At 40.2% G+C, this 115343-nt stretch carries 100 protein-coding genes, 3 pseudogenes and 1 riboswitch (2 of these 104 only partly in view); of the genes and pseudogenes, 45 read left to right on the forward strand and 58 right to left on the reverse strand.

Annotated elements, in window-relative coordinates:
- Positions 1-1255, reverse strand: the 5' portion of a protein-coding gene (locus tag NMG86_RS23590; protein ID WP_026787951.1) for an ABC transporter ATP-binding protein. Its footprint begins 86 nt before the window's first position; 1255 of the gene's 1341 nt are visible here — the first part of the coding sequence; it begins with the start codon at positions 1253-1255; its stop codon lies off the left edge, out of view.
- A 75-nt stretch (positions 1256-1330) separates the two neighbouring features.
- A complete protein-coding gene (gyrA, locus tag NMG86_RS23595; RefSeq protein ID WP_026796630.1) occupies positions 1331-3880 on the reverse strand; it encodes a DNA topoisomerase (ATP-hydrolyzing) subunit A in 2550 nt (849 codons plus the stop codon).
- 428 nt (positions 3881-4308) lie between these two features.
- Between gyrA and NMG86_RS23600 the strand changes: the two genes are divergently transcribed.
- Positions 4309-4710, forward strand: a complete 402-nt coding sequence (locus NMG86_RS23600) for a response regulator (RefSeq protein ID WP_026787953.1) — start codon at positions 4309-4311, stop codon at positions 4708-4710.
- A gap of 68 nt (positions 4711-4778) precedes the next feature.
- Here the strand turns inward: NMG86_RS23600 and NMG86_RS23605 are convergent, their stop codons facing one another.
- The 3 genes from NMG86_RS23605 to fabG all read right to left on the reverse strand — a co-directional run bounded on the left by NMG86_RS23605 (position 4779) and on the right by fabG (position 8295).
- A complete protein-coding gene (locus tag NMG86_RS23605) occupies positions 4779-5657 on the reverse strand; it encodes a tetratricopeptide repeat protein (protein WP_233423091.1) in 879 nt (292 codons plus the stop codon).
- 71 nt (positions 5658-5728) lie between these two features.
- The gene (locus NMG86_RS23610) at positions 5729-7165 is read right to left on the reverse strand and encodes an ATP-binding protein (RefSeq protein ID WP_373282675.1); all 1437 of its coding nucleotides are present in this window, start codon (positions 7163-7165) and stop codon (positions 5729-5731) included.
- Between the two features lie 362 nt (positions 7166-7527).
- Positions 7528-8295, reverse strand: a complete 768-nt coding sequence (gene fabG / locus NMG86_RS23615) for a 3-oxoacyl-[acyl-carrier-protein] reductase (RefSeq protein WP_026787955.1) — start codon at positions 8293-8295, stop codon at positions 7528-7530.
- 120 nt (positions 8296-8415) lie between these two features.
- On the opposite strand from fabG, the gene trxA reads away from it, so the two are divergent.
- Positions 8416-8733, forward strand: a complete 318-nt coding sequence (gene trxA, locus NMG86_RS23620) for a thioredoxin (RefSeq protein ID WP_026787956.1) — start codon at positions 8416-8418, stop codon at positions 8731-8733.
- A 35-nt stretch (positions 8734-8768) separates the two neighbouring features.
- Here trxA and NMG86_RS23625 read toward each other — a convergent pair.
- From NMG86_RS23625 to chlG, 5 genes and pseudogenes are all read right to left on the reverse strand, one after another.
- Positions 8769-9044: pseudogene (locus tag NMG86_RS23625) on the reverse strand (GxxExxY protein); the annotation flags it as partial.
- 381 nt (positions 9045-9425) lie between these two features.
- On the reverse strand, positions 9426-9593 hold the full coding sequence (locus NMG86_RS23630) for a GxxExxY protein (RefSeq protein WP_199918591.1): 168 nt from the start codon (positions 9591-9593) through the stop codon (positions 9426-9428).
- A gap of 135 nt (positions 9594-9728) precedes the next feature.
- Positions 9729-9941 carry a ssl0294 family protein gene (locus NMG86_RS23635; RefSeq protein WP_026795232.1) on the reverse strand — a complete coding sequence of 71 codons (213 nt, stop codon included), beginning with the start codon at positions 9939-9941 and terminating at the stop codon, positions 9729-9731.
- A 79-nt stretch (positions 9942-10020) separates the two neighbouring features.
- Positions 10021-12447 (reverse strand): transglycosylase domain-containing protein, encoded by a 2427-nt coding sequence (locus NMG86_RS23640; protein WP_052338578.1) that lies wholly within the window; start codon positions 12445-12447, stop codon positions 10021-10023.
- Between the two features lie 146 nt (positions 12448-12593).
- Positions 12594-13607 (reverse strand): chlorophyll synthase ChlG, encoded by a 1014-nt coding sequence (gene chlG / locus NMG86_RS23645; RefSeq protein ID WP_026787959.1) that lies wholly within the window; start codon positions 13605-13607, stop codon positions 12594-12596.
- 682 nt (positions 13608-14289) lie between these two features.
- Between chlG and psb28 the strand changes: the two genes are divergently transcribed.
- The 3 genes from psb28 to NMG86_RS23660 all read left to right on the forward strand — a co-directional run bounded on the left by psb28 (position 14290) and on the right by NMG86_RS23660 (position 16578).
- Positions 14290-14628, forward strand: coding sequence for a photosystem II reaction center protein Psb28 (psb28, locus tag NMG86_RS23650; protein ID WP_026795233.1), 339 nt, complete (start codon positions 14290-14292; stop codon positions 14626-14628).
- A 114-nt stretch (positions 14629-14742) separates the two neighbouring features.
- Positions 14743-15243, forward strand: a complete 501-nt coding sequence (locus NMG86_RS23655; RefSeq protein WP_026795234.1) for a MogA/MoaB family molybdenum cofactor biosynthesis protein — start codon at positions 14743-14745, stop codon at positions 15241-15243.
- Positions 15244-15312: 69 nt separating this feature from the next.
- Positions 15313-16578, forward strand: coding sequence for a hypothetical protein (locus NMG86_RS23660; RefSeq protein WP_026796633.1), 1266 nt, complete (start codon positions 15313-15315; stop codon positions 16576-16578).
- Here NMG86_RS23660 and NMG86_RS23665 read toward each other — a convergent pair.
- Together NMG86_RS23665 and NMG86_RS23670 are read right to left on the reverse strand one after the other, a co-directional pair.
- A complete protein-coding gene (locus NMG86_RS23665) occupies positions 16575-18179 on the reverse strand; it encodes a HAMP domain-containing methyl-accepting chemotaxis protein (RefSeq protein ID WP_043938982.1) in 1605 nt (534 codons plus the stop codon). The genes NMG86_RS23660 and NMG86_RS23665 overlap by 4 nt on opposite strands.
- Positions 18163-19218, reverse strand: coding sequence for an ABC transporter substrate-binding protein (locus tag NMG86_RS23670; RefSeq protein WP_043938980.1), 1056 nt, complete (start codon positions 19216-19218; stop codon positions 18163-18165). Before NMG86_RS23670 ends, NMG86_RS23665 begins: the two co-directional genes overlap by 17 nt.
- Positions 19219-19504: 286 nt before the next feature.
- On the opposite strand from NMG86_RS23670, the gene typA reads away from it, so the two are divergent.
- Together typA and NMG86_RS23680 are read left to right on the forward strand one after the other, a co-directional pair.
- Positions 19505-21295, forward strand: coding sequence for a translational GTPase TypA (typA, locus tag NMG86_RS23675; RefSeq protein ID WP_026796635.1), 1791 nt, complete (start codon positions 19505-19507; stop codon positions 21293-21295).
- 145 nt (positions 21296-21440) lie between these two features.
- Positions 21441-21532: riboswitch (Glutamine riboswitch) on the forward strand.
- Between the two features lie 34 nt (positions 21533-21566).
- Positions 21567-21773: a hypothetical protein gene (locus NMG86_RS23680; protein ID WP_026796636.1), complete on the forward strand. Its 207-nt coding sequence runs from the start codon at positions 21567-21569 to the stop codon at positions 21771-21773.
- 208 nt (positions 21774-21981) lie between these two features.
- On the opposite strand, the gene NMG86_RS23685 is transcribed toward NMG86_RS23680, so the two are convergent.
- On the reverse strand, positions 21982-23187 hold the full coding sequence (locus NMG86_RS23685) for a Coenzyme F420 hydrogenase/dehydrogenase, beta subunit C-terminal domain (RefSeq protein WP_026796637.1): 1206 nt from the start codon (positions 23185-23187) through the stop codon (positions 21982-21984).
- A 282-nt stretch (positions 23188-23469) separates the two neighbouring features.
- On the opposite strand from NMG86_RS23685, the gene NMG86_RS23690 reads away from it, so the two are divergent.
- Entirely contained in the window at positions 23470-25770 is a 2301-nt protein-coding gene (locus NMG86_RS23690) for a penicillin-binding protein 1C (RefSeq protein WP_081693737.1), read from the forward strand.
- Positions 25771-25796: 26 nt separating this feature from the next.
- Here the strand turns inward: NMG86_RS23690 and NMG86_RS23695 are convergent, their stop codons facing one another.
- The 3 genes from NMG86_RS23695 to NMG86_RS23705 form a co-directional block, all read right to left on the reverse strand.
- Entirely contained in the window at positions 25797-28490 is a 2694-nt protein-coding gene (locus tag NMG86_RS23695) for a chloride channel protein (protein WP_026796638.1), read from the reverse strand.
- 302 nt (positions 28491-28792) lie between these two features.
- Complete coding sequence (locus NMG86_RS23700) at positions 28793-30310, reverse strand: bifunctional pantoate--beta-alanine ligase/(d)CMP kinase (RefSeq protein ID WP_026796639.1); 1518 nt, start codon at positions 30308-30310, stop codon at positions 28793-28795.
- A 156-nt stretch (positions 30311-30466) separates the two neighbouring features.
- Positions 30467-31498, reverse strand: a complete 1032-nt coding sequence (locus NMG86_RS23705; RefSeq protein WP_026796640.1) for a septal ring lytic transglycosylase RlpA family protein — start codon at positions 31496-31498, stop codon at positions 30467-30469.
- A 463-nt stretch (positions 31499-31961) separates the two neighbouring features.
- Here NMG86_RS23705 and purM point away from each other — a divergent pair, with 463 nt between their 5' ends.
- Together purM and menB are read left to right on the forward strand one after the other, a co-directional pair.
- Positions 31962-32993, forward strand: a complete 1032-nt coding sequence (gene purM / locus NMG86_RS23710) for a phosphoribosylformylglycinamidine cyclo-ligase (protein ID WP_026795239.1) — start codon at positions 31962-31964, stop codon at positions 32991-32993.
- 54 nt (positions 32994-33047) lie between these two features.
- Positions 33048-33881 (forward strand): 1,4-dihydroxy-2-naphthoyl-CoA synthase, encoded by an 834-nt coding sequence (gene menB / locus NMG86_RS23715; RefSeq protein WP_026787975.1) that lies wholly within the window; start codon positions 33048-33050, stop codon positions 33879-33881.
- A 54-nt stretch (positions 33882-33935) separates the two neighbouring features.
- Here the strand turns inward: menB and NMG86_RS23720 are convergent, their stop codons facing one another.
- From NMG86_RS23720 to NMG86_RS23785, 14 genes are all read right to left on the reverse strand, one after another.
- The gene (locus tag NMG86_RS23720; protein ID WP_026787976.1) at positions 33936-34205 is read right to left on the reverse strand and encodes a hypothetical protein; all 270 of its coding nucleotides are present in this window, start codon (positions 34203-34205) and stop codon (positions 33936-33938) included.
- Positions 34206-34503: 298 nt separating this feature from the next.
- Complete coding sequence (locus tag NMG86_RS23725) at positions 34504-35079, reverse strand: DciA family protein (protein ID WP_026787977.1); 576 nt, start codon at positions 35077-35079, stop codon at positions 34504-34506.
- Positions 35080-35283: 204 nt separating this feature from the next.
- On the reverse strand, positions 35284-37047 hold the full coding sequence (locus NMG86_RS23730) for a serine/threonine protein kinase (RefSeq protein WP_051319769.1): 1764 nt from the start codon (positions 37045-37047) through the stop codon (positions 35284-35286).
- A 136-nt stretch (positions 37048-37183) separates the two neighbouring features.
- The gene (locus tag NMG86_RS23735; RefSeq protein ID WP_026787978.1) at positions 37184-37501 is read right to left on the reverse strand and encodes a DUF3067 family protein; all 318 of its coding nucleotides are present in this window, start codon (positions 37499-37501) and stop codon (positions 37184-37186) included.
- A gap of 35 nt (positions 37502-37536) precedes the next feature.
- Positions 37537-39027 carry a site-2 protease family protein gene (locus NMG86_RS23740; RefSeq protein WP_026796641.1) on the reverse strand — a complete coding sequence of 497 codons (1491 nt, stop codon included), beginning with the start codon at positions 39025-39027 and terminating at the stop codon, positions 37537-37539.
- Positions 39028-39105: 78 nt separating this feature from the next.
- Entirely contained in the window at positions 39106-40401 is a 1296-nt protein-coding gene (locus NMG86_RS23745; protein ID WP_043938977.1) for a glycosyltransferase family protein, read from the reverse strand.
- A gap of 233 nt (positions 40402-40634) precedes the next feature.
- Positions 40635-41147, reverse strand: a complete 513-nt coding sequence (locus tag NMG86_RS23750; RefSeq protein WP_026796642.1) for a YqeG family HAD IIIA-type phosphatase — start codon at positions 41145-41147, stop codon at positions 40635-40637.
- 79 nt (positions 41148-41226) lie between these two features.
- Positions 41227-42480, reverse strand: coding sequence for a hypothetical protein (locus NMG86_RS23755; RefSeq protein WP_498600559.1), 1254 nt, complete (start codon positions 42478-42480; stop codon positions 41227-41229).
- Between the two features lie 14 nt (positions 42481-42494).
- Positions 42495-43541 carry an endolytic transglycosylase MltG gene (gene mltG / locus NMG86_RS23760; RefSeq protein ID WP_026796643.1) on the reverse strand — a complete coding sequence of 349 codons (1047 nt, stop codon included), beginning with the start codon at positions 43539-43541 and terminating at the stop codon, positions 42495-42497.
- A gap of 150 nt (positions 43542-43691) precedes the next feature.
- Complete coding sequence (locus NMG86_RS23765) at positions 43692-44288, reverse strand: DUF3727 domain-containing protein (protein WP_026787983.1); 597 nt, start codon at positions 44286-44288, stop codon at positions 43692-43694.
- 126 nt (positions 44289-44414) lie between these two features.
- Positions 44415-44855, reverse strand: coding sequence for a Holliday junction resolvase RuvX (gene ruvX, locus NMG86_RS23770; protein ID WP_026787984.1), 441 nt, complete (start codon positions 44853-44855; stop codon positions 44415-44417).
- A 33-nt stretch (positions 44856-44888) separates the two neighbouring features.
- On the reverse strand, positions 44889-45050 hold the full coding sequence (locus NMG86_RS23775; protein ID WP_141292963.1) for a ribbon-helix-helix protein, CopG family: 162 nt from the start codon (positions 45048-45050) through the stop codon (positions 44889-44891).
- Positions 45051-45392: 342 nt separating this feature from the next.
- On the reverse strand, positions 45393-46604 hold the full coding sequence (locus NMG86_RS23780; protein WP_026796644.1) for a GNAT family N-acetyltransferase: 1212 nt from the start codon (positions 46602-46604) through the stop codon (positions 45393-45395).
- Between the two features lie 45 nt (positions 46605-46649).
- Complete coding sequence (locus tag NMG86_RS23785; protein WP_026796645.1) at positions 46650-47819, reverse strand: hypothetical protein; 1170 nt, start codon at positions 47817-47819, stop codon at positions 46650-46652.
- Positions 47820-48091: 272 nt separating this feature from the next.
- Here NMG86_RS23785 and cruF point away from each other — a divergent pair, with 272 nt between their 5' ends.
- Together cruF and cruG are read left to right on the forward strand one after the other, a co-directional pair.
- Positions 48092-49012, forward strand: coding sequence for a gamma-carotene 1'-hydroxylase CruF (gene cruF, locus NMG86_RS23790; protein WP_026796646.1), 921 nt, complete (start codon positions 48092-48094; stop codon positions 49010-49012).
- 117 nt (positions 49013-49129) lie between these two features.
- The gene (gene cruG, locus NMG86_RS23795; protein ID WP_087882122.1) at positions 49130-50359 is read left to right on the forward strand and encodes a 2'-O-glycosyltransferase CruG; all 1230 of its coding nucleotides are present in this window, start codon (positions 49130-49132) and stop codon (positions 50357-50359) included.
- 179 nt (positions 50360-50538) lie between these two features.
- Here the strand turns inward: cruG and NMG86_RS23800 are convergent, their stop codons facing one another.
- On the reverse strand, positions 50539-50808 hold the full coding sequence (locus NMG86_RS23800) for a hypothetical protein (RefSeq protein ID WP_026787989.1): 270 nt from the start codon (positions 50806-50808) through the stop codon (positions 50539-50541).
- Between the two features lie 61 nt (positions 50809-50869).
- The gene (rimM, locus tag NMG86_RS23805) at positions 50870-51487 is read right to left on the reverse strand and encodes a ribosome maturation factor RimM (protein ID WP_026787990.1); all 618 of its coding nucleotides are present in this window, start codon (positions 51485-51487) and stop codon (positions 50870-50872) included.
- A gap of 87 nt (positions 51488-51574) precedes the next feature.
- Between rimM and NMG86_RS23810 the strand changes: the two genes are divergently transcribed.
- From NMG86_RS23810 to NMG86_RS23825, 4 genes are all read left to right on the forward strand, one after another.
- Positions 51575-52948, forward strand: a complete 1374-nt coding sequence (locus tag NMG86_RS23810; protein WP_043938975.1) for a tetratricopeptide repeat protein — start codon at positions 51575-51577, stop codon at positions 52946-52948.
- Positions 52949-52961: 13 nt separating this feature from the next.
- A complete protein-coding gene (locus NMG86_RS23815; RefSeq protein ID WP_026796647.1) occupies positions 52962-53540 on the forward strand; it encodes a hypothetical protein in 579 nt (192 codons plus the stop codon).
- Positions 53541-53805: 265 nt separating this feature from the next.
- Positions 53806-55275, forward strand: coding sequence for a bifunctional metallophosphatase/5'-nucleotidase (locus tag NMG86_RS23820; protein ID WP_026796648.1), 1470 nt, complete (start codon positions 53806-53808; stop codon positions 55273-55275).
- A gap of 194 nt (positions 55276-55469) precedes the next feature.
- Positions 55470-56393 (forward strand): Rpn family recombination-promoting nuclease/putative transposase, encoded by a 924-nt coding sequence (locus NMG86_RS23825; RefSeq protein ID WP_026787992.1) that lies wholly within the window; start codon positions 55470-55472, stop codon positions 56391-56393.
- 118 nt (positions 56394-56511) lie between these two features.
- Here NMG86_RS23825 and NMG86_RS23830 read toward each other — a convergent pair whose 3' ends face one another.
- Positions 56512-57303, reverse strand: a complete 792-nt coding sequence (locus NMG86_RS23830) for a calcium-binding protein (RefSeq protein ID WP_141296331.1) — start codon at positions 57301-57303, stop codon at positions 56512-56514.
- Between the two features lie 229 nt (positions 57304-57532).
- On the reverse strand, positions 57533-58660 hold the full coding sequence (locus NMG86_RS23835) for a class I SAM-dependent methyltransferase (protein WP_026796649.1): 1128 nt from the start codon (positions 58658-58660) through the stop codon (positions 57533-57535).
- Positions 58661-58805: 145 nt separating this feature from the next.
- Between NMG86_RS23835 and NMG86_RS23840 the strand changes: the two genes are divergently transcribed.
- The 3 genes from NMG86_RS23840 to NMG86_RS23850 all read left to right on the forward strand — a co-directional run bounded on the left by NMG86_RS23840 (position 58806) and on the right by NMG86_RS23850 (position 61223).
- Positions 58806-59180, forward strand: a complete 375-nt coding sequence (locus tag NMG86_RS23840; protein ID WP_026787994.1) for a DUF3110 domain-containing protein — start codon at positions 58806-58808, stop codon at positions 59178-59180.
- A 38-nt stretch (positions 59181-59218) separates the two neighbouring features.
- Positions 59219-60136: an N-acetylmuramic acid 6-phosphate etherase gene (murQ, locus tag NMG86_RS23845; RefSeq protein WP_026796650.1), complete on the forward strand. Its 918-nt coding sequence runs from the start codon at positions 59219-59221 to the stop codon at positions 60134-60136.
- Between the two features lie 109 nt (positions 60137-60245).
- Positions 60246-61223 carry a pentapeptide repeat-containing protein gene (locus NMG86_RS23850; protein WP_043938974.1) on the forward strand — a complete coding sequence of 326 codons (978 nt, stop codon included), beginning with the start codon at positions 60246-60248 and terminating at the stop codon, positions 61221-61223.
- Positions 61224-61594: 371 nt separating this feature from the next.
- Here the strand turns inward: NMG86_RS23850 and NMG86_RS23855 are convergent, their stop codons facing one another.
- Positions 61595-62002 (reverse strand): hypothetical protein, encoded by a 408-nt coding sequence (locus NMG86_RS23855; protein ID WP_036832903.1) that lies wholly within the window; start codon positions 62000-62002, stop codon positions 61595-61597.
- A 65-nt stretch (positions 62003-62067) separates the two neighbouring features.
- Entirely contained in the window at positions 62068-63738 is a 1671-nt protein-coding gene (locus tag NMG86_RS23860; RefSeq protein WP_026796651.1) for a GUN4 domain-containing protein, read from the reverse strand.
- 167 nt (positions 63739-63905) lie between these two features.
- Here NMG86_RS23860 and NMG86_RS23865 point away from each other — a divergent pair, with 167 nt between their 5' ends.
- Both NMG86_RS23865 and NMG86_RS23870 read left to right on the forward strand, forming a co-directional pair.
- A complete protein-coding gene (locus NMG86_RS23865; protein WP_026787998.1) occupies positions 63906-64298 on the forward strand; it encodes a hypothetical protein in 393 nt (130 codons plus the stop codon).
- A 290-nt stretch (positions 64299-64588) separates the two neighbouring features.
- Positions 64589-65824, forward strand: a complete 1236-nt coding sequence (locus tag NMG86_RS23870; protein ID WP_199918592.1) for an RNA-guided endonuclease InsQ/TnpB family protein — start codon at positions 64589-64591, stop codon at positions 65822-65824.
- 251 nt (positions 65825-66075) lie between these two features.
- Here the strand turns inward: NMG86_RS23870 and NMG86_RS23875 are convergent, their stop codons facing one another.
- The gene (locus NMG86_RS23875) at positions 66076-67635 is read right to left on the reverse strand and encodes a DGQHR domain-containing protein (protein WP_026796652.1); all 1560 of its coding nucleotides are present in this window, start codon (positions 67633-67635) and stop codon (positions 66076-66078) included.
- A gap of 153 nt (positions 67636-67788) precedes the next feature.
- On the opposite strand from NMG86_RS23875, the gene NMG86_RS23880 reads away from it, so the two are divergent.
- The 5 genes from NMG86_RS23880 (at position 67789) to NMG86_RS23900 (ending at position 73963) form a co-directional block, all read left to right on the forward strand.
- Positions 67789-68772 carry an HNH endonuclease gene (locus NMG86_RS23880; protein ID WP_141296479.1) on the forward strand — a complete coding sequence of 328 codons (984 nt, stop codon included), beginning with the start codon at positions 67789-67791 and terminating at the stop codon, positions 68770-68772.
- A 33-nt stretch (positions 68773-68805) separates the two neighbouring features.
- Positions 68806-70383: a DNA phosphorothioation system sulfurtransferase DndC gene (gene dndC / locus NMG86_RS23885; RefSeq protein ID WP_026796653.1), complete on the forward strand. Its 1578-nt coding sequence runs from the start codon at positions 68806-68808 to the stop codon at positions 70381-70383.
- A 157-nt stretch (positions 70384-70540) separates the two neighbouring features.
- Complete coding sequence (gene dndD, locus NMG86_RS23890) at positions 70541-72526, forward strand: DNA sulfur modification protein DndD (protein ID WP_026796654.1); 1986 nt, start codon at positions 70541-70543, stop codon at positions 72524-72526.
- A gap of 407 nt (positions 72527-72933) precedes the next feature.
- Positions 72934-73335 carry a DNA sulfur modification protein DndE gene (dndE, locus tag NMG86_RS23895; protein WP_026796655.1) on the forward strand — a complete coding sequence of 134 codons (402 nt, stop codon included), beginning with the start codon at positions 72934-72936 and terminating at the stop codon, positions 73333-73335.
- A 139-nt stretch (positions 73336-73474) separates the two neighbouring features.
- Complete coding sequence (locus NMG86_RS23900; protein WP_237747568.1) at positions 73475-73963, forward strand: late competence development ComFB family protein; 489 nt, start codon at positions 73475-73477, stop codon at positions 73961-73963.
- Here NMG86_RS23900 and ftsZ read toward each other — a convergent pair.
- Together ftsZ and NMG86_RS23910 are read right to left on the reverse strand one after the other, a co-directional pair.
- Positions 73960-75234, reverse strand: coding sequence for a cell division protein FtsZ (ftsZ, locus tag NMG86_RS23905; protein ID WP_026788004.1), 1275 nt, complete (start codon positions 75232-75234; stop codon positions 73960-73962). The two genes, NMG86_RS23900 and ftsZ, sit on opposite strands and share 4 nt — an antisense overlap.
- A 128-nt stretch (positions 75235-75362) precedes the next feature.
- Positions 75363-76226 (reverse strand): cell division protein FtsQ/DivIB, encoded by an 864-nt coding sequence (locus tag NMG86_RS23910; RefSeq protein ID WP_026796656.1) that lies wholly within the window; start codon positions 76224-76226, stop codon positions 75363-75365.
- Between the two features lie 274 nt (positions 76227-76500).
- On the opposite strand from NMG86_RS23910, the gene NMG86_RS23915 reads away from it, so the two are divergent.
- On the forward strand, positions 76501-77769 hold the full coding sequence (locus tag NMG86_RS23915; RefSeq protein WP_036832907.1) for a P-loop NTPase fold protein: 1269 nt from the start codon (positions 76501-76503) through the stop codon (positions 77767-77769).
- Positions 77770-77794: 25 nt separating this feature from the next.
- Positions 77795-83086, forward strand: a complete 5292-nt coding sequence (locus NMG86_RS23920) for a WD40 domain-containing protein (protein ID WP_026796657.1) — start codon at positions 77795-77797, stop codon at positions 83084-83086.
- Between the two features lie 259 nt (positions 83087-83345).
- Here NMG86_RS23920 and NMG86_RS23925 read toward each other — a convergent pair whose 3' ends face one another.
- The 3 genes from NMG86_RS23925 to NMG86_RS23935 form a co-directional block, all read right to left on the reverse strand.
- Entirely contained in the window at positions 83346-83780 is a 435-nt protein-coding gene (locus NMG86_RS23925) for a heavy metal-responsive transcriptional regulator (RefSeq protein ID WP_026795260.1), read from the reverse strand.
- Positions 83781-83808: 28 nt separating this feature from the next.
- Positions 83809-84099: a hypothetical protein gene (locus tag NMG86_RS23930; protein WP_026795261.1), complete on the reverse strand. Its 291-nt coding sequence runs from the start codon at positions 84097-84099 to the stop codon at positions 83809-83811.
- 301 nt (positions 84100-84400) lie between these two features.
- Positions 84401-84571, reverse strand: coding sequence for a CAB/ELIP/HLIP family chlorophyll-binding protein (locus NMG86_RS23935; RefSeq protein ID WP_026788010.1), 171 nt, complete (start codon positions 84569-84571; stop codon positions 84401-84403).
- A gap of 61 nt (positions 84572-84632) precedes the next feature.
- On the opposite strand from NMG86_RS23935, the gene NMG86_RS23940 reads away from it, so the two are divergent.
- The 4 genes from NMG86_RS23940 (at position 84633) to NMG86_RS23955 (ending at position 86851) form a co-directional block, all read left to right on the forward strand.
- The gene (locus NMG86_RS23940; RefSeq protein ID WP_026788011.1) at positions 84633-85217 is read left to right on the forward strand and encodes a DUF3611 family protein; all 585 of its coding nucleotides are present in this window, start codon (positions 84633-84635) and stop codon (positions 85215-85217) included.
- 162 nt (positions 85218-85379) lie between these two features.
- Complete coding sequence (locus NMG86_RS23945; protein ID WP_026788012.1) at positions 85380-85523, forward strand: CAB/ELIP/HLIP family chlorophyll-binding protein; 144 nt, start codon at positions 85380-85382, stop codon at positions 85521-85523.
- A gap of 160 nt (positions 85524-85683) precedes the next feature.
- Positions 85684-85974 (forward strand): DUF1214 domain-containing protein, encoded by a 291-nt coding sequence (locus NMG86_RS23950; protein ID WP_043938972.1) that lies wholly within the window; start codon positions 85684-85686, stop codon positions 85972-85974.
- A gap of 244 nt (positions 85975-86218) precedes the next feature.
- Positions 86219-86851, forward strand: a complete 633-nt coding sequence (locus NMG86_RS23955; RefSeq protein ID WP_026788013.1) for a methyltransferase domain-containing protein — start codon at positions 86219-86221, stop codon at positions 86849-86851.
- Here the strand turns inward: NMG86_RS23955 and NMG86_RS23960 are convergent.
- Positions 86835-87020, reverse strand: a complete 186-nt coding sequence (locus NMG86_RS23960; protein ID WP_141293150.1) for a hypothetical protein — start codon at positions 87018-87020, stop codon at positions 86835-86837. The two genes, NMG86_RS23955 and NMG86_RS23960, sit on opposite strands and share 17 nt — an antisense overlap.
- 29 nt (positions 87021-87049) lie before the next feature.
- On the opposite strand from NMG86_RS23960, the gene NMG86_RS23965 reads away from it, so the two are divergent.
- The 7 genes and pseudogenes from NMG86_RS23965 (at position 87050) to NMG86_RS23995 (ending at position 92354) form a co-directional block, all read left to right on the forward strand.
- Entirely contained in the window at positions 87050-87283 is a 234-nt protein-coding gene (locus tag NMG86_RS23965; protein WP_026795262.1) for a hypothetical protein, read from the forward strand.
- On the forward strand, positions 87280-87621 hold the full coding sequence (locus NMG86_RS23970) for a type II toxin-antitoxin system PemK/MazF family toxin (protein WP_026788015.1): 342 nt from the start codon (positions 87280-87282) through the stop codon (positions 87619-87621). Before NMG86_RS23965 ends, NMG86_RS23970 begins: the two co-directional genes overlap by 4 nt.
- Positions 87622-87759: 138 nt before the next feature.
- Positions 87760-87927, forward strand: coding sequence for a type II toxin-antitoxin system HicB family antitoxin (locus NMG86_RS23975; RefSeq protein ID WP_141293148.1), 168 nt, complete (start codon positions 87760-87762; stop codon positions 87925-87927).
- A 3-nt stretch (positions 87928-87930) separates the two neighbouring features.
- A complete protein-coding gene (locus NMG86_RS23980) occupies positions 87931-88188 on the forward strand; it encodes a DUF4160 domain-containing protein (protein WP_071782588.1) in 258 nt (85 codons plus the stop codon).
- A gap of 10 nt (positions 88189-88198) precedes the next feature.
- Positions 88199-88456 (forward strand): DUF2442 domain-containing protein, encoded by a 258-nt coding sequence (locus tag NMG86_RS23985; protein WP_199918594.1) that lies wholly within the window; start codon positions 88199-88201, stop codon positions 88454-88456.
- Between the two features lie 981 nt (positions 88457-89437).
- Positions 89438-91165, forward strand: a complete 1728-nt coding sequence (gene ltrA / locus NMG86_RS23990; protein WP_026796660.1) for a group II intron reverse transcriptase/maturase — start codon at positions 89438-89440, stop codon at positions 91163-91165.
- Between the two features lie 468 nt (positions 91166-91633).
- Positions 91634-92354, forward strand: a pseudogene (locus NMG86_RS23995) (ISAs1 family transposase).
- A gap of 332 nt (positions 92355-92686) precedes the next feature.
- Here the strand turns inward: NMG86_RS23995 and NMG86_RS24000 are convergent.
- From NMG86_RS24000 to NMG86_RS24020, 5 genes and pseudogenes are all read right to left on the reverse strand, one after another.
- A complete protein-coding gene (locus tag NMG86_RS24000; protein WP_026788018.1) occupies positions 92687-94063 on the reverse strand; it encodes a PAS domain-containing sensor histidine kinase in 1377 nt (458 codons plus the stop codon).
- A pseudogene (locus NMG86_RS24005) lies at positions 94056-94274 on the reverse strand (response regulator); the annotation flags it as partial. The gene NMG86_RS24000 and the pseudogene NMG86_RS24005, both read right to left, overlap by 8 nt.
- Before the next feature lie 48 nt (positions 94275-94322).
- Positions 94323-95519, reverse strand: a complete 1197-nt coding sequence (locus tag NMG86_RS24010; RefSeq protein WP_052338579.1) for a response regulator — start codon at positions 95517-95519, stop codon at positions 94323-94325.
- A 104-nt stretch (positions 95520-95623) separates the two neighbouring features.
- The gene (locus NMG86_RS24015) at positions 95624-95863 is read right to left on the reverse strand and encodes a NifU family protein (protein ID WP_026788019.1); all 240 of its coding nucleotides are present in this window, start codon (positions 95861-95863) and stop codon (positions 95624-95626) included.
- Positions 95864-95964: 101 nt separating this feature from the next.
- Positions 95965-96615: a DUF3386 domain-containing protein gene (locus NMG86_RS24020; RefSeq protein WP_026788020.1), complete on the reverse strand. Its 651-nt coding sequence runs from the start codon at positions 96613-96615 to the stop codon at positions 95965-95967.
- 134 nt (positions 96616-96749) lie between these two features.
- On the opposite strand from NMG86_RS24020, the gene NMG86_RS24025 reads away from it, so the two are divergent.
- Positions 96750-97940, forward strand: a complete 1191-nt coding sequence (locus NMG86_RS24025) for an IscS subfamily cysteine desulfurase (protein WP_026796662.1) — start codon at positions 96750-96752, stop codon at positions 97938-97940.
- Here the strand turns inward: NMG86_RS24025 and NMG86_RS24030 are convergent.
- The gene (locus NMG86_RS24030) at positions 97933-98358 is read right to left on the reverse strand and encodes a hypothetical protein (protein WP_026788022.1); all 426 of its coding nucleotides are present in this window, start codon (positions 98356-98358) and stop codon (positions 97933-97935) included. The genes NMG86_RS24025 and NMG86_RS24030 overlap by 8 nt on opposite strands.
- Before the next feature lie 631 nt (positions 98359-98989).
- Here NMG86_RS24030 and NMG86_RS24035 point away from each other — a divergent pair.
- On the forward strand, positions 98990-100219 hold the full coding sequence (locus NMG86_RS24035; protein WP_026796663.1) for an adenylate/guanylate cyclase domain-containing protein: 1230 nt from the start codon (positions 98990-98992) through the stop codon (positions 100217-100219).
- A 270-nt stretch (positions 100220-100489) separates the two neighbouring features.
- Positions 100490-104008, forward strand: coding sequence for a methionine synthase (gene metH / locus NMG86_RS24040; RefSeq protein ID WP_026796664.1), 3519 nt, complete (start codon positions 100490-100492; stop codon positions 104006-104008).
- A 75-nt stretch (positions 104009-104083) separates the two neighbouring features.
- Here the strand turns inward: metH and NMG86_RS24045 are convergent, their stop codons facing one another.
- A complete protein-coding gene (locus NMG86_RS24045) occupies positions 104084-104593 on the reverse strand; it encodes a helix-turn-helix transcriptional regulator (RefSeq protein ID WP_026796665.1) in 510 nt (169 codons plus the stop codon).
- Positions 104594-104789: 196 nt separating this feature from the next.
- On the opposite strand from NMG86_RS24045, the gene NMG86_RS24050 reads away from it, so the two are divergent.
- The 3 genes from NMG86_RS24050 to NMG86_RS24060 all read left to right on the forward strand — a co-directional run bounded on the left by NMG86_RS24050 (position 104790) and on the right by NMG86_RS24060 (position 106115).
- Positions 104790-105080, forward strand: a complete 291-nt coding sequence (locus NMG86_RS24050) for a hypothetical protein (RefSeq protein ID WP_026796666.1) — start codon at positions 104790-104792, stop codon at positions 105078-105080.
- A gap of 238 nt (positions 105081-105318) precedes the next feature.
- Positions 105319-105702: a type IV pilin-like G/H family protein gene (locus NMG86_RS24055; protein WP_087882259.1), complete on the forward strand. Its 384-nt coding sequence runs from the start codon at positions 105319-105321 to the stop codon at positions 105700-105702.
- Positions 105684-106115 (forward strand): DUF2442 domain-containing protein, encoded by a 432-nt coding sequence (locus NMG86_RS24060; protein ID WP_043938968.1) that lies wholly within the window; start codon positions 105684-105686, stop codon positions 106113-106115. Before NMG86_RS24055 ends, NMG86_RS24060 begins: the two co-directional genes overlap by 19 nt.
- A gap of 95 nt (positions 106116-106210) precedes the next feature.
- Here NMG86_RS24060 and NMG86_RS24065 read toward each other — a convergent pair whose 3' ends face one another.
- From NMG86_RS24065 to NMG86_RS24100, 8 genes are all read right to left on the reverse strand, one after another.
- The gene (locus NMG86_RS24065; protein WP_026796668.1) at positions 106211-107053 is read right to left on the reverse strand and encodes an ABC transporter permease; all 843 of its coding nucleotides are present in this window, start codon (positions 107051-107053) and stop codon (positions 106211-106213) included.
- A 23-nt stretch (positions 107054-107076) separates the two neighbouring features.
- Positions 107077-107988: an ABC transporter permease gene (locus tag NMG86_RS24070; protein ID WP_026795273.1), complete on the reverse strand. Its 912-nt coding sequence runs from the start codon at positions 107986-107988 to the stop codon at positions 107077-107079.
- A gap of 125 nt (positions 107989-108113) precedes the next feature.
- Positions 108114-109157 (reverse strand): polyamine ABC transporter substrate-binding protein, encoded by a 1044-nt coding sequence (locus NMG86_RS24075; RefSeq protein WP_081692385.1) that lies wholly within the window; start codon positions 109155-109157, stop codon positions 108114-108116.
- 293 nt (positions 109158-109450) lie between these two features.
- On the reverse strand, positions 109451-111016 hold the full coding sequence (locus NMG86_RS24080; RefSeq protein WP_026796669.1) for a B12-binding domain-containing radical SAM protein: 1566 nt from the start codon (positions 111014-111016) through the stop codon (positions 109451-109453).
- Between the two features lie 52 nt (positions 111017-111068).
- Entirely contained in the window at positions 111069-112394 is a 1326-nt protein-coding gene (locus NMG86_RS24085; RefSeq protein WP_026796670.1) for an aminotransferase class I/II-fold pyridoxal phosphate-dependent enzyme, read from the reverse strand.
- Positions 112387-112863, reverse strand: a complete 477-nt coding sequence (locus NMG86_RS24090; protein WP_026788030.1) for an acyl carrier protein — start codon at positions 112861-112863, stop codon at positions 112387-112389. The genes NMG86_RS24085 and NMG86_RS24090 overlap by 8 nt, the downstream gene beginning before the upstream one ends.
- A 106-nt stretch (positions 112864-112969) precedes the next feature.
- The gene (locus NMG86_RS24095) at positions 112970-114760 is read right to left on the reverse strand and encodes a fatty acyl-AMP ligase (RefSeq protein ID WP_026796671.1); all 1791 of its coding nucleotides are present in this window, start codon (positions 114758-114760) and stop codon (positions 112970-112972) included.
- 279 nt (positions 114761-115039) lie between these two features.
- Positions 115040-115343, reverse strand: the final stretch of a protein-coding gene (locus tag NMG86_RS24100) for a fatty acyl-AMP ligase (protein WP_026796672.1). Its footprint extends 1499 nt past the window's final position; 304 of the gene's 1803 nt are visible here — the last part of the coding sequence; the start codon falls outside the window, past its right edge — the gene reads right to left on this strand; the stop codon is at positions 115040-115042.

Here is a 115343-nt window from a genome sequence, read left to right on the forward strand (position 1 = left end):
CACCCTGTACAAATTCGGTTTCGGCGGGAATTCTGACTTGTAAGGAAAAAGGAAGATTATTTTCTCCAAATAGATGAACCCATAATAATGTTTCATGTCCTAATGCTTCCATTCTATCAACAATTACGGGTAAATTTTTAGTAGCTGGACAACTAACAATTAAGTGTTCTGGTCTAATTCCTAAGATTAATTTTTCTTCCTTTTGGCGAGGTAAAACCGTTTGCCAAATATCGGGTAAAGTTAAACGGAATTGGGGATGGGTAATTAATAAAGGGGCGATAAATTTAACCGGGATAAAATTCATTGGAGGAGAGCCAATAAACTCGGCTACAAAGCGATTATTAGGACGATTATACAGTTCTAAAGGAGGAGCAACTTGTTGAATTCGTCCTTGATTCATAACAGCAATTCGGGAACCCATAGTCATTGCTTCGACTTGATCATGGGTGACATAAATGGTGGTTGTGCCTAATTTTTTTTGTAATTCTACAATTTGGGCGCGGGTTTCGGTTCTTAATTTTGCATCTAAATTTGATAGGGGTTCATCCATTAAGAAAACCTGGGGATTTCTGGCCATGGCTCGACCTAATGCGACCCGTTGTTTTTGTCCGCCTGATAGTTGTTTGGGATATCGATCTAATAATGATTCAATTTGTAATAATTTGGCAACGGTTAAGACTCTTTCATCTACGGCTTTTTCTCGTTCTGAAAGATAGCGAAATGGGGAAGGAAGCGATCGCGTTATTCCTACAATAGCATCTTCTAACCATAAGGGAGCAAAGATTTGATAGTCTCCAATTGTCAAGGATAATTGTTGATTAGAATGTAAATTAGAGTCTTTTCTGGGAATCATCAAAGGCTGTTTAGGTTCTGTTTCTCGATAGGAACGACGCAGCCCAAAAGCTAAGTTATCATAGACTTTTAAGTGAGGGTACAGAGCATAGTTTTGAAACACCATGGCAATATCTCGCGCCTTGGGGGGTAATTCATTAACTAATTTATCCCCGATATAAATATTACCGCCAGTAATCGTTTCTAAGCCTGCAATTAACCTTAATAGGGTACTTTTTCCACAACCTGACGGCCCCACTAATACCATGAATTCCCCATCAAATATATTCAGATGCACCCGTTTTAAAATAGCTTGACGGGTCAGGGTTGACTCTTGAAGTTCCGATGATTCTGTTTCCTCGGAGGCGGTTTGACGACGAATGGGAAAACTTTTATAAATATTATCTAAAATAACTTCTGCCATTTTAATTTTACCTAATTTTTTAGATCCCCCTAAATCCCCCTTAATAAGGGGGACTTTGACTGTTAATTAAATACCCTAGGATTTGATCGAGATAATTCTCTCATCGGGTTTAAGTTTGAAAATGCGATCGCCTGTACTATCTTTTGTGGATAGATTAATTTGATCCGTGGGAACATGAATAATCCGATTATCACTGGTTAACAGATGGATTTGTTGTCGAGGTTTAGCCGGAGCAATTCCTACTAATATATCATTAGGAGATTTAAACTGGATCATGGAAATTCCGATCCCCCCTCGGTTACTTCCCCGCACTAATTCCATCGCAATTCGTTTAATATAACCCTGTTCTGTTACTAATAATAAACTGCCTTTAATTGATAGGGTAACACATCCGATTAAATGTTCTTTTTGTCGTAAGCGAGTGGCTTGGGAACCCTGGGCAACTTTACCCATCGGAGGTAGTTGTTCATCATTAAGATCAAATCGTAAGAGTCGCCCCCCGGAAGTAGCCAAGACTACTTTTTCATCGGCATTAGAAAGGGTAGCAAAAGATAATTCATCGTCATCTTTTAGTTTAACAATGGTACTGCCTCGGTTGGTTAATTCCGCTAATTCTATTAGGGGTAAACGTTTAATTTTCCCCTGTTGAGTTAGGGTAATTAAATCGGTTTTATCGGGAAAAGCTGATAATAGAAATTGAGCAATCATTAAGTCTTGGGGATTAATTGATGTATCTTTATAGGCAGAAGGTGATAATAAGGTAATAATTGGTTTTCCCTTAGACCGATTATTACCCACAGGAATATCCGCTACACTTAAAGGATAAGCTTTTCCAGTTTTCAATACCATGACTAGATTTTGACTGGTTTTAGTATTGTGGGTTTGGGTGATAAAATCATCGGTTTCCTCAATATTAATAGCGGTCTTATTTTCAGTTTGATTCCGTTTGGAATCTGCGGTTTTGGGAGATACTCGCCGAATATAACCGCGATGGGTAATTTCAATTACGGTTTCTTCGTCCACCGGGGGTAAGGGTTGTAATACATCGGGAGGAGATGTCAGTTCTAATATCTTTTCTTTGGATTTTTTAGCGGTTTTATCCTCAGAGGTGATAGTAGTTTGACCTTGGGGATAAATAATTCGAGTGCGTCGTTCATCGCCATATTTTCGTTTGAGCGATCGCAATTCTTTCTTCAAGGATTTTAACAGTTCAGGACGTTCATCTAGTAACCGTCTTAACTGTTCAATATTAGTAGTTAATTGGGTAAATTCTTCCTGTAATTTTTGCCGTTCTAACCCGGTTAATCGACGCATAGGCATGGCTAAAATGGCATCGGATTGAATATCACTAAACCCTAATTGATTTTCTAAGGTTATTTTTGCTGTTGAACCATCGGGGGCATTTCTGAGAATTTCAATCAAACTATCTAAATTTTCTAAAGCTAGTAATAACCCTTCCACTAAATGACAACGCCGTTCGGCGGCTTCTAATTCATGGCGGTATTGACGGGTTAAAGTTTGTTCCCTAAATGATAGAAATTCTTGGAGAATTTGTTTTAAACTTAATTGTCGGGGTTGTCCATTCACGATCGCCAAAAAAATCGCCCCAAACTTGGTCATTAATTCCGTTTGCTGATAGAGATGATGTAACACCACTTCGGGAGAAAATTCCCGTTTTAATTCAATTACAACTCGAATGCCTTCGCGATCACTTTCATCCCTAATATCAGAAATTCCCTCTAATTTTCCCGCATTAACTAACCCGGCAATTTTTTCGATCCAAGCTGCTTTATTCACCTGAAATGGCAATTCCGTGACCACAATAGCATTTTTAGTCCGACGTTTTTGGGCGGTGGGAACTTCTTCCATTTTTGCCACACCCCGCACCACAATACTGCCTTTTCCGTGATGATAAGCTTCAGCAATTCCTTCGGTACTAATAATTTCTCCCCCGGTGGGAAAATCCGGCCCAGGAATCAATTCGATTAATTTTTGTTCGGATAATTCAGGTTGATCAATTAAGGCAATTAGTCCATCGACTACTTCCCCTAAATTATGGGGGGGAATATTCGTCGCCATCCCAACAGCAATTCCCGAAGATCCATTTAACAATAAAAACGGCAGTTGGGCGGGTAAAACCGTGGGTTCCTGTTGAGAATTATCGAAATTACTAATAAAATTAACTGTAGCTTCCCCGACTTGGGAAAGTAACCCTTCATGGCCCACCGCAGCTAAACGGGTTTCGGTGTAACGCATCGCCGCTGGGGGGTCATTATCCACAGACCCGAAGTTGCCATGACCTGCTAATAATGGGTAACGACTAGAAAATTCCTGAACCAGTCTCACCAAGGCATCATAAACCGATTGATCCCCGTGGGGGTGATATTTCCCTAACACATCCCCAACTACCCGCGCACATTTGCGGTAGGGACGGTCGGGAGTTAACCCCAATTCGTGCATCGCGTACAAAATCCGACGATGTACGGGTTTTAACCCATCGCGAACATCGGGTAAAGCTCGGCCAACAATCACACTCATGGCATATTCGAGGTACGATTGTTGCATCTCGGTATGAAGCGATGTGGTGATCACTTGCCCAGAAAAGAGGTTTAACTGTTTAGCCATGAGTTTAGTTGAGTCTACAGCGATAGGGTTCTGATCTTAGATTATGGCGTGATCGGTTGTTTCGATCACGGCTATCTAACAAAGCTCAGGGGATCTGGTTACTTTTTTGAGGATAACCAATTGCGTTCAATTTGACTAAATTCGGTGGGACTAGACATTTTGCCGTTCTCTAAAACCCTGTGTATTGATTATAAGCTCTAGCTTTCAGGTTTCACATATACAGATTTTTGCCGATGTTTTTGCCGATCAGTTCAAAGGGAGATCAATTTCCGCAGCGTTTCTTAGACAAAGGTTTCTGGCATTTACTATCGGGCTATTATTGTCAACCCGTTGAATGGGCGTGGTATGATAACCTTTCGGTACTGGAGAGTGAAAAATAGAGATATTTGGTAAATCTATTTGAATAGTATATCGGGTGGGAGACTCAGATGAAGACCGTTCTGATTGTAGAAGACGATCAGGTTAATGCTCGTGTTTTTTCAAAAATCTTGACAAAACGGGGTGGATTAGCCGTTAAACACACGGAAAACGTGGAAGAAGTGCTGGAGATTGCTCGCACAGGGGAGGCGGACTTGATTTTGATGGATGTTTCCCTGGCGCGCAGTGTCTATCAGGGAAAGGCCGTTGATGGAATTAAAATTACCCAACTGCTCAAAGCTGACCCCAAAACCGCGAAACTGCCGATTATTTTGGTAACCGCCCATGCTATGGCCGGAGATCGGGAGGATTTTCTGGCTCAAAGTGGAGCCGATGACTATATCTCTAAACCCGTGATTGATCATCAAAAGTTCGTGGATAAGATTAAATCCTTGATCCCTCCAGAGGAGTGAGCCGCCTTTTTTAACCATACCTGCGGCTGTGTACTCCTAAGATTTTGGGATGATCGAGATCCTTGAGATTATGGACTAGGGGGCGTTGGTTGAGTATCTTTAACTTCAACTAGCACCTTTTGGATTTGGGGATTGGCTAGAAGTTTTTGGGTATCCTTGATTAAGCGATCGCCCCAAAGATTTTCTTTAAGATAATCAGAGTCGGCATAACGGCTATCCAGACGTAAAGCCGTTTCTCCTAAAGATAGGGCTTCTTGGGCTTGCCCTTTAGTGTACAGAGCAACGGCTAAAGCCAATAGGGGTTCAGCGGCTTTTGGATCGACCTTAATCGCCTGTCTCCATTTGCTGATGGCAATATCAATTTCTCCCTGTTCATACTTGACTAAGCCCACATTGTTAATGGCTGGCCAAAGACTACTTTCTTGGGCAAAGGCTTTCTCGTATTGTAAAATTGCTTCCTCTAATCGCCCCAACTTATAATAGGCATTGCCTAAATCAAATAACGCCCCCGGAACATTTGGGTCAAGTTTCAAGGCAGCTTCTAGGGATTGAACGGATTTTTGATAGTCGCCTTTTTTGAAGTAGGCTTCCCCTAAAATAAACTGCACCCCCGCTTCTTTGGGTGCTAAGTTCCTAGCTTTTTGCAGAAACTCAATCCCTTTATCGAGTTCTTCTAATTGTAGATATAAACTGCCCAACAAGGCCCAGGCTTGGTAATTATCAGGAGCTAGTTGAGTGGCGAGTTCTGCCCTGGGTAAAGCTAATTGATATTGTTGAAATCGCGTTAACTGAGCCGCTTCTTCGAGCAACCCTAATCCCGTTTGTTGGAGTTGTTCTGAGTCTAGGGTGGGGGTATAGGGAATCAGGGCTTGTCCCATGGCTGATTTAGCGACATTCCACAAACTGAGAGTAAGAATCACGGACAGAATCAGGGTTCGATTTCGCACAGTAAGAGTTAACCTAAATTTTTTAATATTTTGCGAGTTCTATTGATCTTACACGAACTTGAGTCAATTGCTTAAATAAAGGGTAATAAAATCTCAAATTCCGTACCCATTCCTGGCTGCGATCGCAATTTTAATTGTCCGCCATGTTTGGCGGTGACAATATGATAACTCAGGGATAAACTGGTTTCTTTTTCAGTCCGTTTGAGATTAGAAAATGAATCTAGGATTTTTTGTTGTTCTTCGGGAGATAATCCAGGGCCATTATCGGCAATGGAAATTGAAACCCAACGTTTGGGAGTATCGAGGTTCTCAACTGGAGATGAGTCTAAACTGATCATCGCCGTTGTAATCACAATTTGTGGAGCTTTCCCTAACTCTAAACTTTGGGAAATACTATATTCATCCACCCAATCTTTTCTAACTAATTGATTGAGCAAGGCATCAAAACCATGAATTAAAATATTGATAAATACTTGACTCAACTGTCCGACATAACAATTTACTGGAGGTAAACGACCGTAATTTTTAATTACTTTAATTTCTCGGTTAATTCGACTTTTCATTAATAGTAAAATACTATCCAAATGACTATGTAAATCCGCAGGTTTGGGATGAATTTCATCAATATGACAAAAATTTTGTAAACTGGTTGCTAATTTACTTAATCGTTCCGTACCACTTTTTATACTTGATAAAATCCGAGGAAAATCTTGGCGGAGAAAGTCAAATTCTATTTCTTCTTTCAGTTGTTCAATGGCCGGGAATTTCTGGGCATAATGGGATTCATAGGCATCTAAAAGTTCAATTAAACCATCACTATAGGTGATTAAATAGGTTAAATTTCCCCAAATAAATCCCACCGGATCTAAAATTTCATGGGCAACTCCATCAACTAATCTTCCTAAACTCGCCATTTTTTCACTTTGTAACAGTTGAACTTGAGTTCTTTCATAGCGAACTTGAGTTTCAATTCCTCGAATTTGCCAATAGGCAAGATTCAATTCATGACTGTTTAAAAGACGATAGGAAACCATCCAGGGATAATCCTGAGAAGATAACCAATTTCCCTGTACCACAATCGGATCTATATATCCAGGGGCGGTTCGCTTCAATGACTGTTGATTTGCTGCTAGAATTGTAGTTTGTGCAGGTAATACTAATACCGGAGTTCTGACATAACTATAAAGCACATCTAGGGATTGATCTAAAAATAATTCTAACCCCTGGGGACGGAGAAAAAATTCTAGGAGATCCCGTCGAGAAATCATCCCCAAAAACTCAGAAGTGGAGTTTTCTTTTTGGTCTACAATAATTACTCCGGGGAGTAAGGGATGTCTTTCAAACTGTTGTACAAGGGTTCGTACACTCGAACCCAAAATTACTTGAAAATCATACAGGGGTAAATCTTCTAGGGTGGAGTCTAAACTTAAATCTCCTCCGGTTTGACTTTCCCATAAATAGGGTACAGATATGCTCGTCAAGGTACTTTTAGGTAGAATTAGCAACACAGTTTCCTGTCCCTCAGACTAGCATTAAGATGTCAAAAATTAATCAAAAATTTATTAATTTTAATTACCAGTGAGGGTTATCTTGTAATAACGCTTGAGCCGCATCCGCATCTAAAGGACGGGCGAAGAAATAACCCTAAATAACTTAGGGATGAATAACCTGTACCAAAATCATCAATACTTAGAGGAAGCCTACACTTCAAAAGCTAGTTTCTTAGAGGTTGACTCCCTACCCAAATACGGTGAAAAACCAACGGGGTGGAAAGCATCTGGAAACAGAATTAGATTAAACCAATTCTGTCCGCAGAATCTCAGCGTCTTCAGACCTGAGAGTGTCAACTATATAAATCCTTGATGTGATTCTACGCCATCACCATTCCCCCATCCACATTAAACACTTGACCCGTAATATAAGCCGCCGCCGGGTCTGCTGCTAAAAACCGAATCATGCCCGCCACTTCTTCCGGTTGACCGTAACGACCCAAGGGAATAAATTTGAGAATTTCTTCCGTATTTTTTAACTCTTTGGTCATATCCGTTGCAATAAATCCAGGCGCCACCGCATTCACCGTTATCCCGCGACTTGCTAATTCTTTTGCCACGGTTTTTGTAAATCCAATTACCCCCGCTTTTGCCGCACTATAATTAGCTTGACCAGGGTTGCCCATTTGTCCTGCAACGGAGGTAATATTAATAATTCGTCCTGACTTTTGTTTGAGCATTATTTTACTAGCCAGACGAGTACAAAGAAACACCCCGGTTAAATTCAAATCAATTACCGCTTGCCAGTCTTCTGGCTTCATTCTTATTAGTAAAGTATCACGAGTAATCCCGGCATTATTCACTAAAATATCAACTTTATTCCAGGTTTCTGTGACTTTGTTAAACAAGATATCAACTTGATCTGCCTTCGATACATCCGCCTGGAGTGCGATCGCTTCACCGCCCGCTTGGGTAATTTCAGCCACCACTGCATCCGCCACCGTTGAAGAACTGGCATAATTAACCACAATCTTTGCGCCTTCGGCAGCTAAGGCTAAGGCCGCAGCGCGACCAATACCCCGCGACCCGCCCGTAATAATTGCTACTCGTCCATTTAAGTGTTGTAAATTTTCAGGTAAACGTTCCATTTTGTAGTTTCTCCAACTATTATTCCCAAAACTCATCATCTCAGATTTGAGCAAATTCAGAGAAACCGAGTTGCTAAAGAATAGTTATAATTGAAGTACAAAACTTTCAGCTTATGAACTATGGCCGTTAAACAAACCTTTAATAACTTTCAAGAACTACTAACCAATTCCGATGTTCCGGTGTTAGTAGATTTTTACGCAACTTGGTGTGGCCCTTGCCAAATGATGACACCGATTTTAGAAGAAGTTAATCAAGAAATGAATCAACAAATCCAAATTGTGAAAATTGATAGTGATAAATACCCTGAACTGGCATCTCAATATAATATTATGGCCTTACCGACATTAATTTTATTTAAAAAAGGTCAACCCGTTGGTCGCCATGAAGGAGTATTGCGATCGCCTGAACTAATTAAATGGGTGTATGGTTTACTCTAATTTGATTAACCACAAAGACACAAAGACACAAAGGTTTAGAGGACAATGCGTTTGATTCCATCTTTGATTAAAGGAACATTAAAATTAATCAGAAGTGCGAGTCGGTGTTGAGAAAGTTTGAGATAGGTAATTACTTGTGCCGTATGAACGGGTAAAAGAGTTTCGACAGCCTTGACTTCGATAATAACAGATTCATTGACCAATAAATCAAGTCGAAAGCCCGCTTCTAACTTAATTTTATCGTAAATTATAGGTAGAACTAGCTGCCGATCAACCCTGAAACCTCGTTTAGTTAATTCATACTCCAAACAAACCTCATAAGAAAAAGATGGGAGAGTGGAAACTCAGTGTCTTCAGACCACCAGAGGAAACGCGACACAGGGGAATTTATTCCCATTGAAATATCAAAAAATGTGCTAGAATCAAAAACACATGAGTAAGAACAATAAATATCTGCGTGTTGAAGTATCCTAGTATCGGAGAAATCCCGGCTCCCCTGAAACAACGGTTAGATTTAATTCTAACGGCAGTATGACAAGCAAGGAGCAAGTAAAGGCAGGATATGGAGCGTACCGCAATTTGGCTTAGTGATATCTTCTGAAAGTGTTTTGATTCAAAAGTAAAAGTATCGGGAAGATCGGGTTTTTCGTCCGATCAACTCAGTAGACGATATGCGGCAATCGTAGCGAGAATTAGATTAAACTAATCCTGTCCGCAGAATCGAGCGTGTCTTCAGACCTGAGAGTGTCAAAAACACTTTCTAATAAACCTGCACCTAAAGCAGAATGCACAGTAAAAGCAGCATCAACTATCTGCTTTGATACTTGATTCATCTGATCAGAAATTGCCTCTCTCTGCATCTTTTCTTCTTTGTGTTTTTGTGTCTTTGTGTTTTTATTGAACCACAAAGACACAAAGTTTTTCTTAGTGTCTTCGTGTCTTTGTGTTTCTAAATAATTCTGTCTTTGTCCTAACCACCAAGTACGACTGCTATATTAGTCAATCTGAATTGATTGGGGGCCACCAGAATTTCCATTATTATTGTTAGAGTCCGAAGAACTCGATGCCGTAGTTCCGCCCTGTTTCTCGATCCAAGTTTTAATCGGATCATCGTTGAGGCTTAATTTTAATAAACCTGAGACAAACCCTCCCAAAAAGGCAATGGGTTCACGGGTTAATTCTTCTAAAATAGGTTTGAGTTCATCCATAATGAATCAAGATTCTCCTTAACTTGGCGATCGCAATAAATCCTCTTGAATTTTAGCGCGTTTAACAGAATTTGGCTGTTTAATAATTATTGGAACCTTCCGAATATCCACTTTCAGGAGAAGCACCCTCGGAATATCCCTCAGAAGATGTACTCTCGGAATATCCGCCAGAATATCCATCGCCATTACTGTAGGAATTACTATAGGAGTTATTATTTTCTGAATAACCACTATCATAATTTTCGGAATTGCTGGCGTAACTACCATCGTTATTAGCAGCTTGGGCTGGATCACCAGGATCACCATCTTCAATGGCTACTTTTGACCCGGTTTCTATACTATTGGGTTGATGGGCTTTGGCTTTAATACTGCCTTTTCGTCCTTCTAATTCAGGTAGTTTAGGGAACTTTTCAACTGGCATTCCCTCCACAACTTTCCGCATAAATTCCCCCCAACTATAGGCGGCACTACTACTAGCGCCCCAAGTCGGATCATTATTATCATTCCCTAACCAAATTCCGGTTACGGCTTGGGGAATATAACCAATAAACCATAAATCCCTGGCTTCTTCAGAGGTTCCGGTTTTACCCGCCACCTGTCGATCCGATAAAGCAGCCGGGCCTCCGGTTCCCGCATTCACTACCCCTTCTAACATCCAAGTAGTGATGGCGGCACTGTTTTTATCTAAAACGGGTTTGGGTTTAAATTTAGCTTGATAAATAATATTTCCCTGTTTATCTAAAACCCGACGAATGCCATGGGCCGGAATATAACTGCCTTGATCTGCTAGGGTTCCGTAAGCATTGGTTAACTCTAATAAATTAACTTCATAGGCTCCTAATGCCATAGCATAGGTTGGCTTTAATGGTGATTTAATTCCCATATCTTTTGCCATTTTCATAGCGGGTTCAAACCCAACATCTACTAATACTTTAACCGCAATTACATTTACAGAACGGCTTAAAGCATCGGACATAGACATCCATCCAGAATGCTTATTCCCATAATTTCTAGGACGGTAGCCATCAACCTTATAGGGTTCATCTAAATAACTATCATAGGGGGAAAAACCCGCCCCAATTGCTGTTGCATAAACTAATCCTTTAAAGGTTGATCCCGGTTGTCTTTGAGCTTGAGTAACACGATTAAATTCACTATCTTTATATTGATATCCTCCCACCATGGCTTTAACTTCTCCGGTTTTTGGTTCTATGGAAACTAAGGCCGCTTGACCAAAATTTGAACCCGCACCATCAATTTCTACCGCATCTTTAATAGTTTTTTCTGCTGCTTCTTGCCATTTCACATCTAAACTGGTTTCAACTGTTAACCCACCAGCTTCTATCACTTCTTTAGAAACATATTGGGGGAGTTCTTTTAATACATAACTCGAAAAATAAGGAGCTTTAACTAATAAACGTTTAGGTTGACTGGGTTTAAGGGTCAGGGGTTCTTGTATCGCCGATTCCGCTTCGGCTGCGGTAATTACCCCAGCATCCTGCATTCTTTGTAAAACAATATTGCGCCTTTTTTTGGCCGCTTCTGGATTTTCCAAAGGAGAATATTGACTCGGTGCGGGGGGTAAACCCGCTAACATTGCCATTTCCGACAAAGTTAATTCGTTCACGGGTTTACTAAAATAAACAGAAGCCGCATCCGCTACCCCGTAAGCACCCGAACCCAGATATACTAAATTCAAATAGCGTTCTAGGATATCATCTTTACTAATTTGATCTTCTATTTTCCAAGAAACCATAGCCTCTTTAAGTTTCCGAATCAGACTATGTTCTTGATTCAAATAAACAATTCTAGCTAACTGTTGGGTAATGGTACTTCCTCCTTCCACCACTCCCCCGGCTAATATATTAGAGCCAACGGCGCGAATAATTCCTTGATAGTCCACCCCATCATGGTCATAGAAACGAATATCTTCAGTGGAAATAAAAGCTTGCGCCAGTTTTTCAGGAATTTGTTTGAGGCGGAGTTTCTCCCTAGTTGCTGGCCCGGTTTGCATTAAAATATCACTGTTATTGGCCTTAATCGTAATTGTACCATCACGATTAAAGGAGGCTATTCCACTAACGGAGACGGGGGGAAGACTTTGATCCACAAGATACCATTGCCAAGCACCATAACCCAAGGCTCCACCGCCCACACTGAGCACTCCAATTCCGATCCATACCTTCGGACGGCGATACCAACGTTTCCCCGCAGGATTTTCATGGGTGAAACCCTGACGCAGTTTAACCCATTTTGAATTGATCCGATTCAGAGCCTGATGATACCAAGTTACAGCTTGGGGGTTTGACTCAGAAGCGGTTTCCGCAGAAACCTGATCGGGTTCTACTTCCGTCGTCATCACGGGTGATGTCAAAACGGATTGGGTTGAAACCACCCCAGAAGTATTTTCCGGGTAGGTTTCTGACTCTAAGGAGTCCGTTTTGGTTATGGATGGTAATTGAGATTCTTCCATTGGTTCGGACAAATGGTGGGTTGAGTTGAGCATTCGATAGTATATTCTAGGATAGCCCAGGGTAGGGCCAACTTTCCTGAATAGTTAGCAGTCGAATCGGTGATCTCGCCAAAAATCAAGGTTTTTTCCTTGATCCCCGGCTTCACACCAGGGTAAGGAACAGGCGGTTTGATCGGAAATTAACCTACAATCGCCGCATGACCTATAGCTAAACCCACAACTAGCATTCCTAAAACTAGAAACGGTTGGGCGCTTGCTTGATATTTAACATCATTTTCTACAGGATTGCGTAGAAAATACATATCTTGGAAGGTGATTTGGGGAATAATCATCAGTAAAAGCACCGTAGCATATAGGTTTTGCTTGATACTAACTAAATAAACCGCCATCCCCGCTTGGAAAATATCAATCATTAAAACACAAATCCAAGCCGCCGTCGTGATCCCAAACATCACTGGCAGGGATTGTAACCCCAATTGGCGATCGCCTTCCACACTTTTAAAGTCATTAACAATGGCAATTCCTAACCCAGCTAAACTATAAAATAGGGTTAATACCATCAAGGTCGGGGTGAGTTCTCCAAATAACGCATGACCCGCCCACCAAGGTAAAGCAATATAACTCGCCCCTAGTGCGTAATTTCCTAACCAGCCATTTTGCTTGAGTTTGAGGGGAGGCGCAGAATAAATATAGGAGACAAACGCCCCACCGAGACATAAAACCGTAATTATGGGAAATTCATGGCCAGCCCAGGTATCTAACAGGTAGGAAATCCCAATTCCTAAGCCTAACAATAGTAAAATTTGGGTGACAACTTGGGGAATGGAAATCACCCCGGAAGGGATCGGACGATAGGGCTCATTAATGGCGTCCAATTCCCGATCGTAAAAATCATTCATGGTCTGGGTGTAACCCGTCATTAATGGCCCAGACATTAACATACAAGTCACCACCTTTAACACATCTTCCACTGACCAACTAAAATGTCCCGATGAAGCCGCACCACAAACCACCCCCCAAATTAAAGGTATCCAGGTGATCGGTTTCATCAATTGGAGGCGAATTTTCCAGATAGATGTTTCTCCCGATGACGCCCCTTTCATCCCTAAAAGTTGTCGGGTTTTAGCACTGCGCTCTGAATTCGCTTCTTTTGTTAATTCTTCTGAAGGTTGAGACGATGGAGTATCCGACATGATCCTTTGTACGTTTGTGTTTTGAGTATCTGCAATACAAAAGTTAACATGAATCAGTAGCAAACTAGATTTTTAATCAATAGCAAAGTTGGGTTTTTATTAATTTCACCAAAAAACGAGCGAGAAGCCCCTGGCTTTAGACATGGGGAGGAAAGTGGCTGCGGTTTCAACCGCCTTCAATATTTCCTGATCTAACTGATTGAAAAGTTGAGTTAGAATAGATCGTAAGTAAAACAACCATCTGCGTGTTGAAACACTCTAGTATCGGAGAAATCCCGGCACAGTGAGCCACCACACTCCTTGAGGAGTAGTAAGCCTGTATAACTGACAAGTAATGGCAGAGTGTGAAGCGTACCTATCTGGCGTTGTGATGGTCTATGAAAACAAACACAATTTAAAAGTAAGCGCAATTGCAATATCTTTTATAAGGGTAGTTGTTTTGAGCGTGTAGAGGTGATTTGATAGCGCCTTTGAGAGTTTTCGGATTCATTCAAGAATCCCCGTGGCTTCAGCCCTGGGGAGTATCAAACGGAATTGGTATTACGGCTATTTTAGCTCCCTTGTCGGTTTTTGGCCTTTTGAGACGGGGCTATCAACTCCCTGATTTGATGGTTTCGTTGATGCTCCTATTATGAGAGAATGAGACGTTAACTCCTAACGGAAAAAGGTTTAACAAAACAATATGGTAGCTAAAATTCAGTTTTCAAGAGGGATTGATGAAGATGTAATTCCTGATGTTCGCTTAACTCGTTCACGGGATGAGAGTCAAGGAACAGCAAAATTTTATTTTCTCAATCCTAAAGCCTTAGCGGATGATTCCACCCAGGAAATTACAGGAATGTACATGATTGATGATGATGGGGAAATTGTCACTCGAGAGGTTAACGCTAAATTTATTAATGGAAAACCTACGGAAATTGAGGCAATTCATTTAATGAAATCTCCTGAAGAATGGGAGCGTTTTATGTTGTTTATGGAACGTTATGCGAAAGCCAAAGGATTAGAATTTAGTAAATCCTAATTCAGTCATCAGTTATCAGTTATCAGTTATCAGTCATCAGTATAAGAGTTAATTGATTAAATCAATTAACCAAAACCCAAAACCCAAAACCCAAAACCCATTACCCATCACCTTATGAATTCAACCGTCCCCCATCCCGATCATTCCGAATTTCGGGTTAGTTGTGCGGTGATTACGGTCAGTGATACTCGCACCCCAGAAACCGATAAAAGTGGTCAACTCATTCACCAATTCCTACAAAATGCTGGGTATCCAATTATCGATTATCAAATTATTAAAGATGAACCGCAAGAGATTACAGAACTCTTAAAAAAACTCTGTCAAATTTCTGAACTGGATGCTTGTATTTTTAATGGAGGAACTGGAATTGCGCCCAGAGATACGACCTATGATGCTCTGGAACAATTATTAGAAAAAACTTTACCTGGATTTGGAGAAATTTTTAGAGCTTTGAGTTATCATGAAATAGGGTCAAGAGCGATCGCTTCCAGGGCTGTAGCTGGAGTTTATCAAGGAAAATTAGTCTTTTCAATTCCTGGGTCTTCTAATGCAGTAAAATTGGCAATGGAAAAATTAATCATACCTGAATTAGCCCATTTAGTTAAATTATCATAGAATGGATAAACTCACATTGAATGGTGAGACTTAGATAAGTTTAATCAAGTTTTGTATAGCAGTTTAACTATGAGTCAAACATCTGAGATCAAGTCCCCTCAACCCTCACAGCCAGAATTAAAACCCCAACTCAAAGCGGTTTTAGGTTATTTGGATGTGCAACTCGAATCAGAATTAACCCGTTATCGGCGTCATCGACGACGCACAAAACAAACCACAACCGACCCCAGTGGACAAACCAACCCGCAGTTTCAACAAGCGACTGATGTTGTAACTGTAGCCATGAATGACACCGCAGCATCGGAGGGAAAGCTGTTTGAGCCCCAAACTCAACCTTCGGGTTGGGAAACCGTAGTTCCAGCAAAATCTGCACCTTTGGCCATTGCGGCTCAACCGTCATCGACAACACCTCCTCAAACCAATGGGGCTGAACCTGCGGTCAGTTTTAGCTTAAAGTCACCCGTCCCAACTGCGACTTCATCGGATGGATATTTAGAATCGACAGAAGCCCTAATTAAAAGTATAGAAGAACGGCGCCCTAACCCCCAGGAAAACCGGGGTTTGATGGCCAGTCTCTTAACGCCCCTGGGCATTGCTTCAATGTTTATGTTTTTGTTATCCTGTACCGCCTTAAGCTATGTAATCTCGTCTCCCTCTGGTCGTACTAGCTTGGGTTTGGATCGGTTTTTTCCTACTCCAACGGCTAACCATGCTCCTGCTACCCCCCCAACCCTAGCCACAACAGAAACATCTCTCCCTCCGACGGACTCCCTCTCCCCTAATTTAGCGGCCAAGGAATTTGTTAACTTGGATTTGGATACCTTGAGCCATATTAATCCGAATCAGAATCCGGTTCCGCTCCCTTCTGTCCCTGCCCAATTACCCCCAAGTCCAGCCACAACCTTACCTGCACCCTCAAATAACCTAACATCCCCGAATGATCCGGGTTTGAATAATCTGACTCAGGAATTATTACCCAAAAAACCTGTAACTCCTGCTGTTACACCTCCTCCAGTGTCGGGACAGGGAACCAATGCCTCAACGGTTCAACCCGGGGGCGGTGCAGTTCCTAGAGTTGCGACGGCGGCGAGTCCGGCTAGACCGACTGAACCGATAAAATCCGGGGACGGATATTATTATGTTGTGCTGGATTATAGTGGCGATCGCTCCTTTGAACAGGCGAAAGAAGTGGTTCCTGATGCTTATATTGCGGAGTTCAAAACGGGTAAAAAAATTCAATTGGGTGCTTTAACCGACGCCGCCGGGGCTAAACGCCTACGGGATCAGTTGCAAGTTCAAGGGATTGCGGCCTATTACGATGTTCCTAAGCCTTAACTTACCCCTAATTGTTTCAGATTATGGGCTGCATTTTTTAGCTCTTGGGTTTCCAATTTAGTTTGGCTAATTCCAATAACTGTTTGTTGAGCGCCGTTGTTAATAGAATTCATCGCCGATATCACTTCTTCAATGGCAAGAACTTGTTGTTTTGAAGTTAAATAAATTTGTTGGGAACTTAAAGAAACTTGATCCATTGCTACGGTAACTTTACTAAAAATTGCGGTGGTTTCTTCGGTAATTTTTAAATTTTGCTGGACGGTATGTTTGCCATCGACCGCCGCGATCACTGTACTTTTCACTGCTTTTTCAATTTGATCAATTAATTGATTAATTTTTTGGGCAGATTTATGGGTTTGGTCGGCGAGTTTACGAATTTCTAAAGCCACAACATTAAACCCTAAACCATGCTCTCCTGCTCTCACAGCTTCAATCGAGGCATTCAGGGCTAACATATTAGTTTGATTGGCAATATCACCGACTAGGTTGCTAATACTATTAATTTGTTGGGCTTGTTCATTCAGCGTCATAATTTGGCTAGAAATTTCACTCACTTTTTGGTCTAAAGTTACCATCCCTGACATGGTTTTAGAAACAGCATTAGCCCCATCCTGAGATAAATTCAAGACTTGTTTAGCAATTTGGGCTGCGGTTTCAGCTTGTTGGGTTGCTTGACGAGAAGTTTTCCCTAATTCATCCATTGTGGTTGTGGTTTGATTCACAGATGCCGCTTGTAAAGCTATGATTTTTTCCTGTTCTTCAATGGTAGCCGCAATTTCGGAGGAGGAGTTGACAACGGTATTAACTAATCCTTTCAAACTTTGACTTATGGGGCGGGCGATCGCTATACTTAAAATAATCCCTAAACTTAGGGCTATTAAAGGCCCAAATATCATAGCTAAAACGCTAAAGTTTTGACTGTTTTCAATGGTTTTATCTGCTTGAATTTTAGATGATTCTGCTATATGTTGATTTTCTTGAATCACTTTTGCTAAACTTTGAGATGTGGCGTATAAAATAGGTTGATTAATAGAGCGATCTTGAATATTTAATTTTGATAAAAATAGAGATGCTTGGCGGGCTATTTGCATTTCTGGGGAATTTTGTTGACCTGTTTTCCATAATTTAATTTGAGTTTGATAGGGGTATATAACTCCAATTTTTTGAAATTCATTATAAAGATTCATAAAAACTTTTTGTTGTTTTTTCCATTGCTGCCATCTTAACTTAAATTGCTTCCACAGTTGATCTTCTTTCTCTGTCCGAGGCAGTTTTTCATATTCTAAAAAACCCGTATTGATTAAATTAAAATTTTCTTGAATTTGTGCCAGAGTAATTTCCCTATTGTCACCTCCTATACAGTTATTTAAAAGACAAGATTGTTTAGAATCAATATTTCTTAATCCTTGATCAATCTTTGCTAAACCCAAAATTGAAGGTAATCTGACTACGCTAATTTCATTGAGTTCCTGGCTTAAATTTAATGTTACTTGCCATCCCAGAAAGGCAACAAAAAATACAATTAATCCCATTAAAATAAAGGCATTAATCATTTTTAATTGTAACTCACCTTGTTTAAAAAATTTAATTATTTTTTTCATGATTCATTGTCCTTAAATTCGATTGGTTTTTATTGAAGTTATAAACAAAACTAGCATCAAAAATTTGTTCTATATTAACAGATTTTGTCAGCAATTTATTTTTTTGTAAAAACTGATATATTTTGTCGGCTGCATAGGGTAAAGAGGTAAAATTTTCTCCCCTTTCAAAAGCAGTTAAATTTTCTGATAAGCCTTTTATGGGAATTTTGGACTGATAATCTTTTAGATCTTGAACAGTTAACCCAGCAGTATAACCAATAATTTGCCGAGATAAATCTGGATTTTTTTGAATAAATTCAACGGTATCAAACCAAGTATTGACGAGAGCTTGCACGACTTGAGGATGGGTTTCCATAAATTTACGAGTTACCACTAAATGATCAGAAACAGCCCCAGGGAAATCTTGAGATGTTAATATGATTTGACTTCCAGAACGATTCATAGCTTGCTTAGAAAAAGGAATATAGGTGCTGATAGCATCCACTTCTTCCTCAACAAAAAGGGCAACATTAGTGATTAAATCCTGATTAACCGCTTGAATATCCGATAGCTTTAATCCATACTTTTCTAAGGCTAGTAGGAGTAAAAAACTCCCCACAGATCCCGATTCAAAAGCAACTTTTTTCCCTTTAAATTCCCGAATAGTCTGAATTCCTGGTGCGGCAATAATTTGATCACCTCCCGTAGACCAATCTGTTAGAGCTACAATCACTTGATCAACTTGTGAATTTGTCCCCATAATATAAATTGTGTCATACAAAGTCTGGCAATTTGCATCTAACTGCCCCGATGCCAAGTTAGTTAATCCAGTGGTATAATCAGAAAATTGTAAGTCAACATCCAGATTGTTTTTCTTGAAAATTTCTTGCTCGTAAGCAATTTGCCAAACGGCACATCCGGGCCAATTATTAAAACCCAGGCGCAGAGTAGAAGCAGGGCTTGATGTTTTTAAGTCGGGCTGTAATACTTGACAGCTTACGATCAAAAATAAACCGATTAAAGCTATACTGAAATAAATTAAATATTGACGTTGTTTCATGGTTTTACTGATATTTCATAAATAAAATAGATAAAACTTTTACTGACAACTATTATATCTAAATCAAGAATAATCCCCGAAAACTTAATATTTTTATCATCAATGAGATTGTTAATGTTTATGATCGACTTCTAATGTTGAGTTCCCCGTCTATGGAGTTCGGGCTAAATTTTGTGGCTTTTTGCTCAAAAATACTACCCATACGATCGCAGATGCGTTACAATTATTAATAGATTGGAACAATATTGACAATTTTCCAAAAATTCAGCTTACTTAGACCTAACTTATGTCTCTCCCCATTCGCAACGTAGCAATTATTGCCCACGTCGATCACGGCAAAACGACCCTTGTGGACGCACTTCTCAGACAATCTGGCATTTTCCGTGAAGGGGAAGAGGTTCCAGATTGCGTTATGGACTCTAATGATATTGAACGGGAACGTGGGATCACGATTTTATCTAAAAATACCGCAGTTCGCTATAAAGAGACCGTTATTAATATTATCGACACCCCTGGTCACGCCGACTTTGGGGGCGAAGTCGAACGGGTATTAGGAATGGTGGACGGTTGTATTTTAATCGTCGATGCCAACGAAGGGCCCATGCCCCAAACCCGGTTTGTGTTGAAAAAAGCTTTGGAAAAAGGACTGCGCCCGATTGTCGTGATTAATAAAATTGACCGTCATCGCGCCAGCCCCCACACCGCCGTTGATAAAGTCTTAGATTTATTCTTAGAACTCGGCGCCGATGACGACCAATGTGAATTCCCCTATCTATTTGCTTCGGGTTTAGGTGGCTTTGCCAAGCGCACCCTAGAGGATGAAAGCTCGGATATGCAGCCGATGTTTGAGTATATCCTCGAATATGTTCCGCCCCCAGTGGGAAACCCGGAAAAATCCTTGCAAATGCAGGTCACAACCCTTGATTATTCTGAATATGTGGGGCGAATTGTGATTGGAAAAATCCATAATGGCGTGATTAAAACCGGACAACTAGCCTCATTAATTAAGGAAGATGGCAGTATTGTTAAAAGCAAAATCTCTAAATTAATGGGATTTGAAGGCTTAAAACGGATTGAACTGCAAGAAGCATCGGCGGGAAATATTGTGGCGGTGGCTGGGTTTAGTGATGCCAATATTGGCGAAACTATTACCTGTCCCAACGACCCCCAAGCCTTACCATTAATTAAAGTCGATGAACCGACCTTACAAATGACTTTCTCGGTGAATGACTCGCCCTTTGCTGGACAGGAAGGCAAGTTAGTGACTTCGCGGCAAGTGCGCGATCGCTTAATGCGAGAATTAGAAACTAACGTCGCCCTGCGGGTGGAAGAAACCGACTCCCCCGATAAGTTCTTGGTATCGGGACGGGGGGAACTGCACCTAGGGATTTTGATTGAAAATATGCGTCGGGAAGGTTACGAATTCCAGGTATCCCAACCCCAGGTAATTTACCGCGAAGTCAATAGCCAACCCTATGAACCCTTTGAATATCTGGTGTTAGATGTGCCTGAAGATGGCGTGGGTAGCTGTATTGAACGCTTGGGTCAACGGCGGGCAGAAATGCAGGATATGTTAGTTGGTGGTAATGGCCGAACTCAGTTAGATTTTGTTGTGCCTGCCCGGGGTTTAATTGGGTTCCGAGGGGAATTCATGCGGATGACTCGCGGGGAAGGGATTATGAACCATAGTTTCCTAGAATATCGCGCCCTATCTGGGGATATTGAAGCCCGTCGGAATGGGGTGTTGATTTCCTTTGAGGAAGGGGTGAGTACCTTCTATGCGATGAAAAACGCTGAAGACCGAGGGGTATTTTTTATTACGCCTGGGACTAAGGTGTACAGAGGTATGATTGTGGGTGAAAACAACCGTCCCCAAGATTTGGAACTGAATATCTGTAAAACCAAACAATTGACTAACCATCGGGCGGCCGGGGCGGATGAACTGGTGCAGTTACAAGCCCCTATGGAGATGAGTTTGGAACGGGCGTTGGAATATATTGGCCATGATGAATTGGTGGAAGTTACTCCCCAGTCTATTCGTCTACGCAAACTCAGTAAGAAGTTAGTTAAACGTTAATCTTGTCTTAACCTCGTTAAAATGAAGAGACGTGCCACGGCGCGTCTCTTATTGCTTGGAAGGGAAGACAGATTGCGCTTAAGCGCAACAACTATATACTTTTTTCTTAAATATGTTATAATACCGATAACAAAAATCAATCTTAACCGTTCATCTCCCCCAAATGCTCAATTAAGAGGGATGCGTTCAGGCGTTTGAGGAAGACGGAAGTAGGGAATTTTCCCGAAGGAACGCACAAAACTCTTTTACCTTGAATTAAGGGTTTGTGGCGATGTTAGTACCTTCTTTGTTTTCTTTAGCAGTTTCCGTTGTTGCAGTCTTGTTCAGTTTGAGTACCAATGAAGAAATAGTTCAAGTCATGGCTAGGGGAGTTGCTGCTATCAGTTTGGTAGTTAGTTTAGTGTTAGCACCTTGGTTAATGTTGCTGATTTTATCAGTCCCCGTTATCGGTGCTAAATTGGTCAAAAATGCTGGATAAATACCAAAAATCCCTGTTTGGTTTTCAGGGTGCAAAAATCCACAGCCAACTCAATATTAATCTATTATACCCCGCATCATTACCCAGTAACCAACGCGGGGTTTTTATTTTTCTGTTCCCCATTCCCGATCACGGATTTAAGCGGATTAACACAGATGAAAATCCGTGAAATCCGTGAAATCCTCTTAAATCCGTGATCCCTGTTCCCTCAAGAATTAGGAAGATTATATTGTTCAACAATTTGTTTAGCAAAATCAGGAACATGAGTATCTAATTTCTCAGGATAATTTCGTTTAACATACAAATAATTCCGAGTAAAGTGAGAATCTATCGAAAAACGGGCATATTCTAACCCTCTAGGGCCGATTTTATCAATCACTACTCCCATTAATTTTGCTGCCCACATCGGTAAGGTGACTGCTTTATCGTATGCGGGAATACTTTGCTGCACGGCTGGTTTCCGATTTCCTTGGGTAATTACAGGTTGAGTATCAATTAAATCTTCCACTAAGTCTAACATTTCCTGTCCGGTTTGATTTCTAACTACAATCCATTGCCAGCCAAAAGTTGCCCCCATATATCCCACAACTAAATCCGCCAAAGAGTTAACATAATCAAAACAACTCAAACAAGATGGGGCAAAAATATCCTTTAATTCCTTAGTATTTAACCCAAAAAATGGCACGGTTTCAGTAGAGCCATCCTCATGTTTAAAGTGAACTCGAAAATCCTGCATAAATTCATAATAAACAACAGTATCAGGGGATTTACTGGTGGTTTCCAGAAATTTTTGTAAACCTGCTCGGGTAACATTATCCACGCAGGGAGTTCCCAAAACATAAAGTTTTTCTAATCCTAATTCCTTCTCAACTGCCCTTAATGCTTGGATTTGACAGCCCACCCCAATCACTAATAACCGCTTCATTTTCGACTGTTCAATTTGTTCTAATACCGATAAATTTGGGGATAATGTAGGTTTATTAACCTTAGCTGCTAAAATTTCTTCTGGAGTTCTAGCAATCACGGGTTGAGGTTGAAAACGATCTTCTTTGCTATTCTGAACACAAACCACACCTTCCACTAACCCACGGTTAAGCATTTCAATAGCAATGGTACTTACAATTCCCGTCCATTGGGCGCCCTCGATAGGTTCTTTTTTTCGAGCTTGCATCATATCTTGATGCACCCCAAAATAGACATCATCCCAATTATCTAAATTGCGGCGACGTCCATGAGCTTCTGTTTCTAATTCGGCAATTTGTTGATTCAGAAACGCACAGGCTTCTTTAACATAATGAATATAATAGGTATCGCACAGACCGCACTCGCTACAGAGTTCTTTCGCCGGGCGACGACTACCGGGTTTCATACCTTTAGCTTTGAGATGTTTGGCGGGCTCTTGTAGTGAAGTCATAAGAAAAGGGTGGGAGTGTGGAAACTCAGTGTCTTCAGACCTGAGAGGAAACACGACACAGGGGAATTTATTCCCCTTGAAATATTAGTTTACCAAATGGTGCGGATCTTCAATATATTTTTTAACAGTTTCACTGTAGTTGATTACCATAAAGATGTCAACAAAGTCTTGATGGTCGAGTCAATGACTAAAACAATTAAAAAAATGGGAGTGTAGCAAATTTTACATTGTTTTCGCCATCGGGCAATCCGAACTATTTTAGTCCTATTTTGTTTAGGGGGAATGGTACGATTATTTCCCTATTTTATTCCTATTCATGCAGCAGATATTCAACAAAAAGATGTAGCTTTTGAATTTAGCGATCGCAATAATTTACCATTAGGAACAATTTTAAGTTCCGATCAAAATCATACTGCAATTGTGCCTTTAAGTCAAGTTTCACCCCATTTTATTCAAGGAATTATTGCCGCCGAAGATAAACGCTATTATCAACATGGGGCGGTTGATTCCGTTGCCCTGATTCGTTCTATTTTAGAAGCCTTTCAAGCCAAGAAAATTGTTAGCGGTGCGTCTACTATTACCATGCAATTAGCGAGATTATTAGAACCCGCACCTCGAACATTGTCAAATAAATTTGGCGAAATTTGGTTATCTTGGCGACTCACCGCCGGAATGAATCAACAGGAAATATTAGAAAATTATATTAATCGTTTACCAATGGGAGGTAATTTATATGGCGTTGAAGCAGCAGCAAAAACCTATTTTAATACTTCTGCATCGGAGTTGAATTTAGCCCAAGCAAGTCTATTAGCCGCCCTTCCCAATGACCCCACAGACCTAAATCCTTATTATAATTTATCCTCCTTAAAAAAACGTCAAAATTATGTATTAAAAAGAATGGTTGAAGATGGATATATTACCACTATTCAAGCGGAACGCGCCTATGAAGAAAAGTTACAATTCCAACCCCAACAACAAGGAATTATCGCCGCCCCCCATTTTCTATTTTGGCTAACCGAAAAGTTAACAAATTCCATCCCCCCTTCCCCGATTAATCAGGGGAGTATTTATCCAGAAATAACCCCTAATTCTCCCCCCATTAATAAGGGAGGGCTGGGGGGGGTCAGAGAGTCAACCTATAAAATTAAAACCACAATAGATCGCCCGTTACAACAATTTATTGAAGCCCAAATTCAACAAATTATTATCAGTTTAAAAGATCATAATGTTCATCATGCTGCGGCTTTAGTTATTGATAATCATACCGGGGAAGTATTGGCTTATGTGGGTTCTCCCGATTATTTTAATACCGATAAATTCGGGCGAAATGATGGTGTTCAAGCCTTACGACAACCCGGATCAACCTTAAAACCATTTTTATATGAATTAGCCTTATCAAAAGCCATTATTAAACCCCATACAATATTAGCAGATGTTCCTAGTTATTACGCAATTCCAGGGGCAAAACTCTACAGTCCAACGGACTACAGCGAAACATTTTTAGGCCCGGTGCGGGTACGGGTAGCGTTGGCAAACTCTTTAAATGTTCCCGCAGTCAAAGTATTAGAAAAAGTCACTGTTACCGTATTTTTAGAACGATTAAAACAATTAGGATTTCAACATTTAACTCATACTCCTGATTATTATGGTTTAGGATTAACTTTAGGGAGTGGAGAAGTCAGTTTATGGGAATTAGCCCAGGCTTATTTAATTATGGCAAATCAAGGTAAAATAATCACACCTAATGTGATCATAAATCAAGCTAGAAATATCAAAAATTCTGCACTTTCTATTGATGCTCCTGTCACTTGGCAATTAATCACAAATATGTTAAGTGATGCCCATGCAAGATCCCATTCTTTTGGGATTGATTCTGTCTTGAATTTACCCTTTCCAGTTGCAGTTAAAACCGGAACTTCTTCCAATTATCGAGATACTTGGACAGTGGGTTTTACCACAGATTATACCGTAGCAACTTGGGTAGGAAATTTTGACGGTCAAGGTATGGAAAATGTATCTGGAGTGACGGGTGCTGCACCATTATGGAATCGAATTTTATTGCATTTACACGAAACAAAAGAACCTGCTAATTTTCCCGCCCCAGAAGGGTTAATTCAGTTACCGATTTGTGCAACTACCGGGTTACGTCCGACCAAAGATTGTTCCGGTGGAATAGTATTAGAATATTTTGATCCCAAAGCTATCGCCGAATATGAGAAAAAATCTCCTAAATCAGTTTTAAATTCCGAATATAATGAATGGTTATCTCGACAATCTCATCCTCAATTAACCCAAAATCAGTTAAAAATTATTTCTCCTCAAGTTAATGATTATTTTGTGATTAATTCAGAAAAAACTGCTAAATTAGAATTTAAAATTACTGGTAATTCTCAACAGTCGGTGGAATGGTGGTTAAATGGAGAAAAATTAAATTCTCAGTCTGATAATTCTCTGTTTTGGCAATTACAACCTGGACAATGGACATTAACAGTTAAACAAGGTACTCAACAGGATAGTGTTCAATTTCAAGTGCAAAAAGCCGATAAAAAACCCTATCGTCGGGGTTTCTCGGTTGTAAATTAGAAACCGGGTTTCTGTTTCCAAATCCTTTATTTTTCAATAGCAGGTCGAACTAAAATAACTGTACATTGACAGTTTTTAGCGATCGCTTCTGGAATATTACCTTGAATTGCTTGTCGTAACATTCCCTCTCGACTTGCCCCTAATACAATCACATCACATTGATCTTTATCCGCTAAATCAATCACCGCTTCTGATACGGAATTAGAACAAACATTACTAAAAATTACCTCCGTATTTAAACGATGACTTAAATTTTCCGAATCTTGGTTAAAATCTCTAATTTCCTCTGTAGAAATCATACTTTTAACTACTCTAAAAAGACAAATTTTTGGAGACAAACTTAACTTAATTAATGCAGGTAAAAGCTGCACCGAAACTGAATTTTCCAGGGTGTCCCTAACGGGAACTAACCAACGATGCCAAGCCGAAACCGGGCAAGTATTAGGATCGGAATTAGTATTAGTTTGAGGGTCGTGAGGCGTTTGATTTTGACCCCATTTTATCAACATAACTTGGCAGGGAACTAGACGAATAACCGCATCCATCACATTGCCAAAAATCCGATCTGGTGCTGATATATCCCCATGCCAACCCATTAATAATAAATCAATATGTTCCTCTTGAGTTGTTTCTAAAATCGCTTGGGCAACATCATGGGCAACTCGAATTTGAGTATGAACAGAAATCTTTAAATTCTGTCCTAAACGTTCCGCTTGTTGTAATAAACGCCGACTTTTTGTTAATCGAACAGAGGTTTCTGAAGGAGAGTTACTATAGGGAATAGTAATCACTGTGATACATTCTAATTCATAATTGCGTTCCTGGGCGATCGCCACGGCAACTTTTAATAATGCCGGGGCAGTTTGGGGGTTATATAATGATACTAATAAACGCCCATTTCCGGTTTGTGGCCCCCTAGTTTGATAGGCAATATAAGAAGATTCATGATGTCGCCCGACTTGGGTTGTTTCCCCATTAATTTGCCCTAATTCCGCTCGAATAATATCACTGCGAGTAATAATTCCCACTAAATGATGATGTTCTATAACGGGTAAACGACTTAATTTATAATGACCTAATAAATATAAAACATGAGTTAAATTATCATCGGGATTAACAGTAATTGGTTGAGTAGTCATTAACTGATTAATCGGAGTATGATTAGGTAATTGACGATTACTAATTTGGGCTAAATCCGTTTGGGTAATAATTCCGACTAATTTGCCATTTTCAACTACAGGAAATCCGCGATGATGGGATTTTGCAAAGGCTTCAATCACCTGTTCTAAAGTCAAATTACCTGCTAAGGTTTCGACATTTCTTTGCATAACATTAGCTGCGCGTAAATTCTCCAATGCCCCATCAATTGGGTGATCGGATTTGAGTTCAATTCCACTCAATTTTAATAACTGATCATAGAGAGATTCAGGATCGATTTTTTCCGCAATTAAATATGCTACAATAGAAGAAATCATTAACGGTAAAACTAACCCGAAATCCGTTGTAATTTCAAACACAATTACAACAGCCGTCATCGGTGTTCGCGCCACAGCACAGAAAAAAGCCCCCATTCCCGCAAAGGCAAAAATAGTGGGTTGGTCAATTCCTAACATTAATTCGGATTCCCAGGTTCCGACTAAATGACCTAACGCCGAACCCAATACTAAAGAAGGGGCAAATAGTCCCCCAGGTGCGCCGGAACTGGCTGCAATTATAGTTAGAATAAAATGAGCCGTAAATACTAAAGCACTGGTTTCCCAAGACAATTCCCCACTTAAAATTAATTGCCTAATTCCGGTATTATTCCTAAAGGAAAGGGGTAATAATGATACGATTAAACCTGATAATAACCCGGCAACTGCCATGCGCTGAGGTAATCCCCAACGTAATACTCGGCGGTTAAATTTTGACCCGGAAATAATACTCCGACTAAAAATTGCTCCTAAAACTCCCGCTAAAATTCCTAATAGAATAAATAACGGAATTTCTCTGGCATAAAGTAATCGATCATGTACGGTTTCTAATATAATAGTTTTTGTGGCGCTATCACTAAATTCTTGACCCCCTAATAAACGGGAAACCACCGCACCAATAAAAGAGGCAATAATCGCCGGGCCGAGGGTAATTCCTGACACATCATGCAGCAGTTCTTCTACTACAAATAACACCCCGGCAATCGGAGCATTAAATCCAGCGGCTAATCCGGCGGCGGCACCACAAGCGATTAATTGACGTCGATAATTCGGAGAAGTGGGAACCCAACGACTAATCCAAGCAGCTAAAGCGGCACCAATTTGGACAGTCGGCCCCTGACGTCCTAAAGTTAACCCAGAACCCATCGTAAACATCGTGCCAATAAGTTTAGCAAATGCCACTCGAAAGTCAAGGGAAATCGGTTCTCCCGCCAATGCTGCTTTTACTTGTGGAATCCCACTTCCGGCGGTTTCTGGTGCTAATCTTTCTACTAAAAAACCCGTTAATAAACCCCCAATTAATCCAATGATGGGAAGCAATATCCAAGCGGGAATCGCAGAATTTAATGATGTGGAAATTCGTAAAGAACCTAACCAACCCGCACCTTCTTTTAATATAAATGCGGCTAAACCGGAGACTAAACCAATTAAACCCGCTTCAATAATGGCAAAACGTTTCGGGGTCGTGGGTGATAAAATTTTGGAGAACAGAACAGAAACTTCTCTGGAGATAGAGATGCGCCACATAATCAGTCATCAGTTAACAGTCATCAGTTAACAGTGTAAGAGGTATAGCAACCGCCAAGGCAGTTAGGACACCAGACGGATATTGGAACCCAGACGGTGAAGTATTTTCCCCCGGTGTTCCCTCCCTCCCTAGCCCCCCGTGCACGGCAGGTTGGGGGGCTGTTCCCTGCTATATCAGTCAACAGTCAACAGTTATCAGTGTAAGAGGTATCAGTCATCAGTTAACAGTAAAGAGTTCATTGTTAATACTTGTAGGCTGAAAACAGTTAACTGTAAACTTCTTAACTGATAACTGTTAACTGTTAACTGATGACTGATTTAACGACCCGTTGAATCACATCATCAATTGTTAAATTGTCCGTTTGAATTTCCATCGCATCAGCGGCTTTTCTCAAGGGTGAAATAACTCGATTACTGTCAAGCCGATCGCGCTCGGCAATATCCTGTTCTAATTGTTCCTGAGTAATTTCCGTTTTCCCTTGACTATGCAGTTCTAATAATCTCCGTTTTGCCCGCTCTTGTACAGATGCAGTTAGGAAAATTTTTAATTCGGCATCGGGGAATACTGTTGTGCCAATATCCCTACCTTCAGCAACAATTCCACCTTGATTCCCAAACGCCTGTTGCTGTTTAACCAAAGCCTGACGCACAGCCCATTGAGCCGCGATCGCCGATACCTGAGCCGTCACTTCCAAGGATCGAATCGCTTCAGTCACATCCTGACCATTAATCAGGGTTCTGGGTTGTTCTCTGTCGGGGATCAATTCAATCCGACATTGACTGACAATTTCAGCTATAGCAACTTCATCCTCCACCGCAATTCCAGACTGTAACACCAACCAAGTCACGGCCCGATACATCGCCCCGGTATCTAAATATAACAATCCCAAAGCCTGGGCAATTTTGCGGGTAACGGTAGATTTCCCGGCTCCGGCTGGGCCATCAATGGCAATAATCGGTTGACGACGGTGCAGAATCAGATTATCAATTAAACGAGTTTGTCCCACACGAGCCGCGATCGCTAATAACCCCTTGGTTTCCACTGTAGCTAAGGGAATTAAAGTTTGGGGTTCCACTAAATCAATATATTCTACCTGTACCTCCGGTTCCGTCTCCAATTCAGTTTGGACAAAGGTTTTAATCTCCGTAGCAGAATTACAACCTTTGTGGAAATGTTCTTGTCCGCGACGTAGAGCCCGATATAAAACCGTTGCTTGTTGTTGTTCTGATAAAGTTAAATATTGATTCCGAGAACTATAGGCCAATCCCGACGACTCCCGCACAATTGGACAGGAAATAATCTCAATTGGCAAATTCAAATCCTGAACTAGACCTTGAATAATCGCCACCTGTTGGGCATCTTTTTGTCCAAAATAGGCCCGATCCGGTTGAACTAAATTCAATAATTTCGTCACAACCGTCGCCACCCCTGGAAAATGTCCGGGGCGAGATTTCCCGCACAACCCCGTGATCAGGGATGCTGGAGGAATCACCATCGTCTGCACCGAGGATTGATACATCTCCTCTACCGACGGAGCAAATATAACATCAACTCCGGCCTGTTCACACTGCTGCAAATCCGTTTCTAACCGCCTAGGATAGTTTTGGAAATCCTCATTCGGCCCAAATTGCAGAGGATTCACAAAAATACTCACCACCACCAAACCATTTTCGGCTTTAGCCCGTTGAATTAAGCTCAGATGTCCCAAATGTAAGCCCCCCATTGTAGGCACTAGACCCACAAAATTTAGGGGATTTTGAGTTCGGTAGGAACGCAGATAACACCGCAGAGCAGCAACGCTAGTCAACAGACGAACCATAAATCAGTTATCAGTTATCAGTTATCAGTTATCAGTTTAAGAGTTATCAGTGCAAGAGTTGATTGTTAATATTTGTTAACTAAAAACTGTTAACTGATGACTGTTAACTAAAAACTGTTAACTGATGACTGTTAACTGTTAACTGATGACTGATTACTAATTAGCAGTCAATACATCAATTTGCACGGGAGCAACTCCACTACCAATCATCCCAATTGCTTGAGCCGCTCCTTTAGATAAATCAAGTACACGACCTCCGGCATAGGGGCCACGATCATTAATCCGCACCACAACGGATTGGCCGTTATCTTTATTTGTGACTCGCACCGTCGTCCCAAAGGGTAAAGAGGGATGGGCTGCGGTTAAATCGTATTGGTTAAAGGTTTCTCCATTAGCCGTTAAGTTTCCATCAAAGCCAGGGCCATACCAAGAAGCCCAACCCTCAATCCGTCGAAACAAAAATCCCGTCGCTACGTCTGGAATCGAAAGTTTAGGTTGACCTTCAATAGTATTCAAAGGAGGAGCATTCCCAATTTGGCGTCTGAGTCTATTTGTGGCTTGTAGGGCATCCGTTGCCGTGTCATTGGTGGTATCCGGTAGAATCGTTTGCGAGTCGATGCTGACCAGTTCCTGACCGGCTGCTTCAATCAGGTAACGCTGACGTTGTGCATCCCATCGCACTTGAATCGTGCTGGCATCAAAATTATTGCGAATCAGTTGGTTAATTTCGGCTGCAACCGCAGTGGCCCTAGAAACGGGATCGGTGGCGACGGTGGGTTGGGTTGCAGGAGTTGTCGGGTTGGGTAAATAGGCCTGGTCTGAATACGACCCTACTTTGATGCGTTGAAGGGTTGGGGGTGTAATGGCTTTGGGATCGAAATTCGTGTTTTTGATAAAAGTCAGGACGGGAATATTTCTGATATAGAGGGTTGCAGCCTGTTGTTGATTCAGTTCATGGGCCTTGATTTTGGCTACGCTATCGGGTAATAAAGCTGCATTAGCTTGTTGGGATTGATATTCTCCCACTTTAATCACATCAGTAGCTTCAGAACCCGTTAGACTTTTTCCTTGAATGAGTTCAGGATTCGGGTTAGGTGCTGATATTGATTCAGCATGGCCCGAGGAGGTTAAGCTCAAAACAGGCAGAAGAATAACTGCTGTAAGACTGCCCCAAAGTTTATGTTTCATAAAATACACTCTCAAAACTGCTGGTTATCGAGTTGAAGCTTTACCCTGGTTGATATCTCCTGAATTTGGAGCCTTGAAATCAGCTAATAAAATGCTGAAAGTTTCAATCGGTGGGTTTTAAACCCAAATATCAGGTAATTCAATTCGTCAACTCACACTCGTTCCGCATTCACCTTTGTTTGGGGAACTGCAACAGACTAACATGAACTTGGAATTTTGGGGATCACGACAGATCAAGGCTTTGCGGTTTTTTTAAAAAACTAAACTGTTCAGTTTCAAGATATAACCCTGATTGATTAAAGGATGTAGAGATTCTGAAGCTATGAAAATTTTCCCAATTGAGTTTTGATTAAATTTTCTTATCAGTTGAATCAATAGCCTGGCCATCAGCACCACGAGAACCCAAAATAATCGTGCCGAAAATTGCTTAAATATCCTTTAGATAGCTAAAGGAAAGCAGAAGATGGATTATCGGGAAGCTGGTGTTGATATTCAAGCGGGTCGGGATTTTGTCGATCAGATTCGCAACCTCGTACAGAAAACCTATCGACCGGAAGTTTTAGGGGGACTCGGCGGGTTTGGGGGCTGTTTTGCCCTACCTTCGGGCTATACCGAACCCGTTTTAGTATCGGGAACCGATGGCGTGGGAACTAAGTTAAAATTAGCCACAATCCTCAACCGCCACGATACCGTAGGGATTGATTTAGTTGCCATGTGCGTGAATGATGTTCTTACCTGTGGGGCCGAACCCTTATTTTTTCTGGACTATTTAGCCACGGGAAAACTTGATCCCGACCAATTAACTCAAGTGGTGGCCGGGGTAGCCCAAGGCTGTCAACAGGCCGGATGTAGTCTCCTGGGAGGAGAAACGGCCGAAATGCCCGGATTTTATCAACCGGGGGAATATGACATGGCGGGTTTTTGTGTGGGAATTGTAGAAAAAAGCCGAATGTTGAATGGCTCTCAAGTCCAAATTGGGGATATTGCGATCGGACTGGCCAGTAGTGGGGTGCATAGTAATGGATTTAGTCTAGTTCGTAAAGTAATTAGCGATATGGGATGGGACTGGAATCAATCCCCGGACACCTTGGGGGGTAAATCTATTGCCGAGGTCTGTTTAACCCCAACTCAAATTTACGTTAAACCCGTGTTACAAGCCCTGCGTAACGGCCTAGAGATTCATGGCATGGCCCATATTACCGGAGGGGGTTTACCGGAAAACTTACCGCGCTGTCTGAGTTCGGGACAATCAATTAAGATTCATCCCGACAGTTGGCCGATTCTCCCGATTTTTCACTGGTTAGCTCAAGAGGGTGAAATTAGCTCTGTGGCGATGTTTGATACTTTTAATATGGGGATCGGTTTTGTGGTTTTGGTTCCGCCCCAACAAGCTGAAAGTACAAAAGAATGGTTTAAAACCCAAGGAATTGCCGCCTATTCTATTGGGGAAGTGGTGTCAGGAACGGGGGATTTAATCGGATTACCAACCAATTAATTGATAGAATGAAAGCCTGTTTTCTGATTTTCAACCCCTAATTAATTACCCATAATGTCAGTTGCATGGCAAATTGCCAAAACCTACGAAGATATTTTGTATCACAAAGCCGACGGTATCGCTAAAATTACGATTAACCGTCCAGAAAAACGCAATGCTTTTCGACCTAAAACTGTTTTTGAACTCTACGATGCCTTTTTTGATGCCCGGGAAGACCTGAATATTGGTGTGGTATTGTTTACAGGAGCCGGGCCCCATACCGACGGAAAATATGCCTTTTGTTCCGGCGGGGATCAAAGCGTGCGGGGGGATGGAGGATATATTGACGATACGGGTATCCCTCGATTAAACGTTTTAGATTTACAACGGTTAATCCGAAGTATGCCGAAAGTTGTGATTGCTTTGGTAGCAGGATATGCGATCGGGGGCGGTCATGTACTGCATTTAATTTGCGATTTAACTCTAGCTGCGGATAATGCAATTTTTGGACAAACCGGGCCGAAAGTTGGCAGTTTTGATGGGGGATTTGGAGCTAGTTATTTAGCTCGAATTGTCGGTCAAAAGAAAGCCCGAGAAATTTGGTATTTGTGTCGTCAATACAATGCTCAACAAGCCCTAGATATGGGGTTAATTAATCATGTTGTTCCTGTAGAACAATTGGAATTAGAAGGAATAGAATGGGCTCAGGAAATTCTGGAGAAAAGCCCAATTGCGATTCGCTGTTTAAAGGCGGCGTTTAATGCCGATTGTGATGGTCAAGCGGGTCTACAGGAACTCGCCGGAAATGCCACCCTACTATATTATATGACCGAGGAAGGAACGGAAGGGAAACAGGCTTTCTTGGAGAAGCGATCGCCTAATTTCCGTCAATATCCCTGGCTTCCTTAGTCTAGGATATGATGTTTGCGGGGACTAGGAATTCCTAGCCCCCAAATTTTTCAATTAAGCCAATAAGGATTCTACTTCGTCTAGCTCTTGAACCTGATGGGATGGCAACGGGATCACATCCCCCTTGCGAGGCGTTTCTTGGGGGAAGTGGATCAGGTTTTCTAGGGTTTCCCAAGATGGAGCAAAGGCGGGAAGTGCTAATTGACAAGACTTCCAACTGCCTTTGACTGAAACTTGAAGCAACTGACAATGCCCCCCACGATGGCCTTCGGGGGTGTATTTTTGGCAGTTACGGCAGACCGATATCAAGTTCCCAGACTCCATACTTTTAAATTCCCCAAGAAAATTACCTATCTATAATTATCGGGGATCATCAAATTCAGGTTTTTTATCGTCAAACTTCGATTCTGTATGGTTTTGAGTTAAATTTTTATGGACTAAGAACTTAACACTTATTTTATATTTTGTTTAAAATCAGATTCAAAATATTAAGAAATGTAAATTTGATAGACTGTACCTGAAACAAAGTAAAATATATAGGGATCAAGGATTAATTTAGATTAAGGGATTAATAAACTCAGTATAAATCCCGTTTAAAACGAGTTAATAGATCAATTTGTAATTACTCTCCGTTTTGGATTGAACAAAAGCCACAAACTGACCAACGAGACAATTCCCCTGGAGGTGTTGGACAGTGACATTGGGGACATAAGGGGAGAGGTTGTGATCGCTGCTTTAAACGATTAGCCCAACCTTCAAAGGCCGTTAACGGAGTCAGGGAGGAACGCCCGGGTACCTCGTCCACTGCTTTTGGAGTTGGAATCTCAACCCGACTGGGATGTTCTTGCCACATTTGAGAGAACTCATCGGTCGAAAAATCGAGAGAAACCGATTGATCTCCCTGGAGTTGATAGCGCCACCCCGCCGAGGAAAATCTGATATCCTGAACTGGAAATAACAGTTTTTGATGCAATTTATGGATAATTTGCACCCGTCTTAAGGTTAAATCCTGAGACCAAGTGGCACTAGAGGTGGCAACATTCAACACCCCTCGATGCCAAGTGACTGGACGGGTATGACGACTCGCTACAGTCCCCACAATTTCAGACCAACATTGACAGAGATCTTGAAATTGTTGCTGTTCTGGGGTAAGAATCTGAGATTGAAGGCGACCTAAAATACGATGGAGGGATTGCATTAATCACAAACACGGGTTCTAACCGATAGAGATTTTTGGACTAACTTGCCACAATTAAAACATAACAAACACAGTATTCCTGACAGAATCGTAAGCCTGAATTCATCAGTTAGTTAATCATTCTTTTCCTTTTCTGTTACTTTTTCAGCAAGCCCTAATTAAATTTAACAAGCGATCGCATCTTCAAAACCCATTGAGAATTTCCTAGTTTTTCAAGGGAATAGTTAAAGGAGAATACGGAATACTAGGCTCTATTCCATCGTTAGGTGCTGAGTTTATCGGGACGGTTTCTTCTGAAAGAATGCGAGATTGTGGTTCTACGGGAATGGTCGGTTCTGTGTAGTAATTAGGAGCAGATTCTTCAGAAACATAACCCCCTCCTTCGGCGGGTGGAACCTGTGGCGGTAGAGTTTCAGCCCCAGATTGAGAGTAATTGGGGTCAGTTGGAATATCGGGTTGAACCGTTGGATCACCAGAATAGCTATTGACAGGGGTAGAAACCGAGTAATCTGTAGTAGGAGTAGGAGGTTCCGATTCTACCTCGGAAGGTGGGAGTAAATATTGATCGATTTTAGATTCATCCGTTGACGGACTTTTTTCCAGGGTTTCAGCAACAACACCGGAATTACTATATTGATCAACGGGGGATTGTTCTTCGGTTTTTGCTTCTAAGTCCGCAGGTTTTGGTATGGAGTAATCTCCATCTTCTAATGGTTCTTCAACCGAACGTTGAGGGGCTACTTCACTCGGAGCTTGAGTTTGAATAGAGGGATTTTCAAACATTGGTTCCGTCGAATCTAAATTAGCAAAGGGATGATTGATCTGAATCTTGGTTTTCTGACTAACAATATATCCATAACGACGGGTCAAATCAAACCCAACCCAACCAAAAAATAAAGAGGTGACTAAGAATAAAATCGGAACTAAAAAACCCAAGGAAGGGTTATATTCTATGGTTTCCCAGTCAGGAATCTGGACAGGAACAGGTTGAATTTTAGGTTGGGGATGGGGCTGGGGAACGGTTACAAATACTGGAGTTTCAACAACAGGTTTCACCGCCACAGGTTTAGGGGGAATAACAACTGGATTAGGTTGAATCAAAGTATTAGGAGATTGAATTACCGTAGTAGTTGTTTCAATCGGTAAAAAAGCGATCCACTGATCAACATTTTGAGGCCGTCGTCCGGGTTCAATTTCTAATCCCCAATAGATCAACCGTTCCACCACGACACTGAGGGTAGGTTGAATTCGTCTTAAATTTGGTTTAGTGGCGTTTAGTAACTCCTGTGTGGCTTCATTGACTCTTAGGGGGGCTTCTAAGGGCGGTTCACCTGTTAATAAATAATAGAGTATGGCTGACAAACCATAAATATCCGTTGCTGGGGTCAATTGTTGATGGGGAAGATAATGTTCTAGGGACGCATAACCCACGGATAAAACGCGGTTACGAATAGGAAACTCCGGGTGATGTTGGATGAAGCCATTGGTTAAGCCAAAATCAACTAGGGTGAGGGTATTTCCGTGGAGTCGGATATTTCTGGGTTGGAGATGACAGTGGAGTAAACCTTGTTGATGGAGTTTCCGCAACGCTGAAGAAATCTGACTAATATAGTTTAGGGCTTGACCCACCGATAGCCTGGGACTCGATTTTAGTGTTTCTTCTAAGGTTTCCCCTGGAATATAATTCATCACCATATAGGGTAAACCCTGTTCTTCAAATAAGTCGAGGACACGCACAATATTTGGATGGTGACACTGACTTAAACCCTGAGCAAAGGTGATAAATTGTCGCTTAATTTTGGGAAAATCAACGGAGGTCATGAATTTCGGATGGAGGGTTTTAATCACCACCGTTTGATTCGTTAGAGGGTGAGTCCCTTGGTAAGTTACACCAAACTCCCCACGACCAAGAACCGCATCAATCCGATATTTGCCGTTCTGGAGAACCATTTCCTGCGTTAGATTCATTGCTTGATCACCAACTCCCCACCGTTTACTTATCTGCCCATACCATAACGAAACTATCGTTTTAGCATAGTCTACCTTTAGTTCCGGGATTGTAGCGCCTCTGTGGGACGAGCGCCAACTCTCCCAACGGTTAGACCTAGAAGTCCTCCACCATCCATTCCGAAGATCTCCCCCCTAAATCCAGGGGAATACTCACAGCTTTTCCTAAACGGGGTTTTTCTCGAGTATTTAGAATATAATGTCTTACCTGTTCCGTACTTCCCCAACTATTTAGATAGTTAGTGATCGCATTCAAATGGGCAATATAATCGGCTTCATTCAGGGGAAAGGATAATTGTTCTAAATATTTCCACATAATTTGCAGAAATATTTTACCCCTTGTCCGTCGCAGTTGAATATCGTAGGACACTCCCCATTTATTTAATAACAATTGACGCAGATCTTCACCAGTCATAGTTACGATTCACTCCCTAGATACGGCTCGATCCATTAACTACCAATTCCTAACCCGGTGGCCAAGGCAGGGGTGAGGGGAAATAGGGTTAAAATCATGAACAAGAAAACCAATAATCCCCAGGCGGCACGGGTATCATTGGGTTCAGTTAATTCATTTAAACTCGGTCGTTCTAAATTCCGTTGTAAAATCAAAATTACTAAAGCCCAATACAGGGCTAACGGATTAGAGAAAGAAGCGATCGCTAAAACAATAAATGTAGCAATGGTGGAACGTCCGGCAATTTTCCGGCCATAAATCGCCTGCATCATCCGTCCCCCATCTAACTGTCCGGCTGGCATTAAATTCAAAGCCGTAATCACTAATCCAAACCAACCGATTAAAGTTAGAAGATGCACGTCAACGCTGGTTTGATGGAGTTGGGAACCTAAAATTAATCGAGATAACATCCCGACTAAAACCGAGCCTTGAAAAAATTCCGTTGGTACTTGAAAAGCACTCCCCTGATGGGATAAAAATAACCCCATAATTAACAGGAATAACGATAATCCGCCAGCAGCTACCGGGCCAGCAAAAGCCACATCAAATAATACCGTCCGGTTAGGTAATACGGATTCAAACCGATTAAATGCTCCAAAACTTCCAATTTGAACCGTTGGGATAAAAAACGGCCAACTAAACTTAATATTATAGTGTTTGGCTATAACTTGATGGGCAATTTCATGGATGAATAAAACCGCTAAAATTCCGAGGGCGATCGGGATAATTTCCGGGTAGCGGGTTAAATTTTCAGAAAAATCGAATCCTAATAATAAACCTCCCGCTTCAAAAATTGTTCCTAGCGTCATTAAAAATAAAATAATCGCTAAAATTTTTTGAGGAATTGAAGTGCTTAAGGGTTCATTATTCTGGGGTAAAACAATAACAACGGGTTTGCCTTCGGGATTATCAACTAAAAATAATCGTAAGCGATCGCCAATGCTTTTTTTTAAATTTGTCGATAATTGTTGATAGGCAATTTCCGGGTCACTGCGAAGATTTCCTTTAAAAATCACCCCATCTTGATAGGGAATGGTTTCCGTGGCAAAAAAGGTATCAATACCAAAAATACCCTGAATAATTTTCAGGTCTTCTGGAGATAACGGAACCGATCCCAAGTTCAAAACCGGATCGGGGGTTGGGGGAATAATGTTGAGTTCCGGTGGCAGGGGGGGTGGACTTCCTAACAGATCGGGTTTAAGCTCAGAGACCGAATCTTGATTCGCCACTTCCCTGAGTCGTCGGCCAATCATAATATATAATCCCGTCGAAGCCACGAATAAAAATAAAAGACTGACCAAATTTAGGTAAATTCCCGCCGCCGCCAAGCAGAAAAACAGAAATCCTGGAGACATTAAAGCCACGGATTGTAACCAGGACAACAAACCCAGTTTCCCATAGGGTAAGGCACGATAATACCCCCAACCCAGGATACCCAGGGTAATCAGGAGGACGAGAATAGTGGTGTTATCAGATGCAGTAAACATTATAGACCTTAATTTTGAACTAGAAAGGCGATCACCTTGAGAATTCATTGTAGCCCAGTCCATTCCCCCCTAATTCAATCAAGGCATTGTCGGAATGCTATCCAGGTCTTTAGGATGGGTATTGATATCTGCCTGGGAAATGAAATCGGGATTGGTCGCCAAAATCGCTTTCGCTTCTGCCATATCTCGGCGGGTCGCTTCCCGTAGTTGTTCTCGCAGGGCGGGCATAGCAGCCAAAGCCCTTGTCCAGTCAGGAATTTGAGCCGTGACCGGATTTTGAAAAAATTCTTCACCCGCTTCCGCGATCACTTTTTCAAAGACATCAATGATCGCTTCTTCGTGGTGACGGTCATACTGCATATTATTAAACCGAGCATCGACAAAATATTGGCGGGTAAAATCCTGGGCCTCCCGTTTGAATTTAATTCGTAAGGTATGAATTTGTTCCCGGTTCACCACCACCCGTTCGGTTTCGATTAAGGTACGCAAAATCGACCTAAGAATATCAGCGCACATTTTCCGTAATCCTTCGGTGGGAGATTGACCAATATTTTGATGTTTATGGTCGAAGTTTCCTAAATCAATTTGAGCAATTCTTTGGGGAACAACATTGCGATAAACCTCCGCTAATAAACCAATTTCTAAGCCCCAATTGCTGGGAATTCGAGTATTGAGGGCGATATCATTGGTTAGGGCAAATTCCCCAGATAGGGGATAACGATAGGCACTTAAATAGCGCAGATAATTGTTATAGCCATATAAATCCATCAATGCCACCAGTAACGGGGTGACAAATAGACGCATTACCCGACCATGGAAACTTCTAGGTTCGCCGCCCAATCGGGCATAATAGGCTTTATTAAAGGAAATTCCGAGTTCTTTTTCTAGGAGGGGGAATAATAGTTTCAGGGGATAGGATTTATCGTAGGTAATAATATCGGCATCGTGCAGTGCGATCGCTTCTGCTTGCAGGGATGCTACCCCCAAACCAATCCAAACCGCCCGACCTTTGCCATTGAAGCTCATCAGGTCTAGGCCTTTTTCCCGCAATTTTTCTAAAAGTTGGTTGACTCTTGGGCTATTTTCCCAAATCACCAGGGTCGGTTGGGGTAAAACACTAAAAAAATGAACCGCTTTTGTATATTCCTCAAGGGTCTTTGCATACAGACAGACCACGATGGTATTGACGAAATGACAGTCCTTGAGGCAATCTCGAATCCGGGTTAAAGCGGGTCGTTCCAGTTCCTCGTATAAGGCGGGAATCAAGACAGCCGTGGGGCAAGTTTCACACAGTTGGGTGATTCTGGCTTCTAATAAGTCAAGATCGCAACCAAAGTCATGAATCGTGGTAATTAATTCTTGTTTATAGTCCATTATGGTGACCCAATTCCCAAGATAGCCAGTGCCTTATAGAGTCCATCCATCCTAACACTCAAGGAACAAATTGGACTAGCTCAACTGCTGCACATATATGGCGCTACGCATTACACTTAGGGTACTTCTAAATCCAGCAAACTCATTCACTGCTTACTGTTCCGGTGTTCCCTTGTTCCCTAGTGCGTAGCCCTATAGATCTTGCTGGTACATATAGCAGTTTTTTCTACCAATCAGTGCAGAGATCCCCCTAACAGTTTAGAGATCAATACCTCAAAATTACGCACAGAATTAGCCGATGGCATGATTTCTGGATCAACCATGGGTTCCACCAAAATTGTAAACATTCCCAAACGGTTCCCCGCCAATACATCGGTAAATAAGCGATCGCCCACCATCGCTACTTGTTCTATGGGCAAATTCATCGCTTCAACAGCCCGCTTGAGTTTCCGACGGGAGGGTTTACCCGCGCCGCTAATATATGGCAAGTTCAAGGTTTCAGCAATATTGCCAATCCGAGTTTGACTAATATTGTTACTCACTAACCATAGACTCAAATCAGGTTTTAAGGTGTCGATCCAACCTTTGAGATCCTCAGAAACCGATTTTTCTGTAATCGGAACTAAGGTTTCATCCACATCCAGTACCATTCCTTTAATCTGATGCCGTTGTAATAACTCCGGTGTCAAATGTAAAACGCAATCCCCAAGAACTAAATCAGGCTGTAAGAGTTTCCCCCAAGACATAATAACCGTAAGATTTTAGCCTTTTTATCTTAGCGGAAAAGGGGGCAATATAGAGAAATTTTTTCCATAAATCGTTGGATCACCAAGCAATAGGGGGCAAAGAAATCAAAATACTGCGATCAGAAATTTCCACTTCCGAGCGATTTCTTCCCCACTGTTCTAATCCCACCACAATTGTACTTGAAAGAATAGCATCTTCAGTCAAACGACGCTCAATTTTACCTTCAGCAATTAACCGTTCAAAAATAGCTTTAAAGGGAATATAAACATCCTGAAAAGGTAAATCTTTTAAAGGTAAATTACAATCCGATGATTTATCAACAGTAAACTTTAAATCCTTGGGGGTAACATTCCATGACTTGCCATTAACATGAATTTGAGACAAAGAATATTCAGCCACTTCAGGTTCACGAAATAACTCAGGTAAGGTGGATATTTTGCCCTGATTAATTACATAATCCATTAAATTAACAGAAACTCCAAACCCTTGACGGCTTTTTAAACTATAAAAAGTCATATCCGTATGCACCCTAATTTTCCGGTATAAATCTTCATTTTTATCCGCAAAACACACCTTAGCCCGAAGTTTTAAACGGACACCCTGCACCCATTCATACAAGGGTGTCATGACTCGATTTCGGTGATCTAACCCGCCATAAGTCCCTGGATAGGTTTTCAGGTTTTCTTGTAGTCCAATATAGAAACTACCATAACCAAAGGGAATTTGTGGCAAGCTGGAACTGTCATTAATCAAATAAGCTGAGGGACTTTCTCCCACACCGTTGTTTTTCCAGTAAAAAAAGTAAGGACAGCGACCCTTGACCGGGGGAGTTCCAACAGGTTCAGAAGGGTGAGATTCCATTAAAACTCGATTATTCGGGGCGTTGGGGTTTTCAGCTTCATTGGGAATACAACTTAATTTTCCGGTTGGCCCTACTTTATCCTTGTAACTAAAAGATCCATAGGCTAGGGTATAAAACCCAGAACGATTCGGAATTGACCCATAACATTTTCCCCCAATTCCATCAGGACAACTCTCAAAATAAACAGGACTTTGGGGATAATAGCCAGCCACTCGGCGAATTTTCAACCCAGAATCCCAACCCCAAGGGATTAGAGAAGATGGGGAAATTGCCGCATGAGAATCAATAGCTGAATGCTCCGAAGATGGTAACGAAATTGAAGAATTTGGGGCCGTCAAGGAAAGATTAGATAGTCCGAACAAAATGGCTAAATACACAGCTTTTGTTTTCGATAAAAAACTGGGTTTTAGACTATAAAAATAATCACTAAAGCGCACGTTCTCTGGTTGTAGATGTAGATACAGGTTCAAAAAGCAATTATTTTCTATTTAGAAGAAAGATTGCGTTCAACTTCAGCAATCGCCGCTTGATGTTCCGCTTCCGTCCGGCTAAAAATATGGGTTCCGTCGTATCGCGCCATAAAATACAAATAATCCGTTTTTTCAGGAGTTAAAGTTGCTTTTAAACTGGCTAAACCCGGACTGGCGATCGCCGTTGGAGGTAATCCCACATTAATATAAGTATTGTAGGGAGATGGCGTTTCCACTTGTTTAAAGGTTAGGGGTTGCTCAACAGTTTGACGAATCCCCAAAGCATATTCTACTGTTGGATCAGATCCTAGTTGAATTCCTTGTTGTAAACGGTTATGAAATACCCCAGAAATTCGATTTCTTTCTTCATGAACAACCGCTTCTTTTTCCACAATACTCGCTAAGGTAACCCATTGATTTAAACTCAAATTCTTTTGAGATTGAGCTTGTTGATAAATGGGTAAAGCCTGTTCTTGGAATCGATTTAACATCTGACGGACAACCGCCCGGGGAGTAACTTCCGTTGCTTCGACTTGATAGGTGTCGGGAAATAAAAAGCCTTCTAATAAGGGTAAATTCTGCGGAAGCCAAGGATAATCCTGATAGGGAATTTGACGACTAGCCGCGATAAATTCCTCCGCCGAGAAAAATCCCTGTTGCTCAAAATATTCGGCCATCTGTTGAATTGACCAACCTTCAGGAATGGTGAAACTCAGAGTCATTACCTCCCCATTCCAAATGGTAGACGCCACTTGACTCAGGGACTGGGTAGGAGCTAGGGAATAGCTTCCCGCTTTAAAATCTCCTTGGGGGTTTTGGAAGATTAACCACCGCGCCCATAGTCTCCAAGCCAAATCAGAACGAATTAATCCCGCCGCCTTCAAATCTTCACCAATTTGCTGACTGGAAGTTCCGGCTGGAATCAGGATTTTGACGCTGTTTCCCTGACCCTGGGGCGCGGCACTGGCCCAACTCCACCAAGCCCAACCTTGCCATCCTAAGAATCCCCAAATAATCGGCAGAATCAGAAGGTAAAAAAATCCCTTAGAAAACCGTTTCATAGTTTGTTTATCTTGAGGTTTTTTCTGTTTTGTGTTTGCAATTCCCAAGCTAATTCTCCATAATTAAAATTTTAATAAAAACTGAAGTTATGTGAATTAAATTATTAGAAAAGATCTGCTCACAAAAAAGTAGAAACAGATCTAAATCCTTTAATCTAAAGCATCAAAAAGTTGATCTTCAATTAGGGGTAAAAGAGGTTCTAACCTTTTAAATTCTTCGGGGGATAGTTGTTTATATTCTCCTTCTTCATTGGCTTTAGCCAGAATAAAAAATGGATCGGCTGGGGTATAAATACCATATTCCTGTTCCTCATGGTAGAAACTGGCTAACCAGAGCAGTTCCTCATATTCTTGTTCATCGGGTTCAGCAGAATCGAGATCCAGATTCGAGTCTCCATCATCGGGAAAATCCGGTAATTCTCCGGCTGCGGTTAGGGTAATTCCTGTTCGCTTTAGATCCAAATTGTGTTCTGCTAAAACCGCTTTAGCCGTTTTAAAAATACTGTCAATTTCTGCTTCTGATTCCACCGGAACTGCGGATTCATCATCATCCTCATCGTCATTCCAAGTTAGAATTTCGATTGGTGAGTCCACAGGTAGCAGTAATCCATAATCTTGACCTTCTAACTCAATTGAGGATTGTAAGACGCAAACCAGCGATCGCCCCTGTTCATCCGTCAGGGTCACGGTCACTTGTTCTTCCTCAGAACGTCCATTTCCTTCAGAAAATTTAGGTGGGAACATCATTTATATCGTACTATTTTTAACCATATTAAACGTTACTGGTAACAAGTGTCAGTCATCAGTCATCAGTCATCAGTCATCAGTCATCAGTCATCAGTTCATTACCCATTACCCATTACCCATTACCCATTACCCATTCCCTTGTCTCCTCTGGTCTAACCATTGTTGCAAAATCAAGGCGGCGGCTTTGCGGTCAATCATGCTTTTATTGCGAGAGGGAGAAATATTGTCCGCAATCATTAATTGTTCGGCTTGATAGGATGTCAGACGTTCATCTACATATTCCAGGGGTAAATTCAAGCCATGGGCTAACCTTTGAGCATAGTTTTGGGTATATTTAGCCTGAGAACCCAAGGAACCGTCGAGATGATAGGGTAAACCTGCCACTAATAACTGTACTTGTCTCTGCTCTACCAGGTCTTGAAATTGAGCGATATCATGGGTAAAAGAACGCCGCAGAATTGTAGTGAGTCCGGTGGCAATTAAGCCCGTACCATCACAACCGGCGACGCCAATGCGTTTGCGACCAATATCTAATCCCAAGGCGGAAATAAACAGGGATTTTCCCATAATTACAACAACCTCGCACAAAGCCCACGCACTTCAGTCGTGGGATGTAGTGCGACCCCCTTTAGGGGGTGTGAGGGTTTTAATGTAATCCCTAAGAACTTCAGCCATTGATAATCCTTCTGATTCAGCATGACTTTTGAGACGTTCATATTCTTTCTCGTTAACATTAAACTGAATTTTCTTTTCCCTTGACATACTCTATTTAAGACTCTATTATCAGAGTATAGCAAGGATGTTCCTCGCTTATCTGGTCAGATGTTCTGACCTCCTTAAAAACAAGTTGTCAATGGCGAGAAAAAGGCAACCACTGTGATTATCCCTGTTGACTACAGAAAGCTCCGAAAAATCTTGGCAGAGCCAAAGACTGTAATAGTCGTGTGCCGTCAATTGGGACGAGGTACTTGGCATTCCTCAGAGTCTCGTACTCTCCTCTAATATTGCTGTGAAGCAATTCTGGAAACAGTAGGGGGCAACTCCATGAATACCGAGCAATCGGGGCTAGACAGGAGAATCCCACGCGGTTCACCCGTGGGAGTGTCAAACAGGATCAGACGGTAAATCTAAGGACTTTTGGGTTGAGTTTTTCGGGTCTAATTCCGGTGTTTCCGAGATCCCCTCCACCGTAGATTTTTGCACGGGAGAAGGCTGTTTTACCGTTGGCCCCAACCAAGAGATATGCGTGGGTACGGGTTTATGGGCGGGTTGCCAACTAGGTAGGACATCGGATAATTGCAACCCTTCCAGGGAAGATTTAGATTCCCGTAATTTATGCCAAACGGAACGGGACATTAATAAGGTATGTTCCACCCGTGCGGCCCCAATTTTTTCTAAATAGGCTTCTCTTTCGGGTTGATAGTCAGCCGATGCTAATTTTAGGGACTGGGGGCCAAATTCCTGGGCTAAATGGGCCATCTGGGATAGCAATTCGGGGTAAAGCCAGGTATAGGCCGGATGGACGGTTAACTCAGCAACATGGGGTTGGCGACCATCACGGGATAACTGCACTTGAAAATAACCAATTGCCGCTTTGCGTTGGGGTTCAAACACATAACCACTGACCTGTTCACTGTGACTAAACCATTGTTTGATTGCATCTACAACAGCCTGAACAAAACTGGTTTTAAAATCTAAAATATGACGGTCAAATACTTGTCGCAACAACGGAGGCATGGAAACCGTATCTAGTTGATACAGTAGTTGAGCATCCGCATTACTGACGGGTAAAAGGTTGGGTAAATCGGGTTGAGAATTCGCCAAGGTTTGTAGCAATTCCGGTTCCACTACCCAATAGGTCATTTGAGCTAAGGGTTGAAATCCATTTTGCCGATAAAGAGCCATCAAACTGCTATCATTTACATTAACTTCTAATAGCCAGGTTCGTGCTTCCCAAAGGGTTTCAAAACAATAACGTAATAGTTGTGAACCGATACTACTGTGATTATTTAATCGATCTACAAATATTCGATCAATTCGCCAAGTGCTGCGGGTGGTGTTGAAAGGAGACACTTTAATCATCCCTAAAACTTGCCCGAACTGTTCAGCAATATAGGCATTAAATAAATTTTGACAGGGGTTAGGAAACCAACTTAAAAATTTTAGCAACCCATACCACCGACGCAGGTATTCTAACTCCTGGGCTAACACCGTATCATCAGCTTGGTCATATAGCTTTTCAACCGCCTCTAAGTCCCGGTATTGAAACGGGCGAATATTAAACTGGTTTTGATTTTGGGAAAGAAATAAATTCATTGGATGAAGTCGGGTAAAGAATCACCGTTCGCTTATCTTGGTTATCTATAAAGGGCGAATTAGCACCAGTGGGGTTTGCTCATCGGCATTTCCGGCGGGATTACCCCTTAAAGCTTGCTCGATCAAAGCCGTGGAAAGACCGGAGGTTGCCGCTAATATTTTAACCGCTTTTAAATCGTTTACGTCTACAATTGCCGCTCCTAACCCCGTTTCTTTTTGTAGGGTGTTAACCACGTTTTGAGGATCATCTGGCCCTAAGACAATAAATTGATCATAAGGTGGTAAAGTTCCGGTGACATCATCAATCAATCGGGCCTGCTCACCCGCTAATTGATAGAATACCCCTGGTTTCCCTAGAAGTTTGGCTATAGTTCCCACCACAATAGCAAATAATACCCGGACTGATCCGACCTGATTGACTAAGGTTTGCATTCCGCAGGCTGTGGCTAAACTGGAAGTAGGCATGAAGAAATAACAAACCCGTTGGGCTACCCATCCCGGCTTGATTTGGCTAGGATGGTAAAATCGCCCCTGCATTAAAGCGACCGGGGTTTCTCCCAAGGTGACAATATCCCCGGCTTGAGCATGGGGAAGCACATACCTTTTAATCACCTCGACGGGATCATCAATATGGGTTAATAAATGGGTACGAATCGGATAAACTTCGGCAACCCCTTCTACAACTCGTTTATTGGGGATAACTGCCGGATCGGGATATTGTAGAGGTAGGACAAGGTGGCGAACTTTGGGGATACGTCCCTGTGGCCCGTAGGTCATGTACTTAACCTTTACCCAGGCTGATTGTAAGGCTTTTAGATCTTGTCCTTCGATTTCAATTAAAACTTTAATTCGGGTGGTTTTTTGGGCTTTAACAATATAGCCAAACCAATAGTTATCTTCCCTAGCACCTGCATCAATATGGGCGGGAATGACTTTAATTGTATGGTTAATCCCGTCTAAACTCGCTTTAGACAAAAGGGTTAATTGGGCACTGACTTCCGGTATCATGATCTCCAGATTTGAGGTCAGATTCTGGAATTCCATTTCTCCCCGCAAGACATAATGGCGGTTGTCGGATAAATCCAGATTCCATTCTCCCCGCGTCAGTTCGAGTTGATTCCCCGGACGCAGACGATATTGAATTTCTAGCCCCAATGTTCCTAAACCCAGTAAAACCAATGCAACTGTTGTTACCAGGCTCAAACCTCCTGCCATTACACCACTTCCCCTTTTAAATGTGCGTAGTTGATGCAAACCAATATCCGATTTGCACTCCCATCCTACCGCAAGCCCGTCTATTCTAAAATTTTTAAGTTAAATTACAAAAACAACCTATAGGTGAACCAAAGTATTAATAAGACTTATCCCACAGGGATATCAGGGGGAGAGTACACCTAATCTAGCACAAAAGGGTATATCCTTATTTAAAGATTTGTAAAATTCACCCAAAACGCTTGACGTATCTTAATACTTTTTCAAGGAGTCCCATGAAGCACGAGTCAATTGCGGAAAGATTTTGCCTCACGGCTCACGTTGTGTCAACCCTATTTGGATTAGCGGGGTTATTGTTTATTCTCCCTAACCCTGAACTGGTCGCTAATTTACCTCCGATGGGGATGAATATTTTCGTCTGGAGTATGGCGACCGGAGGCGTAGCCTATATTGTGTTTGGGGCGGCGACCCTGGCATTATATGGCTATAGGACTTTAGGGTTAGGAACAACCTTAGCCTTTATGATTCCATCCCTATTCTTATCCCTATCCAGTGAACTTTTAGGAACTAGCACCGGATTTCCCTTTGGTCATTATCAATATTTGAGTGGTTTAGGTTATAAAATCGCCGGACTGGTTCCCTTCACCATTCCCTTATCTTGGTTCTATATGGGCTTAACTTGCTATTTGTTAGCCCGGGCAGGTTTAAAATTAAAAATGGGAGATAGTTGGGTACGTCAACTTTCAGCCTTGGCATTAGGGGCTATATTACTAACAGCTTGGGACTTAGTATTAGACCCAGCCATGAGTCAAGCTACTTTTCCTTTTTGGCAATTTCAAGAAGTTGGTGAATTTTTTGGAATGCCCTATCGTAATTTAGCTGGATGGATGGGAACGGGCTTTATTTTTATGAGCGTTGGGGCGTTTTTATGGCGCAAAACTCCGATTGCTTTATCTCGCTCCCAATTAACTTTACCCCTAATTGTTTATATCACTAATTTCTTCTTTGGAGCGGCGATTACCGTTGTCGAATTAGATACCCGCTTCCTATTTCCCGTGGCTTTAAGTATTCTATTTGGAGTAGTTCCAGCGATCATTTTCTGGTGGAATGCTAAACCCTCTTTAGATACTATGGAAAGTTTATTATCTAGTGATAATATTACTACTCCCTCAGCCGTTGAAGTGGTTGCAAAGTAAGCATTAAGATTTAAAGAGGATGGGCTTTGCCCATTCTTTTTTATGGGAATATATTTAATTATCCTGCTTTGTGTCTTTGTACCTTTGTGTTTCCTATTCCCTTTTATACTAATTTTAATGTTGAATCTAATTTTATTAACAATTCCTGATTTTTTACAGACTAATTCCTGGGTTATATTATTTTTTGGGGTGATATTATTCTTGCAAATTCCCGCTACAATTATTTTATTGTCTCGGTTATTAAAAGGAGCGATTCGGGTTCCCCCTCTACAGCCCCAAAACCCGACTTTAGAACTCTTTGGAACGGTGAGTATTGTGGTTCCTACATTGAACGAAGCCGCCAGGGTAACGCCCTGTTTAGAAGGGCTAACACGGCAAAGTTATGAAGTCCGAGAAATCTTAATTGTTGATAGTCATTCCCAAGATGGAACCCAGGATATTGTTAAACAATTCGCTAAATCTGATCCGAGATTTAGACTAATTTTAGATGATCCTTTACCTCCAGAATGGGTAGGTCGTCCTTGGGCTTTAAATACGGGTTTTTTAAATAGTTCTGAAAAAAGTGAATGGATTTTAGGCGTTGATGCGGATACTATACCACAACCGGGTTTAGTGGCGAGTGTGGTGAAAACTGCGATCGCAAATCAATATGATTTATTATCATTATCCTGTAAATTTATTCTCAAATATCCGGGGGAATTGTGGTTACAACCTGCCCTATTAATGACTTTAGTTTATCGGTTTGGATCGCCGGATTTATCGCCACAAAAACCCGAACGGGTTATGGCGAATGGTCAATGTTTTTTATGTCGGCGTTCGGTATTAGAAAAAGTTGGGGGATATTCTAGTGCTAAAAATTCCTTTTGTGATGATGTCACCTTAGCTAGAAATATCGCTCAACAGGGTTTTAAAGTGGGGTTTTTAGATGGCGCAAATGTGTTAACTGTTAGAATGTATGATGGATTAAAAGATACTTGGGAGGGTTGGGGGCGATCGCTCGATCTCAAGGATGCTTGTTCTAAAACTCAATTGTGGGGAGATTTATTTCTATTATTAGCGGTTCAGGCGTTACCCTTACCATTATTACTAATTAATCTAATCTTTTCCTCTAGTCTATCCTTACCCGGTTTTTTGAGTTCAACGCTATTAGGATTAAACGGTTTTTTAGTGTTTCTAAGAATAATATTAACCGCCGCAATTTCGTTATCTTATGATTTGAGTCAAGCTAAAATGCCTTGGGTATTTTGGTTATCTCCCCTGGCTGATCCGATCGCCGTATTAAGATTATGGATATCAGCAACTCAGACCCAAATTCAATGGCGAGGGAGAACCTACGAAAAGAATTAAAACCCAACAATTGATGTTGACATCCGCCCCGGCGTGAATGCACGGGGATTCCATCTATTTAAGCAGATCAAAAATTGATAGCTGCTCAAATGCTGGATAGGATAAAATTCTCCCCCGTTATGAGGGAGAACTTTACTAAATCAGTGCTCGATAATAAACAATCAACGGTCAGCAAACTGCTAGTTAACTCGTTCTAATTGCCAGAGAATTTGATTACCTTCTCGCCGCACTCTGGATACTTCCCAATTGCGCCATGCCCAGTTATCCCCTCGACTGGTGACAGCACTGGCATTAATATCCATGAGATCGGCCAGTTCAGAACTACTGATTAAGTAGCCCTTGGTAGCAATTTCATCAGCAATATGCAGGGTCTCGATCAAATTGCGAAGTTGGTTCACCCTAACCTCGCGCGGTAGGTTTTCTAGTGAATCATTAATTAAGTCAGTCATGGCAAGATCTCAGACAGCAAGATTAGAGTCTATCATACAGCCTGTTAAGAAAAGGTTTAGTTCACACGGTTTCCTCAATTAACCCAGGGGGCGGGGTAATTTCAATCCGTTTTTGTTCTAAATCCACAATGGGAACAATCTCTTTAACAAAGGGAATTAAAACCGTAGGTAGGGGTTTAGGTTTACGTTTCTTTTTAGATTTACGATGAATTCCCTCTGGAATGGGTTCAGAAACGAGAGTATCTTGGGTGGAAGTTGGGGAATTCAACTCGACTTCGAGTAAATCATTCCCGGCTGAAATCACATCTATGACTTTTCCAATCACTTCCGCTTTTCTTTGGTCGAAGACTTCCAACCCAATTAAATCTAAAACATAAAATTCGCCTTCCTCTAAATAGGGACGATCTTGATCAGTAATCAACAAGGGACAGCCCTGTAACGCTTCCGCCTGATTCCGATCTTCAATTCCTTCAATTTCCACCACATAAATGCCTTTACTGGGCATTAAATAGCCGCCCAAAAATTCCACGGGTTCAGGTTCAGTTTGTCCGGGATGTAATAACCAGCGCTTTCCAGGTTCAATAAATCGTTCAGGAAAATCCGAATTGGGATAAACCCGTACTTCTCCTGTTAACCCGTGAGCCGCAACAATAGTCCCGATCTCGATCCACTCAGACATGATAATATTTTTTAATTCTTGCTGTTCTTCAATAATTTGATCCTGGGGATCTCCAATTTGGATTTCCTCAATTCACGCTTGGATGATATGAAAAACAAAAACAAATTTGCGCTCACCTTCGCCTTTTGTCGATTTGGGACATTTGGGAAGCTCACACCTAAGCTATTTGATCAACGGAGCTCGATTGCTACCGCTACTATTTTACTGTTTTTTACCACCTTATCCACAAATTCCTGGGCTCAGAATCCCACTTTATCAGAATCTTCTGTCCAAGAACAGGAGATTAAAAATCAAGTGGAAAATCAGGTTGATAATACCTTCCGTCGCTATCTGGCATTATTAAGTTTAATTTTACTATTGTTATTGCTGTTGAATACGATCGCAGCTTGTGGAGTTTGGTTTTTACTGAAAAAATTAGCCCAACAAACGGCATCCGCAGAGCAGGAAATTGAAAGTCTTAAAACCGATACCCTGACGGAAATGGAACGGGTACTCACCGAAGCTAGACAAATTTTATATCAATTGCAAAATAAAAATGATTTAGCCCATGAAACCTTACAAACTCTAACGACTCAAACTCCTTTACCTGTGATTGAAGCGGTTTGGGTGGAACAGCCAGAAAACAATAAATCGGGTTCAGAGATTGGGGAATTATTACCCGAAACCCATGATCAATCTGTAACCGATGAAACAACAATCCCGGTAAATCTGGATCAGGCAGTCTTAGTCCCGATTATATTACCTATTACCACTGAAAACGACAAAAATCAAACTCTGTCTGCGGTTGAAGTTGAAGAAAAATCTTCCGAGACAACGGAAACAGAAACTCCAGCCGCAGAAGTTGAACCGGAAGAACAACTTAGACAAGCGATTAGTTTAGCCAAACAGGGAGATAAATTATTTTTAGAGGGGGATTTAGAATCGGCAGTTCAAAGTTATGATGAGGGGTTAAAATTTAAACCGGATTTGGCAGAAGTTTGGAATAATCGAGGGGTAGCACTGACCCGGTTACAACGGTATCATGAGGCGATTGTTTCCTATGAAAGTGCGATTCAATTGCGATATAATTATGCCGATGCTTGGAATAATCGAGGAGTGGCTTTAGGAAAACTCAATCATTATGAAGCTGCGATTTTATCCTACCAACGGGCTATTGATTTAAAGTCTAATTATATGGATGCCTGGAATAATCAGGGCTTTGCTTTAGCTAAACTGCAAAAGTATGATGATGCGATTTCATCATATAATCAAGCTGCAAAAATTCGTCCTGATTTTTACCGAATTTGGTATAATAAAGCCCGATGTTATGCGGTTCAAGGGCAAGTAGAGTTAGCCTTGGAAAATTTAAAACGGGCAATACGGTTGAATCCCGAAGCCTGTAAAAAGTTGGTTAAACGGGAAACGGATTTTGACCCGATTCGAGAGGATAAAAACTTTAAAAAGTTAAATTTTGATTCCTAATTATTGAAATTAAATGAATATAATTGAATTAATTTTGGTTGGTTTTTCTGCTTGTTTTAGTATTTTTTATCCAGATTTATTTGATTATAAATCTTCTAAATATCAAGATTTAATTAGTCAGGATTCTGACAATTTCTTGGCAATATCCTATACTAGCAGCAATGGCGTAGATGCTACCAGGCTGGATCGCATGGTAATTAGAGATTTAGTTCAAACTGAAATTTCTCAGAGTTTCAGGAGGGTTCACCCTTTATTATCAACTTGGATTTTAGTCGCTGTTTTGGTTCCCAGTGCTAGTGTGTTAAGTATTTTAATTTTGTTTTTTAAAATTACGCGAGATAGCCGGAAATTCTCTCAACATTTAGAGACTTTAAAAGATGATTTTATTCCTGAATTTTATGCTAGAATTGGCGAAGCCCAGGATATTGTTTATGATCTCCAAGATTCTTTTCAAGTCACCGAAGAAGCGATTCAAGGAATACAAGCAAGGCTAGACTCTCTTTCAACTCAAGATGATGATTTGGAAGAATATACGGTAGAAGATGATAAACACAGACTCAGAAATCGACGGGTGACAGCATCCAAAAGTTAAATTTCTATGTTTCAAAGGTCTTAAGTACCTAAACAAAATTAATTACACATCCTCTACCCTGTTCCCTCCCCCCCCCAAGCCCCCCGTGCACGGGGGGTTTGGGGGGGCTGTTCCCTCTCTCAACTAGGTAATTTATTTTGTGCAACTACTTAGTAAAAGTAAATTAATTATAAAGAAGTCCGTAGCTAGTGTTAAGCATGATACAATTTCCTATATTCTGCACATATAGCAGAAAAACATATCTAGCCAACGAAGGAAAAAACTAATGATGACCACAGAACGTTTCAAAAAATTTACAATTTTACATTCAAATGATATGCACGGAGACTTTCTCGCAGAAGCGAAAAGTGGAGAAGGTAATCTAATCGGGGGATTATCCTTGCTTTCTGGATATATCAATAAAGTCCGTCAAGAAGAGAAAAATGTGCTTTATACGATTTCTGGAGATATGCTCCAAGGATCGATGATTGATACGGAATTTAAGGGACTTTCAACGATAGAAATTATGAACTATCTAGCTCCAAATGTAGTGACGCTGGGTAATCATGAATTGGATTATGGATTCCCGCATTTATTGTTTTTGGAAAAGATGGCAAATTTTCCAATCGTTAATGCTAACTTGTATATTAAAAAGTATGGCAAACGATTGATGAACCCCTATCTAATCCTGAATATAGATGGATTTGATATCATGTTCATTGGCATCGTAACGGAAGAAGTTTTAAAAGCTTTAAAACTAGATACCAGTATTAGTACATTTGTGGGTTTGGAAGATGCCGCAGCCGAAGTTGGTAAAATTTGCAATACCTACAAAAATGAAGATATTGACCTCACAATTCTCTTGACCCACATTGGTTTTGAAGAAGATAAAAAACTAGCGGCAATGCTAGATCCGGCATGGGGTGTAGATATGATCATTGGCGGACACTCCCATACCCTTTTAGAACAACCAGCGCAAGTTAACAACATTTTGATCGCACAAGCAGCGGTTGGGTCAGATCAAATTGGACGGTTTGATATTGTAGTCGATGATGATACCAACAGCATTGTGGAATGGAAATGGGAACTGGTTCCTATCAATAGCACGGTTGCAGAGCCGGATATGGTTTTGGAAAACTTTATTGCAACTTATAAAGAAGAAGTTGATCGCAAATATAACCGAATTATTTGTCGATTATCACGTGAACTGATTCATCCTTGTCGTGAAGTCGAAACTGCATTGGGTAACTTAATCACCGATGTTTTAGCCCAAACCGATTTGATTGATGTTGTTTTGATCGGAAGTGGTTCGATCCGGGGGTCAAAATTAGGGCCTTTAGTTACTTTAGGCGATTTGAAAAAAACTTATCCTTACGATGGGCCCCTTTATAAAGTGAAAATTACTGGGCTACAGATGAAAAAAATCTTTAGCTACTTTATGAGACCAGAGAACAGAATTCCGGGTGAAGGAAATTGTTTCCAGGTTAACAAAGGCATTCAGGCAATTTATAATAATGCTGAGAAAAAACTAGAGTCTTTAAGCATTAATGGAAACCCTGTACAAGACGATGCACAATATACCCTTTGTCTCCAGGAATATCATTATAAAAATTCAGTGGTCAGTCTCAATATGACACCTGAAGAATTAGGGACTCCCAAGGTGGTGACCACATCTGCTCAACAAGTTCTGGAAGAATATCTAAGTTCTCATCAACTTTTAGATAACGAAGTTGAAGGAAGATTAGTCTACCCATAGGTCATATTTCCGAATCAGATTTGGAACGTGAGTTTGATAGAGTGCGATCGCCTAGTCGTCGCCTGTCGGATCGCTCTTTTATGGGGTTTTGAGGAACAATCAGATCAAAACCCCAGGGAGTATGTAGGCGATCGCATCTCATTAAAAACTCTCTACCCAGATGAAATCTTCTTCCCAAGCGAAAATATCTACCTATGCGTTTTATTAGTGTTAAAACCGATTTTGGGTTCAAAAAAGTCTTTGCTTCTCCCCAGAGCAAAAATGTCTTGATCAGCTTCCTTAATGCTATGATCTATGACGGACAACCGACTATTGAAGACTTAGAAATTATTGACCCTTATGCGGCTGGAACTGTTACGGGATTAAAAGATAGTTATTTGGATGTTAAAGCTAAAATCACTGGAAATAAAACGGTAATTGTTGAAATGCAGGTGATTAATGTTCCTGCTTTTACCAAGCGAGTTATTTATAATGCGGCTAAAAGCTACGCCACTCAACTCAAACCCAGAGAGGGATATTCTAAGTTAAATCCCATAATTGCATTAACAATTACGGATTTTGTGTTATTTAAAAATAACGATAAATTTCTCTCCCATTTTGTCTTCCAAGAACTAGAAAACAAGTTCGAGTATCCTGAACGAGAAATCGAGTTAGTTTTTATAGAATTGCCTAAATTCAATCAAGAATTAGAACAACTGGAAAATCTGTCTCAAAGCTGGGCTTATTTTATTAAAAACGTTTCTCAAATGGAACAAATTCCAGAGGAATTATCATCGGTTGTCGAAATTCAAACGGCTTTTGAACTGGCAAATCGAGCCAACTTAACCCTAGATGAATTAGAAAAACTAGAAAAACGAGAAATGTTTTTTGAAGACCAAAAAGGGTCTATTCTTAAAGGCATAGAAGATGGCAGAATCCTAGGAATTAAGCAAGGAATTATTGAAGGTAAATCATCATTAATTCTACGTCAAATTTCTCGATTATTGGGTGAAATATCATCACAAACTCAGGCAAGTATCCGACAGTTAAACTCTGACCAATTAGAGAATTTAGCAGAAGCGGTTTTAGACTTTAAAACGGTAGAAGATTTGTTAGTTTGGCTGTCAAAAGTTAGATAAAGAAACTGTTATAGCCCCCCCAAACCCCCCGTGCACGGGGGCTAGGGGGGGAGGGAATAGGGAATAGGGAATAGCCGCGTCGTGAGCCGTGAGCCAGTCCCTTTTGATTCTGAGTTAATTAAATAAACACATATTGGTTACTGTCTAATGTTGATGAAATATTGCCTTGAACAACTGCTAATAACTGTTGTGACCCATCACCATTCAGTTTGAAAATTGCCACTCCTGCGGGTACATTGGAGGGCAAATTACCAATAGTATATAAATCGGGAGTACCACCTAACAGTAACTTATCTTCATCCCCATTAAAATCCGTAACCAGGGTATAACCTAAATTATCATTGGAAATACCTAACAGGGTATCATTGCCCCGGTCGCCTAAGAGCAAATCGTTTCCCGTCCCACCAATTAAACTATCATTACCCTGACCGCCATAAATGCTATCATCCCCACCATCACCAAACAGTGTATCCTCGTCGTTATTCCCAAATACGATATCGGGGTCTGGCCCCCCATAAACCGTATCAATTCCGATATCACCAAATAGAGTATCAATTCCTTCACTGCCTATGAGTAAATCATTCCCTTGACCGGAAAATAGAATATCATTTCCATTTTGTCCTTCAAGAAAATCATCCCCCTGGAAACCAATAATAGTGTCGTTTCCATCTCGAGCCGGGATGACATCACGAACATTAGTTCCTTCTAAAATATCATCATTTTTTGTCCCAATCAGCGATGCAGCCGGGGTTAAGGGTGCGATTTGATCTCCATTACGTCGTAAAAAGAAAGAGTCTGCACCCTCACCGCCGATGAGGGTATCCACTTCATCATTAAAGACAATTACGGCTGGGGTCGCAGGGATCGTTTCTCTGGAAACTGGGACAGATACAAATGGAAAGTTTGACATTGTACTTCGGGGTAAACAACAAGCGATGGTGTGAATAAAAAAAACATTTTACACTCAATTCACTATTTTTTATACCTTATAAACTTCTCTATAAATGGTTGTGTTGTTTTTTTGCTCTGCTCCTCTGAATCAATAGACTCCGATTAGTATACAAAATCAGGATTGTTTTTGACAATATTTGGGATAGGGAGTTTAAAGGGGTAAGGGCTGATAGGATCGAGGGATTTAATTATGGTATAGTATAGGACTGAATTAAATTTTCTAGGGTTGTTGTTTCAAAAACCCATTCTAATTCTTGATTGTTGATCGCTTTAATTAAGATAATATCTTGCGGTGAAATTTCCCCTAGGGGAAGTTGATAAGACCAAGAAGATTGAGTATCGGAATCAGTAGGTTTAAAAGCAAATAAACCGTTTTGAATTAACTTACCATTAATTGAAACCAGAATAGAGTCTAATTGACCGTTGGGATTAATTTCTGATAGTCTTCCGGTTAATAAAAGATTTCCCTCAATGGTTAATTCACACCTTTCTATTTTTCCCTGGGGATGGTGACTAAATTTTAGGGAAGATAGGGGATTTTGGGGTGTGCGAGTGACTAAATATAAATCTTGATAGCCACAAATTCCTTGGGGAATTCGGGAATAAACTGCTTCCCCTTGACTAATGGTTTTTAAACTCTGGGCTACGAAACTTTCACCGACATAACTGGTGCCATATTCATTCACATCTAAACTGCGACTTTCACTATTGGGAATAAATAAAATATCTGAGGTAGAAATATTAAAATGTGGGGGTAATAATTCCCGGTCATGGACACTAAACATTAATATTCCTTGGGGAGATAATAAAGAATAGAGTTTTTGTAACCAAGTTAAAAAGGTGGATTCAGGAAGATGACTAAAAAACGAACAGGCTAAAATACCATCAAAGGATTGTTGGATCGGATAGTCCTGGGGATAGGTGGTAGAAATAATTCCCTGTACGCCGAATTGTTCGATTTGAAACTGTACCGCCTGGGCATAAATATCGGAAATCCAAACATTTTTTGGAGGAATATCCTGAACTAAAAATCGGGTAAAACGACCATAACCACTGGCAAAATCCAAGAAGGACGAAATCCGATCTAATTCTCCAAAATGCCACTGTAAAACCTGTCTGACGGTATCTAAAATTCGATGTCCATTAAAATAATAACGAATACAAGCGCGATCGGGTGTGCCGTGATTTGCCAAGGCAAATAAATACATTTCATCCTGATCACAAATTGCAGCATTAAAGGTATCAGGAAATCGAGTTTGATCTTGAATAAACTGTTTTAGAGCTAAGGATTGAGAAGATAAATTAACAAGCTGCATTGATTGTTTTAAAAAATATAAGTTTTCCGATCTAGTTCATCTTACCTAAGACTGGGAATCGAAACAATCTGATCCCCTTGTCAAAAATTTCCCCCTTTGGCAGTAAAATGGTAAAGCAATAGTGATCACAACTTCATCCAAAGCTATGCGAGTTTATGTACTACTGTTCAACGCCGGAACAGAAAATGAAGGAATTCATACGATTCAAATGGGCGATCGCAATAAGGTGTTAATATTTGAAGACGAGGATGATGCCACCCGTTTTGGCATACTTCTGGAAGCCCAGGATTTCCCCACGGCTACGGTTGAGGCGATTGATAAAGAGGAAATCGAAGAATTTTGCGTTTCGGTTGACTATGACTGGGAACTGGTGGGGTCTGGAGAGTTAGCTATTCCTCCCGAAAATAACGTTGATCAAACGGATTGGCAAATCGAGGAAGACCAACCCCCAGAGAAAGAGTCTGATTTTGTCTCACCGGAACTTGATGATATTCGTAAACGGCTAGAAGGTTTATTATAGTTGGGTCTAAATAGTACAGATCGCAGGTTGAGTGAAATATGGAACAGTGGGAGTCCCGGGGACATTTATTAACCGAACAAATCAACGCCAGTAGTCAGAACTTAGACCAGATGAGTTCCTTGGAGTTGGTGGATTTGTTCAATCGGGAAGATGTCCAAACTTTGTTGGCCATTGCCCGTTCCCGTGAATCCTTGGCCGCGGCCATTGACCTAACCACGGCGGCACTGCGTCAGGGGGGGCGTCTATTTTACGTTGGGGCGGGCACCAGTGGCCGTTTAGGGGTTCTGGATGCGGCCGAATGTCCTCCCACCTTCTGTACCCATCCAGAACTGGTTCAGGGCATTATTGCCGGGGGTGCGGGGGCTTTAGTTCGCAGTTCGGAAGACTTGGAAGATCGAGCCGAAGATGGGGCTGGGGTGGTGGCCCTGCGTCAAATTACCCATTTAGATGTTGTGGTGGGAATTACGGCCGGAGGGACGACTCCCTTTGTCCAGGGGGCGTTACAAGCGGCTCGTCAACGGGGGGCCAAAACCGTATTTATTGCTTGTGTTCCGGTGGATCAGGTAGAATTTGAGGCGGATGTGGATATTCGTCTGTTAGTCGGGCCAGAAATCTTAGCGGGTTCGACAAGATTAAAGGCCGGAACTGTGACTAAAATGGCGTTAAATATTCTCTCGACTAGCGTTATGGTGAAGTTGGGGAAGGTCTATGGGAATCGGATGATTGATGTGGCGGTGACTAATAAAAAATTACAGGATCGTTCTTTAAGAATATTAATGGATTTGACCGAAATTGATCGAGCAGCGGCGGAAATTTTATTAGAAAAAAGTGGAAAATCTGTTAAGTTAGCTCTATTGATGCAGTGGACGGGACTAGATGCGGTATCCGGTCAAGACTTATTAAATCAGCATCAAGGACAATTAAGACAGGCGGTATTGAGTTGGAATTTGCCATAGGATTAAGATGGGTTTCTCCTGCTTCAAAACAGTAGTTAAAGATGTCCAGATTGATTTTTCCTGATCTGATCAGCATCTTTTTAAACCTGCTTAAAATGGAGTTTTAACCATGAATAATCAAGAGTTAAAAGAACAAATAAAAAGCCAGATTAAAACCCTGATTCAAGCGAAGAGTTGTAATTTATTGGAATTAGCTAAACTTGTTGGTATTGATGCCAACCAGGATTTAATTGGGATTGATTTACAAGGGATTGATTTAACTAAAGCCGATTTAAGAGAAGTTAACCTAAGTCAAGCGAATCTTAGTCGGGCTAACCTAACGGAAGCTAATTTAAGTCAAGCTAATTTAAGTCAAGCTAATTTGACGGGTGTTAATTTAATGGGGGCAAACCTCGATAATGCTGATTTGACGGGAGCCAACCTGAGTAATTCTAACTTAATTGGGACTAATTTCAACGCAGCCAACCTCAAAGAAGCTGACTTGACTGAAGCCTATCTGAGTCAAACCAATTTAAGTGGAGCCAACTTGAGTAAAGCCTATCTCAGTGGGGCTTATTTAGGGAATACAAATCTGGCATTCGCCAACCTGAATCAAGTCTATTTGAGTAAAGCCAATTTACAAGGAGTTGATTTAAGTGGAATTAACTTGAGTCAAGCTTATCTGATGGGAGCAAATCTAAGTCAGGCTAATTTAAGCCATGCCAACTTGAGTGAAGCTAACCTAAGTCAAGCAAATTTGGCTCAAACTAATTTGACTGAAGCTAACTTAAATCAAGCTAATTTAATGGGAGCAAATTTAAGTCGAGCCAACCTGACCAAAACTGACCTAATTGGAAGTAATTTAAGTCGAGCTAACTTAACAAAAGCCAACTTATTTCAAGCTAATTTGACTCTAGCTAATTTGAGTTTTTCTAATTTAAGTATTGCTAATTTAAGTCTGACAACAATGATGGGAGTTAGGGCTAAACAAGCTTATTTTAAACATAACTTAGGTATTTCGGAACAAATCAAAGATGAGCTCATTATTCAGGGTGCTATATTTGATGATAATTTAGGTAATAGTTTGGGTATTTTTACTTCTGATTAAGTTGATTAATTCAGTTATAGCAACCGCCAAGGCAGTTAGGACACCAAACGGATCTTAGAACCCAGACGGTGAAGTATTTTCCCCCCTGTTCCCTCCCCCCCTAGCCCTGCCGTGCACGAGGGGTTTGGGGGGGCTGTTCCGGTGTTCCGGTGTTCCCTGCTATAAATTAAGGAGATTTTTTGATGGAAACCTTTAGCTATTGGATTTTGTTCCGAGGTGGGGCGGAGAGTTTGATCAAATATCCTGTTTTTTTGAGAGGAAATCCCAAGAATCCTAAAACCATTAAGTTGGTCTGCCTTTTATCATTAATTGTTAGTCTGGTTGCTGTTGTCGTAATATTTTATCTGAAGCCTATTTAAAAGGACGTTTTGCTATATTTTGGTTCCCACAATTAATTCCTCTTTATCCTTGATCAGAAATTGAGACCGATTAATTCTAAATACTTCATAACTTTCTGGCATAAATATAGAAAATGAAGTAGCAACTATATCGGCCAAAGAAATCTTTAACCCTAGTGGTATCTCTAAATTAAAAAATGATTTTGGCATCGTTCTAACATCTAAATGTAATTTTTTTCTACTGACATACCATATTCCAGTAAATGTATTGCCCGTTATCAGTTCTTTTGGTTTAGAAAAAAACAGCATTTGAACCCTGGTTTGTCGATAAGTCATATCATCTTTAAATTCAATCATGATCTTTTCCGAAGATGTACCAAAACGCCATTTTCCTAAAAGCAAAATTTCTATCTCTATGTCAGAATGTTTACTCTTATTCATGTTAATCCTCAAAGTGGGCTTTAGCTCTAATTTGTACTATAGTAATTCTAAATAGGTTGTATTCCCTATTCCCTACAAATTTTTACGCGAGAAAAGAATAAGTGCATCTGCCAAACTAACCAAGACCCCACCCGCCAAGCTCCCATAGAAAGGTTTTCTGTCGATGCTTGGGCAGATAATTCAAACTTCGGGTCATAGTGTAACCATTGGGCTGGTAAGTGTCCCATGGGTGTCATCGGGGACAATTTAAACGTTAGGGCTTCGTAGTCTAACCACTTACCCTCTTTTCGCCACCCCAGGCGCTCGCCGAGTCTCTTTTCCGTTTCATAATCAACTTGACCTCCCATTTCACTCCAAATTGTTTGCTGAATACTAAAGCCAAAATAACCATAACTATATTGTTCCCAAAGTTGATCAATTGTCTGGAGATCTTGACTAGAAAAGTTATCAATATCTTCCTTATAAACTTCATTCCAATACTTCTTACCCATGACTTTTAGCATTAATTGAGTGGTTTCCATATCAGCTTCTTTCCAGCTATGTTGGGCAAGGAGATCCCGCAATTGGGTATAATCAATATTTCGATCACTGCGAAATTCTTGGGTTAATATAACAGGATGATTACTCAGTCCCATTGATCTTGTTTCTTCAAGAGTCGATAGAGGGACTGTAGAAACAAACGTTACTTCTGTAATGCCTAGCATTTTTCTTTGATCAGTTAGTTGGTTAGAGATATAGTTAGAGATTAAATCAATACCCTGGTCTAAAAATATGCCATTTTCACTGCCATCAAAATGATGAATTTGCCAATCTAATAATTGAGATTGCATAAAAGCATCTTTTAATCGAGCTTTTTTCTCATAACTGGTCACCATAAAATCAAGAAAAGTTTCAGAAATCACTCCATTATCTTCAAGGTTTACTGAATTTTCATTATACTTTAAAATATTATCCCCTAAATTTTTAATATCTCCGACCGTTGCATAAAAATATTCATCTACTTTGACAATTTCATCAATTAAAGATTGAAAAGGACTAAAATAATCTTGTAAAGAATTATCAAAATTAATTGCATTATGGGCAATTTTTGCTATTTTTTGACGAATTTTATAGGCTTTGCTTTGATATTCATAAATCTCTTGATAGACTTCTAAATCTTTGACGATTTGCTTAACAATTTCTTTCTGATTTTTGGTATCTTCTGCAAGTTTTTGGATTCCTTCACTAATCAATCTGATTTTTTCTAACATCAAAAAATAAGCATTGCTCAACAATAAAACTGCTTTGAAGTTTTCTTGTTTTTCCCACTTTAGTTCATCCAATATTTTCGGGTTATTAGTGTTTTTTAACTCTAATTTCCTTCTTTCATTTTCCAAGATTTTTATTTCAGAATATTTTTTTTTAAATAACTTTTTTAAGTCATCAGCCAGGGTGACTAAAAATTTATAATAACTATCCCTATATTTTTCTAACAAATCAATAATATGACTATAATTCTGAATAAATAATTGAATTTCATTAAAAATTTCTTCTTGGCTAATTTCTTCTTTTCGCTTAATAATTCCTCCCAAATAATAATGATATCGAACTCCCTCTTTAATTAATTTTTGATGTACTCTAATTTTTTTCTGAACTGCTTTTACACCTTGATTTTTGAGAACAGGTAATCTATAGGTTTGTTCATAAATTAAGATAGTTTCGTAAGTAATGAGTTGTCTTTGCTGTTTAGTTAACATGATCTTAATTTTTATAGTTATACTGATTAGTGGAATCCATTTTAGCCCCTCGTGACGCTCCTTAGATGCACAGGGAAATTATAGCTACCATACAATTGTGCTATTATGACGAAGAAATTCGTCGGATTGCCTGCAAACTGATTGCTAATAACTGATTATTAAAATCAATGGATGAAATCGCAAAGAAAATCGCTGGCCTGGGTCTTCCCGGTATAGTTCTCCTGATTATAGCAGTCTCATCAGCCGGAAGTAATACCGCCATTGCTGCTGCTCTCACCGCCATGGGAGGGCCTTTTGGTATCGTTGGTGGCATAGGAATACTGGGTCTAATAACGGTGTTAGGAGATACTGTCTCAGGATATGGAATTGAAGCTGTTCTTCATGCTGTCTATGCGGAACGGAGTAAAACCGAATCTGTCATATATCTCCTCAAAGAAATCCAAGATTTACCCATTTCAGACGAGCTCAAACTCAAACTCACAAATCACCTTAGCTCAGAATCAAGCTATGGTGCTGAAGTATCTGAAGCACCAAGGACAGTTGAAATTATGGAAGATTAATTTCCTCTCAACTTCAACTAGATTTTAGAGCGAATAGCCCTAACTATACGATTCCCTAAGTTGTAAATTTTTTCAACCTCTAAAAAATTCTGAGCAGAGTCTTTCTTTGCTCAGAAATCTCTGAAAATCTGGAATATTTACCAAAAAGCGAGTGGAAAGCCCCCGACTTTATGCGTGGGGATGAACACGGTGGTGGCTCTTCGACTACGCTCAGGAGAGCCTTTAGCCACCTTGAAGAAGTTTGTCACAAAAATAGCTTTATCTGCAATACCTTATGATAAAATAGAGTCATGATAGTTAGAGAAGCCAAACTACTGCACGGAACCAAGGAGCAATACCTAGCTCTTGATGAAGCCATTCGTACCGCACAATTCATTAGAAACAAATGTGTTCGGTACTGGATGGATAATCAAGGGGTAAGTAAGGCTGGTTTGTATGCGCTATGCAAAGATTTAGCCGCATTATTTCCTTTTGCCAAAAAGTTAAATTCGGCGGCTCGTCAAGCTAGTGCAGAAAGAGCTTATGCTTCTATTTCTAGTTTCTACAGTCATTGTAGAAAAAAAGAAAAGAAAAAAGGCTATCCCAAATTTAAAAAATATTGTCGCTCTGTAGAATATAAGGTTTCGGGATGGAAACTATCTAATGACTGCATGAATATTGCTTTCACCGATGGTTTCGAGATCGGAACTTTGTCTGTTTATTGCAACAAAGAAACAAGGGAAGACCTATTTCGATTAAAAATTAATCGTGTTCGCGTGGTCAAAAGAGCAGATGGCTATTATGCCCAATTCTGCTTTGATACTGACCGCAAAGAACAAATTGAATACACTGGTAACGTTGTCGGGTTAGACCTGGGATTAAAGTATTTCTTCAAGGATCAAAATGACAATGCTGTGGTGTATCCTCAGTTCCTAAGAAAATCTGAGCGCAAATTAAAAAAGGCTCAAAAACAATTAAGTAAAAAGTTTGTGAAAGGGGCAAAACCCCAATCTAATAATTATCATAAAGCTCGGAAAAGACTGGGTAAAACCCACCTGAAGATTCAAAGACAGCGCAAAGACTGGGCGATTAAGCAAGCTCGGTGCGTAGTTCACTCTAACGATGTGATTGTCTATGAAGATTTAAAGGTGTCGAACATGGTCAAGAATCATCACTTGGCTAAGTCAATTTCCGATGCTAGTTGGTATCAATTCACCCAATGGTTAGACTACTACGGAAAAATATGGGATAAGGCAGTTGTGGCTGTTTCGCCTAACTATACCTCTCAAGATTGTTCTAGTTGCGGTTATCGGGTGAAAAAGTCATTGAGTACCAGAACCCATTCCTGTCCTAATTGTGGAATAGAGATTTGTCGTGATACAAATGCGGCAATTAATATTCTTAAAAAAGGCATGGGAATTCTGGGAATAAAGTGCCAAAACAGTACCTTTGGGCAAAAGGGATCTGCCGAGCAATCGGGAAAGCATGGGGAGAAGACCGCCTCTACTATTGATGGGAAGCCGGATATAGCAAGTGGACTTCTGTGAACCATGAACAAGAATCCCCCGCATTTATGCGTGGGGAGTATGTCAAGGAGTTAATTATTGTCACCGGAATCGGTTTTAAGTGTTGACTAAAAAATCAAGAGTATGGGCGTGTTCCCCCTTAGAATATTATCTCTCCAACGGCGGGTTTTGTCAACCCCCTTTCCCAGAAAAACGAAATTTTTTGGAGTGGAAATAATTTTTTCGGATGGAAAATATTATCTTAACCACAAAGACACAGAGACACAAAGAGGTTATAAGGTTTGGGGTAAACCGACTTCTTTGGGTTTAACGAATTTACCGTCAAAACTGACAGCTTTATTTTCAAATGTCCTAGCATCGGCTAAGGCTTTGCGTAACTCGGCGCATTCCATGGGTTGCTGCATTCCCCCTAATAAATAGATGAGTAATTTGGCGGCTAGGTCTTTTCCGGCGACTCTGACCCGGCGTTTATTGGGGTCATATAATATTCCATACCAGAGGGAGTCGGGATATTCCATACCGCTAAACCCCCCAGACCCATCAAAAGTTTGTAATTTCTCGAAAATCTCTGCTAGGGGCTGTTGTTGATAAAATACCAACACCCCCAAGGCTGCGGCTACGGCCACTTGTCCCACCGGGCGAAATAGTAAATTTCCCTCGCCTCCAGGTTTCTCAAAACTAAACCGCCGTAATGCGGGAGTTTCCCAACTGTCTTCTAAGCGTTGATAACTGGGTAAACTTGCCATCCCATCAAAAAGTTGTTGTAATTCCTGAATACCCGTTTCTATATCTTCTGGTGTGGGGCGTCGGGGGACTAACCCGGGTTTGGCGGCTTTCCAGTGGGGAAATTTGGGGGTTAAGTAGCGTTGACCCATATCTGTTAGGGCTTGCAGGGTAGTTAATACCGTTGACTTGGAGGCGACGGTGGCGCTATCCCAATTAATTCTAGGGTTGCGTCCGGGTTTATCGCAAAATAGAGGATGGGAAACGACGACCTGACGAGTAACAATAGAAAACCCATCATCTTCATCTAATAGGGCTAACTGTCCTTTACTGAGTTTAACGGCCATTAAGTTAACGTGAACAAAAATAGACCTTACCCGTTGTCTAGCTTGGGCGCGGGTTTCGCCTTTGACAACGGCGGGAATAAATTCTACTCCGATTGTTTCTTGGGATAGTTGTTGTAACTGTTGGGGTGTGATACCGAATTTTTGGGTCATCTCTTTAACGGTAATAGCATCCCCGACGGGTTTTTTCTGTTTGCTATAGGGTTGTAAACGCCCTGTCCGTAGGAGTTGCATTAACCCTTGTATCCCCATGAGGCGATGTTGTCCATCTAGGGCAAATACGGATATATCGGTTGACATTTGCAATAGTCCCAGTTTTCCCTGACTATCCAGGGGTAAAAATTCAATGGCGGACTGGGTGGCCCGGCCCTGTTTATCCCATTCAGATGCTTGGGGGTTATCGACCCAGGGGGGACTGAGGACGACTAACACCGCCGGAAATTTATGGTCTTTGTGGTTGGTGAGATATTGGGTTAGGGTGGCTTGACGTGACCAGTCGAGGGGGCGTTGTAAGATATCGTCCACGGTTTCGGTGTCTCTTTGGACGTTTCCTGTGGGGTCTAAATGGGGTTGAAATAGGGGCAGTTGGGAGGCGAAACCGACTTTTGCTGCTATCCATTCTAGGGTGACGGAGGTGATAAAGGTTTCGGTTTCGGCCATATAGGTTTTTTGAACCAGTAAGCTATCTGCTTTTTGTAGATAGGGTTTCAGCAGTTGTGCAATTGCTTTTTGGGATTCGGAATTGAGTTGGGTTTCAGTATCCATTAGAGTTATGTTGCCAAATGAGTCAATAAATGCTATGATATCTAAAAATGGTTTTTAAAAATTTAACTAATGTTTTTAAAAACTTATTCTTAGTCCTATTTTACCGGAATAGCGGGGTTTAGGGAATATTTTTTATGGCTAAAGGGGGGCATAATGACTACAGGAGGACAACCAGAAAGTAGAAATCTAGCTTACTATATTAATTGTTTTTCTCAAATTCAAGTCTATAAAAACAATAAAAGAGGCGGTGAAGCTCTCAATCAACCTATTTTATTATTATCTGTAATTGATGCAATTTCACAAGGTTTAATTACAGAAAACCGTATTTTTATCTCTGATGACTTGATTGATACATTTAAAAAATATTGGTCTGTTTTAACTTCTGACCCGTTTAAAGGTAGTGATTTCGCCCTACCATTTTTTCATCTCAAGAATGGTAAGTATAAGTTTTGGCATCTTCAATTTAGTTCAGAATATGACGGAGGAAGACCCCAAACAATTCCTAAAATCAGAAAAGACGTTGATTATGCTTATTTAGATCAGGAACTTTTTAACTTTATTCAAGATCCAAATAGTAGAAAGGAATTGATAGATAGTTTAATTAATGCTTGGTTTACTTCTAGCCAAAAAGCTATAGAAGAAATATTAAAAATCAACCAAGATTTAGAAGATTCTAGTTCAGATGATTTAGAAACAACTTCTGAATCTGATAATACAGAGAAAAAAAAAATAAAGTTTTACCTTAAAAAGTCAGTTGTTAGAGAGGCATTTTTCCGTAAAGCTGTTGTACATCTTTATGATTATAGATGTGCTTTCTGTAGATTACGGGTAACTCGCTCTTTAAGTCAAAGCCTTGTAGATGGCGCACACATTAAACCCTTTGCTAAATTTTATGATAGCAATATAAAAAATGGAATTTCACTTTGTAAAAATCATCATTGGGCTTTCGATCAAGGTTGGTTTACAATAGATAATAATTACAAAATTATAATAGCTCAAGATTTAGATGAAGATTCACCCTATAATAGAGATATGAAAGAATTTAATGGGGAATTAATTTTTTTACCTAATTCTGAATTAAATTTTCCTCGAATGGATTCACTAATATGGCATCGCCAGAATATATTTAGAGCATAATTCAAGGTTTATTATTAAAACAGAGGTATTAAAATGACAGAAACTCTAATCGGCATTGAATCTAAAAACACAGTTGAACAATTCATTGATGCTGTTGAAATATTAACTCAAGAAATCCAAGATTTATACTTACAAGAAGAATGCCCTTTAATTATAGGATGGAGTGGTGGAAAAGATAGCACTTCTGTACTTCAGATTATCTGGAATTCTATTGCAGCATTACCCGTAGAACAACGGACAAAAACAATTCATGTTATTACTAATGATACCTTGGTTGAAAATCCCATAATTTCTACTTGGGTGAAAAGATCTTTAGAAAAAATGCAATTGGCAGCTAAAGAACAGAAAATGCCTATAGAAACACATCTAACTTATCCAGCCATTCAAGATACATTTTGGGTGTGTTTAATTGGTAAAGGTTATCCGACCCCTAGACAACGATTTAGATGGTGTACAGATCGCCTAAAAATCCAGCCCGCAGATTCATTTATTCAAGAAGTTCTTAAAACTAATCGTGAGGCTATCTTAGTTTTAGGAACTCGCAAAACCGAAAGTATTCAAAGATCAATGAATATGGCAAAGCATCGAAAACGGAGAGTTCGCGATCGCTTGAATACAAATCCTCGTCGTCCAGATTGCTTAGTTTATTCCCCGATTGAAGATTGGCGAACTGATGAAGTTTGGATGTATTTAATGCAATGGGAAAACCCTTGGGGTTTGGATAATAAAGAATTACTTGCGATGTATCGAGGTGCAACGGCAGATAATGACTGTCCCCTTGTTGTGGATACTTCTACCCCTAGCTGTGGAAGTTCTCGGTTTGGATGTTGGGTTTGTACTTTGGTGACTAAAGATAAATCAATGGAGGCAATGATTATTAATGATGAAGCTAAAGAATGGATGCAACCATTATTAAATCTCCGTAATGAATTAGATCCTACAAATGATCGAGATAAACGAGATTTTAGACGAATATTTGGAAAAGTTCAACTATTTGAACGTAATATTAATGGAGAAATATCCGTCGAACCCATTCCTGGGCCCTATACAAAAAAATGGCGGGAACATTGGTTAAGACGGGTATTAGAAGCACAACAACAAATTAGACAAACAGCGCCCGAAGAATATCGAGATATAACCTTAATTACCATAGGAGAACTTAGCGAAATTAGGCGAATATGGTTAGAAGAAAAACACGAATTTGATGATAGTGTACCTAAAATTTATCAGGAAGTTATGGGAGAAACCTTTGAAGACCCCCGTTTGGGTGCAGGAAATACCGTTCTGGGTGCAGATGAATGGGAATTATTAGAAGAACTCAGTCAAGGAGATACAATGTATATGGAATTAATGGCAAAACTGATTGATACAGAACGTCAATATAAAACTATGGCGAGACGAAATGGTATCTATGATGACTTAGAAAAGTGTTTAGAAACCAGTTCTCGACCTCAAGAACAAGCTATTAATAACGCTCATTATGAACGCAACTTAAAAGAAGCCGCCAAAACCGGAAATGTTGAACAAGTCAAGCACGCCATAGAAGACAAAAACCCCGAACCTCCGCAACAGTTAAGTTGGGGAAGTTTAAAATTTCAAAACCCTACCTAACCCTCGAACCCTCGTTCCCAGGGTCTCCCTGGGAATGCCTAGTGGCAGGCTCCGCCTGCTATTATTATTGGAGGCGGAGCCTCCTTAAGAGCATTTCTAGGTAGAACCTAGAAACGAGATAAACGGGATAAAAATTAACCTTTAAACTTTTAATTTTATGATTTTCCTAGAATTAACCTTAGAAAACTTTGGCCCCTATCGAGGGAAACAAGTAATTGATTTACGCCCTAAAATTAAGGATAATGTGATTAGTCCCATTGTCTTATTTGGAGGTATGAATGGAGGCGGAAAAACTACCTTAATGGATGCAATGCGGCTCGCACTTTATGGACAACGCGCCCAATGTTCTACCCGGGGAACTTTAAGTTATCCCGACTTTCTGAAACAAGCGGTTAATAAACAGACCCTAGCCCATGAAGAAACCAGTGTAGAATTATTATTTGAACATATTGTTAAAAATATGCAAGTAGAGTTTCGGGTTAAACGTCGCTGGACAAAAAACCCGAAAAATGGTAAGGATATTTTAGGCATATTAATTGATGATTGGCCGGACTCCGCTTGGGTAGAAACCTGGGATGAACGCATCGAAGATTTTTTCCCGATAGGAATTTCTAACTTGTTTTTATTTGATGGGGAACAGGTCAAAGAATTAGCCGATTTAGACAGTCCTCCTAATGTTGTGGTACAAGCAATTCAATCTTTATTGGGATTAGAATTATCAGAACGTTTAGCAGTAGATTTAGATATTTTAGCTAACCGCAAACGCCGACAGTTAGCCGACTCAAAAGATTTAGCATATTTAGAAGAAATTGAGACTAAATTAAATCAGTATAAATCCGAAAAAGATGCGGCGGAAATGGCGGTAGAAGAATTAAAAATCAAGGCTGGAATTGCTAAAAAAAAGTTAAATCAAGCTAAGGAAAAATTTAAACTAGAAGGCGGCAAAATAGCCGGAGAACGGAGTCAGTTAGAAAAAAAGTTAGAGGATGAAAAAGAAAAAGCCAAACAACAACGGGAACGTCTTTGTGAATTAGCAGCAGAAGGTTTACCTTTAAGTTTAATTCAACCTTTGTTAATTCAAGCGCAAAACCAGGGAAAACAAGAGTTAAATTGGGAAAAAGCCAAGGTAGCCCAGGATTTCATCAAAGATCGAGATCAACGATTATTTCAATATTTAGAAGAACTTAATATTGCCAAAAAACAGTTAGAAAGTGTTAAAATATATCTGGAAACCGATTATCAAAATTTAACCGAAAATCATCCTAATCAAGAAAAGATATTTTTAGAAATTGATGATAAAATATTCAGTCAATTAGGAACATTTTTAGACCATCAACTTCCCAGTCAAATCCAACAATCTCAGGACGTTTTAGAGGCTTTAATAGTAATTGAAGATAACCTATCTAGTCTGGATAGACAATTGGCTATTGCCGCCCCTCCAGAGGTCTATGAACAACTGTTAGAAATGGTATCCAAAGCCCAAACAGAATACACTAAAATTGAAACTGCTATTGAAGACGCAGAACAGCGATCTAAAAAGTGTTATACTGAATATGAAAAGGTTAAAAAAGAGCTAGAAAAATATAGTCAAAATACCATTGATCGAAAAAATGCCAATCATATTATTGAGACTATTAGTAAAGTTCAAGACTCCTTAAAAATATTTAAAGAAAAATTAACCCTGAAAAAACTAAATAAATTAGAAGTAGAAGTTACCGAATGTTTTCGCTATTTATTACACAAATCAGACTTAGTACATCGAGTGGTAATTGCTACCGAAGACTTTAGTTTATCCCTGTACGATCCCCAAGGACAACCCGTGGAGAAACATCGCCTATCTGCGGGAGAAAAACAACTATTAGCGATCGCTTTTTTATGGGGGTTAGCAAGGGTTTCAGGACTAAACTTACCCATCGCTATTGATACTCCCCTAGGTCGTTTAGACTCCTCCCACCGTCAAAACCTAATTGAACGGTATTTTCCCGCAGCTAGTCATCAAGTTATTTTACTCTCAACCGATACGGAAATTGCGGAAAAGGAAATTAATAGTTTACGAGAACAAGATGCGATCGCCCGTGAATACCTACTCAAATATGATCCCAAACAACGCCAAACCAGGATAGAACTAGGTTATTTCTTTTAACAACAACTTCCATATTTCTTTGTGTCTTCGTGTCTTCGTGGTTAAATTAAACCTCAAAAAAAAATTAATCTGGAAAAAAATTTCGTTTTTTGGCTAGGGGGGGTTGACAAAACCCGCCGTCTGGGAGACAATATCGTAGGGGGGAACACGCCCATACTCTTGACTAATTAGTCAACAAATCCTCACAGGACTTGATTTACCGCAGCAGCCCCTTCGTGTCTTTGTGCCTTTGTGGTTAAACCAGGAACATTTCTTTACCAAAATTTAATAAAAGTAGGTTATTTATGAAGATTTTGTAAAAAAGTCTTAACACTGGGAGCAATTCCTAAGTATTTAGGTATAAAATGTTTAATGTATCAATCTGAAATCCACTGATAACGGATCACTGATCACTGGTCACTGAACAAATGGAACCCCCCGTAGAGCGAATTCGCCTATCCCAAGCAGCGAAGGAGCAACTAACCAAACTCAAACGAATTACCAAAATAGACAACTGGAATGTTCTGTGCCGTTGGGCGTTGTGCCGTTCCCTAGCCGAGTCAACCATTCCCTCCCCGGTTCCCATCCCCGCCGATAGCAACGTGGAAATGACTTGGCAAGTCTTTGGGGGAGAAGTGGGTGATTTATTCACCCTTGCCCTGAAGCAACGTTGCCATAACGACCATTTAGGAACCGATCCAGAAACCCTCGCCACCCAGTTTCGCCTACACCTGCACCGAGGAATTAGTTACCTAGCAGGTGATCCCAATCTCAAACAGATTGAAGATTTCATCGCCCTCACCCCCGCCCAAAACCCAGTTACCGCGTAAATGGTAGAGGAAAGCACTGTCACGCTCTCCCCCTAGAAAATCTAGGGGAACTCACCGCGCCGAACAAAATTGTTAAACCAGAAACTAGAGGATAATCTCCGTGATCACACTGAATGAAGAATCTGGAACGGTTAATACTATGACTATAGATTCTAAGCGCAGATATCATAATGTGATGGAAGACTTAGTTGCCCAGGAAGTCAAGATTCAATTAGCTACCCTAGCTCCTCGACTCTGCCAATACATTAAACGGTTTGAAGTCGAAACCTACGCCCTAAACCGTTTACCGCCCCTTTATGCTTCTTCCAAAGAAGGTTGGATGCAGCAACTCAAAAGGGGAAGGGATGAATTTTATGCCCCGATTAAAACCGCCGTCCGACAGGCGATCGCAGCCGTTCAAAGGGACTTACTGCGGCACTCAACCCCATTATCCCCAGAAGAATCAACCCCTGTGAAGGAGGAGAGTCCAAAACCAGAGGCTGCACAGCAAATGTTACCCCGTCATGCTGCTGAGTCCTCTGTGCCTCCTCCCCCTGGGCTGGATCAGAAAGTTGTCAACCGTCACCGGGCTTTTGCCGATAATTACTCCCGCAAGGAAGCCTCAATTCGGGATGGATGGAACGGTTAACGGTTGGGAGGACGTCGCCGCCGTAAGAAGTCAGGAATATCGGGTTGTTGACCAGGATTAGCCGGGGTTGGGGGTTGGTTGGGGTTAGCTGGAGCCGGAATAACTGGAATATTACCCTGGGGTACGCCAGTATTCCGGGCCACGGGGATACCACTTTTGTTTTCTCCTGAGAACCCGGTGGCAATCACAGTAATTTTCACCTCTCCCTGCATCCGTTCATCAATTACCGCCCCAAAAATAATATTGGCATTGGGATCAACCACTTCATAGATAGTTTCGGCCGCCGCGTTCACTTCATGTAAGGTTAAATCCGTGCCTCCGGTAATATTAAATACAACACCCTTGGCTCCATCAATAGAAGATTCTAATAAAGGAGAAGCGATCGCAGCCACGGCGGCTTCTCTAGCCCGGGATTTTCCCGAAGCAATCCCAATCCCTAATAAGGCAGACCCGGCATCAGCCATCACCGCCCGCACATCGGCAAAATCGACGTTTACTAACCCCGGAATCGTAATAATATCCGAAATCCCCTGTACCCCTTGACGGAGAACATCATCGGCATAACGAAAGGCTTCCTGTACGGGGGTTTGTTCAGCAATCACCTCTAATAACTTATTATTCGGAATCACAATTAAGGTATCAACCCGGGATTGTAATGCCAGGATTCCATCATCGGCTTGGGAAATTCGCCGTCTACCTTCAAAGTGGAAGGGACGAGTCACCACCCCAATAGTTAAAGCTCCGAGTTCCTTCGCCACCTCCGCCACAACAGGCGCTCCACCTGTCCCGGTTCCGCCTCCTAGTCCGGCGGTAATAAAAACTAAATCAGCCCCTTCCAAGGCTTTCTGAATTTCTTCCCGGGATTCTTCGGCGGCTTTTTGACCGATGGCAGGGTTTCCACCGGCTCCTAACCCCTTAGTTAATTTCTGACCCACTTGTAGACGTTTCTGGGCTTTGGATAGGGTTAAAGCCTGGGCATCGGTATTCATTGACCAAAACTCAATTCCGGCAACCTGGCTATCAATCATGCGGTTAACGGCATTACCGCCACTGCCACCCACACCAATCACCTTGATCTTTGCAGCATTGCTCGGAATAATATCGCCACTCCAAGAATCTTCACGGGGCATATCTTTAGAATCGTTATTAGGGTTAACTATTAGTTCTTTTCTACGGAATGGATTGGCTGAATCGTCTGTCAACCAGGGATTCGCTTTTCCTTCAGCATCAGAATTGCCAAGGGCAGACCCCAGATTATTCTTAACTGTCATTTTAATAGGGGGAGTAGATGAATAACGGTTCTATCACTTTAAACCAAATAAACACAAATACTATAGGGTAAGTTGGATTAGAAACCAAGTCATTGAGGAGAGTGATTCTTCCTACAGCGATCCGTCTGTTAGTTCGAGGTAGACTCGTCCTCGGATAATCTGCTTTTATCCGTACTTTCAGATTGCATTTGGAGTAAGGGTTGGTTGGGATTTTTCAGATCAAAATACATCATCTGAGTCCGATCTACCTGTTCGGGGATATTCCTCATTCGATCAATCACCCGCAACTGTTCCGGGAATTTGGAGGTATAGGCGCCCAAATGAACTGTACCAATTTCCGTCTCCAGAATCAGATTATTTGGATCTTCCCAATTAATTTGGGAGATTTTCACCGGACTGTGACTGATGGCTTGATAAACTGAAGGCCAGTAAGAATGATACTGGTTGAAGTTGCCAATCACCTTGAGGGTGGGGAGTTTCTGGGATTTTTCTAATTCCGTATAGTTTTCTAACGGCATCCAGTCCCCGGTAGCATCTAACCATCCGATGGCGTTATTGGCTTCAACAGGGGAAGGTGTGGCGGCGGGATGAGCGATCGCTACGGGCTGTCGTTCTCGAATATTCACCGTTAAACTGGGGGGAAATAACTCACGGGTGACATGGGCAGAGGCAATTTGACCCCGCGATTCCAGACCCGATGCTAACACCTGGGGTTGAATTTTCCACAGAGATTCAGGATAGGATAACGGCAGTAAAGAGCGAACCATTTGATCGGACAATAGCTGATTACCTTCGACTTTGACTTGTTCGGGTTGGCGAATCAACCAGATGGGTTGGTTAATCAGCCAAAACATACCCCCAGTCAAGCTACCCAGTGCTAGGGTTTGCCATAACAGTTGAACTAACTTTAGGCGACGTTGACGTCGTAAATGCTGGCGTTGACGTCGTAATTGATGGGTTGAAAGAGATTTAATCTGGGTCAGATTGCCCATGGGTAGCGTTGTTTCACCTCACCAATGGTAGCCCCCAACAATTTAGCATATTCTGTATTGGCTTATTTCTAATTGCTTTAGGGATTTTGCCCTACTCCCCGGGTTCCCATACCCCCCTGACCCCCGGCCCCCCATCCTGAAACATGACTCCGGTAGCTATACTAATATTTTGAGAGTCACCCGTTAAATTGATACAGAGGTTAAGAGTCTAATTGTGATCGAGCTTAACTTAAGCAGATTTTATAAAGCCTGTAACCCCAGTAAAACTATCGACATGGCAAACCCGGAAGATCGAAAGTATTATATCGATTTTTCTTCCGTCCGGGGTAGCGATATTATTCGAGAATTGAGTCGCACCATTACTTTACTGTCCCATGATGAACCCACCTGTCAATTATTTAGTGGTCATATAGGCTGTGGGAAATCGACTGAATTATTTCGTCTCAAAGATTTATTAGAACATCAAGGATATCATGTCGTTTACTTTGAATCCTCTCAAAATCTCGATATGGCGGATGTCGATATCAGTGATGTTTTATTAATGATTGCTCGTCAGGTAAGTGAAAGTTTAGAAGCGGATCAAATTCGTCTCAAACCCGGATATTTTTCTAACTTATTTACCGAAATTTCCGAGTTGATGCAAACCCCCATCCAACTCGCAGCCGAAGCCGAATTATCCGTAGGAATTGCTAGAATTACCGCCAAAACCAAGGATTCTCCCAAATTACGTTCCCAGTTACGACAATATTTAGAACCGCGTACCAGTAATATTTTAGATGCTATTAATGATGAAATATTAGGACGGGCTAATACTGCGTTACAAGCCAAAGGTAAAAAAGGCATTGTCGTGATTGTCGATAACTTAGATCGAATTGATAACTCTCCTAAACCCTGGGGAAGAACTCAACCGGAATATCTATTTGTCGATCGCGGTGAACAACTCAAACGCCTCAATTGTCATGTAGTTTTTACTATTCCCTTGACCCTGATGTTTTCTAATGATTATGATCGGCTATCAAGTCGATTTGGAGTCAAACCCAAAGTTTTACCGATGGTTCCAGTCTGCCTGCGTGATGGCACAAAAAACCCATCAGGAATGCTAAAATTACAACAAATGGTATTAGCCCGAGCCTTTCCTGATCTCCCTCCCGAAGATCGTTTTCAGTTGATATCCACTTTATTTGATAGTCCCGAAACCCTAGATCGTTTGTGTTTAATTAGTGGGGGTCATATTCGACGTTTATTAATGTTGATGTACAGTTGTTTACAACAAGAAGATCCACCATTTACCCGGGCTTGTTTGGATCAAGTGATTCAAGAATATCGAGATGATCTTTTAGGAGCAATTAGTCAGGAAGAATGGGAGTTATTGTTACGAGTAGTTAAAACACAAAAAGTCACCGGAGAAGATGAATGTCAAACCCTACTCCGCAGTATGTTTGTATTTGAATATCGGGATCAAGATGGTCGTTGGTTTGGAATTAATCCCGCTTTGACGGAGAGTAATCAATACAAACTATTGGTTAATTCCCTTAATGTTTGAAGTCTTCAAATTTGCTCTGAGATAAATGGATAAACTTGTTGACCCCAAAATAGTAGCCTCTGTAAATGAACGAAGTTTGAATCGCTTGTTACGCGCTGTATCCTTGTCCCAAGGTCAGTTTTCCTTAGTGTTAGTTCGCTGTAATTCCAGTCAACTCAGACAAAAAGTTCTACAAACTGTACAGGTTGATTCAGAAATCAAGATTGAGTCTTTAATTTTATCTCCTCATACCAAAACTCTCTATACAACCCTATTAGAAAAGGTTGAGAAAAATTCCCCCTCGGCACTAATGATTTTAGGGTTAGAAACCGTGGAAAATCTGGATATTATTCTGAGTTCAACTAATCAGGTTCGGGATGAATTTAGAAAACAATTTAATTTTCCGATTATTATATGGATTACCGATGATATCGTTACGGGTCTAATTCGTTTAGCCCCTGACTTTAAAAGTTGGGCCGCCGCCACAATTAAATTTGAATTAACCACAACTGAATTATTAGATTACTTAAAATTACAAGCCAATACCCTATTTACCCTAGCAGAATTAAAAATCAAAGCCTGGGAACCCAAAACACAACGACCGTTTAAATCGACCGTATCCCGTAGTTTTCCATCTGATTTTGGTATGGGTTGCAACCGACGGCGGGAATTAGAACTGCATTGGCAGGATTTACAAAATCGAGGTTATGAGTTAGACCCCGCTTTAGAAGCCAGTCGTCAGTTTATTTTCGGTCAAGATGGCGATGCCCATGACCACATCGAAATTGCCCGCCAACATTATCAACAGAGTTTAGCCCTCCTCCAACACGAGGCGGGTTTACGAGGCTATACCGCCCAAGGTGAACTCCCAGGTCAAGTCTCCAGTGTCGATGTGATGACTCCCCCCACTTCGGGCCCCCTTGTGTTTTGTTTAAGAGAACGTCAGGGAATTGTATTGTTTCATATTGCTTTAACCTATTGTATTCAAGCAACTCGAAATCCCAACTTAGTTCAGATTTTATTAACAGAAGCCAAACGCTATTTTGAGCAAAGTCAGCAAATTTTTCAACAAGCTGGACGCCCTGATTTAGTGGCAGGAGTGATTTCCCCTTTAGGTGAAGTATTGCAACGCTTACAATTATGGGAAATGTTGCAAGAATTAGCCCTGGGGGGCGTAAAAATGCACTTTGTTTATGGCACATCAAGTCAATTAGCTCAAGATTATGTGTTTATGGCGGAAGTGGCTCTAAAACGTTCGGAATGGCGTCAGGCTCTGATGTTAGCAAAATTAGCTTTAACTATTTTACCAGAGTCAAAACCAACGGTTAGTCAAGCACAGTGTTTATTATTATTAGCCCGATGTTATCAATATCAGGGAGAATGGCAACAAGCAAAGCAGAAATTAGAATTAGCTCTGACCCAAATACAACCCCAATATAATCCTCAGTTATATCTGGATATTTTGGAAGAATTACGCGATATTGACTATCAGCAAGGTCAGTATCGTCAAGCCTTTAGAATTAAGAAAAAACAACGGGAAATTGAGCATCAATATGGGTTGCGAGCCTTTATTGGAGCAGCCCAACTGCAACCTCCAAAACAAGCAATTAATCCCTCTAGTAACCAAGGCGAAAATATGGTTACAATTGCGGAAGAAATGATGGCATCCTGTCGCCAACATGATATTCAGAATTTGCTGCATCGCTTGAGTCGTGATGATCATAAATTAATTATTATTCATGGCCGTTCTGGGGTCGGTAAAAGTTCTTTAGTGAATGCGGGTTTAGTTCCAGCTTTAAAGAATACGGCAATTAGTGCGCGGGATTGTTTGCCCGTAGTGATTCAATCTTATATGGATTGGACTCGGGAATTAGAACAGAGTTTAGCGAGTGCATTATTAAATTGTGCTTCCTTTAAATATCCCGATGAGTCAATCAAAAAACTTTGGTATAAAGTGATTGCTCAATCCTCTATTCAAGATTGGAATAATCGCAATCCCAATCAAAGTTATGAAGAAATTCCGGTAGATTGTATTCTAAATTCGTCCTCTTTTGTGTTGAAACAACTCACCCAAAATGCCGAACAAAATTTACTCACAGTTTTAATTTTTGATCAGTTTGAGGAATTCTTTTTTATCTCCCATTGTCATCAAGAAAAGCGCAAAATATTTTATGATTTTCTAAAAATTTGCCTGGATTTACCCTTTGTAAAAATAGTTTTCTCTCTGAGGGAAGATTATTTGCATCATCTCTTAGAATGGGATCATTTATTGAACCTAGATGCCATTAATAATAATATTCTCGATAAAAAAATTCGCTATCATTTGCGCGATTTTACTTTAGCGGAAGCAAAAACGGTGATTGAGCGTTTAACCCAACGGTCTAAACTCCAATTAGAGCCGGGTTTAATTGATGCTTTAGTAACAGATTTAGCCGACGAACGGCAGGAAGTTCGTCCAATTGAATTGCAAGTTGTCGGGGCGCAACTTCAGGAAGAAGGAGAACATGGAATTACCACCTTAACGGCCTATAAACAATTAGGAATTAATCCCAAAACCGAATTAATTAAACATTCCATTGAACAGGTTATTAAAGATTGTGGGAATATCAATGAAGATGCAGCTTGGGAAGTTTTATTTACCCTAACGGATGAAAAATTTACTCGTCCGATTAAAACTAAAGCGGAATTAATTACGGCGGCGAGGAGAGTTGGGGGAGCAGGGGAGGTAAACTCTTTTTATTACCCAAAACCCAAAACCCAAAACCCATTACCCATTACCCAAAACCCATTACCCAAAGGAGGAGAGGAAGCGGAGGCTTTTATTGATATCATTTTAGAATCAGGGTTACTATTAAGAAGACGGGAAGAACCTGAAGATCGATATCAACTGTTACATGATTATTTAGTTTTGCCAATTCGACAGCGCTACGGACTACAGGAAAAACAGCGCCAGCATGATATTAAGCAACGTTTACAGAAAGCTCAATCTGAAAAATCCAAGGCAGAAGCAGCCTTAAAAAAAATGAGTCGAGAGCAACTTTTGCAGCGTAATCAACGGTTAAAACAGTTGTTAGGGTTGTCGATAATTGTTGCCCTGTTATTGGGTTTTACCACAAAACTAGCCACCTATCAACAACAACGGGCCGACGAACAAAAGCAAATCGCCGATTTAGCCACATTAACTGCTGCTTCCGATGCTTTATTCTTCTCCCAATATAAATTTGATGCTCTCCTCGAAAGTTTAAGGGCGGCTCGACAATTTCAACGCTTAAAAGCGACGACCCCAGATGGGTCGGAACTCAAAACCATGGAAACTAGAATTGCAGCCACCTTACAACAGGCAGTATATGGAACAACTGAACGCAACCGTTTAGAAGGACATCAGGATGTAGTTTGGGATGTTTCCTTTAGTCCCGACGGCAATTATATTGTTTCTGGAAGTGTGGATAAAACGGTGAAATTGTGGACACCCGATGGTCAACTCCTGCGAACCTTAGTCGGTCATCAGGGAAGTGTCACCAGTGTAAGTTTCAGTCCCGATAGTCAGATGATCGCATCGTCTTCTCAAGATGGGACGATTAAACTTTGGCCCGTTACAGCCTTGTCTACTATCAAAGGGCTGGTAACTCCTATTGCTCTCCAAGCCCATCGCCAGGGTGTTTCCGCAGTGACTTTTTCACCCGATGGCCGTTTGATCGCTTCGGTGTCCGATGATCGTCGATTAAAATTATGGAGTCGAGAGGGGACTTTATTGCGAACTGTCTATCGGGCTATGGCTCCTTTAACCTGGGTGGCTTTTAGCCCCGATGGTCAGATTTTAGCGATCGCGGTGGCCGATGGGACGGTAAAACTGCTAAAACTAGATGGAACAATACTCCACACCTTGGATCACACTGCTAATCCGAATAAAACGGTTTATAAGGTGAGTTTTTCTCCCAATGGTCAACTAATTGCTACGGTGGGACAAGATCAAACGGTGAAATTGTGGACTCCTCAATGTCAACTTTTAAAAACTTTAAAAGCGGATCGTTCTAATATATATGGGGTGAATTTTTCTCCTGATAGTAAACTGTTGGCAACTTCTACGGACAATAAAAATATCTATTTATGGACGGTGGATGGAACTCTATTAAAGCAGTGGCAAGGACATGGGGATAAGGTGACAAATATTCAATTTTCCCCCGACGGCAAGACTTTAGTATCCTCAAGTTATGACAAAACAGTAAAACTTTGGAGTTCAGATTTAATTCCTCTAAAAACCCTAACGGGGCATCAACATCGGGTCTTAGGGGTGAATTTTAGCCCCAATGGTGAGATGTTTGCCTCGGCGAGTCAGGACAAAACGGTGAAACTTTGGAGCCGTACAGGGGCATTATTGACGACCTTAGCGGGGTATAAAGACCGGGTGACGACGGTGAGTTTTAGTACCGATGGAGAATTTTTAGCGACGGCGGGCTATGACCGGACGGTGAAATTGTGGAAACTGAGTCCTGATTTAGAAAGCTCAGAAAAATCCCAGGGGAGTTTGTTTAAATTGCCTGATCATTTTAGCCTTTGGGGTGTAGCAAAATTAAAATCAGCTTTGCCCTTAACAAAAAACCGGGTTTCGGTGGAATCTATTCAACTGCTTCAAAGTTGGATTGGTCATGACGATAGTATTCTGAATATTACTTTTAGTCCTAATGCTGAACAAATTGCTACGGCGAGTAAGGATAAAACGGTGAAATTGTGGAGTCGCCAGGGTCAATTATTGCATACTTTAATCGGACATGATTCTTGGGTTAATAGTGTTACCTTTAGTCCGGGTGGGGAGATGATTGTAACTTCTAGTGATGATGGGACGATTAAACTTTGGGATGATCAAGGAAAGTTATTAAAGACGATTATGGCTGATCAGGGTTATGTTCTGGGTATCAGTTTTAGTCCCGATGGTAAATTTATTGCTTCTGCTGGCTATGATAATACGGTTAAACTTTGGGATAGTCGGGGAAACTATCTGAAGACGCTGTTAAAGGGATCTAGTGATAGTGTTACCAGTGTGGTGTTTAGTCCTGACAGTCAGTTAATTGCTTCGGCCAGTTACGATGGTACGGTGAAGTTATGGAGTCGTGATGACGGCACTTTGCTCAAAACCTTGGTGGGACATCGGGATAGTGTAATGGGGATTAGTTTTAGTCCCGATGGTCGGGTTTTGGTTTCTGCTAGTCGGGATCATACTTTAATTATGTGGAATCTGGATTTAGATAATTTGATTGATCGCGCTTGTGATTGGGTTTACGATTATTTACGAACTAATCCTAAAGTCCAAACGAGCGATCGCGATCTTTGTAATCAGTAAACAGTAATCAGTTATCAGCTATTTGACTTGACACAGAGCCAAAAATTAGTGTATTATCTTTAGATAATGTCAAAAAAATATAAAGAAAATGGCACGGTATTTGAAAAGTTGGGAATCTCCCCGCTCTCAAGGGAGAAATACGAAAGGAAAAGGCGGTTCTGCAAGGGCGCGACAACTGAAAAAACAACGGCAAACCCTGAGAAATAAACTGAATCAACAAAGCAACGGGAAGGATAAATCAGATTCCTTCCCGATTTCTTTAAGGGGGTTCTCCTTGAATATTGGGGCAGATTTTTGTATTTACTTGAACGGATAAAGGATGATCTTGCCAATGGTTGAGTAACTGTTGCAACTCCGTTTTTAAGATTTCCAAGGCTGTGATTTGGTGATTAATCTCCTCAACTTTAAGTGCCAAATGTTGTTTGACTTCCTCACAGGGAAGTTCGCCGCGATCGCTAACCTTTAAAATATCTCTAATTTCATTTAAACTCAAACCCAAAGATTGAGCACGTCTAACAAAACCCAAACGATTAATCACCGACGGCTCAAACAGTCGATATCCAGAGTCTGACCGTTCAACAGTAGGTGCTAACAAGCCAATTTCTTCATAATAACGAACGGTTTTCACCGACAAGCCACTTTGTTGAGCGACATCACCGATTTTTAATCTTTCATCTGCAATCACCGCATCCATTTTTTCGTAATCCTAACTATTAATCGACTTAGTAGGAAGATCGTTTTTTATCCGTCAGCTTGGGAAGGGGAGAACGGGCAGAACTTGGGGGAAGGGCATATTCTGGGGCAGTTTCAGCTTGTTGTAGTTTAGACTTTTGCCACATCCACCACCGCAAAACCAAGATTACCCCAACGCTGGAAAGGCCAAAACTTAATAAGGATACACTGGAACTAACTCCACCAATCACAGCATCTACGATTCCAACTGTGACCACAAAACTAACAATAGGTTCTCGACGATAGGCAGACCTGAGAACACGGGGCCATAAAGCATTCATCACAATTTTACTCTAAATTTTTAAGGGTTAACTTAAGTACAATCTCTCGGATTGGGAGCCGATAGCATTATCTTATAATCTTCTTCACTTGAAAGTTTATCTAATCCTAATTTAACCTAATTTATAGGGATTGACTGGATTTGGGTCATTGGTCATCCGTTGGATGGAGGGCAAACTTAGGATTGTGTTTAGCCTGGATTTGAGTTAATCACAAAAACGACTGCTGAACTCTTGAAATCCTAAATTACCCCTCACTCCTAAACGGAAGACTGATCACCAATAATCAATCAATTTGGTAAGATTAACTCAGCCCTAGCCAGGATAATAAACCTTGTCCGCTAAAATATTCAATTGCCAAGGTGATCAAAAAACCAATCATGGCGGCTCGACCATTTAATCGTTCAGTATATTGATTGAATCCAAATTTGGGTTCGTTGAGGTTGGGGGTTGTCGTAGGTTGTGGTTGGCTCATATTTGAATTCCTAGGATTTTTTCGGCTTTGATTTTGATTTTAACCCCTGATTGTTTAAAAAATGTCCTATCTACCTGACCAATCACCAATTCCGAATTCGGTTCAACAAGTTGCCTCTGCCCTTCGTACCACAGGCTGGATTTGCTTTTGGATACAACTGGTTTTAGGGGTGATTTCGGCTGTGATTCAGCTTTTTGCCATTTTAGTCTTTAGTCGTGGGACGACAGGAACAACGGCCCCATCATCGGGAATTGGTGGGGGTTTGGTCTTTGCCCTCATCGGACTGGGGATTTTGGGATTTAGTATTTTTCAGGCCTTTGGTTATACTCGTTTGGCCCGTAGACTCAAAGCACCGGGCATTACCCGTCCCAGTCGAGGAGAAACCTTCAAGCGCATCCGTACAGGCTTAACCAGTAATTTAACTGGAATGGCGGTGACTTTAATGGCTTCGGAAGCAATTAATGGGATTCTCTTGGCAAAAGCCATCTCTCAACCCCGTGGTTTGTTTAATGCTCCTGGCAACTTGCAAGATTTTGTCCAACCCCTTGATTTTTTTGTAGTTCTGGCTAATACCCATACAATTGTGGCCCATTTTGTTGGGATCGCAGGTGGCTTGTGGCTGATCAATCGAATTTATAAGAATTAGGGGAATTACGAATTACGAATTACGAATGGGGAACAGGAAGAATGTACTTATAGATAAGGGTTTTGGGTTTTTGTCAATCTTTCTTAACAAAAAGTTGCAAACTTCTGGAAACTGTGTTAACTTTTATGTAGTTGGCTCAAGCAAACAGGAGATTTTTTGATTATGGAAAGCAAAGATACCAAGTTTGGGTTTACAGAATTCGCGGAGACTTGGAATGGCCGTTTAGCCATGTTAGGTTTCACCATCGGTTTAGCCACGGAACTTCTAACCGGTCAAGGGATTCTGTCTCAATTAGGTTTAATGTAATTTTTCCGGTTGTTTTCAACGCATTCAAGGGTTCTAGGACTTAACCTGAGAACCCCATTTACCCCCTAAATAGTAAAAAATCCCCCGAATTTGTAGTGTTTGGGGGATTTTTTTGATTAGAAATAGGGCTTGCTGAAAAAGTAACAGAATTAGACGAGTAATGTATTATTGCGATCGCTATTGCTGTATTCTTTACAGCAACCAAACGCGATCGCAGATCCAGACCGATCAACAGTTTCCGAGTGTCGGTAGTCAGACTAAAGGGCTTTTGGTTAATGCCGATGGTTCTGTGGATATCTATTTCGGGCCGAAACCGCCTGCTGGCAAGGAGAATAATTGGGTACAGACGATTCCTGAAACGGGTTGGAACACGATTCTTCGGCTTTATGGCCCGTTGGAGCCTTGGTTTGACAAGACTTGGCGACCAGGAGAGATCGAGTTGTTAAAATAGTCCTATCCAGAATATTTCTTGATCGCCGATCTGTAGGTTGGGTTGACGAAAGGAAACCCAACATTTCTACACAAACATTATTCCCTCTCCAAAACGAATTAACACCATTGTCATTTAATTTGTTGGGTTGCGTTCCTTAACCCAACCTACAAGATCAGCGATCGCACTATAACCTTTGATAGCTCGGAAGGCAATCTTGCGATCGCTAATCTCAATATCTCTTAATCTTAAACTTCAGTAAAAAATGACAACTTTTTGGCAAAATTTAAGAGCTAATCTTTGGAAATTATCCCTCCTAGGCTTAGAACGTGGCCCTCACATTACCCGTTATTCCATGTATGCGAATTTGCAAGCCCAGGGTCAAAAACTTCCCAAAAAAGCAGGGGATATTCTATCCATTAGTCACTCGCAAAATTTAATCGAACTATTAGGTATTCAAGCTAAAACTTTAACCGAAGCTAATTATCCCGATCATAACTTTTTATCCCTGAACTTTGCCGATGAATCCTTTGATTTTGTCCTGTCCGATCAAGTCTTAGAACACGTTGAAGGCAATCCCCAACAGGCCATTGATGAAAGTTGGCGAGTGTTGCGACCTGGCGGGATTGCGGTTCATACCACTTGTTTTATTAATCCGATTCACCTGGTTCCCAAAGATTATTGGCGATTTACTCCCGACGCATTAGCCCTGTTGAGTCAACGATTTTCTAGAATTTTGGCTTGTCAAGGTTGGGGCAATTTTGAAGCCTGGCTATTAATTCGTGATGGTCTGCGGTTTGAAGGTATTCCCCAGGCTGCTTGGCATCCTCTTCATCAGTTAGCCCTTCGCAATGATCCTGACTGGCCAATTGTGACCTGGATTATTGCAGAAAAATAGCGGGTTTACTGCCTGGGATAGCGTCTAACCCACATTCCGTACATAAAAGTGCGATCGCCGATCTTGTCGTGGGATCGCCGATCTTGTAGGTTGGGTTGAGGTTACGAAACCCAACATTGCTTTTTCCCAAATTACCACCCAATATCTGAGTTATAATCAATACAGTCAATTTTACACCTTAATCAAATAATTTAACTTATGTCTGCTACAATTCGTGAAGAACTTCACCAACAGATTGACCGATTACCTGATGACATTGTTGAAAAAATTGCCAACTTTACCCGATTAATTTCCCCTGATCCAAATAACATTTCAGAATATACTAATTGGCAAGATGAAGACTGGCAAAAATTTTCATTAGAGCAATTTTTCAAAGAAGAAGATGAAATTGAATATTCCCTAGCAGATGCTCAAGAAATTTATCAACCATGAAACCTGGTGATATTGTTCTAATTCGTTTTCCTCAAGCAGACTTGAAATCAGGAAAACTACGCCCAGCCTTAATTATTGCTATTTCACCAAGTCGCCATCGTGATTTATTACTTGCTTTAATTTCTTCTCGTCTCCATCAAGCTACTCTAGGATTTGACGAAATCATTAATACCTCAGATTCCGACTATATTAATACTGGACTTAAAGTGGCTTCTTTAATTCGGCTAGGACGATTAACAAGTGTCGAATCATCTGTAATCAATGCACGTTTAGGAAATATCTCACCAGAAAGACTAATACGCATTAAAAATCTTTTAATCAATTGGCTAAGAAAATAAAATTAGTGAGATCGCCGTCATCTTGTTGATTAAACTTTAAAATTTCGATCATTTTGGCTTTTGAAAGTGCGATTACTTTGGCTGTTTAAGGTGCGATCACGGTATAATAAGGGAAATACTCTTTAAACACCTTAACCGATGAAAATCAAAGTCATTGTTCACACAGAAGAAACGGGTTATTGGGCTGAAGTTCCTGCTCTTCCTGGCTGTGCTACCCAAGGTAATACCTTTGAAGAACTCTTACAAAACTTATATGAAGCGAAGCGAACGCTTACAATAGAGGGCAACCTTTATTGCTATTCTTAGCTTATGCCCACTCTATCAAGCTTCTATGGAATAAAAATCACAATGAACTATAACGATCACAATCCGCCTCATATCCATGTTGAGTATCAAGATTGTGAAGCGATTATAATGATTCAAACAGGTGAAGTTTGTGGTCAAATGCCCAAAAGAGGACTAAATTTAGTATGGGAATGGCTTGATCTGCACCAATCTGAACTATTGGAGAACTGGGAAAATGCGCGTCAAAGAAAACCTCTTAACAGAATCGATCCCCTTCCCTAAAAAGGATATCTTGCTTAATGTTGTCTCTGTGGAATATCTGGATAACTATCAATTAAAGCTAACGTTTAATAATGGAATAGAAGGGATTGTAGATTTAGAACAAGAATTGTATGGAGAAATCTTTGAACCCTTGAAAGCTAAAAGTTTATTTCAAAAGGTATTTGTAACCAGTCGGACTATAGAATGGCCAAACGGAGCAGACTTTGCCCCTGAGTTTTTATTTGAAATTGCTTTTGACAAGCAATCTATTGGTAATTCCTATCTGTAATCCAGATAATTGTATGGTTAGGATTGCTATAGATGCAATCGTTATCACCCGCCCTATATCCCCCCACTGATTCGGAGTACCAAATTCTGTGGGGGGATATAAGGCGTAATATTAAAATTAACCAAGGTTAACTTCTTCGGGCATATAAACTTTATATAAACTCCACAACCCCAGTACAATCAGAATTTGAAGACTCCAATGGGCAAAGGCAAACCCCCAGACTAAGCAGATGAGTCCAATCACTCCAGCTAACACGAAGGGAATATCATTAGAGGTTTGTGTATAGATCCAGATAGTGCGATTCGTTTAGCCTAAATTAAGCCAAAAGGCTTATGGGACGGCTAACCCAGTTGTTAAGACTGGTGATAACTGATTACATTTATGGGTGAGTAAAGAAACATCACAAAATCTCAAAAATAACGAAATGTTACGAAATTCAGAGATAAGTAATAAAAAATTTACAAGTCCCATCCCTCAAGTGCTGAGGTGAAAGCATAACCCCTAGTTTGAAATGGGTAGCATCCATCAAGCTAAAGCGGGGTTAAAAGATAGAACTACTGAAAGCCAAATTTGGTAACTATCGAGCAAGAAGTTCATGCGTAGCGCAAGCAAAGATGTGTCTGAACCATCGATACCGATAATGGTGAAAAGGCTAAATCAGGAATAAAACCCATTGGAAAATATGGTAAAGACCTGGTTATCACCAAGCCAAAAGGCAAGGATAAGGGAATAAGCGGTTTATACGCCGACTTATAAGCACAAACCCAATAAACCCGGTGGACAGCATCACGCTAAAAACTTCAAACAAATGTGTAATCGGAACGAAGTAACCCCTATATATCTCTGGAGAGGTCGAAATCCAGTAAGTAGCTAACGAACGATATTTAGGGGAGGGATGGTATCAAAAGCGAATGCCTTGTTGTAATGACAAGGATATGCTGACAGATACTCGGTAATTCCAAAGAAATAGAACAAGTAGCAATGTATATGTCTAAAACGCTGAATAAAAATCAGACGGTGGAATGGAAAGACCTTAACTGGCGAAAGTTAGAAAAGGTAACTTTCAAGTTGCAAAAGCGCATATTTCGAGCGAGTGAACGAGGCGATGTTAAAGCAGTTCGTAAACTTCAAAAAACCCTGATTAATTCCTGGAGTGCCAAATGTATTGCGGTTCGTCGGGTAACACAAGATAACCAAGGCAAAAATACGGCTGGAGTGGATGGAGTTAAATCTCTGAACCCAAAACAACGTATGAGCCTTGTAGGACGATTAAAGTTAACCAATAAGGTAAAACCAACTCGTAGAGTTAATATTCCCAAACCTGGTACAACCGAAACCCGTCCATTAGGGATACCCACAATAAACGACCGTGCATTGCAAGCGTTAGTAAAACTAGCGTTAGAACCAGAATGGGAGGCTAAATTTGAGCCAAACAGTTATGGTTTCAGACCAGGACGTTCCTGCCACGATGCAATCGAAGCAATATTTAGCAGTATTAAGCAAAAAGACAAATATGTACTGGATGCTGATATCTCAAAATGCTTTGACCGCATAGACCACAAAGCGTTAATCTCCAAAATACACACATACCCTACATTAAGCCGTCAACTAAAGACATGGCTCAAAGCAGGGTACATGGACGGAAAAGAACTTTTTCCTACTAATGATGGTACACCACAAGGCGGGGTCATTTCACCCTTACTTGCGAATATTGCCTTACATGGTATGGAAGAAAGAGTTAAGCAATACGCCGAAACTCTAAAAGGGGCAAAAACGGCAAATAGAGTAGCCCTTAGTCTAATCCGTTACGCTGATGACTTCGTGATAATCCATGAGGATCTAAACGTAGTCAAAAAGTGTCAAGAGATAATTGCTGATTGGTTAAGTGACATGGGACTGGAATTAAAACCAAGTAAAACAAAATTGACCCACACCTTCAAAGAAATTGATGGAAATGTTGGGTTTGAGTTCCTAGGATTCCACATACAACAGTACAAAGTAGGAAACTACAGAGGTGCTAATAAAACGAATGGAATACCGCTAGGTTTTAATACATTAATCAAACCCTCAAAAGCCAAAATCAAAACTCATCTTGTCAAGATAGCTGATGTAATAGATTCCCATAAAACCGCCCCACAAGCTGCTCTAATTAGCAAGCTGAATCCAATTATTAGGGGTTGGTCAAATTATTACTCAACAGTGGTTAGTAAAGAAACCTTCTCAAAGGTTGACCATCAAACCTACGACAAGCTGAGAGCCTGGGCAAGAAGAAGGGGAAAAGGGAACATCAATAAAGACAAATACTGGAGAACAGTAGATGACAGAAATTGGTGTTTCAGTACAGAAGATGGATTGAAATTATTCACCCATAGCAGTACGCCAATCATTAGGCATACAAAGATTAAGGGTGAAGCTAGTCCGTTCAATGGAGACTGGATTTACTGGAGTAAACGTCGAGGCGAATATCCTGAGACTCCTAAAAGAGTGGCAACACTTATTAAGAAACAAAAAGGTATTTGTCCTCACTGTGGTTTGTATTTCACAAGTACAGACATTGTAGAAGTTGACCATATTAAACCAACATCGTTAGGTGGAAAAGACACCTATGATAACCTTCAACTTTTACACAAACATTGTCATGACACAAAGACGGCTAGTGATGGTTCTTTAACTAAAACAGTTGAGAATTATGACAATCAACCGTTTTGAATCGTACCTATAACAAAGGTGGAGTTATCAAGGAGCCGTGTGAGGTGAAAGTCTCATGCACGGTTCTGAAGGAGAGGTTAGGGGGGCAACCCTCTAATCGACTCTAACGAACCCAGGGCAAAAGTAAGAAGCATAAGATAGACTGAGGGCATGATCTCCACCTCCTAGGTGAGTTGCGTTGAGTCTTGCTGCAAGTGCAGTAGACTACACTATTCAGGATAGGAGGGAAATATGAAGATTCTGTGAAGAAAAGAAAAATAGTGATAGAAATTCGCTTTTTTTTACAAAACTTTATTATAAGTATTGATACAAAATAAATTACCTAGTGGAGAGAGGGAACACCGGATCTGGGAACAGCCCCCCGTGCACGAGCAGGGCTGTTTCAAAGTCGGGTGGAAAAGAGTAAAGAAAGAGCGATCGCTACCTGATAAAATCAAGAGCGACCGCTAGTTTTTTACAAAAATAAAGATGCTAACAACTCTAATAGAAAAACTGAAAAAAGTCAAGGATTACCGGAAAGCCCAAGGAATAAGGCATCCGATTTGGGTAGTATTATTAATAGTCATTTTGGGGCTAATGTCGAGAAATTTAGGGTACAGAGAAATCGAAAATTTTGCTAAAATCAATCAAAAAGAACTCAGTCAAGTTTTAAAAATTCAGCTAGAAAAACCGCCATCATACTCAACAATAAGAAGAGTAATAGAAGGAGTAGATTGGTCAAATTTAATCGAGATATTTAATGAGATGTGTATTAAACCTGAAAAAGTTGGAGAACAAAAAAGTTTCGGTTTATCAAGTGAATAGCAACTTTCACAAAGGCTGGAAACATCTGAAAATTGTGATTCAAATAGAAAGAAGTGGCAACAGAGGAAAAAAACCCTACAAAGAAAAAGTATACTATATCAGTAGTGCAGTCAACGAGGCGAAAACCTTAGCTCAAATTATTAAAGGACATTGGGGGATTGAGAATCAATGCCATTGGGTAAAAGATGTAATTTTTCAAGAAGATAAAAGCCGAATCCGTAACTTTCAAGCAGCTACCAACTTCTCAACTCTAAAAACTCTGGTGATCAATCTTTTCAGAAGTTGGGGTTTTGTATCAATAACAGAAGGACAACGGTGGTTAACTGATCACTGGCACAAAATTTTTATTATCTCGGAACTGTTTCCCCTGAAATCCTCAAGATAATCGAGTAAATCAGCGGCAAAAATCCAAATAAAATAGATATAAATCCTCTATGGTAAAGATATAGAGAAGTTTTTTTTGCTTAAAAATCAGAAAGATTATACCTTGAGCAATATTCCTGATAATTCAGTTAGAATTACTCGGTTTTTTCGCCGAATGAGGCAAAAATTGGGGAGTTAAATTGAGTCCCCAATTTTGGAAAATGAAACAGCCCTGCGTGCACGAGGGGCTAGGGGGGGAGGGAACACCGGATCTGGGAAACCCCCCGTGCACGGGGGGCTAGGGGGGGAGGGAACAGGGTAGAGGATGTGCAATTAATTTTGTTTAGGTACTTATTACCGAAAATCGATATCTTCTCCTGCTTCCGATGCTACGGGTAAACGCACAAAAAAGGTGCTTCCCTGGCCCAATTGACTTTCCGCCCAAATGTGACCCCCATGTTGCTGGACAATACTGCGACAAATAGCCAGTCCCAGTCCAGTCCCCCCTTTCTGGCGGGAGTCAGAGGCGTCCACCTGTTGAAAACGACCAAAAATGCTTTCTAGTTTATCGGTAGGAATTCCCCGTCCTTGGTCTTGGAGGGTAATCAAAACTTCTAAGCAGGAACGGGATAGACTGGAATGGTGGAGTGTGGCGTCAAACCAAATGCAACTATCAACATCAGAAAATCTGATCGCATTACTTAATAAATTAGTGAATACTTGAATAATTCGGTCGGGGGCGACCCAGATTTGAACTGCTAGGGGTTTGATTGATAAATTTACACCAAATTTTTCTGCCATTCCGATCATTTCATTATTAGCTTGTAGCATTAATTCGGCTAAATTACAGTATTTTTTATCAAGGGTAATTTGCCCAGCTTGCATCCGTTCTAAATCAAGAATATCGTTAATTAAACGGACTAAACGGGTTGTATTAGCACCAGCAATTTCAAACATTCGTTTAGCGCGTTCGGGTTGAGTATCTAATAATCCACTGGCTAATAATCCTAAAGCACCATGAATTGAGGTTAAAGGAGTCCTAAGTTCATGACTGACAACGGAGATAAATTCATCTTTCATTTTTTCCATGGCTTGCCTTTCGGTAATATCTTTAAAGATGACCACAGCCCCGATAATTTCCCCTTGATTTTGAATGGGAGTGCTAACATATTCGACGGGAAAATCAGACCCATTGCGATGCCTAAAAACTTCGTTATCGACATGACGAACTAAACCATCTTCTAAGGTGGCAAAGATTTGAGAACTTTTACGTTCGCCATTGGGATGAAATAAAGGAACTTTAATCAGATCAAAAATTCTGGGGTTGCCATTAACATCGGGAATAATTTCTTGTTGTTGGGAAGGTTGTTGATTTTCCCAAACTTCTTGATCGGATTTTTGAAAATTAATTAAGGCATTTCTATAGAAATTTTTACCATGAATCTGTCCTACTAATTCTACTAATTCAGGATCGGATTTTCCTTGATAATCTAAAGTCTGGATTTGAAATAGTTCTAAGGTTGCTTGATTGGCTTCTAACCAACGTCCTGAAGCGTCTTTAAAGCAGACTAAATCCGGCATGGCATTAATTAAGGTTTTCAACCTTTCTGAACTCTCTCGCAATGCTTCTTCTACCCGTTGTCGTTCTTGCATTTCTTGAATTAATCGTTGATTAATTGCTTGTAGGGAAGCAATCAATTGAGTTTCAGTTTCGGAATTTTGATTAATCATTTAAGCTACGGTTTTGACTAAAGGTATCGATCATGAGTTTAATCATTTGTTCTGAAGTGATGGGTTTTTCCAAGAATCCTTGGCGTCCCAATTGAGCAACTTTTACCCGTTGATTTGGGTTCTTTTGTTGAGTTATAACAATCACAGGAATTGGCGGGGTCTGTTGAGTAAGTTTGGTTAATAAATCGTAGGAGGAATATAAGTCAAAATCTAAAAATACTAGGGGAGAATATTGTTGTTTTTTGGATGATAATTTGAGTTATGTAATTAATGATAAATCCGTGAGAATTTTGGTTTCAACTCCCAAACTTAAACTCGCTTTTTGTCCAGCTTCAATTAATAATTTATCTTGACTGATTATCCAAACTTGATGGTCGGATTTAATCGAGGTCGGTTGAGGGTTTTGTATTGTGGAAGGGGGAGAATATTGTTCAACTTCTTTTCTAAGTTTAAAGACTAATTCTTGCAATAGGGTAATTTCTGCTAAATTTAAGGTTTGATTTTGACAGAGTTGTTCGATTTCTTTAGCGATAATCGAGCCTCCTCCTAGGCCAAATGTTCCTAAAGATCCGGCAAGTTTATGAGCTTCTTGTTGAGCTTTTTGTTTGATATTTTGATCGGGTTTTCCCTGTTGGTTGGCGAGAGAAAATTCTTCTAAAATGGTAATGCGATCGCAAATTTTGCCTTGATATCTATGCCAAATTTCAACAATAGCTTGATCCAGTTTGTTTTGATCGAGTTCGGGTTTTTTACTGGTTTTTTTAGGTTCAATTTTAGGGTGAGATTGCTGTTTAAGACGATAACCTAAGCCATATACTGTTTCAATCAAATCTGCGTGGGCACCGGCATTTTTAAGTTTATTTCTTAATCCTTTAATATGCGCCCGGACAGTATTTTCCGTTGGTGGGTCTTCAAATGTCCAGAGTTGCTCTAGGATTAGGTCTAAACTAAAAATTTGTTGATGATGTTTGAGAAATAGTTCTAATAATCCATACTCTTTAGGGGTTAAATTGAGGAGCATTTCCCGATACATAACTTCACAGGTTTTCGTATTCAAATGCAGATATTCCCATTCCAAAAGAATTGAAACCGTGGGTTGACGTCGGCGAAATATAGCCCTAATTCTAGCTAATAATTCCTGCACATCAAAGGGTTTAACCACATAATCATCCGCGCCCGCATCCAAGCCTTTAACTTTATCTTCTTGATGATTGTAAGCGGTTAATAAAATAATCGGATTTGTAATATTTTGCGATCGCAGTTTTTTACATAAATTTATCCCATCTAATTGAGGTAATTCCACCTCTAAAATCATCAAATCATAGGTAAATTTTTGTGCTTTTTCCCACCCGGCTATTCCATCTGTCACCCTGTCAACAGTGTACCCTTGGTGAACTAAAGCCACCACCAAAGTCTCAGCCAGATCCTGATCATCTTCTACCAATAAAACACGCATAGAGGGGACAGAATTTAGGGAAGGGGAAAAGAAAGTTAAATCCAGTCCAAAGTTGATAATTTTTAATTATTAAACTTTGGACAATCTGTTAGGAAAAAAATCCCCTAAGCAACGGATTGAACTTCGGAAATTTCAGGAATTCTTTCGCGCAAACGGCGTTCAATTCCCATTTTTAAGGTCATCGTAGAACTAGGACAAGAACCACAGGCTCCTTGTAGTCGGACTCGAACAATCGGGCCATCGAGTTCAACGATTTCTACATTTCCCCCATCCGACATTAGATAAGGACGGAGTTCATCTAAAACAGTCTCTACGTTTTTTTCAGTTAGTGCTAGTGTATCCATAATTTACCTTAAATTGAGAGTACAGAAATCGAGTTGGGATAGTTTCATCCTAACGTTATTTTTGGATCAATTCATCCCCCTTTAGGAATCACTGATTGCGATTAAACCGCAACGGCCTCAAGAAGTTTGACTTGGGAATAGTTAAACTCCGTGATCATCAGTTTATCGGCTTCTTTAGAATGAACTACTTGGTGAGTCATAATGTAATAGTTGCCAAATTTTTCAAAGGTATCTTCAAACTCAAGTTCTTTAATAATTTCTTGAGTTTGAGGGTTACGGAATACCGCATCATAACGGGCTGCTGCGTAACCTTTTCCGGTGTCCAAACTTTCATGGGTATTAATCACAAATGCCATCCGACCCATGACGCGGCTAACCCGAGAAATTTGATCGCCACGCACGGAATAATTTGATCCCATGGCATCACCTTCGACTAGGATTTGTAAAGCCCCGGTATCGTCAATTTCTCCTAAACTAAATTTATTTTTTCCATGGGCTTGTTCAAAAGAACTGCGTTTACGATGGGTAACCACATCCCGCAGTTGGGTATAGACGCTTTGCTTGACTTCTTCGTCAGCAATTTGGCTAACTTCCACCGTCAAGTCTGGGTTAATTTGAATCTGTCCGGTGTAGACTTCATCCCCCTGTTTAAGTTCAATCTCAGCCTGATAACCGGGGAAGTTAGAGTCCCAGGTATAACGATTTTCATAGGCATTCCGAAATAAATCTAAAGCGTTTTTTGATTCGGTCATAAAATAGCTAGGGATGAACAGCACTATAATCTCTATTATAGAATATTAAGGGGTTCCTGAGTTCAGTCTCAAAAAAAATAGACTAAACTTAAGGATTAGAGATTAAAACTCACCTATTTTTATTGGCAATAATTATGTCTAAACGTCCAATTTATCTGGATTGTAACGCTACAACCCCCGTTGATCCCTTGGTTTTAGAAGCAATGTCACCCTATTTTACGGAATATTTTGGTAATGCCGCCAGTATTAATCATACTTATGGGTGGGAGGCTGAAGCCGCTGTTAAACAGGCTAGAGAAATTATTGCTAATGGAATTAACTGCTCTCCCGAAGAAATTATTTTCACCAGTGGAGCTACGGAATCTAATAATTTAGCCTTAAAAGGAGTAGCTGAAGCCTATTTTAATAAAGGTAGACATATTATTACTGTCATAACCGAACATAATGCTGTTCTTGATCCTTGTCATTATTTAGAATCTTTGGGGTTTGAAGTTACTTATCTGGGGGTAAAATCCGATGGACTGATTGATTTATCTGACCTAAAAATAGCCCTGCGTCCCGATACTATTTTAGTTTCGATTATGGCAGCTAATAATGAAATTGGAGTGCTGCAACCCTTAGCTGAAATTGGAGAACTTTGTCATAATCATGAGGTTTTATTTCATACTGATGCCGCCCAAGCTATTGGTAAAATCCCTCTGGATGTTCAGCAATTAAATATTGATTTAATTTCTTTAACCGCCCATAAAATTTATGGCCCTAAAGGAATCGGAGTATTATATGTACGGCGGAGAAATCCTAGGGTGAAATTAGCACCTCAACTTCATGGTGGGGGCCATGAACGTGGAATGCGTTCAGGAACTTTATGTACCCCCCAAATTGTCGGATTTGCTAAAGCAATTGAAATTGCCTTATCCCAAAGGTTAATTGAAACTCAAAGGTTAATTCAACTCAGAGAAAACCTCTGGAATAAATTATCAACCCTAGAAGGAATTTATTTGAATGGTCATCCAACCCAACGGTTAGCTGGAAATTTAAACATTAGTATTGACGGTGTTGATGGTCAAGCATTACTATTAGGATTACAAACTATGATGGCGGTATCTTCTGGTTCTGCTTGTACCTCGACAAAAATTGAACCCTCCCACGTTTTAAAAGCATTGGGTCATTCGGATAATTTAGCCTATGCTTCGATTCGTTTTGGTTTGGGTCGATTCACTACAGAATCAGAAATTAACCAAGTAGCAGAGCATACGATAAACACTATTCAAGCCTTGAGAAAAGTCGCATCTCGCTCAACAAATATTTCAATTTTGCCTAATTAGAATTCTGTTTTTCCAGCCAACTTAAAACATCTTCCTCCGAGTGTAAATCATAGGTTAGACCACTTTTGGGATCATAAATATGCCATTGGGCGGAACCTAACAAATTAGAACTTTTCCAAACATAAGGTTCTGATTTTGTTGAGAGATTAGAGAATTGAATGGGTTGATTTAAAATCAGCCAAAGGGTTCGGAATAAATGAAATCTTTTTGTTGAATTAGGATCGGAAAAATCGAGTTTAAAACAGTCCTCGATATGGTTAAGTGTTTGTTGCTCTGATAAATTTTTGGCACAAAAAATTACCCAACAATGCCATATTTTACCTTGATAAAATCCCGATATTCCCTGTTCATTTGAAGGAAATAAAACCGTATCAGGAATTAATTCTAATTTGCGATAAATTTCCCATTGAGTTTTCATAATAAACACTCCTTTTTAAAAAAGTTTAGGTGCTACAAAAGACCCTGAATTTTTGAGTCGGAGTATCAAGTCTGTTATAGCAGGGAACAGCCCCCGCCCGTGCACGGGGGGCTAGGGGGGGAGGGAACAGGGGGAAATACTTCACCGTCTGGGTTTTAAGATCCGTCTGGTGTCTTAATGTATTTATTGTTACAGAAATTTCTGAACTTATCAAGGAAATGTCAAGGTTTCTTGAATAATTCTGGGCTACCGACTGCTACGGGGAAGGTAGCCTCCCTCCTCAAACACTGGTATCGTCACTGGATTACTGGATTGTCACTGGATTGTCACTTTTTAGATTTATCCTCAAGTTTAGATAACATTCAACTTAATTGAGATAGGACTCAAGCGGAATTGAATTCAGAAATTAATGACTAATACTTCGCATCATAAAGTATGTTATGATACAAAGTGTGATTTTCTAATATAACTACTTAGGGTTTGGGTGCTGAGAATTTAAAAAATCCCTATTCACAGTCTATAAAAAATAAATTATTGATGTGAATAAAGCTGACGTAAAAACAATTAGTATACGGCAGTCTGTGTAAAACAATAAATCTCAAAAATAATATTAGCATTAAACGATGAATTCATGTATACATTATCTAATTCTTTCAGACCCATTTTAGAATCTCGATTTACAGGAAATCGCTGGAGTGCTTTCTGGGGTGAGCTTTTGAGCAACAGTGGTTATTTTTTGATTTTAAAAAGTCTCTCTACTATTATTTCTAAAAGTTGGATTGAATATTTTACTAACCCCACAGAATATTTATTAGTTGTAGCCATGTTAGTCCAAGCATGGGTGCTTTCTCGTCCCAATTCCAATAGATTTTGGGGAAATTTGGTCGGCGTTGGTTTGTACGCAGCAATGGATTTACCCATTGATGGAGTAATGTTTTTTAAAGAACCTATTCATTTAGTATTCTTAATATTTTCTTTGATCATTGCTACTCTCCAGGGATTAAGATTTCATGGGAAATTAAATGCTGATTGGTTATTTTTTCCTCTGGAAAGTATCACCAGAACTTTAATGATTATTGCTTTTTATATTGTGGTTGAAATTTCCAAAGAGTCTAATACATTATATGGAAGAAGTTTTCTGCATTTTCTTCAAAGTAAAACCCACTCATTTTTAACGTTAAGTCTGATTTTAATTGGGTTACTTTTAGGTTTACAAGCGTTTCAACTCTCACAACAGCGAAATCAACTCCAACAGACCGCAAGACTATTAGGAAATATGGCAGAATGGGGGATGGGAAGTTATATGGTGGAAATGGCTTTAAATAATCCTGAAGCTTTGGCATTTCAAAAATGCGATCGCACTATTTTATTTATGGATATTCGAGGTTTTACACAATGGTGTGAACAAACACAACCCGATATTGCCGCCCAAGTTTTAAACCATTATTATCAAACTGTAGAACCGGAATCTTCACAATATCATCCCTTAAAAATTACCCTAGCTGGGGATGAAATTATGGCGATATATGCCACCCCACAACAGGGGATTCAAGCGGCTCAAGCGATGCAAGAAGCAGCTAAAAATGTCCTCAATCCCTATGGCTTAGGAGCAGGTTGTAGTATTCACTGTGGGGAAGTAATTGAAGGATTATTTGGCGGAAAAAAAGTTAGAACTTACACTGTTATTGGAGATGTGGTGAATACGGGTAAACGTTTGGAAGGAATTACTCCGGCTGGACAAATTACTATTTCTGATCCCATTTATCAAGCCTTAAATTGTAAACTAAATGTTCAACCTTGTGACCCAATTTTTGTGAAAGGAAAAGTCGAACCTTTAATTGCTTGGCGTTTAAACGGTTAAATGACAGAGAAATTCATACAATAAGTAGTTGTACAAAATAAATTACCTAGTTGAGAGAGGGAACACCGAAACAGCCCCCCCGAAACCCCCCGTGCACGGGGGGCTAGGGGGGAGGGAACAGGGTAGAGGATGTGTAATTAATTTTGTTTAGGTACTTATAAGCTATTGTCCCTAAATCAATAGGACAACCCAAAATATCCTCTTACCACCGAACCTGGTTTCTTCGTGTAAAATTGTAAAATCACCCTTTCTCCCTATGATTAACCTTCTATGAAAAGCGCATTTTTAGACCGTCTGCATAGTCCTGAACGTCCCGTTATCGTGTTTGATGGGGGAATGGGAACTAACCTACAAACCCAAAATCTCACCGCCGAAGACTTTGGCGGGAAAGACTACGAAGGTTGTAATGAATATTTAATATATACCAAACCCGAAGCCGTTGCTAATGTTCATCGAGGCTTTTTAGAAGCGGGTGCAGATGTTATTGAAACCGATACTTTTGGCGCCACTTCTATTGTTTTAGCTGAATATGATTTAGCTGATAAAGCTTATGATTTAAACAAAACCGCCGCCGAATTAGCTAAAGGTTTAACAGCAGAATATTCTACACCAGAAAAACCCCGATTTGTTGCGGGTTCAATTGGGCCAGGAACAAAATTACCTACCCTCGGACATATTGATTTTGACACCTTACATCAAGCCTTTGCAGAACAAGCGGAAGGATTATTTGATGGAGGTGTGGATTTATTCATCGTTGAAACTTGCCAAGATGTGCTGCAAATTAAAGCCGCATTAAACGGAATTGAAGACGTTTTTACTAAAAAAGGAGAACGTCGTCCGATTATGGTTTCCGTCACAATGGAAGCCTTTGGAACCATGTTAGTCGGGTCAGAAATGAGCGCGGCGTTAACAATTTTAGCCCCCTATAAAATTGATATTTTAGGTTTGAATTGTGCCACTGGCCCCGATTTAATGAAAGAACATATTCGTTATTTATCGGAAAATTCCCCGTTTATTGTTTCCTGTATTCCTAATGCTGGTTTACCGGAAAATGTTGGTGGAAAAGCCCATTATAAACTTACGCCACTTGAACTAAAAATGGCGTTAATGCACTTCGTTGAAGATTTGGGAGTTCAGGTGATTGGCGGCTGTTGTGGAACCCGTTATGAGCATATTCAAGCATTATCTGAAATTTCTCAAACCCTGAAACCCAAACAACGGGAACCGCAATTTATTCCCTCGGCGGCTTCAATTTATAGTCCCCAAAGTTATGAACAAGAAAACTCGTTTTTAATTATTGGTGAACGTCTCAATGCTAGTGGGTCTAAAAAATGCCGAGATTTACTTAATTTAGAAGACTGGGATGGGTTAGTTTCCTTAGCAAAATCTCAGATAAAAGAAGGGGCGCAAATTTTAGATGTTAACGTCGATTATGTTGGGCGAGATGGCGTAAGAGATATGAAAGAATTAGTCTCTCGCGTTGTGACTAATGTTAATTTACCCTTGATGTTAGACTCGACAGAATGGCAAAAAATGGAAGCGGGGTTAAAGGTATCTGGGGGAAAATGTTTACTCAATTCTACTAACTATGAAGATGGGGAAGAACGCTTTTATAAAGTGTTAGAAATTGCTAAAAAATATGGTGCTGCTATTGTGGTGGGAACCATCGATGAGGAAGGAATGGGAAGAACCGCCGAGAAGAAATTTGAAATTGCTCAACGGGCTTATAATGCGGCCGTTAATTATGGTATTCCTGCTTATGAAATCTTTTTTGACCCCTTAGCATTACCGATTTCTACGGGTATTGAAGAAGACCGAAATAATGGCAAAGCCACGATAGATTCTATTCGTCAAATTCGTCAAGAATTGCCCGGATGTCATATTGTTTTAGGGGTTTCTAATATTTCCTTTGGTTTAAATCCGGTGGCGCGGCAAGTCTTAAATTCGGTGTTTCTGCATGAAGCTATGCAAGTGGGGTTAGATGCGGCTATTGTTAGCGCCAATAAGATTTTACCCTTGGCAAAAATTGACCCCGAACATCAAGAAGTTTGTCGCAAATTAATTTATGACCAGCGAGGATTTGATGGGGATGTTTGTGTTTATGACCCATTAGGAGAACTGACCAATTTATTTCAGGGTAAAACCACAAAACGAGATCGTTCTGGAGATATTAACCTTCCGATAGAAGAACGTTTAAAACGTCATATTATTGATGGAGAAAGAATTGGATTAGATGATGCTTTAGCCGCAGGTTTAAAACAATATCCTCCCCTAGAGATTATTAATAATATTCTTTTGGATGGGATGAAAGTGGTGGGAGAATTGTTCGGGTCTGGACAAATGCAGTTACCTTTTGTATTACAATCAGCCCAAACTATGAAAGCCGCCGTTGCCTATTTGGAACCGTATATGGAGAAGTCAGAAACGGGGAATAATGGCAAAGGAATGTTTTTAATTGCTACCGTTAAAGGGGATGTGCATGATATTGGTAAAAATTTAGTCGATATTATTTTATCTAATAACGGCTATCGGGTGCTTAATTTAGGGATTAAACAACCCGTGGAAAATATTATCAATGCTTACAAAGAACATGGCGCGGACTGTATTGCCATGAGTGGATTATTAGTTAAATCCACTGCTTTTATGAAGGAAAATTTGGAAGCATTCAATAAAGAAGGTATTACAGTTCCGGTAATTTTAGGTGGGGCGGCTTTAACTCCAAAATTTGTCTATGAAGATTGTCAAAATGTCTATCAAGGTCAAGTTATTTATGGCAAAGATGCTTTTTCTGACTTGAATTTCATGGATAAATTAATGCCTGCGAAAACAGCCCAAAAATGGGATGATTCCCAGGGATTTTTAGGGGAATATGCAGAAGTCAAGAAAATTAAAGTTAAGTCGGAAACAGTTAAAAATGCTTCAGAAAATCCTGAAGAAATTGTGATTGATACCCGACCTTCTGAAGCTGTTGATGTTAATATTGAACGTCCCACCCCTCCTTTTTGGGGAACGAAAATTTTACAACCGCAAGATATTCCTATAGAGGATATTTGGTGGTATTTAGATGTACAAGCGTTAGTTGTAGGTCAATGGCAATTTCGCAAACCCAGGGAACAATCAAAGGAAGAATATAATCAATTTTTAGCTGAAAAAGTCTATCCAGTTTTAACGGAATGGAAGGCTAAGATTTTAGCGGAAAATTTATTACATCCTACGGTGATTTATGGATATTTCCCCTGTCAATCGGAGGGGAATTCGCTATTAATTTTTGACCCAGAAAATCATCAAAAACAGGTTGCCCGGTTTGACTTTCCTCGACAAAAATCAGGAAAACGCTTGTGTATTGCGGACTTTTTTGCCTCTAAAGAAAGTGGCAAAATTGATGTTTTCCCGATGCAGGCGGTAACTGTTGGGGAAATTGCTACGGAATACGCGCAAAAACTGTTTGCTGAAAATGACTATAAGAATTATTTGTATTTCCATGGAATGGCGGTACAAACCGCCGAAGCGTTGGCAGAATGGACTCATGCAAAAATTCGTCGGGAGTTGGGATTTGGAAGTGAAGAACCGGATAATGTGCGGGATGTTTTAGCCCAACGTCATCGGGGTTCTCGTTATAGTTTTGGATATCCGGCTTGTCCGAATATTCAAGACCAATATAAGCAGGTTGAGTTATTACAAACTGACCGAATTAATATGTATATGGATGAAAGTGAACAAATTTATCCAGAACAGTCTACAACGGCGTTTATTACCTATCATCCTGTTTCTAAATACTTCAATCTTTAACTTTCTTTAATCTTTTTAGAGTAAGTCTCATTGTGATTGAGGCTTACTTTAAACGAAAATTTTGTTTTATTTAACTTAGGGGTTAAATCCATTTATAATAGTTTCTTCAGCAATAATTTCTTCAACTATATCTTCGGTTTTTAGTGATGATTTTTCAGCCATTGGGATATTAATTTTTAGAAACACATCTATAGTAATTTGATTATGTTGAAATGTAATATTTGTTACGTTAAATTTTTCTAAATTTTCTGGAGCTTGAGTTTGGGAAAATGATTCTATTTTATAGCCTGCTTCTTCTAAATATTCAGTAATCTTACGCCAATTTTCAATTCGCTCTTCCATCTTGTTAACTAAATTCTTGACATAGCGGTATAAAGTAGCACATAAATCTGTTTCTACACCCTTAACGTTTTTTCTCAATTTTTCTGCAATTTCCGCCGGGCTATATCCACACAACAACCCGCGTAAATGCAACTTTTCCATTGGGGTTAGTCTTTTTCCCTTAGCTGAAGCCAAATCAGTATAAAGTGCTTCCAAATCCCACTGTAGGGCAGCATAGTTGAACTGTTCGTCAATTTTTACCATAATTGTAAAAATCCTAAAATTCCTGATTAAATCCTAGCATAAATCCTGATTAATATCAGTTTTAATCTGATGTAAGTTGATTTATAGTTAGTACAAAGACGTACTAAGATATGAAATATCACTCAATATCAGAGAAAAAGGCAATGTTTTGTACATACTCTGTACGTTAAAAAAATAATTGAGGGAATATCTATTTATGTTCAATAGAAAATTTGCAAAACTCACCATCTTAGCGACTATATTCACCATAGGAATAGTCATAACGGCAAAACCAGCTTCAGCACGGCGTGGTTGGAATTCTTACAAGTTAAGTGATGTAACAAAAAATGATGAAGGTAACTACTGTAGATATCGTTTAATACCTTGTGGTGCTGGCACGGGCTTATGTGATTCAAAACATCCCAAAATAGGAGCTTATTTTCGACGGATTAACGTAAATACTTCTAAAGTAGGTGAATGTTGGGATGATTATTGGTCTTGGTGGTAAAATTTTCATCTCTAACCTAATTCATTTACCTAATTTTGTATAGCTATGTAAATAGCAAAAATGTCTATAAATTGGACAAATCTAATATTTAAGTTAGATTTATCCAATTTATTTAAAATTTTGTAGCCCCCAAATAATATGCTGGTTATTTGTGTTTCTATAAATTAATCCTTGTTTAAAAAACAAACTTATAATTTTATATTCATTAATTATGGGCTTATTTCATAACATAAAAACTATGACTATATATGTAAATTTTAAAAAAAACTTATCTCTTGGATTTACGTTAATTGAACTTTTAGTAGTTATTATAATAATAAGTATCCTCTCTGGAATAGCTCTCCCTGTAATAATTGACCAAATTCATAAAGCTAAAGAGGTTGAAGCCAAGCAAAATCTAAGTATTTGTTACCGCTCACAGCAAGTCTATTATCAAGAGTATGGAGCCTTTGCTCAGACTTTGGAACAGCTAGAATTAGGAATTAAAACTGAAACAAACAATTACAAATACGCGATTGAAGTTTTCAATGCTCCTAATAATAAAGATGATTTTCCTTGCTGCATAGCAGAAGCCAAACAATCTGAACTTGAAACTTATATGCAATGCAATTCACAAAATTAACAAAGAATAGGTTTTTAGAAGAAATTGCTAAAGCTAAACAAGCTTGGCAAGAGGCAGAAACAACGGAACCCAGGGCTATTTCTGTAAAATATAATCAAGATCAAGATTTAATAGTAATTCACTTAAAAAATGGCAGTATTTTTAGCTTTCCGCCTCGACTTGCCCAAGGTTTAGCGGATGCGACACCAGAACAATTAGCCGATGTTTGGATACCGCCATCGGGTGAAAGTATTCATTGGGATAGTTTAGATGTAGATTTTGGAATTCCTGAGTTAGTGATGGGAATTTTTGGAACAAAATCTTGGATGGCTGAACTTGGAAGAAAAGGAGGTCAAGCTACCTCAAAAGCTAAATCTGAAGCATCTCGAAACAATGGAAAAAAAGGAGGTAGACCTAAGAAAGTTACCGTTTAATTTCACCGGATGGGTTAGACTGATTAAAGTTCTTAAAAAACTGGCGATGGTGTTTTTAATATACTAAAGACTAAGCCCTGAAGGGCTTACTACGTTTAGTTTTTTAGGCGTTTTCCTTCTCCTTGAATGCGTAAATATTCCCCAAATAAGGCAAGGAATCCAGAGGCTAAAATTAGGATGACGCTCAAGGCATTAATATCGGGTTTGACTCCGGTTCTAATTCGACTAAATATTTCCATTGGTAAGGTATTTGCCCCACTTCCGGCGGTGAAACTGGCGATTAAAAAATCATCCATACTTAACACAAAAGCTAGTAAACAACCTGATATAATCCCAGGCATTAATTGAGGTAATAAGACTTGCAAAAAAGCCTCTATGGGTGTTGCTCCTAAGTCTAAGGCGGCTTCTTCTAAATGGGGATCTAAATCGGCTAAACGGGTGGAAACAACTAAGGCAACGTAGGCTAAACAAAAGACAACATGGGCGCATACAATTGTCCATAAACTGAGGGGAATGGCAACGGCGGCTAAAAATACTAGGGTTGCCACCGCCATAGCGATATCAGGAATAATTAATGGTAAATAGGACGCTCCTTGATATAATCCTTTTCCTGGGAAATGATAACGGGCTAATCCTACGGCCATTAATGTACCAATAATCGCGGCAATTCCTACGGCACAAATTCCCACGATTAAACTATTATTTAAAGCGGTTAAAATTCTGGTATCTTGGAATAATTTGACATACCATTCTAATGTAAATCCTTCCCAGCCCGCACTATATCGAGATTTATTAAAACTAAAAAATGTTAATACAAAAATCGGCAGGTACATATAAAAAAACATCAAACAGACAAAAACTACCTGCCAAGAAATTCTAAACTTTGGTTTAGCAGCCATATCAAGGATCTCCTCTGGTTGTTGTTGGATTTCTTCCATAAATTTTTCCTAATTTATTTTAATTAACGAGACGGTTTAGGATCTCCATATTTAATTAAAAGTGCGATCGCAATACTCACCCCAAAAATTAATACCATACTCAAGGCTGAACCAAAGCCCCAATTTTGAGTTGATCCTAAAAATTGGTTATAAATTAATCGAGAAACCGTCATACTTGAGGCTCCTCCTAATAGTTCGGGATCGACAAAATCTCCCATTGAACTAATAAAAACTAGCAGAGATCCGGCGGCAATTCCGGGCAAGGTTTGGGGGACGGTGACTTTCCAAAATGTTTCTACAGGTCGCGCTCCTAGGTCGGCGGAGGCTTCTAATAATCGCCGATCTAATTTTTCTAAAGACGCATACAAAACTGTTACCATATAGGGTAAATAACTATAGGCCATGCCAATTAAAACCGCCGGAGTTCGATTTAATAGTTCTAAGGCGGGTAATCCAATTAATCCTAAAACGGAGTTTAATACTCCGGTTGGTCTTAATATGGTAATCCAAGCGTAGGTTCTTAATAAAGAAGATGTCCACAGGGGTAAAATAAAGGCTAATAGTATTATATTTCGCCACTGTTTCGGGGCTAATTGAGCAATCCAATAGGCGACGGGAAATCCTAGGACTAAACAAATTGTGGTTGTGCCAAAAGCATAAAAGAGCGATCGCCAAATCACTAATAAATTAATCGGTTCAAATACTCTTAAATAATTATAAATGCCATTGGGAATTACCAAATCCCCAGGGCGAATATCCTTAACTAAACTGAGTTGAAAAATCAATAAAGTTGGCAGGATTAATAAGAGTAATAACCATAAACCCGACGGCCCCAATAATGCCAAGGGGCCAATTAATTGAGAACCGAGTTGTCGCCAGCCTTTTTTGATTGGGGGTGGAGAAGAAGTCGTTGGAGTTTTTGTTGAAATAGTCATAGATCAGGGAATGGGTAATGGGTAATGGGGGAAAAAATTGCTTTTTTCTGAGAGTTTGACCCGGGTTGAATATTCTAATTACCTTAACAATTACTATAGATTGGTTAAGGTTTAGCAGTTAACAATTAACTGGTTAGCTGTGTCCAATACCGTTCATAAATTTCATTAGCTTTACCCAAATCATGAATCATTTCACTGCGAGCTAGGATTGATTCTGGAGGAAATAAAGTCGGATCATTTCTCAAAACATCGGGTAATTTTTCATAAGCTAATCTCGAAGGCGTGGCAAATTTCAAGCGTTTAACTAAGGTTGCGGCTATATCCGGTCGCAACATAAAATTAATCCATTTATAGGCTCCTTCGGGGTTAGGAGCACTTTTAGGAATTACCATAGTATCAATCCATAAAGATGATCCACTATAGGGAGTAATATATCTTAAATCCTCATTTTCCTCCTTAATTTCTGCTGCATCGGAGGAATAACACATAGCAATTGATAAGTCCCCGACAATCATTTGTGGTCGCCAAGAATCCGTGGTAAAAGAAGCGATCGTCGGCCGTAATTCCACTAATTTTTCATAGGCTTGTCTAATTTGATTGGGGTCAGTAGAATTATAGGAATAACCTAACATTCTTAATGAGGCTCCCATGACTTCCCGCACATCATTAAGTAACGTAATTCGCTTTGACAATTTATCTTTATTTTCCCAGAGATAACTCCAATCTTTCGGGGGAGTTTCTAATTTATTCGGGTTATAAATTAACCCCGTTGTTCCCCAACTAATTGGAACACTATGAAGACCGCCGGGATCATAAATCGGGTTTTTAAATTGCGGAAATAAATCCTCTAATCCGACTAATAAAGAGTGATCAACTTCAGCCAATAGACCTATTTGAATCATTTTCTCCACCATATATCCCGAAGGATAGATGACACTATAAGCACTTGCTCCTCCGGCTTGGAGTCGGGCTAACATGGCTTCATTAGAATCGAAGACATCCGCCACAACTTTTAACCCAGTTTCCTCTCTAAAATGATCTAACAAATCTTGATCCGTGTAGCCAGACCAAGTGTAAATGTACAGAGTATCGGAGGAAATCTGAGTGTTCGGGGTGGTTTTGACCTCAGCTAATGTCCAACCACAGCTTGATAGGGACGATGCTACCATCGCAGTAACGGAAGTTTGCAAAAACTGACGTCGTGTTTGAGCAACCCTAGAATTCCGATGTTTTTGTGGATAAGTCGGAGACACTGTTTTTTCTCAGTGGAAGTTTAACAAATTCAACAATTGATTTAATTTTCCCATAGGATAGGGAAAAAATGTACATCAATTGAGAATAATATCCCGCAACCGGGCTAACTCATACAACCAAATTAACTGAGCTTCTGAATTTGATCTAGGAAATAAAACCTAGACTTGAGCTTCAGAAACCCGTTTTCTCAAAAGATTGAGTTTCTCAGTTATGGCGTCACACTTGATAGTTGACGTAGACTTTCTACTTGTTGTTCTTTGAGTTGCTGTTCAATTTGATCCTTAACAATTTGGCGGTATTCATAGAAATGTTCTACCTGTCCACAAACCACTAAATAATGATCTAAAACCCTGGGTTTGTGTCGTAAAATATTCCATAAATATCGCCAAAACGTCGAACGAGTTTCCCGCACAATCCCTTGATACCAACATAAAATCAATAGCGCCCGCATCGTTTTCATATCCACTAATTTCCGTCCAATGGAATTAGTTTTTGGCTCTCCAATCATCATAAAATGACGGTAAGTGCGATCTAAATATCGTTGTGGATCGTATAATTCATAAAATCCATTGACATATTCTAGGGCGATTTCTTCAATTGGTCGAGTGGGCAGAAAATTCATTAAGGTAGTTTGATTCGCATTCCCAGTTTCCTTAATTAATCGTCCTTCTTTTTCTAAACGATGCCAAAGGGCGGTATTAGGTAAAACCTGCAACATACTAAACATAGCAATGGGAATGGTGGTTTTTTCCACAAACCGGACAATTCGATCGCCCGCCCCGGTTTCTTCCCCATCAAAACCAATAATAAATCCCGCCATCACCCGTAACCCAGATCGGATAATTTTTTCCACGGAATCACTCAAAGATCCGCGAGTATTTTGGAATTTTTTAGTTAAATTTAAGCTATCTTCATCGGGAGTTTCAATTCCCAAAAAGACAGCCCGAAAATTACACTCAACCATCAAATCCATTAATTCTTGATCCTGGGCTAAATCAATGGAAGCCTCCGTGGTTAAACGGAAAGGATAATTATTATCCTTCATCCAAACTTTTAATTCATGCAGCAATAACTTAACGTTGCGTTTATTGCCGATAAAATTATCATCCACTAAGAAAACACCCTGACTAAAATTTAACTCTTTTAACCGATCCAATTCTGCTAAAAGTTGAGCCGGAGTTTTAGTTCGAGATTTCCGTCCATATAATACAATAATATCGCAAAACTCACACTGAAACGGACAGCCGCGGGAGTATTGCAAAGAAATCATATCGTATGCTTCTTTCTCCAATAAATCAAAGCGAGGGATAGGAGATGTCGTAACATCGGGTTTGTCTCCTTCTATGCGAAAAACCCCTTTTTCATCCCCTCTTTCAATCGCTTCTACTAATAACGGTAAAGTAATTTCTCCTTCATCTAAAACTAAATAATCCGCCCCGGCAATTTCTGCCGATTCGGGTGTGGAGGTGGGATAGGGGCCGCCTACAGCCACTTTTTTGCCCCGTCGTTTCGCCTCGCGAATTTGCTCCAAAAAATCATCTTTTTGGACAATCATGGCCGAAACCATCACCAATTCTGCCCAATCCCATTCCGCTTCAGTGATCTCTCGAACATTACGGTCTACTAATTTAAACTCCCATTTTTGGGGTAAAATAGCCGCTACCGTAATTAAACCTAGGGGTGGAAGTAAGGCTTTTCGGTTGACTAAGGCAAGGGCTTTTTCAAATGACCAGAAACTTTGGGGAAAAATGGGATAAATTAAAAGAACACGCATTATCATTAACCCTGTAAAAGATAAACATCTAAGTTCACAAAATTCCCGAAAATCATGGATTTTCCGACAATTTTGCCACTTCTTCAGCAAGAGTATCTACAGTATAACGAATTTGTTCTTCCATGTGGTTACAAGTAATAAAAAATCGCAAACGCGCCGCGTTTTTAGGTACGGAGGGATAAAACATAAAAGGTACATTAATTCCCCGCTTGAACAAATTTTGAGAGAGTTGTACTGATTTCCAAGAATCTCCAACAATAATAGGAATCACGGGAGAATCTTGACTTAACCCGGTATTTAAGCCTTGATCTTTAGCTAAAGTTAAAAATAATTTAGCTCTTTGATGTAATAGTTCTACCCGTTGAGGTTCATTTTTTAAAACCTGAATCGCCGCAATCACGGAAGCCGCACTAGGGGGAGAAATTCCCACACTAAAAACAAATCCGGGGGCGGTATATTTCAGATATTCAACTAATGATTTAGATCCGGCAATATATCCTCCACAACTGGCAAAGGATTTGCTTAAAGTTCCCATCCATAAATCTACATCATGGGGATTAATTCCAAAATGTTCTCCAATTCCCCGACCGTGTTTTCCTAATACCCCTATAGAGTGGGCTTCATCCACCATTAAAAAGGCTTTATGATGTTTTTTAATCTGAATAAATTCGGGTAAATTGGGAATATCTCCATCGGTACTATAGACCCCTTCGACAATAATTAAAACCCGTTGATAACGAGGGCGCCGTTCTCGTAATATTTGATCTAAAGCTTGCCAATTATTATGGGGAAAGGCGATCGCCGTAGCCCCAGATAATAAAGCTCCTTGCAATAAACTATTATGACTTAGGGCATCATGTAAAATCAGATCATGCTGTCCGAATAAATGCCCCACGGTAGTAACATTAGTGGCATGACCCCCGACAAAAACAATACTATCTTCAACTCCAACAAAATCAGCGATCGCCCGTTCTAATTCTTGGTGAATTACCTTTTCACCCGATAATAAACGACTGGCACAGGCTGAGGTTCCATAGCGATCAATTGCCTCTTTTACAAACTGAGAAATAATCGGATCACCACACATTCCTAAATAATTATAGGTGGCATAATTAATATAGTCTTGACCGCGAATTCTAGCCCGATCATTGGCAATTCCCTCCTGGGGTGTAAAAAAGGGATTTCCTAATCCTAAATCTGCCAATTCTTGCTGTTGTTGTTTCAGATGTAGATATTCAGGAAAGTATTCAATTTGATAATATTCGGCTGGAATTTCAGGCAGAGGGGCAGATTTGGCCTTTTTTTCCAGTAATTCTGCGAGAAGCGATCGCTTTTCTTGACAAGATAACTGACTAACAGAAGGTAATAAACTAATCATTGATTTCTTCCTGTTCTGATAATAAAATATTTAATAACGTATCGACATCCGTATCCGACAATTGATCTAAATGTTGTAAAAGATGTTCCGCATCTTTCGGGGAAATCCCGTTTTGATATTGGGTAATATCCAAGGTGTTGTGATCGGCTAAATATTTAGCCAAAGTACAAATATTGGGATAATCCCATAACAGGGTGGGGGGAAGTCGGCGTCCCAAAATCGTTTCCAAGTCTCCAGAGAGGTTAATTGCTTCAATAGAGTTGAGGCCATAATTAGTAAAATCCTCCTCTAAATCAATCTCTAAAGCTTCTAACTCTAACCGTTCCGCGAGTTGACTGACTAACCACCCCTCAATTGTGGCGACAGACTCGAAAGACTCAATGCCGTTCACCAATGATTCTGGATGATGCACCGTTACCGATGGTTGTTGGGGTTTTGTCCCATTCATAGACGCATTTAACACTTGCATGAATCACTCCTCCATCACCCTAAAACTTTAGCATCCCAAGATAGCAGAATCCTGTTTTACTTACCAATTCCCCATTCGTAATTCGTAATTCGTAATTTGTAATTCCCTATTCCCCCAATTTGCCCGCTATAAAACTAGCACGACAGGCATGGCGTTGAATTTTACCACTGGAGGTTTTAGGTAAAGTTCCGGGTTTTAGTAACACCGTTTTATAGACCTGTAAATCATGGTTTTGAGACACGGAGCGACGGATGGACTGAAGAATCACCTGTTCAGGGGAGGTTTTTGCAGAACCGTTATGATTATCCCAGGTGCGGATTTGTTGCCAATATTGACGTTCTACTTCCACTGCAACGACTAACCGTTCTTCCCCCTTGATATCAATAGAAAATCCCGCAACTCCACTGGGTCTAATTAGGGGGTGACTTTGTTCAACTGTCCATTCAATATCTTGGGGATAATGATTCCGACCATTAATAATAATAATATCTTTAATTCTTCCGGTAATAAATAGTTCTTGATCATCTAAAAATCCCAAATCCTCTGTCCTTAAAAATGGCCCTTCTCCCGTTGTTAAATAGGCGTTAAACAGAGTTTCTGTTTCCTGATGTTTATTCCAATATCCCCGTCCCACACTCGGCCCAGAAACCCAAATTTCGCCGACTTTTCCCGGTTCACAAATATTCAAGGTTTCAGGATTAATAACTAATACCTTTTGATCTGATAAACACTGACCGCAACCGACTAATATTTTGGTATTGGCTGTTAAATTAGTAGTCACTTCATCAACTTCTACAATCTGATGATTTTCTAAAGCAATACCATCAACGGTTTTAAAAATTGGTGATGCTGTTTTTAAACCTCCCGTAATAATTAAAGTCGCTTCAGCCATACCATAACAGGGATAAAAAGCCTCTCGCCTAAATCCGTAGGGGGCAAAAGTTTGAATAAATTTTTCTATAACTTCGTGATAAATGGGTTCAGCCCCATTAAATGCCACTTCCCAACTACTTAAATCTAAATTTTCTAATTTTTGGGATGAATTTATCCCCCCATTTCTTAATACTTTTCTTACACATAAATCATAAGCAAAATTCGGCCCTCCACTGGTTGTTCCCCGATATTTGGAAATAGTTTGTAACCAGCGTAAGGGATTTTGAACAAACATTAAAGGCGACATTAAAATCACCGGAAATCCCCCGAATAAAGGTTCTAAAACCCCACCAATTAATCCCATATCATGATAGGGAGGCAACCAAATTACCCCCGTACTTTCCGGGGAATGACCAAAACAATCATAAATTGCTGTTAAATTATGTAATAGATTTTGATGGGAAATCATTACCCCTTTAGGGGTAGCAGTAGAACCGGAAGTATATTGTAAAAAGGCAAGAGTTTGACTATTAATAATAGGAGGTTGCCAAGTCTTTCCAATTTCATGATCTAAGATATCTGTTGCAAACCAATTTAACGGCGCAATATCAGACATAGTTGGAAAAAATCGCTGTAAACCCGATAATGTGGCTTCAGTGGTTAAGGCAACCGTGGCATTTGTATCAGTAATAATCGCTTGTAAACGAGGCAAAGATCGATCGGGTCTGGGGGGATAGGCGGGAACGGCAATCACTCCGGCATATAAACATCCAAAAAATGCGCTAATATAATCTAACCCCGGTTGATATAGTAATAAAACTCGATCTTGAGGTTGACAAATAGCTTGTAATTTAGCAGCAATTGTTCTGGCTTGTTGGTTTAATTGTTGATAGGTTAAAGTTAAAATTTCGTTTTCCCCATCCACTAAAAAAGTATAGGCAATTTTATTAGGTTGCTCGGATGCACGATATTCTAAAAGTTCAATTAAGGTTGTCCATTGCCACGAGTTGAATTGCTGAGTCATGTAAAAAAATTAGGGTGATGTTTTGTTATCTATATTTAACCACAAAGACACAAAGACACAAAGAGGTTTTAAACACACAGGGAGTCTTCATTACTCTCGTTAATTTTATTAACCATTTTTAAAGGGTTTCAGCTTTTGCTTAGGTTTATTTCCACAGATTCACTGTTTTTTGATTCAGCAAATATCTAACTTTTACTGATAATTGTTGTTGTTTTATAATCAATTTAAGTGGTAATGGTGCGGGTGCTGATCGCTTACACACCCTACGATGGTTAACTTTTAAGAACGATTTGCCAATTCTGACAATTGACTGGTTTCTGTATCTAATCTCCATTGTCCAACACTATCTAAACTCCCTTCTAAAAATTTAGTCCGACAAGCACGACGTTGAATTTTACCACTGGTGGTTTTAGGAATAGTTGTGGTTTTTAATAATACAATTGCAAAGACATCCACGGTATTCTGTTCGGCGATCGCCTGACGAATAGCATTGACGACTTCCTCAACGTTCAAGTTTCGTAAATACCGCCGTTCGATTTCTGCGGCAATAATTAACTGTTCTCCGAGTTCCGTTTCCACCGAA

The organism is Planktothrix rubescens CCAP 1459/22 (genome assembly GCA_904830895.1).
Lineage (GTDB): Bacteria > Cyanobacteriota > Cyanobacteriia > Cyanobacteriales > Microcoleaceae > Planktothrix > Planktothrix agardhii.

Bases quoted from the DNA above. Each gene is read 5' to 3' on its own strand.
- gyrA (WP_026796630.1), bottom strand. From the start codon at position 3,880: ATGGCTAAACAGTTAAACCTCTTTTCTGGGCAAGTGATCACCACATCG.
- NMG86_RS23600 (WP_026787953.1), top strand. From the start codon at position 4,309: ATGAAGACCGTTCTGATTGTAGAAGACGATCAGGTTAATGCTCGTGTT.
- fabG (WP_026787955.1), bottom strand. From the start codon at position 8,295: ATGGAACGTTTACCTGAAAATTTACAACACTTAAATGGACGAGTAGCA.
- trxA (WP_026787956.1), top strand. From the start codon at position 8,416: ATGGCCGTTAAACAAACCTTTAATAACTTTCAAGAACTACTAACCAAT.
- NMG86_RS23630 (WP_199918591.1), bottom strand. From the start codon at position 9,593: ATGCAGAGAGAGGCAATTTCTGATCAGATGAATCAAGTATCAAAGCAG.
- NMG86_RS23635 (WP_026795232.1), bottom strand. From the start codon at position 9,941: ATGGATGAACTCAAACCTATTTTAGAAGAATTAACCCGTGAACCCATT.
- NMG86_RS23640 (WP_052338578.1), bottom strand. From the start codon at position 12,447: ATGCTCAACTCAACCCACCATTTGTCCGAACCAATGGAAGAATCTCAA.
- chlG (WP_026787959.1), bottom strand. From the start codon at position 13,607: ATGTCGGATACTCCATCGTCTCAACCTTCAGAAGAATTAACAAAAGAA.
- psb28 (WP_026795233.1), top strand. From the start codon at position 14,290: ATGGTAGCTAAAATTCAGTTTTCAAGAGGGATTGATGAAGATGTAATT.
- NMG86_RS23655 (WP_026795234.1), top strand. From the start codon at position 14,743: ATGAATTCAACCGTCCCCCATCCCGATCATTCCGAATTTCGGGTTAGT.
- NMG86_RS23660 (WP_026796633.1), top strand. From the start codon at position 15,313: ATGAGTCAAACATCTGAGATCAAGTCCCCTCAACCCTCACAGCCAGAA.
- NMG86_RS23665 (WP_043938982.1), bottom strand. From the start codon at position 18,179: ATGAAAAAAATAATTAAATTTTTTAAACAAGGTGAGTTACAATTAAAA.
- NMG86_RS23670 (WP_043938980.1), bottom strand. From the start codon at position 19,218: ATGAAACAACGTCAATATTTAATTTATTTCAGTATAGCTTTAATCGGT.
- typA (WP_026796635.1), top strand. From the start codon at position 19,505: ATGTCTCTCCCCATTCGCAACGTAGCAATTATTGCCCACGTCGATCAC.
- NMG86_RS23680 (WP_026796636.1), top strand. From the start codon at position 21,567: ATGTTAGTACCTTCTTTGTTTTCTTTAGCAGTTTCCGTTGTTGCAGTC.
- NMG86_RS23685 (WP_026796637.1), bottom strand. From the start codon at position 23,187: ATGACTTCACTACAAGAGCCCGCCAAACATCTCAAAGCTAAAGGTATG.
- NMG86_RS23690 (WP_081693737.1), top strand. From the start codon at position 23,470: ATGGTACGATTATTTCCCTATTTTATTCCTATTCATGCAGCAGATATT.
- NMG86_RS23695 (WP_026796638.1), bottom strand. From the start codon at position 28,490: ATGTGGCGCATCTCTATCTCCAGAGAAGTTTCTGTTCTGTTCTCCAAA.
- NMG86_RS23700 (WP_026796639.1), bottom strand. From the start codon at position 30,310: ATGGTTCGTCTGTTGACTAGCGTTGCTGCTCTGCGGTGTTATCTGCGT.
- NMG86_RS23705 (WP_026796640.1), bottom strand. From the start codon at position 31,498: ATGAAACATAAACTTTGGGGCAGTCTTACAGCAGTTATTCTTCTGCCT.
- purM (WP_026795239.1), top strand. From the start codon at position 31,962: ATGGATTATCGGGAAGCTGGTGTTGATATTCAAGCGGGTCGGGATTTT.
- menB (WP_026787975.1), top strand. From the start codon at position 33,048: ATGTCAGTTGCATGGCAAATTGCCAAAACCTACGAAGATATTTTGTAT.
- NMG86_RS23720 (WP_026787976.1), bottom strand. From the start codon at position 34,205: ATGGAGTCTGGGAACTTGATATCGGTCTGCCGTAACTGCCAAAAATAC.
- NMG86_RS23725 (WP_026787977.1), bottom strand. From the start codon at position 35,079: ATGCAATCCCTCCATCGTATTTTAGGTCGCCTTCAATCTCAGATTCTT.
- NMG86_RS23730 (WP_051319769.1), bottom strand. From the start codon at position 37,047: ATGAATCTAACGCAGGAAATGGTTCTCCAGAACGGCAAATATCGGATT.
- NMG86_RS23735 (WP_026787978.1), bottom strand. From the start codon at position 37,501: ATGACTGGTGAAGATCTGCGTCAATTGTTATTAAATAAATGGGGAGTG.
- NMG86_RS23740 (WP_026796641.1), bottom strand. From the start codon at position 39,027: ATGTTTACTGCATCTGATAACACCACTATTCTCGTCCTCCTGATTACC.
- NMG86_RS23745 (WP_043938977.1), bottom strand. From the start codon at position 40,401: ATGGACTATAAACAAGAATTAATTACCACGATTCATGACTTTGGTTGC.
- NMG86_RS23750 (WP_026796642.1), bottom strand. From the start codon at position 41,147: ATGTCTTGGGGGAAACTCTTACAGCCTGATTTAGTTCTTGGGGATTGC.
- mltG (WP_026796643.1), bottom strand. From the start codon at position 43,541: ATGAAACGGTTTTCTAAGGGATTTTTTTACCTTCTGATTCTGCCGATT.
- NMG86_RS23765 (WP_026787983.1), bottom strand. From the start codon at position 44,288: ATGATGTTCCCACCTAAATTTTCTGAAGGAAATGGACGTTCTGAGGAA.
- ruvX (WP_026787984.1), bottom strand. From the start codon at position 44,855: ATGGGAAAATCCCTGTTTATTTCCGCCTTGGGATTAGATATTGGTCGC.
- NMG86_RS23775 (WP_141292963.1), bottom strand. From the start codon at position 45,050: ATGTCAAGGGAAAAGAAAATTCAGTTTAATGTTAACGAGAAAGAATAT.
- NMG86_RS23780 (WP_026796644.1), bottom strand. From the start codon at position 46,604: ATGAATTTATTTCTTTCCCAAAATCAAAACCAGTTTAATATTCGCCCG.
- NMG86_RS23785 (WP_026796645.1), bottom strand. From the start codon at position 47,819: ATGGCAGGAGGTTTGAGCCTGGTAACAACAGTTGCATTGGTTTTACTG.
- cruF (WP_026796646.1), top strand. From the start codon at position 48,092: ATGAAGCACGAGTCAATTGCGGAAAGATTTTGCCTCACGGCTCACGTT.
- cruG (WP_087882122.1), top strand. From the start codon at position 49,130: ATGTTGAATCTAATTTTATTAACAATTCCTGATTTTTTACAGACTAAT.
- NMG86_RS23800 (WP_026787989.1), bottom strand. From the start codon at position 50,808: ATGACTGACTTAATTAATGATTCACTAGAAAACCTACCGCGCGAGGTT.
- rimM (WP_026787990.1), bottom strand. From the start codon at position 51,487: ATGTCTGAGTGGATCGAGATCGGGACTATTGTTGCGGCTCACGGGTTA.
- NMG86_RS23810 (WP_043938975.1), top strand. From the start codon at position 51,575: ATGAAAAACAAAAACAAATTTGCGCTCACCTTCGCCTTTTGTCGATTT.
- NMG86_RS23815 (WP_026796647.1), top strand. From the start codon at position 52,962: ATGAATATAATTGAATTAATTTTGGTTGGTTTTTCTGCTTGTTTTAGT.
- NMG86_RS23820 (WP_026796648.1), top strand. From the start codon at position 53,806: ATGATGACCACAGAACGTTTCAAAAAATTTACAATTTTACATTCAAAT.
- NMG86_RS23825 (WP_026787992.1), top strand. From the start codon at position 55,470: ATGCGTTTTATTAGTGTTAAAACCGATTTTGGGTTCAAAAAAGTCTTT.
- NMG86_RS23830 (WP_141296331.1), bottom strand. From the start codon at position 57,303: ATGTCAAACTTTCCATTTGTATCTGTCCCAGTTTCCAGAGAAACGATC.
- NMG86_RS23835 (WP_026796649.1), bottom strand. From the start codon at position 58,660: ATGCAGCTTGTTAATTTATCTTCTCAATCCTTAGCTCTAAAACAGTTT.
- NMG86_RS23840 (WP_026787994.1), top strand. From the start codon at position 58,806: ATGCGAGTTTATGTACTACTGTTCAACGCCGGAACAGAAAATGAAGGA.
- murQ (WP_026796650.1), top strand. From the start codon at position 59,219: ATGGAACAGTGGGAGTCCCGGGGACATTTATTAACCGAACAAATCAAC.
- NMG86_RS23850 (WP_043938974.1), top strand. From the start codon at position 60,246: ATGAATAATCAAGAGTTAAAAGAACAAATAAAAAGCCAGATTAAAACC.
- NMG86_RS23855 (WP_036832903.1), bottom strand. From the start codon at position 62,002: ATGAATAAGAGTAAACATTCTGACATAGAGATAGAAATTTTGCTTTTA.
- NMG86_RS23860 (WP_026796651.1), bottom strand. From the start codon at position 63,738: ATGTTAACTAAACAGCAAAGACAACTCATTACTTACGAAACTATCTTA.
- NMG86_RS23865 (WP_026787998.1), top strand. From the start codon at position 63,906: ATGGATGAAATCGCAAAGAAAATCGCTGGCCTGGGTCTTCCCGGTATA.
- NMG86_RS23870 (WP_199918592.1), top strand. From the start codon at position 64,589: ATGATAGTTAGAGAAGCCAAACTACTGCACGGAACCAAGGAGCAATAC.
- NMG86_RS23875 (WP_026796652.1), bottom strand. From the start codon at position 67,635: ATGGATACTGAAACCCAACTCAATTCCGAATCCCAAAAAGCAATTGCA.
- NMG86_RS23880 (WP_141296479.1), top strand. From the start codon at position 67,789: ATGACTACAGGAGGACAACCAGAAAGTAGAAATCTAGCTTACTATATT.
- dndC (WP_026796653.1), top strand. From the start codon at position 68,806: ATGACAGAAACTCTAATCGGCATTGAATCTAAAAACACAGTTGAACAA.
- dndD (WP_026796654.1), top strand. From the start codon at position 70,541: ATGATTTTCCTAGAATTAACCTTAGAAAACTTTGGCCCCTATCGAGGG.
- dndE (WP_026796655.1), top strand. From the start codon at position 72,934: ATGGAACCCCCCGTAGAGCGAATTCGCCTATCCCAAGCAGCGAAGGAG.
- NMG86_RS23900 (WP_237747568.1), top strand. From the start codon at position 73,475: ATGACTATAGATTCTAAGCGCAGATATCATAATGTGATGGAAGACTTA.
- ftsZ (WP_026788004.1), bottom strand. From the start codon at position 75,234: ATGACAGTTAAGAATAATCTGGGGTCTGCCCTTGGCAATTCTGATGCT.
- NMG86_RS23910 (WP_026796656.1), bottom strand. From the start codon at position 76,226: ATGGGCAATCTGACCCAGATTAAATCTCTTTCAACCCATCAATTACGA.
- NMG86_RS23915 (WP_036832907.1), top strand. From the start codon at position 76,501: ATGGCAAACCCGGAAGATCGAAAGTATTATATCGATTTTTCTTCCGTC.
- NMG86_RS23920 (WP_026796657.1), top strand. From the start codon at position 77,795: ATGGATAAACTTGTTGACCCCAAAATAGTAGCCTCTGTAAATGAACGA.
- NMG86_RS23925 (WP_026795260.1), bottom strand. From the start codon at position 83,780: ATGGATGCGGTGATTGCAGATGAAAGATTAAAAATCGGTGATGTCGCT.
- NMG86_RS23930 (WP_026795261.1), bottom strand. From the start codon at position 84,099: ATGAATGCTTTATGGCCCCGTGTTCTCAGGTCTGCCTATCGTCGAGAA.
- NMG86_RS23935 (WP_026788010.1), bottom strand. From the start codon at position 84,571: ATGAGCCAACCACAACCTACGACAACCCCCAACCTCAACGAACCCAAA.
- NMG86_RS23940 (WP_026788011.1), top strand. From the start codon at position 84,633: ATGTCCTATCTACCTGACCAATCACCAATTCCGAATTCGGTTCAACAA.
- NMG86_RS23945 (WP_026788012.1), top strand. From the start codon at position 85,380: ATGGAAAGCAAAGATACCAAGTTTGGGTTTACAGAATTCGCGGAGACT.
- NMG86_RS23950 (WP_043938972.1), top strand. From the start codon at position 85,684: ATGTATTATTGCGATCGCTATTGCTGTATTCTTTACAGCAACCAAACG.
- NMG86_RS23955 (WP_026788013.1), top strand. From the start codon at position 86,219: ATGACAACTTTTTGGCAAAATTTAAGAGCTAATCTTTGGAAATTATCC.
- NMG86_RS23965 (WP_026795262.1), top strand. From the start codon at position 87,050: ATGTCTGCTACAATTCGTGAAGAACTTCACCAACAGATTGACCGATTA.
- NMG86_RS23970 (WP_026788015.1), top strand. From the start codon at position 87,280: ATGAAACCTGGTGATATTGTTCTAATTCGTTTTCCTCAAGCAGACTTG.
- NMG86_RS23975 (WP_141293148.1), top strand. From the start codon at position 87,760: ATGAAAATCAAAGTCATTGTTCACACAGAAGAAACGGGTTATTGGGCT.
- NMG86_RS23980 (WP_071782588.1), top strand. From the start codon at position 87,931: ATGCCCACTCTATCAAGCTTCTATGGAATAAAAATCACAATGAACTAT.
- ltrA (WP_026796660.1), top strand. From the start codon at position 89,438: ATGTATATGTCTAAAACGCTGAATAAAAATCAGACGGTGGAATGGAAA.
- NMG86_RS24000 (WP_026788018.1), bottom strand. From the start codon at position 94,063: ATGATTAATCAAAATTCCGAAACTGAAACTCAATTGATTGCTTCCCTA.
- NMG86_RS24010 (WP_052338579.1), bottom strand. From the start codon at position 95,519: ATGCGTGTTTTATTGGTAGAAGATGATCAGGATCTGGCTGAGACTTTG.
- NMG86_RS24015 (WP_026788019.1), bottom strand. From the start codon at position 95,863: ATGGATACACTAGCACTAACTGAAAAAAACGTAGAGACTGTTTTAGAT.
- NMG86_RS24020 (WP_026788020.1), bottom strand. From the start codon at position 96,615: ATGACCGAATCAAAAAACGCTTTAGATTTATTTCGGAATGCCTATGAA.
- NMG86_RS24025 (WP_026796662.1), top strand. From the start codon at position 96,750: ATGTCTAAACGTCCAATTTATCTGGATTGTAACGCTACAACCCCCGTT.
- NMG86_RS24030 (WP_026788022.1), bottom strand. From the start codon at position 98,358: ATGAAAACTCAATGGGAAATTTATCGCAAATTAGAATTAATTCCTGAT.
- NMG86_RS24035 (WP_026796663.1), top strand. From the start codon at position 98,990: ATGTATACATTATCTAATTCTTTCAGACCCATTTTAGAATCTCGATTT.
- metH (WP_026796664.1), top strand. From the start codon at position 100,490: ATGAAAAGCGCATTTTTAGACCGTCTGCATAGTCCTGAACGTCCCGTT.
- NMG86_RS24045 (WP_026796665.1), bottom strand. From the start codon at position 104,593: ATGGTAAAAATTGACGAACAGTTCAACTATGCTGCCCTACAGTGGGAT.
- NMG86_RS24050 (WP_026796666.1), top strand. From the start codon at position 104,790: ATGTTCAATAGAAAATTTGCAAAACTCACCATCTTAGCGACTATATTC.
- NMG86_RS24055 (WP_087882259.1), top strand. From the start codon at position 105,319: ATGACTATATATGTAAATTTTAAAAAAAACTTATCTCTTGGATTTACG.
- NMG86_RS24060 (WP_043938968.1), top strand. From the start codon at position 105,684: ATGCAATTCACAAAATTAACAAAGAATAGGTTTTTAGAAGAAATTGCT.
- NMG86_RS24065 (WP_026796668.1), bottom strand. From the start codon at position 107,053: ATGGAAGAAATCCAACAACAACCAGAGGAGATCCTTGATATGGCTGCT.
- NMG86_RS24070 (WP_026795273.1), bottom strand. From the start codon at position 107,988: ATGACTATTTCAACAAAAACTCCAACGACTTCTTCTCCACCCCCAATC.
- NMG86_RS24075 (WP_081692385.1), bottom strand. From the start codon at position 109,157: ATGGTAGCATCGTCCCTATCAAGCTGTGGTTGGACATTAGCTGAGGTC.
- NMG86_RS24080 (WP_026796669.1), bottom strand. From the start codon at position 111,016: ATGCGTGTTCTTTTAATTTATCCCATTTTTCCCCAAAGTTTCTGGTCA.
- NMG86_RS24085 (WP_026796670.1), bottom strand. From the start codon at position 112,394: ATGATTAGTTTATTACCTTCTGTTAGTCAGTTATCTTGTCAAGAAAAG.
- NMG86_RS24090 (WP_026788030.1), bottom strand. From the start codon at position 112,863: ATGCAAGTGTTAAATGCGTCTATGAATGGGACAAAACCCCAACAACCA.
- NMG86_RS24095 (WP_026796671.1), bottom strand. From the start codon at position 114,760: ATGACTCAGCAATTCAACTCGTGGCAATGGACAACCTTAATTGAACTT.